This is a genomic window from Leisingera sp. (genome assembly GCF_982940295.1).
The window spans coordinates 99,795-212,660 of sequence record NZ_CEYXRG010000004.1; the positions used below are offsets into that span (position 1 = coordinate 99,795).

Consider the following 112,866-nt stretch of genomic DNA (forward strand, 5'->3'; position numbering starts at 1 on the left):
TCCGTGCTAAATCAGCCGCCTACCCGTGCCCGCCCCTCCCGCCTGCCAGTCCCCGGCGCGGACGCTCATGCAGTGAAAATGCCCCGGGCTGGTCATATTCGCGGCGCAAAGATTACCCATAACGAGGTCAGAACAACACAAAACAGCCGCCGCCCCGCAGAAGGGCGGCGCTGCCGGGCGAAGGACAGACCGACCATGAAGATGAACAAGCGTTTCATTGCCTCCATCATCCGCACCGCCAAGAGCGAAACCGTGACCCTGCCCTGGGCTGCTGCACGCCAGCCTGCCGGCCAGGCGCCCAAGCGGAAACTGAGTTAACGCCGGGGACGGGTGCCCGCGCGGCGGTCAGCACTGGCGCAGCTGCGCCAGCCCGTTGCCGCCGCCCGGGCACCCAACCGGACTGGCAAAGGCCGGACCGGTCTTGACGCTTCATTAGCAGAATCGCCTTAGCACCATCCCGGCCTGCCGCTGGGTCCCGCCCGCAGCGGCAAAGGGCCGGCCGTTAACCAGTTTGCTTCAGATTCTTTGACAATTCGAATTAAATCCCGCCTTTTGGGCACATATAGATCGTTCAAGCGCGTCTGTGTTGCCGGTGGGGGCCGATGCAAACGGGCAGTTTGAAAGGAGAGGTCCGCAAATGACCATCCCCCATTCGCTGCAGAGGGCTGCAGCCAATGCCGTCGAAGCCAATGCCTTCCTGCAGGATCCGGCAGTCCTGCGCGCGGCCAACAAACCGCAGCTGCGGCGGTTCGAGGTCAGCAGCCTGCTGCCAAGCGGTGCCATCTCGGAAACCCGCCACATCGCCCCGGCGCTGCCGCTGTTCGAGGACGCCTTCTGCGCGTTTTCGCGCGGCTCGCTGGTCGAAACCAGCGCTGGCCCGGTGGCGGTCGAGGATCTGCTGCCCGGCGACGAGCTGCTGACCAGCGGCGGCGGCAGCCAGCCGCTGGTCTGGATCGGCCGCACCAGCCTGCTGCCGGCCCGGCCCGGCAGCCGCGGCCGCAGCCACCGCCTCACCAGCTTCATGGCCGACAGCCTGGGCCTGCAGAAACCGGCCTCCAGCCTGATCGCCGGCCCCGCCGCCCGGCTGCTGCGCACACCGCCGCACATGCAGAGCAGCGGCAAGGGCCCGCTGCTGACCCCCGTGGCCGAGTTCCAGGACGGCATGAGCATTTTCGAAACCGCGCCGCCGACACCGGTGGACATGTACCACCTGTGCCTGCCCCGCCATGCGGTGATCATTGCCGGCGGGCTGGAGTTTGAAACCTACCACCCCGGCCCGGATGCGCTGAAGCTGGCAAGTTATGCGATCAAGACCTTGTTCCTGAACCTGTTTGCCCATGCCGACAGCATCCAGGACTTCGGTCCGCTGGCGTATCCGCGTGCCGACAGCCAAGGCCCCGCCGCCAGCGGCACGCTGCTGTAGGCGCCATCCGGCGAACCCGGCACTTGCATACGGCAGAAGGCACGGCCCGGCACCGCCGGACCGGCCCGCCGGCCGCCGCGGCGGCAAGGGTCAGTTCATGCCGCGCACATAACGCACCAGCTGGCTGGCGTTGAACTGCTCTTCGTCGATGATGCTTTTCATCAGGTCGCCGATCGAGACGATCCCGGCCAGCTGCCCGCCTTTCAGGACCGGCAGGTGCCGGACATGCTTTTCAACCATCAGCGCCATGCAGGCTTCGGCGCTCTGCCCCGGTTCGACGCTGGTGAAATCCGTTGCCATAACATCGGCAAGCGGCGTCTTCGGAGAGGTCTTGCCCGCCAGAAAGACTTTGCGGGTATAGTGCCGCTCGGTGAAAATCCCGGCCAGGCTGCCGCCGGACATCACCAGAACGGACCCCACGTCCTCCTCCGCCATCAGCTTCAGGGCATCGACCACCATGGCCTCCGGCGGAAGCGTGTGCAGCCTCTTGTCCTTGCCATCAAGTATTTGCTGAACAGTTGCCATCGTTACACCTCCAGTCGGCGGAACAACGACCGGGTCAAACCGACATACCGGCATGCCCCGCCCCTTCAGCATCCGGCGTTTCCGCCGCCGCGTCGATGATTTGGATCAAGAAACAGTGACTTGGATCAAGAACGGTGCACCGCACCTCGGATGCGGCGCCGCAGGGCCGGCGCTGGCTCAGGCCTCTCGGGCCAGCCGCTCCTCCAGCACCTCGAACGGCACGCCCGGCTCATCCTTGGCGCCGCGGATCACCAGCGAGGTCTTGACGCTGGCCACATTCGGCGTGGTCAGCAGATCGGCGGTCAGAAAGCTCTGGAAGGTGCTGAGATCCGGGGAGACGCATTTCAGGATGAAATCCACCTCGCCGTTCAGCATGTGGCACTCGCGCACCAGCGGCCAGCTGCGGCACTTTTCCTCAAAGGCGCTCAGCTCCACCTCGGCCTGGCTCTCCAGCCCCACCATGGCAAAGACCTGCACCTCGAATCCCAGCTCGCGCGCGTTCACATCCGCATGATAGCCGTGGATCAGCCCGGCCTCCTCCAGCGCCCGCACCCGGCGCAGGCAGGGCGGTGCCGAAATGCCGACCCGCTTGGCCAGCTCGACGTTGGTCATCCGCCCATCGGCCTGAAGCTCCGACAAAATCTTGCGATCAATCGGATCTAGACGGGTTGTGACCATGCCGGAAACTCCTGTGAATTTTGCGTTTCTTATAGCACCGCCACTGGGCCGCGCAATAATGTTTCATCGCCGCGCAATATTCTTTGCACTCCGAAGGTGCAAGCCGCAATCCCGGGCGGCTTCCGCAAATCTGCATCCCGCGGCATGCAAAGGCTGGGGGTTTAAGCCAGCGGGTCCTGCCGCTATATGCATTTCCTGACGGCGGCAAGCCCGCCATGCTGCTTACGTAAGGGACGAACATGAGCGAGACGCGCCACACCAAGGTTCTGATCATCGGCTCCGGGCCTGCCGGCTACACTGCAGGGGTCTATGCCTCCCGCGCCATGCTGGAACCCATTCTGGTTCAGGGCATTGAGCCCGGCGGCCAGCTGACCACCACCACCGAAGTCGAGAACTGGCCCGGCGACACCGAGGTGCAGGGCCCCGACCTGATGGTGCGGATGCAGGAGCACGCCAAGGCGATGGGCACCGAAATCATCGGCGACATCATCACCTCGCTCGACACCTCCTCCCGCCCGTTTGTGGCCAAGGGCGACAGCGGCACCACCTACACCGCTGACGCGGTGATCCTGGCCACCGGCGCCCGCGCCAAATGGCTGGGCCTGGAGTCGGAAGAGAAGTTCAAGGGCTTCGGCGTTTCCGCCTGTGCCACCTGCGACGGCTTCTTCTACCGCGGCCAGGAGATCGTGGTGATCGGCGGCGGCAACACCGCCGTGGAAGAGGCGCTGTTCCTCACCAACTTCGCCTCCAAGGTGACCCTGATCCACCGCCGCGACGAGCTTCGCGCCGAAAAGATCCTGCAGGACCGCCTACTCAAGAACGACAAGATCGAGACCCTGTGGTTCCACACCCTCGAAGAGGTGGTGGGCACCGACAACCCGCTGGGGGTTGAGGGCGTCGTGGTCAAGAACGTGCAGACCGGCGAGCTGAAGGAAATCCCCTGCAAGGGCGTCTTTGTCGCCATCGGCCACGCCCCGGCGACCGAGCTGGTCAAGGACGTGCTGGAGCTGCACAACGGCGGCTACGTCAAGGTCAAGCCCGGCTCCACCGAGACCTCGATCCCCGGCATCTATGCCGCGGGCGACCTGACCGACCACAAGTACCGCCAGGCGGTGACCTCCGCCGGCATGGGCTGCATGGCCGCACTGGACGCCGAACGCTTCCTGGCTGAGCAGGACTAAAAAATTCACAGGGCCGCCCGGTTTTTCCGGGGGGCCCTGACGCCGCCCGCAGCCGTGGCTTCTGCCTGCTTCCCGGCACGCCTTCGCGGCTTTCGCGCGCTCCGCAGACCGCAATAGAATCTGCCTGCCCTGCGCGCGCCTTCCAAGTTCCGGTTCAGCCGGCAGGCGCACTGCGCCGGCGTCGCACGCGCCTCGCCCGCTGCTGCGTAAAAATTGCGCAACCCTATGATTAAAATAGACTTGTCAGCGCGGCCACCTCCGGCAGGCAATTGCTAAAATGCGGCTTACTTCCCGCGGCACCTTAACCCGGCGTTAGCGGTTGAGGCGCGAAACCTACTGAAAAACACCGCAACCAATTCCTTTTCTGCCGGGGGCTTTATGGCTATTCGCACCTTAAGCGCGTTCAACGCGAACGCATTCACTGTGGATGGCAGCTCCCCCTACATGTCCTCGGGCAGCTCGATCATCAACAACTCCGACACGCCCGTCGGCACGGTGTTCACCTACGATTCCAGCTACCCCATCGAACAGGTCACCCTGGAGGACACCGCAGGCAGCGCCGACATCATGGAGGATGACAAGGAATGGGGCCACAAGATCATTGATGGCGGCTCCATGGTGGCCAGCGGCACCCCGGTCGAGGCCGAATCGCACCACTACGTGCAGGAGGTCGATGCATACGGAACCCCGTTCGGCCCGGTCATCACCATCACGGTATTCTCGCAGAACGGCTACACCTCCGATGTCTGGGGCTTCTCGACCGACACGCCGCTGAAGGATGGCGCCCGCTACGAGAAAATCTCCGGCAGCAACTACGGGTCTTCGGAATACTCCAGCTTTGTGCCCTGCTTCGTATCCGGCACCACGATCTGCACCGACCAGGGCCTGCGCCCGGTGGAGCGGCTGCGCCCCGGCGACATGGTGCTGACCCGGGACAACGGGTTCCAGCCGGTGCTCTGGGCCGGCATCCGCCAGGTCGGGCGCAGCTGGATGCAGGCCTGCCCGCACCTGCAGCCGGTGCGGATCGCCGCCAACGCCTTTGGCCCCGGCCAGCCCGCGCAGGATCTGTGGGTGTCGCCGCAGCACCGGCTGCTGCTCAAGGGCGCAAACTGCCAGATGCTGTTCGGCGAGCCGGAGGTGTTCGCCGCCGCCAGCCACCTGCAGGCGCATCCCAATGTCAGCCAGCCGCAGGTGGACCGCACCACTTACGTCCACCTGCTGTTCAGCCGCCATCAGGCGGTGTTTTCCAACGGCATGTGGACCGAGAGCTTCCAGCCGGGCGCCCGCGCCCTGGGCAAGGACGCAGGCGCCACCCGGCAGGAAATCCTGGAGCTGTTCCCGGATCTGGCCCGCGATGCGGGCAGCAGCTACCCGGCCGCCCGCATGATTCTGAAACAAAACGAAAGCCGCCTGCTGGCCGCACTGCCGCACGGCTGACCAGCCTGCCGCCTTGACCGGCGCGCGCGCGGCCCGCAGTCTGCCCCGGACACCCCAAGGCAGGAGGACCGGATTGGCGAGCGCGCTCTGGCAGGGCAACTGGATCACCCGCACCCGGATCGTCACCGGCCTGGTGCTGTTCACCTATGTCTTCTTTCATTTCATCAATATCGGCCTGGGGCTGCTGTCCCCGGTCTGGATGGAGGAGTTTCAGGACGCCCGCCAGCTGATCACCCGCAGCTTTCCCGGCGGGCTCATCCTCTACGCCTCCCTGATCCTGCACGCCGGTCTGGCGCTGTGGAACCTGGCCCGCCGCCGCAGCCTCAGGATGCGGCCCGGCGAGGCGCTGCAAACCCTGCTGGGCTTTCTGATCCCGCTGCAATTGCTCAGCCATCTGCTCTTCACCCGCTATTCGCATGAAATCCACGGCGTCAACGACGAGATGGCCTATGTGATCGTGCTGATGTGGGCCTCGCCCGAGGCCTGGCAGCAAAGCGCGCTCTTGCTGGCGGTCTGGATCCACGGCTGCATCGGCCTGCACTACTGGCTGCGCCTGACCCGCTGGTGGCGGCAGCTCATCCCTTGGATGGCGGGGCTGGCCGTGTTCATCCCCGGCTTCGCCCTGGCCGGCTTCCTGACCGAGGGCCGCCGCATCCATGCCCTGTTCGTGGAGGGCAGCCAGCGCCCGGCACTGATGGAAGACTTCAACTGGCCCAGCCGCGAGGTTTTTGCCGAGCTGTTCCAGACGGACAACCGCTGGTTCGCCGCATTCCTGATCCTGCTCGGCCTGGCAGCGGCGGCGCATGTTACCAACCGGCTGCTGCGGCGGCGCCGGGCGGTGCGCATCCGCTATGCGTTCGGCCCCGAGATCCGCGCCGAACGCGGCCTGACGCTGCTGGAGATGTCCCAGGCGAACGGCGTCCACCACACCTCGCTCTGCGGCGGCAAGGGGCGCTGCACCACCTGCCGGGTGGTGGTGGAGGAAGGCAGCGAGGCGCTGCCGCCGCCCGCCCCGCCCGAGGCCCGCAGCCTGGCCGCGGTCAAGGCGCCTGCCAATATGCGCCTGGCCTGCCAGATCCGGCCTGAGACGCCGCTTACCGTCACCCGCATGTTCCGCCCCGACGGGCGCAAGGGGCGCGCCCATGCCAGCCAGGGCAGCGAACAGCAGCTCGCCATCCTGTTCCTCGACATGCGCGGCTTCACCGCCCGCACTTCCGGCCAGCTGCCCTATGACGTTGTGTTCCTGCTCAACCGGTTCTTCGACGCCATCGTCCCCGCCATCATCGCGGCAGGCGGCACCGTCGACAAATACCTCGGCGACGGCCTGCTGGCGCTGTTCGAGGCCCCAAGCCCGGCCCGTTCCGCCCAGGCCGCGCTGGACGCCGCCGCCGCCATCGGCACCGCGCTGCAGGACTTCAACGCCCGCCTGGCGGCGGATGGCGAGCCGCAGATCCGAATCGGCATCGGGGTCCACTTGGGTCAGCTGGTGCTGGGCGAGATCGGCAGCGCCGGCCATGCCCCGCGCACCATCATCGGCGGCAGCGTCAACACCGCCAGCCGCCTGGAAGCCAAGACCAAGGAGCTGGGAATCGAATTGCTGGTTTCCGCCCGCGTGCTGCAGGCTGCAGGCTATGCGCCGGACCGGTTTGCCCTGCAGGAGTTCCAGCTCAGGGGCGTCTCCGCGCCGCTGGCCGCTCTGCCGGTGGAACACGCGGCCGCCCTGCCCCGCTTGCTTGGCAAGGAACAGGGTTGAGCATGCCGCCCGCCAGCGGGAACACCTGTTTGCGGCCCCGCAGCTGCCCTGGACGATACCGTCCGCCAGACACGCCTCTGGGGAATATTCTGCCGCACACACGGATGCGCTGCACCAAAACAACTTGGCAAAAAATCGCCAATCCAGCCTAAATTGCGCTTTGCTTCCGGGCCGAACCATGCAATGCGTTCACGCGTGAACACACTTTTAACCCGTTGAGCCTACTGCTGCCCGCCGTGACCGACATTGCGACAATATCCACCCCGGACGAGGAAGACCTGCTCTTCCGCCTCCTGCGCCAGCTCGACACGGCGCCGGATGCGTCGCAGCGTGTGACCGCTGCGGCGCTGGGGATTTCGCTCGGGCGGCTGAACACCCAGCTTCGGCTGGCGGCAGAGGGCGGCCTGATCACCGTCAGCGCCCGCCCCGGCCCCGACAAACGGCAGCGGTTCGCCTATTCGCTCACCACCCGGGGCGCTGCGGAAAAAGTGCGCCTCACCGATCGTTTCCTCGCCCGCAAGCTCGCAGAATACAACGCGCTGCATGCGGAACTCACCGGCTCCGCAAGCGGCCTTCCCCCTCTCAAACACAGGACCCATCCGATGCAAAGCAACCTGGCTCCCATCCCTGAGCTTTATGTCTCCTACGAAAGCGCGCAGAAACTGAAGGTCGAAGCAGCCGACCTGGTCAGCTGGGACCTGACCCCGCGCCAGATCTGCGACCTGGAACTGCTGATGAACGGCGGCTTCAACCCGCTCAAGGGCTTCCTGTCCGAGGCCGACTATGACGGCGTTGTCGAAAACATGCGCCTGGCGGACGGCACCCTGTGGCCGATGCCGATCACCCTGGATGTGTCTGAAGACTTCGCCGCCAAGCTGGAAGCGGGCCAGGACATCGCGCTGCGCGACCAGGAAGGCGTGATCCTCGCCACCATGACCGTCACCGACAACTGGGTGCCGAACAAGGCGCGCGAGGCGGAGAAGGTCTTTGGCGCCGATGACGACGCCCACCCGGCGGTGAACTACCTGCACAACACCGCGGGCAAGGTCTACCTGGGCGGTCCCGTGACCGGCATCCAGCAGCCCGTCCACTATGACTTCCGCGGCCGCCGCGACACCCCGAACGAGCTGCGCGCCTACTTCCGCAAGCTGGGCTGGAACAAGGTCGTTGCCTTCCAGACCCGCAACCCGCTGCACCGCGCCCACCAGGAGCTGACCTTCCGCGCCGCGCGCGAAGCCCAGGCCAACCTGCTAATCCACCCGGTTGTCGGCATGACCAAACCGGGCGACGTCGACCACTTCACCCGTGTGCGCTGCTACGAGGCGGTTCTGGACAAATACCCGGCGGCCACCACCACCATGTCGCTGCTGAACCTGGCAATGCGCATGGCCGGCCCGCGCGAGGCGGTCTGGCACGGCCTGATCCGCAAGAACCACGGCTGCACCCACTTCATTGTCGGCCGCGACCACGCAGGCCCCGGCAAGAACTCCGCAGGCGAAGACTTCTACGGCCCCTATGACGCGCAGGAGCTGTTCCGCGCCTATGAAGAGGAAATCGGCCTGAAAATGGTGGACTTCAAGCACATGGTCTATGTGCAGGAGCGCGCCCAGTACGAGCCGAACGACGAGATCGAAGACCGCGATAACGTCACCATCCTCAACATCTCGGGCACCGAACTGCGCCGCCGCCTGGCCGAGGGCCTGGAAATCCCGGAATGGTTCTCCTTCCCCGAGGTGGTTGCCGAGCTGCGCAAGACCAAGCCGCCGCGCGCCGAGCAGGGCTTCACCGTGTTCTTCACCGGCTTCTCCGGCTCCGGCAAATCCACCATCGCCAACGCTCTGATGGTCAAGCTGATGGAAATGGGCGGCCGCCCCGTGACCCTGTTGGACGGCGACATCGTTCGTAAAAACCTGTCGAGCGAGCTGGGCTTCTCGAAAGAACACCGTGACCTCAACATCCGCCGCATCGGTTACGTGGCCTCCGAGATCACCAAGAACGGCGGCATCGCCATCTGCGCCCCGATCGCGCCCTACGCCACCACCCGCCGCGCCGTGCGCGAGGACATCGAACAGTTCGGCGCCTTTGTCGAAGTGCACGTTGCCACCTCGATCGAGGAATGCGAGCGCCGCGACCGCAAGGGCCTGTATAAACTGGCCCGCGAAGGCAAGATCAAGGAGTTCACCGGCATCTCCGACCCCTACGACGTGCCGCAGAACCCGGAACTGTCGGTCGAGACCGAGAACGTCGACGTCGACAACTGCGCCCACCAGGTGCTGCTCAAGCTGGAAAGCATGGGCCTGATCAAAGCCTGAGCCTGACGGCAGCGAGATATTGGAACGGCCCGCCATCCGGCGGGCCGTTTTCCGTTCAGCGCCCCAAGGCCCCTGAACCGGTGCAGCGCCCCATTCTTTGCCGTGGTCAAAAAGGCAACGGTCCCCCGCTGATGCGCACGGCCCTGCGCCGGAACGCTTTCCGCGTCGGCGGAAATCCGCTAATCCTGTGGCAAATATATAGAATTACAGGCGGATTTCAGGTGCGAGCTGTTTCTCTTTGGATCGGTGAAGAGCTGCCTTTGCTGACACAACTGGCCCTCCTGTCCTGGCAGCGCCACACCTGCGGCGTGGACCTCTACGTTCCCGACCCCGCATGCCCGCCCGTTGGCGTGCCGCCCGGCGTCTGCCTGAAACCGGCCGGGGAGATCCTGCCGCTGGACACGCTGGAGCGCCTGAAACCCCTGATCCGCACCCGCTACAGCCCGCGCCAGGAACGGCTCAGCTACTCCGACATCTTCCGGATCGCCCTTCAGAAACAGGGGCTTGGGTTCTGGCTCGATACCGACGTCATCCTGTTCCAGGATTTCCAGCCGGACCCGGATCAAGCCTGGTTCGCCTTCGACGGCGCTTCAACCGTGGGCTATTCCGCGCTGTACTTTCCGCCGGACGATCCCTTCGTCTGCGATTTCCTCAAGGTGCTGGACCACCCGGATCTCTGGCCGGACTGGCTGGGCTTCAAGCGGCGGGTGGTCAAGCCCGCGCTGCTGCGCGCGCTCGGCCGCAAGTTCCGCGCGACCGACCTCGGCATGACCGTCTATGGCAACGAGGCAATGGTGCGGATCCTCAAGCGGCAGAACCGGTTCGGGGAGGCCAAGCCAATGAAATCAATGTACTACCTGCCCGGTGCCAGCTGCGATTTTTATGACCCGGCGCATACGGCCTCATTGCTGGGGCAGCCCGATATCATCGGCCTGCACGTGCATCAGAAAGGCCCCTCCACCCAGCCGCCCCGCAGCGGCAGCGCGTTTGACCTGACGCTGCGCGAATACGGGCTGGCGGCGGCAGAACCCGCCTGACGCCGCCGCCTGCGCTCACAAGGCCGCTGGCAGGTCCACCGTGCCGCGCATCAGCACAAAACCTTCACCCGCAACGCGCACGCCCTCAATCGCCTCCGCACTGCCAACGCGGACCACCCGCGCCTGGCCGGGGCGGCCCAGGCCGTGACCCTGCTCCGCCGTGAATTCCGTCTTCTCCATCAGGCCGTGATGCCACAGATAAGACGCCATCGCCCCGGTGGCGGACCCGGTGAACGGATCCTCCGGCGGGCTGGGCGGCGCCATCAGCAGGCGCGAGAATGTGTCGCCCGCCTCCGTCGCCCCCTCCAGCGTCACCAGGAACGGCTCCATTATGTCGATGCCATCAGCGCCCAGCGATTGGCCCAAGGCCGCCAGCGCCTCCAGATTCAGCTTTGCTGCCTGCAGCGCCGCCCGGTCGCGCAGCACGGTGACGCAGAACGGCAGCCCGGTGGAGACCTTCTGCGGCTGCCCCACGATCGCCTCAACCGGCAGGCTCACCGCCTCTGCCACCAGCCCGGGATCGGCAAAGGGGCCGAACTCCGGCGCCACTTGCGTCATTTCGATCAGACCGCCGTCCAGCCTGACCGGCACGATCCCCGCCCCGGTTTCCAGCGTGATGCTGTCACCCTCAATCAGCCCGCGGTCCCGCATCGCCGCCACCGTGGCAACGGTCGGGTGGCCGGCAAAGGGGATCTCGCGGCTGGCCAGGAAATAGCGCACCTTCACATCCGCCACCTCCGAGGGGCCGGTGAATGTGCATTCCACCAGCGAGGTCTCCCGCACGTAAGCCGTGCAGACCGCCTCCGGCAGATCCGCGCCGCCATGCACCACTGCACAGCCGTTGCCGCCGAAAGCATGGGCAGAAAACGCATCCACCCAGTCGAAGTCATAGCGTGCCATTGCCGCCCCCCGGTTTCAGAAAATCAAAAAGGCGGGCCCCTGCCCGCCTTTCGCATCTTGAAAGCCTGTCACCGGAAGTCAATCCGCTGGCCTTACACTTGGACGCCCGCTGGACTTAGTGCACGGGCACCGGCGTCATGTCGTTCTGACGCGCCAGCACAAAGGCCAGGCTGCGGTCCGCCACCAGCGCCAGCTGGCCGCCCTCGGCATCGTGCACCGCATAAAGCTGCTCGCGGCCGCCCGCGTTCTGCTGCACGTCCGCGGGAAGATCTGCCACCGCGACCGCCTTCACATAGACGGTCCGGTCAGCGCCTTGTTTGAAGTCAAACGGTGTATGCATAGCTCTTACCCCTTCTTGATGTTGATCGTCTGGACAACGGTTTCCGGCCGCGAGCGGGTCAGATCCACATGCAGCAGCCCGTTTTCCATCACCGCCTCGCCCACTTCGACGCCATCGGCCAGCACGAACATGCGCTGGAACTGGCGCGCCGCGATGCCGCGGTGCAGGAATACCCGCCCTTCGCTGTCGTCGCGCTGGCGGCCGCGGATCACCAGCTGCCGGTCCTCGACGGTGATCGCGAGGTCCTCCTCGGCGAAACCGGCCACGGCCAGGGTGATGCGGTAGGAAAAATCGGAAGTCTGTTCGATATTATACGGCGGATAGCCCTCGTTGCCCGATTTTGCCGAGCGTTCGAGGAGGCGTTCCAGCTGCTCGAACCCCAGCATATGCGGGTAGGAGCCCAAGGTAAGTTTCGACACTTTAATCGTCCTTTATGCCAAAGCGACGGATGCTTACGGCCCCTCACACGGCAGCCGCCTGCGAAAGAATATGGGAAGTTCCTGCTGGTTTCACAAGAGCATGTGCTCATAGGTCTAGCGGAAAAGCCGTTAACGAAGTATCTTCAGCCTCACTTCATTCATCAGCTTTGCAGAGTCGCCCATGAATGCACCCACAGATGTGTCGATGAAGACGGATGAGGTCCTCAAGGTTGAGCTGGAGGTTTTCCGCAGGCAGCACCGCGATCTGGACGAAGCGATTTCCGCGCTGGAAGAGCGCGGCACCGCCGACCAGCTGACCATCCGCCGTCTGAAGAAACAAAAGCTCATCCTCAAGGACAAGATCGCCTTGATCGAAGACCGGCTGACCCCGGACATTATCGCCTGACGCCGCGCCGGCCGGACCGGCCGCGCACAGTGCCTGTTGCCCGGAGCCGAAGCCGCCCGGGATCCCGCTGCAGAACGCAGCATTTTTTCCAAAAGCCAAGCTCTCCCGCCCCCTGGCGGTGCAGCCGGGCTGCCCAGCCTGGCGTTGGGCACGGCAGCGCGCCTGTAGGCGCGCTGCGGTCCCGCCCGCCTGCCCCGCTGCCGGCTGGCATTCCGGCCCGGATTATCCGCCTTAACGGATGGTCAAACAGCCATGAACCCGCTAGGAGCAGCCCGATTGTCTCCGGCGGTTTCACCGCGAAGCCTTCGGAAACAAGCCTCTGAACAAAAAACGAGCGAGACAATGACCGCTGCGAGGGAACAGATCCCGGCGCCTGAGACGCAGGCTGCTGATTACAACTTCACACCGAAACAGGCGCTGATCGGCGCCCAGATGCTGTTTGTCGCCTTTGGCGCGCTGGTGCTGGTGCCGCTGCTGACCGGCCTCGACCCCAGCGTGGCGCTGTTCACTGCGGGGCTTGGCACGCTGATCTTCCAGATCGTGACCCGCGGCCAGGTGCCGGTGTTCCTGGCTTCGTCTTTCGCCTTCATCGCGCCGATCATCTACAGCGTGCAGACCTGGGGCATGGCCGCCACCACCGGCGGCCTCGCTGCGGCGGGCCTGCTTTATGTGGCGCTCAGCTTCGCCATCCGCGCCTTTGGCTCCGGCTTCCTGCACCGGCTGCTGCCGCCGGTGGTGGTCGGCCCCGTGATCATGGTGATCGGCCTGTCGCTGGCGCCGGTTGCGGTCAACATGGCCACCGGCCTGGCAGGCGACACCCAGGTTATGCCGCGCAACACCGCGCTGCTGCTCGCCGCCATCTCGCTCGGCACCACGATGCTGACCGCCATCCTCGGCCGCGGCATCATGCGCATAGTGCCGATCCTGGCCGGTGTCGCCGCAGGCTACATCGCCGCCCTGATCCTCGGCGCTGTGACCGGCGAAACCCTGGTCAGCACCGCCGCCGTCGCGGACGCCCCCTGGTTCAAGGTCCCCAGCTTTGTCGCGCCCGAATTCAACCTCGCCGCCATCCTGTTCATCCTGCCGGTCGCCATCGCCCCCGCGATTGAGCATTTCGGCGACATCCTGGCGATCTCCAACGTGACCAAGCGCGACTACATGGAGAAGCCCGGTATCCAGAACACCATGCTGGGCGACGGCCTTGCCACCGCCGCCGCGGGCCTGTTGGGCGGCCCGCCCAACACCACCTACTCCGAGGTGACCGGCGCCGTGACCCTCACCCGCGCCTTCAACCCGGCGATCATGACCTGGGCGGCGCTGTTCGCGATCGCGCTGTCCTTTGTCGGCAAGCTCTCGGGCGCTCTGTCCACCATCCCTATGCCGGTGATGGGCGGTATCATGATCCTGCTCTTCGGCATGGTCACCGTGGTCGGCCTGTCGGTTCTGGCCAAACTGGGCGAGGCGCTGACCGAGGCCCGCAACATGGTGATCATCTCCACCGTTCTGATCATCGGCCTCGGCGGCCTGACACTGCAATTCGGCGAAGGCTTCACCCTGGCAGGCATCGGCCTCTCCGGCGTTGCGGGCCTGCTGCTGAACCTGATCCTGCCGAAACAGCGGGACTGATCCTACGCTGCGCCCGCCTAATCCGGCGGGCGCAGCCCTCCGCGGCCTCGCCGCCCGGCGGCGATGGCCGCAAAGCCGCGGCCCAACCTGTGGCCCCTCCCCGGAAATGACGATAAAACCGTTGCGTGCACTCAATTGTCGGGTGCGTGTCAGGGTCCTGTCGTGGCCAAATTTCCCGGCCCGGTTAGACCGTCCGCATGTGAACAGCAGGATTGCTCAAAGTGATTGTCAGAAAGCTACGCCTCGAAAATGGCTTGTCGCAAGAGCAGCTCGCCGGCATGGCCGGGATCAGCACCCGCACGCTGCAGCGGATCGAACGCGGCGCCAAGGCAAGCCCGGAAACCCTGAAATGCATTGCCGCTGTTCTGGAAACGGAATTCTCCAGCCTTCGAAGGGAACAGGACATGCAGACCACCCCAGCAGCAGCCGCGCCGGAACCGAGTGAAGAGGAACAGGACGCCATGCGGTATGCGCGCGACATCCGGGCCTTCTACACTCATGCCATCCAATACGCCGTGGTAATAGCCGCGCTGCTGATCCTGAATCTGCTGACCAGCCCCGGGCACTTCTGGGTTATCTGGCCCGCTCTCGGCTGGGGCATCGGCCTCGCGATACACGGGTTCAGCGTCTTCGAAGTGATCGGCCTATTTGGCCAGGATTGGGAAGACCGCCAAATCGCACGGCGCCTGAAGTCCCGCCGCAACCGGGGATAGCGCCCGGCCAGCCCTTCTGCCGGCCATAAGAGGCGCCCGCGCCGCGCTCCCGCGCGGCGCCACGCCCAACCGCGGGGGCGGTGCAGCTCCGCTGCATCCCCGCGCGGGCGGGAGCCCCCCCTGCGGCATAGCGCCAGCCCCCGGAAAACAGGGCAAATCCACCCGCATTCCCATCCAACCCGCATTGCGTAAAACCCAGGTTTCCCTATAGTGCGCGCTCCACAAGCCGCGACAGGAGCCACCAGCCATGGCCGACATCAAAGTGGGCATCATCATGGGCAGCCAATCCGACTGGCCCACCATGAAAGAAGCCGCCAATATCCTCGATGAACTGGGCGTTGAATACGAGGCCAAGATCGTCTCTGCGCACCGCACCCCGGACCGGCTGTGGAGCTACGGAAAATCCGCAGCGGACCGCGGCCTGCAGGTGATCATTGCAGGCGCCGGCGGTGCGGCCCACCTGCCCGGCATGGTGGCCTCCAAGACCCGCGTGCCGGTGGTCGGCGTGCCGGTCCAGACCCGCGCCCTCTCCGGTGTCGACTCGCTTTATTCCATCGTCCAAATGCCCAAGGGCTTCCCCGTCGCCACCATGGCGATCGGCGCCGCCGGCGCCGCCAACGCGGGCCTGATGGCCGCGGGCATCCTGGCGCTGCAGGACGCGGACCTCGCCCAGCGCCTCGACGATTGGCGCGACGCCCTCTCCGCCTCCATCCCCGAGGAACCCTCCGATGACTGACGTGCTCGCACCCGGTTCCACCATCGGCATCCTCGGCGGCGGCCAGCTCGGCCGGATGCTCTCGGTTGCGGCCTCCCGCCTCGGCTTCAAGACCCATATCTTTGAACCGGGCGCCAACCCGCCCGCAGGCCATGTCGCCGACCGTGTGACCACCGCGGGCTACGAGGACGCAGAGGCGCTCGCCGCCTTTGCAGCCTCCGTCGACGTCATCACCTATGAGTTCGAGAACATCCCGACCTCCGCGCTGGATCTCCTGGAATCGCAAAAACCGATCCGCCCGGGCCGCGAGGCGCTGCGGATCAGCCAGGACCGGCTGACGGAAAAGACCTTCCTGCAGGACCTCGGCCTGCAAACAGCCCCCTTCGCCGACATCACTGACCAGGCCAGCCTCGACGCCGCCCTGGCAGAGATCGGCGCGCCGTCGATCCTGAAAACCCGCCGCTTCGGTTATGACGGCAAGGGCCAGGCCCGCATCAAGGCGGCTGAGGACGCCGGCGAAGCGCTCGCCGCCATGGCCGGCGCGCCCTCGATCCTCGAAGGCTTCGTCAATTTCACCCACGAGGTCTCGGTGATCGCGGCCCGCGGCACGACGGGTGAGATCGCCTGTTTCGACCCAGGCGAGAACGTTCACCGCGACGGCATCCTGCACACCACCACCGTGCCCGCCAAGCTGACCACCGGACAGCGCATGGACGCGGTGCTGATGGCCGGCAAGATCCTGAACGCGCTGGAATATGTCGGCGTCCTCGGCGTCGAACTCTTCGTCACGCCGCAGGGCCTGATCGTCAACGAGATCGCCCCGCGCGTCCACAACTCCGGCCACTGGACCCAGAACGGCTGCACCGTCGACCAGTTCGAACAGCACATCCGCGCGGTGGCCGGCTGGCCGCTCGGCGACGGCCAGCGCCACTCCGACGTGGTGATGGAAAACCTGATCGGCGACGACGTGGAGCGCTTGCCCGAACTGGCCAAGGAAGCCGATTGCGCCATCCACCTTTATGGCAAGGCGGAAGCCAAGCCGGGCCGCAAGATGGGCCATGTGAACCGGGTGCAGAAGCCGCAAGGCTGACGGGTTGGGGTTCTAGCCCCAATCCCTTCCCAACTTGGGGCTCTGCCCCAAACCCCGGGATATTTTCAGCCAGATGAAGCAGGCGGCCGGTAATAGAAACGCCTGTGAAAGCGGCCCCGCCGGTTTCACGCGCCGCAAAGAGGGCCATCCGGCCTGATGCGCGGCGCTCCCCCCCCTCAGGCTATGAAACGGCCCGCAACCTCCCCCGACATATAGCTGACCCGCCCGCCGGCAATCGTCGCGGCGACCCGCTGGGTCTGCTTGTCCAGCACCAGAATGTCGGCGCGCTTGCCGGTCTCCAATGTCCCGCGGTCGGTCAGCCCCAACAGCTGCGCAGGCCCGTGTGAGACCAGCCGCCAGGCTCTCTCCAGATCCAGCAGGCCCGAGCGTTCCAGCATCAAGGCCGCGCGGCGCGGACTGGGATAGTGGTAGTCAGAGGCCAGCGCATCGCACAGCCCCATGGCGATCAGCTCCACAGCCGAGGCATTGCCCTTGTGCGAGCCGCCCCGCACCACGTTGGGCGAACCCAGGATCACCGGATCCCCCGCGCACCGTGCGGCCTCTGCCGCCTCAAGTGTCTCGGGAAACTCGGCAATCCGCGCCCCGCGCGCGCGCCAGACGGCACGGTCCTCAGCGGTCTGGTCGTCATGGCTGCCAAGGCGCACATCCAGCGCCGCCAGTTCGCGGCACAGCGCATCCAGCCTGCCCGGCACCTCATCCCGGCGCGCGTGCATGTCCTTCAGCATCTGCCAGTGCACTTCCGGATTTCGCCCCGCCTTCAGCGCCTGACCGGTCAGCCGCGGCGGCTTCTTGCCTTGCGCCAGCCGCTCATGCGGCAGGTGGTCGTTGAACACCACATAGGGCACCTGCCATTCGGCCACCTTTGCCGCGAGACCGGCGCAGTCCTCCAGCATGTGGATCTCGAACCGCAGCTGCGGCAGCAGATCGGTCACGAGCGACCCGCGCACCGCTTTGATGCCCTCGAACACCTGCGCCGCAAACTCCGGCCCGCGCAGGCCGCCTTCCCAGGAGTAGAACTGCGCCAGCACCGCAGTGGTGATGCCGTTGGCGGCCAGCTCCGCCTCGGCGGCCACCACGCCCTCGGCCATCTGCTTCATTGCCCCGCGGCGTGGTGCCAGATGGCGCTCGAACCCGTCGCCATGCGCGTCCACGATCCCCGGCAGCACCAGATAGCCGGACAAATCCACGGCTCGCCCGGCGGGCGCATCCGCCACCAGCCCGCCCGCGATCGCAATCTCACCGCCGCGCTGCAGCCCGCCGGGGCGCAGCACATCACCGCCCTGCAGCGTCAGTTCCAACGTCATTCTTCCGCCTCTTCACAGCCGCCGTTCAGCTGGCAGGCCTCGCTGATAATCTCTTCCACCGCCGCCAGCCAGGTGAGCGAAGGCTCAAACCGCCCTTCCTCCAGGAAATGCAGCGTCTGCGCCATCACCTGCGGGTTGTTCATCATGTAGGTATGGGTCACCGGCAGGGTCAGATGCGCGGCCATTCCGTCAACCTTGGTGCTCTCGACCGAAACCTTGCCGTCATCCGCCCCCGGGATCAGCGAGGAAAACACCGGGTTCAGCGTCTCATTCCCGGCAATCACCCCCAGCTCGAAAGCCACCGGCGGCAGGCGCCTGGGCAGGCTCTCCGCCCCGGTGCCCAGCTGCAGGCCGGCGGGGCCGTTCAACAGACCGAACACCTCCCAGTCCCCCAGCTCATCCACCAGCTCGCTGCCCTGGTTGGGCGGCCCCATCATCACCACCCGGCCCAGGTTTGCAGGACTGTTGCCCTGCAGCCAGTAGCGCAGCAGGATACCCCCCATCGAGTGGCTGACCACATGGGTTTGCTGCGCACCGCAGGCTGCAAAAGCCTCCGGCAGGGTTTCCTCTGCCAGCACCTGAATGGTCTCCTCTGTCGAGGCATAGCCGGGCCGCACCACATCATACCCGCGCGACTGCAGCACCTCCTCCATCACCGCAAAAGACGTCTCGGAGCGCGCCAGCCCATGCAGCAGGATCACGCAGTCGGCCGCCGCAGGCAGCGGCAGCAGCGCCGCAGCCGCGGCAAGCAAAGGTTTGGTAAACTCACGCATGACGCCCAGATAAGCGCAAGCGGCGGCACAGGGAAGACCTTGCGGCTACTTGGCGGCCTGTTCGGCTGCCCGCGCCTTGCGCGCGGGCGCCCGCCGCACCACCAGCGCGATGCCGCCCAGCACCGCAACGGAGCCGAAAACCAGCCGCAGGCCAATTGCTTCCCCCAACAGAACGGCCCCTGCAACAATTGCAATCACCGGCACGCTCAGCTGCACCGTTGCGGCCACCGCAGGCAGGATCTGCGGCAGCAGCCGGTACCACAGCGCATAGCCCATGCCAGAGGTCACCGCCCCCGACACAACCGCCAGCACCGCGCCGTAAAGGCTGACGGTGCTGCCGCCCAGCCACAGGGCAACGGGCAGAAACATCGCCGTGGACCACAGGAAATTCACCGCCGTTGCTGCCAGCGGCTGCACCGCCCCGCGGCCCAGGATGCTGTAGATCCCCCAGCCCAGCCCCGCCGCCGCCATCAGCAGCGACGCGCCAAGGGGCGCCGTGCCGGAGCCATCGGGCCAGACCACATAAGCCAGCCCCAGAAAGGCCAGAACCGCGCCCGCCACCTGGCCGCCGCTGACCGGATTGCCCCGCAGTGCGCCCCACAGGAACATAGACACCTGCACCACCCCGAACAGCACCAGCGCGCCAAGGCCCGCATCAAGCTGCTGATAGGCAAGCGAAAACCCGGCCATATAAAGCGTCAGCGCCGCCCCGCCCCCCAGGCTCGCCCGCAGGTCCTGCCGCACCGCCTGCCCCTGCGCCAGGCACAGAACGACCAGCATCGCCGCGCCGGAGGCCAGCCGCAGCAGACCAAAGCTGCCAGCATCCATATACCCGCCCCCGATGGCCAGCCGGCTGAGGATGGAGTTCGCGGCAAAGGCAATCATGGTCAGGGAGACGAGAAGAAACAGGCGCATTTTCAAGGGGTAGCGCGCGGGAAACCGCAGGACCAGAGGTTTCTTACTGCCAATGGGCAGCAACGGGGCCGGAAATGCCTCGTCATCCGCCGGGCAAGCGTTCGCGTGCCGCGTTCTCAACCGGGAAATCCGGCCCCTGCAGCGTGCGCCCTCCCGCATTCACCTTTGCCCAAATACTCCCGCCGGAGGCAGGCCCGCACCGCGGGCCTTCTGCACCCTCCGAAACGGAAAGGGGCCGCCCGAAGGCAGCCCCGAAGTCATCCGGATGGATGGCTGATGCTTACATCATGCCGCCCATGCCGCCCATGCCGCCCATGTCGGGCATGCCGCCGGCTGCCGCGCCTTCCTTGGCGGGCTTGTCGGCAACCATGGCTTCGGTGGTGATCAGCAGGCCAGCAACCGAGGACGCGTCTTCCAGCGCGGTGCGGGTCACTTTGGCCGGGTCGATCACGCCGAAGGAGAACATGTCGCCATATTCACCGGTCTGCGCGTTGTAGCCGAATGCGCTGTCCGCGGATTCGCGGATCTTGCCTGCAACCACGGCACCGTCAACGCCTGCGTTCTCGGCGATCTGGCGCAGCGGCGCTTCGATGGCCTTGCGGACGATGTTGATGCCTGCGTTCTGGTCGGCGTTGGCGCCTTCCAGGCCTTCCAGGCCTTTGCCGGCCTGCACCAGGGCAACACCGCCGCCGACGATCACGCCTTCCTGCACGGCTGCGCGGGTCGCGTTCAGAGCGTCGTCCACACGGTCCTTGCGCTCTTTCACTTCCACTTCGGTCATGCCGCCGACGCGGATCACGGCAACACCGCCTGCCAGTTTGGCAACGCGTTCCTGCAGCTTCTCGCGGTCGTAGTCAGAGGTGGTTTCCTCGATCTGGGTGCGGATCTGGGCAACACGTGCTTCGATCTCGGCCTTCTCGCCAGCGCCGTCGACGATGGTGGTTTCGTCTTTGGTGATGGTGACTTTCTTGGCGGTGCCCAGCATGTCCATGGTCACGGACTCGAGCTTCATGCCCAGATCTTCGGAGATCACCTGGCCGCCGGTCAGGATCGCGATGTCCTGCAGCATGGCCTTGCGGCGGTCGCCGAAGCCCGGTGCCTTGACGGCTGCGATTTTCAGGCCGCCGCGCAGCTTGTTGACAACCAGGGTTGCCAGCGCTTCGCCTTCGACGTCCTCAGCGATGATCAGCAGCGGCTTCTGCGACTGGATCACCTGCTCCAGCAGCGGAACCATCGGCTGCAGCGAAGACAGTTTCTTCTCGTGCAGCAGGATCATGCAGTCTTCCAGATCCGCGACCATCTTGTCGGGGTTGGTGACGAAGTAGGGCGACAGGTAGCCGCGGTCGAACTGCATGCCCTCGACCACGTCGGTCTCGGTTTCCATGCCTTTGTTCTCTTCTACGGTGATGACGCCTTCGTTGCCGACTTTCTGCATCGCGTCAGCGATCTGGCGGCCGATTTCAGCTTCGCCGTTGGCGGAGATGGTGCCAACCTGCGCAACTTCGTCGGAGTCTTTCACTTCGCGGGCCATGTCCTTGATGCCCTGCACGACTTTGGCGGTTGCCAGGTCGATGCCGCGCTTCAGGTCCATCGGGTTCAGGCCGGCTGCAACCTGCTTCAGGCCTTCTTTGACGATCGCCTGGGCCAGAACGGTTGCGGTGGTGGTGCCGTCGCCGGCTTCATCGTTGGTGCGGGAAGCAACTTCCTTCACCATCTGGGCGCCCATGTTCTCGAACTTGTCTTCCAGTTCGATTTCCTTCGCCACGGACACACCGTCCTTGGTGATGCGCGGTGCGCCGAAGGATTTGTCCAGAACCACGTTGCGGCCTTTCGGGCCCAGGGTCACTTTCACGGCGTCGGCCAGAATGTTGACGCCTTTCAGCATGCGGTTGCGGGCATCGGTGTCGAATTTGACGTCCTTAGCAGCCATTTTTCACTCTCCTAGAGAAATTCTGTGGGTTTCAGCGATCAGGGATCAGAGAAGCCGGACGGCTTACTCGATGATGCCCATGATGTCGCTTTCCTTCATCATCAGCAGCTCTTCGCCGTCGACGGTCACTTCGGTGCCGGACCACTTGCCGAACATGATGCGGTCGCCAGCGGACACGGCCATCTCGATCAGCTCGCCGCTGTCCTTGCGGGCGCCTGCGCCGCATGCAACCACAACGCCTTCGCTCGGCTTTTCCTTGGCGGAATCGGGGATGATCAGGCCGCCTGCGGTTTTTTCTTCGCTTTCGGTGCGGCGCACCAGCACGCGGTCATGAAGCGGTTTCAATGCCATCTTTGCAGCTCCTTGAAAGGCTCAAAGGTTGTTATCTGTTGGACCTCCGCCTCCCCGGCGGGGCCGTTATCACTCACACGGGGTGAGTGCTAACGACGGGGAAGCTAGGAATGCCCCCGCATGTTGTCAACATGGAATCAGCAAAAAAATGAGGGCGCCGGAGCGCCCTCTGTTCCGCCTTTTTCGCGGCCTTATGCGGCCTTGTCTTTCAGGTGCGGAAAGCTGTCCTTAAAGCGGCCGAACTTGTGCGCGCCGCAGGTGACCGGTTCATAGCGCGCCGGGTTTTCCGCACTGACGCAGCTGGCCAGCGGCTGGAACACCGCGTCAGCATCCGCATCAATGAAAAACGGGATAGAATAGCGTTCCCGGCCCGAAGCATTCACCACCCGGTGCAGGTTGGCCAGATACAGATCATTGGTCAGCCGCTGAATCAGATCGCCGATGTTGATGACAAAGGTTCCGGCAACGGGCGGCCCCTCGACCCATTGGCCGTCGCGGTTCATCACCTGCAAACCGCCCACATCATCCTGCGCCAGGATGGTCAGGCTGCCGTAATCCGTATGGGCGCCGATCCCCATCACGCTCTCATCAATCCGGCCCTCCTGCGGCGGGTAATGCAGCAGCCGCTGGATGGTGATCGGGTTCTGCATCCGCGGCACAAAGAAATCCGCCTCCAGATCCAGGCTGACCGCAATCGCCCGCATCAGCCGCTGCGCCAGGCCCTTCATCTCCTGATGATAGCCATAGACCGCGCGTTGAAATTCCGGCTGCGCCGCGGGCCACAGGTTGGGGCCGAAGAACGGCGCATCCCCGGCCAGGCCTTCCGGCCCGATGTCGAAACATTCCTTCAGGTCCTTGGTCTTCGTGGGGTCGGTGTTCTCGCCGAAAATCTCGATATAGCCGCGCAGGGCAAGGCCCGATTTGGAGATATGCAGGTCCATCTTGTCCTGCAGCGGCAGGTCAAAGAACGCCCGGGTCTCATCAAAGGCGCCGTTCACAACCGCCTCCGGCACCCCGTGGTTCTTCACGTAGAAGAAGCCAACGTTGATCAGCGCCCAGCGGATTTCCTTGGCCACCTCAAACAGGCTGCCGCCCGTGTTCAGCGCGCTGACGTCGATCACCGGGATCTTGTCAAAGGAAACCCGCTGCGCCCGCAGCCGGTCCTGAAGCCGGTCGATGTCCTGATCTGCCATTGCTCTCTCCCCTTGTGCAAAGCTGCGCCCGTCATCGGCGCAGACCGGCTCTTGCTCAACAGGGAAAAAATGCAACTCACATGAGTTGAATTAAATCGAACATCGGAAACTGAGATGGAAATAAGCCGCATAGGCAACCGCACACATTAGATTGGAGAAAGCCAAGCTTACAGCTTCACTCCCCCTCCCAGCTTTCCGCCCAATGCACCAGCCCCTCGCGGCCCGCCGCTGTCAGCCGGTAAATGCCGGTTTCCACCCGTTCGAACCAGCCATAGTGGTTCTTGGCCATCAACTGGGTAGCGCGGGCCACGCCGGTGGCCTTGGCGACCTCGCTGCCCTTGCAGGCGCCGGTTCCGGCCAGATGCGCGGCGCAGGCCAGCGCGTCCTGGCGGTAGGCGGTGACAATGCCGTGCCGGGTGGCGCCGCCCGCGTTGGGGTCGCCGCGCAAGGCCTGGAACTCGCGCAGCAGCCGTGACTGTTTCTTCTTGGACTTGCGCGGCGCATACGGCCCGGGATCGCAATGCACCTCCGCCCGGCCGTCCGCCAGCACCGTGATCAGCCCCAGACCCAGCCGCCGGCACATCGCCAGATTGTCCTTCAGCATCCGCCGCGCCTGCCGCCCGTTGGGCCGCGGCACCGCGATATAGACATGGTCGGTGATGGCCAGACGGGCCACCGCCTGGTGAAACAGCGACAGCGAAAACTTCAGCTTCAGCTCGACAATCACCGGCGGCTCCGCACCGCGGACCGCCACCACATCGGCGGCCCCCACCTCGCCCTTGACGGCGTAGCCCTGCCCCTCCAGCAGCGCCTTCACCGGCGCATAAAGCTGATCTTCCCGTTCCATGCCCCATGACTGGCATCAAGCGCCGCCCTTGGCAATCCGCCGCCCGAATTTGCGCCCCGGTGCCGGGTTTGCCATTGCCGCGCCCCCTGCTCCGCCCTAGGGTCAAATGCTCAGGCCACAGTTCCGGAACCCCGGGGAAAGGGCGCTTGATGAAACGGATTGCACTTGCCTTGGCCCTGGCGCTGCAGGCCACTGCCGGCTTTGCCGCCTGCCGCGGCATCGACTACCGCGACCACCTGCCGCCCGCCACCGAAGCGCGGCTGGAGCGCGAAATGGCCGCCACCCCGTTTTCCCGCGGCAATCACTGGGTCGCGACCAAGGGCAACCGCACCATCCATGTGATCGGCACCATGCATGGCGGCGATTCCCGCATGGCGCGGGTGATGCGCAACCTGCGCCCGGCGCTGGCCTCGGCCCAGGCCATTTACCTGGAGACAGTGCAAGCCGAAATGGGCGACGTTGACGCCATGCCCGCCTCCCTCGCCCGCAGCTTTCTGCTGCCGCAGGGGCAGGAGCTGCGGCACCTGCTGGGCAAGGAGGCCTGGCAGCATTTCGAGCTGACCGCGCGGGTTTCCGGCGCCAATGTGGAAACCATGAACCGGATGCAGCCCTGGGCGATTTCCATGTTCCTGGTGCAAAGCGGCTGCCGCCCCTATGGCTTTGGCCTGAAGCGCGGCCTGGACGACCGGATCTCGGATTTTGCCAGCCGCAAACGCATCCCCATCGGCGCGCTGGAAACCCCGGCGCAGGCGCTGACCGCCATCGCCAGCCTGCCGCTGCGCGATCAGGCGCGGATGCTGGAACTGGAACTGGAGCTGGTGCAATCGGACAAACCCGAAGACGCCACCCCGGTCGAAGCCTATTTCGACCAAAGCGTCTGGTCCGCCTTCGTGCTCGCGCCGTGGATCAGCGCCCAGTACAGCAGCTTCTCCGGCGCCGAGACCGCGCGGCTGTGGCGCCAGTACAATGACCGCCTGCTGGACCAGCGCAACAAACGCTGGATGAAGGTGATCCTGGCTGCCCGGCAGGAGCGGATCGTGGTTGCGGTCGGCGCGGCCCATTTGCCTGGCAGGAACGGCGTGCTGAACCTGTTGAATGCCAAGGGCTTCAGCCTCAGCCGCGCCCCGTGGTAGGGCTGGGGCGCATCCATTTCCGCCACCCGTTTCAGGACCTGTCTTTCATGCGGCTTTTCCTCTCCGTTCTCTTCCTGCTGCTGCCCGCCGCGCTGTGGGCCGCCTGCACCGGCACCGATCTGCGCACCACAATTCCGGCGGACGATTTGGCCCGCCTGCACGCACGGGCCGCGGCGGCCCCCTTTGCCGAAGGCAACCACTGGATTGCCCGCCGCGGCGCCCGCACTGTTCACGTGATCGGCACCCTGCACATCAACGACCCGCGGATGGACCGGATCACCAGCGCTCTGGCACCGGTGGTCCGCCAGGCCGATCTCTTGCTGATGGAGGCCAGCCCCGCCGACAAGGCCGCGTTTGAAAATGAGCTGGGCCTCACCCCGTCGCTGATGCTGATCACCGAAGGCCCGACGCTGATCGACCGCCTGCCGCAGGAGGAGTGGGAGAGCCTCTCCGCCAAGGCCCGCGCGCACGGGGTCGCGCCCTGGATGGCCGCCAAGATGCGGCCCTGGTTCCTGGCCCTGTCGATGGCGGTGCCGCCCTGTGTGCTGCGGCAGCCGGAGTTCAAGAACGGCCTTGACCTGCGCCTGGCCGCCGCTGCCGAGGAGGCCGGCGTGCCAATCCGGTCGCTGGAAGACCCGATGTCCGTGATCCGGATGCTGGACGGCGACCCGCTGGAGGAGCAGGTCCGCCAGCTGCGCGCCTTTACCGCTCTGCTGGGCGGCGGCCAGGACAATTTCTTTACCACGGCTGAGGCCTATTTCGACCAGCAGGTGCTGCACGCCCTGTACCTGAGCGAGCAGGAGTTTCTGGAAAGCGGCGCCCTGACGCAGGAAGAGCGGGAGGCCATCTGGACCGACGCGATGCAAGAGCTGCTGGATCAGCGCAACCAGGCCTGGATCCCGGTGATTGAAGCGGCTGAGGACGGCGTGATCGTGGTGGCCGCAGGCGCGCTGCACCTGCCGGGGGAGAACGGCGTGCTGAACCTGCTGCAGCAGCAGGGCTACACCCTCGAACGCGCGCCCTTCTGAGCACATCGCCGCATTGCAGCAGCAGCGGGGTGACAAGCGTGCGCGCCGGTCCTATAAGGCGCGCAAATCTCCCCTTTACTGACCTCATGAGTGAACAGGACACCCCCATGACCATTCAAGTTTTCGGCCATAAATCCCCCGACACCGACTCCACCGGCTCCCCGATCGTCTGGGCCTGGTACCTGAACGAGGTAAAAGGCGTTGCTGCCGAGCCCAAGCTGCTGGGCGAGCCGAACACCGAAGCGGCCTTCATGCTGCAGCGCTGGGGCCTGGAGAAGCCGGAAATCATCGCCGACGTGGCTGATGACGCGGCTGTTGTGATCGTCGACACCAACAACCCGGCCGAGCTGCCCGCCAACATCAACGGCGCCGACGTGCAGGCGATCATCGACCACCACAAGCTGGTCGGCGGCCTGGAAACCAAAGGCCCGATCGACATCACCATCCGCCCGCTGGCCTGCACCGCCACCATCATGCACGACCTGATGGGCGACGATGCCGCCAAGATGCCCGAGGCGGTCAAGGGCGCGGCGCTGACCTGCATCCTGTCCGACACCCTGGAATTCCGCTCGCCGACCACCACCGCCCACGACAAGGCCGTGGCCGAAAAGCTGGCTGCCGACCTGGGCATCAATATCGCCGAATACGCGGCTGAGATGTTTGCTGCCAAGTCCGACGTCTCCTCCTTCTCCGATGCCGAACTGCTGCGCATGGACTCCAAGGAATATGAGGTCGACGGCACCAAGTTCCGCGTCTCCGTGCTGGAAACCACCGCGCCGGCCGTGGTGCTGGACCGCAAAGCGTCGCTGATGGACACCATGACCACCGTCGCGTCTGAGGACGGCGTCGATCAGGTGCTGCTGTTCGTGGTCGACATCCTGAACGAGGAAGCCACCCTGCTGGTGCCGAACGACCTGGTCAAGACCGTGGCAAGCAAGTCCTTCGGCGCCGATGCCTCGGGCGACACCGTGGTGCTGCCGGGCATCATGTCCCGCAAGAAACAGATCATTCCGAACCTGAAAGTGTAATCCGCTTCAGGTTTGCAGAACCGCAAAAGGCGCCCCGCGGGGCGCCTTTTTTCGTGGCGGGATGCTGTGGCGGTCTGTGCCCGCGGGCTTGGAGCCCCCTGTCTTTGCTGATCATGCGGAGACCGCGGTGCGGCGCCCAGCAGGCATCTGCGCGTTTGTTCCGGTTCGGGTTCCGGCCCCAAATAACAGCAAGGCCGCTTCCGGCGAAGCTGCCTTGATCCGCTTGGCTGGCCGGAGCGCCCGGACAGATGCATCAACGGCCATCTTGACACCCTGAGTCCGCCCAACCCGCTGAAACTGTTTTCGGAAATCCAGCAAACGGTGCCGTAGGCAAAGGCATCTGGCTGGCGCCGCCAATCACCGGCCGGCTTTGCCCCCCGGCGTACCTGACGCCCCTCGCTCGCAAAGGCCGCCGTTACTCACTACACGCGTGCGCCTGCCAGACACCGCGGCCCCGCCAGCTGGCCGGACCGCGCAACAATGTTGCCCAACCGCCGGCCCCGCGCCAATCTATCGATATTGATAGGGTTGGAATTCTGCCAGGATGGAGTGCGTCCCGGCCGCGCCGCGGGACCGTACGGGTCAGGCCGAACGCGGCAGGGCTGCGCCATCACGGTCCGGCCAGGCTTCGCTGCCGTCGTTGAAATCTTCCCAGGCGGCATCAGCGAGCGGCTCTACTTCCGCCTCAGCCACGGGCCGGGGCGGCTGCGCCGGCACCGGGTCCGCGCGTGTCTCTGCCGCTGCGGCCTCCACGGCGTTCCCGCCGCCGCGCAGGACAAACTGGCGCACCAGCCGGTTGAGCCCCACGGTCTCGGCATTCATCGCGCGGATGGCAGAGCCGGCCTGGACAACCATGGACGCATTCTGCTGGGTCACCTGATCCAGCTGGGACACACCCGAATTGATCTCATTCAGCCCCTGCGCCTGCTCGCCGGATTCGCTGGAGATGCCGGACACCAGCTCGGCGATGGTGCCGACCTGGCTGACAACCCCGGTCAGCGCCTGGCCGGCGCCATCCACCTTGCGCACACCGTCTTCCACATGGGCGGTGCTGGCACTGATCAGGGTCTTGATTTCATTGGCCGCCTCCGAAGAGCGCTGCGCCAGCGCCCGCACCTCCGAGGCCACCACGGCAAAGCCGCGCCCGACCTCGCCGGCCCGGGCCGCCTCGACCCCGGCATTGAGCGCCAGCAGGTTGGTCTGGAAGGCTATGTCGTCGATCACCCCGATGATTTGCGAAATCTGATGCGAGGACTGCTCGATCTCGTTCATTGCGGCAATGGCGCCTTCGACCACTTCGCCGCTGCGCTCCACCTCCTTGCGGGCAGTGTTCACCACGTCCTGCACCTGCTGGGCGTTGTGCGCCGAGGAGTTGACGCTGGCGGTCATCTGCTCCAGCGCGGCGGCGGTTTCCTCCAGCGTCGCTGCCTGGCTTTCGGTGCGCGACGACAGATCATCCGACGCGGCTTGGATTTCAGCCGATTGCTGCTGAATGCGGGCGCCGGCCTGAACCACGTCGGACATCAGCTCATTCAGCTTGTCGACGGTTTCATTGTAATTCACGCGCAAAGCGTCGTAATCGCTATTGAATTTCTCACCGATCCGGTCGCTCAGGTCGCCATTGGACAGCCGCTGAAGACCGCTGCGCAAGCGCTCGATCACCTGCTCGCTTTCCTCGCGCAGCGCGTTCTGTTCTTCCAGAGCGTCGATCACCCGGGCCGACACCCTATCAATGTCCTTGGCGATTTCTCCGAAATCGTCGCTCCGCATCCTGTCGGAAACCCTGATGCCGAATTCACCCTCGGCCACTTCCTGCAGGGCATCGCGCAGCCGGCCGACCGGGCGCACGATGTTGAGCATCATTTTGCGGGCATTGTAGATTGACAGGAGGATCAGGGCAGCGGAGACCGCGAGCAGCGAATAAAGCAGCATCATGTCATGGGCGCGGGCAGACACGGCTGTCGCGCGCGCGTTGCTGACGATCCTGTCCCCAAGCGGGCCGAGGACGGCCCCAAGCTGCTCAGACTGCAGCTGGAATGCCGACAGCGCCGCATCCAGCCCGGCGCCGCCGTTGAGCGCGGCATCCGTGGTCCCGCCGGCCGAGAGCAGAAACTGGTCCACTTGCGGCAGCGCCGTTTCCAGCAGGCCGCGCACATCGTCTTCCAGATCCATGGCCTGAAGCGCCGACAGCTCCTGACGGAAGATCGCATCTCTCTCTGCCACTTCGGCCCGTGCGTCTGCCCTTGCCGTTTGCGCGCCATCCCGCCCGGCCAGAACGGCGGCAAACACCGAAGCCTCCACCGCGTCATGCATCATGTCTGCCCGCAGCACATGACGGGAGGCCTGCGTCGCGCTGATCTGCCGTTCCAGTTCCAGCTCGCTTTGCCAGAGGCTGTAAACCGCGAAGGAGGACAGAATCAAAATCGCGGCGACCGAAATGATACCGGAGATAAGAAACCGGGACTTCATGGACATCGTACGGAACATGGGCAACACACCTTAAAGCTGATTGTGACGCCTATTATTTCCGCTTAGATTTAATCACTCCTGAAGCCGCAGAGGCCCTGACACGTTTTTGCGCGCTTTTTTTGGTGCCGCGCCCGCCGCCGCTGCACTGGCCTTCGCCAGGAGGCTCTGCCATAGGTGAGACCAAAGGACCTTTGCGCGAAAGTAGACCCCATGACCCAGATCATTACCTCCCTTTCCGAAGTCTCCAGCCGTTACAAGGCACTGTTTGTCGACCTTTGGGGCTGCGTGCACAACGGGATCACCGCCTTTCCGGACGCGGTGGCGGCGCTTCAGGCGTACCGGGCGCAGGGCGGTATTGTGGTGCTGGTCACCAACTCCCCGAAACCGCGCGCGGGCGTGGCGGCGCAGCTGGGGCAGTTCAACGTGCCGGAGGACGCCTATGACACCATCTCGACCTCCGGCGATTCCGCCCGGGCGGCGATGTTCACCGGGGCGGTCGGCAACAAGGTGTATTTCATGGGTGAATGGGAGCGCGACGCGGGCTTTTTCGAACCGCTGCATGTGATCCACAACCCGGTGGAGATCACCCGGGTGCCGCTGAAGGAAGCCGAGGGCATCGTCTGCTGCGGCCCGTTCGACCCGCATGCGGACCCGGCAGTGAACCGGCCCGATTTCCTTTATGCCAAGCAGATGGGGATGAAACTGCTGTGCGCCAACCCCGATATCGTGGTCGACCGCGGCGAGACGCGGGAGTGGTGCGCGGGCGCGCTGGCGCGGCTTTATACCGAGATGGGCGGCGAGAGCCTGTATTTCGGCAAGCCGCACCCGCCGATCTATGATCTGGCGCGCCGCCGGCTGGCGGAGCTGGGCCAGGACATTGCCGACGCGGAGATCCTGGCGATCGGCGACGGGCCGCACACCGATATTGCCGGCGCCATGGGGGAAGGCATCGATTCCCTGTTCATCACCGGCGGCCTTGCGGCCAGAGAGACAAAAACATCGGTCCAGCCGGACCCCGAAGCGCTGGAGGCCTATTTGCAAAAGGAACAGTCCGGCCCGACCTATGCCATTGGTTTCCTGCGGTAAAACGCCCCTGCCGGGCAGCAGCCCCCGGGTATCCCGCAGACCTGAACGACCAGACCCCGCCGCAACAGGCGGGGTTTTCTTTTGCCAAACCCTCTTGATTTTCTGCAACTGCAAAGTAATAAAGTTGCGCAAGCGGGCAATGGAGCGCGCAATTATTTCATCGGCACCTGAGGCCAGACAGGTGAACGGAGGATCGAATGTTGGACAACATGCCGCGCGGAACCATCTGCATCGAAGACATCGAGATGGGAATGGTGCGTTACCTGCGCAAAACCATCACCGATGAGGACATCCGGATGTTTGCCGATGTCTCCACCGACCATAACCCGGTGCATATGGATGACGATTATGCCCGCGACACGATCTTTGAGGGCCGGATCGCGCATGGGATGCTGACGGCGGGGCTGATCTCTGCGGTGATCGGCGAGCAGCTGCCCGGCCATGGCACCATCTACATGAGCCAGTCGCTGAAGTTCCTGGCGCCGGTGCGTCCCGGCGACATGGTGCTGGCAGAGGTCGAGGTGACCGACATCGTGATCGACAAGCGCCGCGTGAAACTGGACTGCCGCTGCATCGTCGACGGCAAGAAGGTTCTGGTCGGCGAGGCCATGGTGATGGCGCCGTCGCGCAAGTTCGACTGAGCCGGCAGCCTGCTGGCCAGCCAGCATTTGCCAGCAGTTTCAGCCGCCCGGGGCCTGTGCCCTCGGCGGTTTTGCTTTGCTGGTCTCTGTTGTTTCGTTCGTTTCGTGCCGTTGGAGCACTGTGTCCCGATTAAGGGGGCGGCGCCGCCGGATGAAGGTGGACAGACCCCTCGGGGCCTGCTCGGACAGGATTTCCTGAGCGACCCCCTTTTTATCAGGGCCGGTCTCCGGGTGTTGCGCAGGCAGCCGCACAGATGCCTGCGCCTCGTATCATGGCCCCGCGCGCGGGCCCATGGCGGGTGATCTCGATCGTTTGGCAGGATGGCAGAGCCAGGTGAGGATTGCGTGAAGGGGGCGTGCGGCGGGTGCGCAACGGGCCAAGGCTCAACCACCCCTGTCAGGGTCGGGTTGCGCGTGTTTTGCAGTTGCAGCGTCCCGCGCGCCTGGCGGGGCTGGTTTTGAGTTGAACCCGGAAAGTGATAGCAAGGGAGCCGGTCCTGGTTTTCCAGCTATGAAACACACTGGAGCAAACAATGGTCGAACGAACAGCAACATGCAGATGCGGCCAGCTGACCGCAACCTGCAGAGGTGAGCCGGTCCGGGTCTCGGTATGCCACTGCCTTGAGTGCCAAAAACGCTCCGGCAGTGTCTTTGCCGCTCAGGCCCGTTGGCCGGATGCCGATGTGACGGTCCGCGGAAAGTTTGCAATTTGGGAGCGCGTTGCCGACAGCGGCCACAAGGCAACTTACAAGTTTTGCCCGGACTGCGGTTCGACACTGGCATTTGTAATAGAAGGCTGGCCGGGGGTCATTGCAGTTCCTGTTGGCGCATTTGCAGACCCTCAGTTCCCCGCACCGCGGTTTTCGGTTTATGAGCACCGGAAGCATTCCTGGGTGGAAATTGCAGGCGGGGACGTTGAGCACTCAGCCGATCCAAGCATCGCTTTCACGCAAGGCAAACTGCCCGGCAGCAAGGACTGACGGGCTGAATCTGAAACGACCGCCTGCAGGCACATACCGGCCTTGTGTTGCGCGCCGCCGGGCAGCGCTGGCGCTGTTCCCTGACAGAGCCGCCCCTGCTCTCTTCCTTCCCCCGCCACTGGCCGCTTGAACCGCCGCGCGGGTGCGGGTACGGATGCGCCATGCGTATCGTCAGAGATTTTGAATTCGTCGAAGACCAGGACCGGGGCGCCACCGTTGCCATCGGCAACTTCGACGGCGTGCATTTGGGCCATCAATCGGTGATCGAACTGGCCCGCGAGGCCGCTCCCGGGGCGCCCTTGGGGGTGATGACGTTTGAGCCGCATCCGCGCGAGTTTTTTGCGCCCGATGCCCCGCCCTTCCGGCTGATGCGGGCCGAGACCCGCGCTCACCGGCTGGAGAAGCTGGGGGTGGAGCGGCTGTATGAGCTGAACTTCAACACCGCGCTGTCGAGCCTGACGCCGGAGGAATTCGCCCGCGACGTGATCGCCGAAGGACTGGGGCTGGCGCATGTGGTGGTGGGTGCCGATTTCTGTTTCGGCAAGGGCCGGGTCGGCAATGCCGAAGACCTGCAGAGGTTTGGCGCGCAATACGGGTTTGGCGTCACCATTGCGCCGCTGATGGAGTATTCCGAGCACGCGGTGTCCTCTACCGCGATCCGCAACGCGCTGAGCGAGGGGCGGCCTGCGGATGCCAAGGAGATGCTGGGCCACTGGCACCGGATCGAAGGCGTGGTGATCGGCGGCGAGCAGCGCGGGCGGGAGCTGGGCTTCCCCACCGCCAACATGTCAATCGAGGGGCTGCACCAGCCGCGCTTTGGCGTCTATGCGGTGCTGGTCGATGTCTTGGACGGCCCGCATCAGGGCAGCTATCACGGCGCGGCCTCCATCGGGGTCAGGCCGATGTTCGGCGGCGTGGTCCCGAATATCGAGACCTTCCTGTTCGATTTCTCCGGCGACCTTTACGGGGCAACGCTGTCAGTCGGGCTGGTGGAATTTCTGCGGCCTGAGCTGAAGTTCGACGGGCTGGACGCGCTGACCGCGCAGATGGACGCGGATTGCGCCCAGGCGCGCGAAATCCTGGCGGCGCTATGAGGCGGGGCAAGGACGTGATCGACCGCTCCGGCCTGGGCGCGCGCTTCTGGGAGAAGAAGCCGCTGGCAAAGCTGAGCCAGAAGGAATGGGAAGCGCTGTGCGACGGCTGCGGCAAGTGCTGCCTGAACAAGCTGGAGGATGAGGACAGCGGCGAGGTGGCGCTGACCCGGGTGGCCTGCCGCCTGCTGGACGACAGCACCTGCCGCTGCGCGCAGTATCCGATCCGGCATCAGTTCGTGCCGGAATGCATCGTGCTGAAACCGGACAACCTGGACACCCACGCCTATTGGATGCCGGAAACCTGCGCCTACCGGCTGCTGTGGCAGGGCAAGCCGCTGCCGGAATGGCACCCCTTGCTGACGGGCACCCCGGAGAGCGTGCATGAGGCAGGGGTTTCGGTGCGCGGCTGGACGGTGTCGGAGTTCGAGATCGCCGAAGAAGAGTGGGAAGACCACATCATCGACGAGCCCCTGGGCTGAGCGGGATTGCCCCGCCCTCCGGTCCGGTTTCATTAAGCACCCTTGCAATTCAGGGTTGCAAAGCGCACTCCCCCTCCCGCATTCTGGGAAGAACCGGGCGCCGGGCCGGCACAGCAGCGGCGCCGGGTCCGTACTGGTATTCCATCAGGAGGGCGGTCAATGCCATTCAAGCACGGCGCCTATTTCAGCCGGCGGGAAATCTATAAGGCGAAAGAGTTCCTCTCGACCCTGGGTCTGAGCGGCCGGCAGGCCAATGATATTCAGGCCTGGCACAGGTATCATCTGGCGCGGCAGCTGACCGTCTGGGCCATTGCCGGCACCTGCACCGGCTTCGCAATGGGGTATCTGTTCGCGCAAGTGTTCTGAAAGCGCGAGACAGGCACGGCTTGGAATCCGCCGCAGAACTGCCTACTGCTTGGGGCGTAACCGCATACAGACCAAGGACACAGCCCGATGCATTTCGCCTCCGACAATTCCGGCCCGGTGCCGCAGCAGATCCTTGACGCCCTGGCCGCGGCCAACCGGGGCTATGCCATGGGCTATGGCGCCGATGCGGAAATGGCCGAGGTGACGGCGCGGATCCGGGAGATTTTCGAGGCGCCGGAGGCCGCGGTCTATCTGGTCGCGACCGGCACTGCGGCCAATGTGCTGGCGCTGTCGACGCTGGCGCAGCCGTGGCAGACGGTGTTCTGCACCAAGCCTGCCCATATCAACATGGATGAATGCAACGCGCCGGAGTTCTACAGCGGCGGTGCCAAGCTGACGCTGGTCACAGATGCGGACAAGATGACGTCTGAGGCTTTGCGCGCCGCCATCGAGGGCGAGGAGACCCGCGGTGTGCATGGGCCGCAGCGGGGGCCGGTGTCGCTGACGCAAGTCACGGAGTTCGGCACCGTCTACAGCCTGGCCGAGCTGCAATCGGTCTGCGCGGCGGCCAAGGAATACGGGCTGCCGGTGCATATGGACGGCGCGCGGTTCACCAATGCGCTGGTGTCGCTGGGCTGCACGCCGGCGGAGATGACCTGGAAGGCGGGCGTGGATGCGGTGTCCTTCGGCGGCACCAAGAACGGCTGCCTGGGGGTGGAGGCGGTGATCTTCTTTGATCCCAAACACGCGCAGGAGTTCGAGTACCGCCGCAAGCGCGGGGCGCATCTGTTTTCCAAGCACCGGTATCTGTCGGCGCAGTTGCTCGCCTATCTGAACGATGATCTGTGGCTGAAAAACGCCCGCGCCGCCAATTCCAAGGCGGCGCTGCTGGCCGAGGGTCTGGAGGCGGCGGGCGCCCATTTCACCCATCCGGCGCAGGCCAACATGATCTTTGCCGCCCTGCCCCGCCACAAGCATCAGGAACTGTTTGCCGCAGGCGCCATCTACCACCTGTGGGACGGGCTGCTGCAGGGGCCGGAGCATGAGCTGGTCACAGCGCGGTTTGTCTGCGACTGGTCGGTTCCGGAAGAGGATATCCGGGCGTTCCTGTCGTTGCTTTAAAGTGCGGCCGGGCCGCGGTTACTGGCGGCCCTGCGCCCAGAGCAGCGCGTCTTCCAGCCGGTCGTCGCCCCAGAAGATCTCCTTGCCCACCGCAAAGCTGGGCGCGCCGAAAATGCCAAGGGCCATTGCTTCGTCTGTCGCTTTGGCCAGCATCCGGACGGTTTCCTCTGACTGCGCCGCCTCCAGCACACGGGCCGGATCCTGGCCTGCGGCCTCCAGGCTGGCGCTGAGGTTCGGGTCCTCGCCCGCGGGCTGGCCGGCCTCGAACCAGCAGCGGTAGGCGGCCTGGGTATAGGCCTCTCCCCAGCCCTCCGCCGCGCCGAGCGCCGCGACCTGGTTGGCCAGCACCAGCTCCGGCAGCGGATAGGGCGCCGGCAGCCGCACATGGAAGCCATAGCGCTGCGCGCGGCGTTCGACGTCGCGCCACATATAGGCGGTCTTTTCCGGCTTGTCCTTGAAGGGGATGTTGTTCTGCACCGTCATCACGTGGCGCACGTTGAACGGGCGCCAGCGGACCGCAACGCCGGCCTCGGCCGCCGCATCCGCGATCCGCATCACGGTCAAGTAGGTGTAGGTGCTGCCGATCGAATACCAGAAATCAAGTCCGGGCATGTGACCCTCCCGCCGATGAACCAACTGCCTGCCAGTCTAGGGTCAGTGCCGTCAGAATCAAACGCCCGGGGCCAGGGAGCGGACCCTGGCGGTTCAGAACTTGCCGTTATCGTTCTTCCATGCGCTGCGCGGCGGGATGGTCTCGACCGTGTCCCAATGCTCCGCGATCTTGCCGTCTGCGATACGGTACAGGTCGTAGAAACTGGTGTGCGAGCCGTTCAGATGACCCTCGCTGGCGCAGAGAGCGAAGTCGCCTTCCGCCAGCACCCGGTGGAGGCGCTGGTACCGGATCGCGGGTGTGCCGTCGTGCGTGGCCGCCAGAGCCTCCTGCAGGGCGGGCAAACCGTCCGCCAGGTCCGGGCTGTGCTGGATAAGATCCGCGCGGACATAGTCCGGCAAAAGGTCCAGCCGCCGCCCGATCAGCACCTGCTCGGTGAAGCGGCGCGCGAGGGCGCGGGTGTCTTCTGTCTTGTCCACGCCGGTGATGTCCGTGGTGCCGTCCTGCATCCCCCGGCCGGAAGGGTTGGGGCCGCGCAGGGCTTGGATGTTGTCCCAATGCTCCACCGCCTGGCCGTCCTCAAACCGGAACACCTCGAAGGCTGCGCGCAGGGAGGAGAAATCGTACTCGACATGGGCAAAGGCGAAATCGCCGTCTTCGAACACCCGTTTGAAACGCACCTTGGGGGAGGTTTTCGCGAGGCGGGCAAACAGCTCGGCCAGCCCTTCGCTGCCCTCATGGGTCTGGGGGTTGTGCTGGATGTACTTGTCCTCATTGACCACAGCGGCAGCCGCGGGGTCGCCGGTCTCGAGGCCCTTGAGGAGCGTTTTCAAGAGATCCTTCTTCGATGCCATCGGTGCGTCCTCCGCCGCTGCAGCCCGTGCTGCCCTATCCTGCCTTGCCTGCAGCGGCGGCGCAAAGGGTCAGGCCCGCTGCCAGAACCCGCGCAAGAGTTCAGCCGTCTCTGCCGGATGCGTCACCGGCAGCATGTGGCCTGCGCCGGGCACCGATACGGCGCGGGCATTGCCCAGGCGGCGGGTGAGGCCCTGGGCGATCTCTGCCATCACCGGCGGGCTGTCCGATCCGGTAACCAGCAGTGCAGGCATCGTGACCGGATCCAGCGCCCCCGGCGCCAGGGTGCCGTTCTCATCCAGGTAGAGCGTGCCGTGGCTGGCGGGGATCACCGGCATTGCGCGCATCATCGCGGCGCGCAGCTGCTCCGGCAGGTCCGGCCACTTCGGCTCTCCCGGCCCCCACAGGCGGTTGAACAGCCGGGTTGTCAGTTCCAGATCGCCCGCTTCCCAGGCGGCGTCGATGGGCCGGCTGTCGGCCTCCACCGCGGCCAGCACATCCGGGGCATCGGCCTTGGCGACGGCAAACAGCACCGGCTCGATCAGGGTGAGGCTGCGCACCAGATGCGGGCGCGCCATCGCCATGCGCAGGGCGACAGTGGCCCCGAAGGAATGGCCGACCAGGTCCACCGGCTCTGTCAGCAGCGCCAGCCCGGCCTCCACGTTCAGCAGCTGGTAATTGCCCTGCCCCTCCCAGTCCGGGCTGCGGCCGTGGCTCAGCATGTCATAGGCGGTGAGGGTGATTTCCTCCGCCATCACCTCTGCCAGACCGCGCCAGGCGCCGGAATGGGCCAGCGAGCAATGCACCGCCAGCACAGGCCGGGGACCCTGGCCGAAACTGCGCGAGAAGATACCGTCCAGCTGATCGGTCACGCCGCCGCCTCCGCCAGATGGGCGTCCAGATCCTCGAGCCGGTCCTGGCCCCAGAACCGGGCGCCGTCCGCCGTCACCCAGAACGGCGCGCCGAACACGCCGGCAGTGACCGCATCCTCGAGGTTTTGCGCATAGGTCTCCGCGCCGGCCAGGAGGCCGCTGTCCGCCAGCGCAGGGTCGAAGCCGGCGCCGTCGAGGCAGGCGCGGATCACCGCGTCGTCTGCGATGTCCTTCTGTTCTGCCCAGCAGGCTCGCAGGATGGAATGAACCAGCTGCCCCATATCGCCGCCGCCTGCGTTTTGCGCTGCAATGATGGCATAGGAGGACGGCGCGGCATTGGCGGGCCAATGGGCGGGCTTGAGGTTGACGGGCAGGCCCAGCTTGGCCGCCTGCCGCTCCAGCTCGATCAGACGGTACTCCTGCCGCGATGGATGCCGTTCGCCCGGGGGCGTGCCGCCGGTGCGGGAAAACAGCGCCAGGATGTCCAGCGGCTTGCAGTTCACCTTGGCGCCGTGACGGGCCGCAATCTCCCACGTGCGGGTTCCGGCGAGATAGGAAAATGGCGAAAGGGTGGAAAAGTAGAAATCAAATACCATCATAAGATGTATCTCCCGCTTAGAACTTTGCGCGAAGGTAAGTGCATGATAAGCGGGGTTCAATATCACGAATCTGACACATTGCCATTGCTGCCTGGGGATAACAGCCAATGCCGACCTTGAACGAACCCAAGCTGATCGCTGGGAACGCCAACCTCCCTCTTGCCCAAGCCATTACCCGCCGCATGAGCATGCACCGCGGTGTCGACCAGGGGCTGGTGGATGCCCGCGTCGAGCGGTTCAATGACGGCGAGATCTTCGTCGAAGTCTATGAGAATGTCCGCGGCGAGGACATGTTCATCATCCAGCCGACCTCGAACCCGGCCAATGACAACCTGATGGAGCTGCTGATCATCTCCGACGCGCTGCGCCGGTCCTCGGCCCAGCGGATCACCGCAGTGATCCCCTACTTCGGCTATGCCCGCCAGGACCGCCGCACCAAGGCGCGCACGCCGATTTCGGCCAAGCTGGTGGCCAACATGCTGACCGGTGCGGGTATCGAGCGGGTGCTGACCATGGACCTGCACGCAGCCCAAATCCAGGGCTTCTTCGACATTCCGGTGGACAACCTTTATGCCAGCCCGATCTTTGCGCTGGACGTGAAGGACCAGTTCAAGGACCGGATGGGCGAGCTGATGGTGGTGTCGCCGGACGTGGGCGGCGTGGCCCGTGCCCGCGAGCTGGCCAAGCGGATCAACGCGCCGCTTTCGATCGTCGACAAGCGCCGCGAGAAGCCGGGTGAAGTTGCAGAGATGACCGTGATCGGCGACGTGAAGGACAAGATCTGCCTGATCGTCGACGACATGTGCGACACCGCCGGCACCCTTTGCAAGGCGGCGCAGGTGCTGCTGGATAACGGTGCCAAGGAAGTGCACGCCTATATCACCCACGGCGTGATGAGCGGCCCGGCGGTGGAGCGTGTCACCAACTCGGTGATGAAATCGCTGGTGCTGACCGACTCGATCCAGCCCACCGAGGAAGTGAAGGCCGCGCCGAACATCCGTATCGTGCCGACCGCGCCGCTGTTCACCCAGGCGATCCTGAACATCTGGCATGGCACCTCTGTGTCGTCGCTGTTCGAGGACAAGACGCTGGTTCCGATTTACGAGAGCCTCTATTCAAACGGCGGCTGAGGCTGCTGTTTTCCGGATGGATCAAAGCCCCGCTGCTGAGCGGGGCTTTTTCGTTTCAGGCAGCGGCGCGGCGGCGGGCGGTGCGCAGGGCCGCCGCCAGTGCGGCGGCGGCCATCAGCGCCAGCAGCGCCGAAGCCGCACCGAAAGCACCGCCGTATCCCCACTGAGCTATGGCCGGAGTGCTGGCGAAGGGCGACAGGAACTGGCCGCAGAACACCGAGGCGGTGAGGATTGCCCCTGCGGTGCCGCGCCGCCTGGCCGGGGCCAGCGCCAGTGCAATGGCCACAAACCCCGGGGACACCGTGGCATAGCCGATGCCGATAGCCATCGCCCCGGTGAGGGACAGGGCCGGGCTGCCCTCTTGCGCCAGCACCGCAAAGCCAAGGGACAGCGCGCTGTAGCCGGCGGCAAAGACCGCAGCATGGGGCAGCGTGCCTTTGAACCGCGCATAAAGCAGCGCGGTGATGCCGCCGCAGAGCGACAGCAGGCCCAGACCGGCGCCGGTCATCAGCGCGCTGTTGAGACCTTGCGCGGCAAAGAAGAATGGCAGCTGGGTCGGCATCATGAAGAAGAGGCCGTTGGTCAGCATTTGCAACGCCGAGACGGCGATGACCAGCACCAGCCAGGCGGGGTGGCCTGGCGCCTCTGGCTGCCCTGCCCCGCCGCCGCCGTGCCGGGGTTCCGGGGCGTGGCGCCAGACGGCAAAGAGGCACACCGCCGCCAGGCCGTAGATCAGGAACGGCAGCCGCGGCGACAGAGTCGCGGCCAGCCCGGCTGTGCCGATGAACACCAGTCCGCCAAAGTTGCGGGCAGATATCTGCAGCCCGGTCAGCGCCTGACGCCGGGCGCCGGTGAAGTAGTCACCGATCAAGGCGGTCTGTGCGGTCATGATCAGCGCCACCGCGATACCGAGGCCAAAGCGGCTGGCGAGCATCAGGTGCAGATCCGGCAGGTAAAAACCGGCAGTGCCGCACAGGATGAACAGCCAGATCCCCGCAAGCAGCACGCCCCGCCGCCCGGCGCGGTCGGTCAGCCAGCCTGCCAGCGGCGCGGTCAGCATCACCCCCAGCGAGGGCACGGTGACCAGCAGCCGCACCAGAAAGCCCGCGTCCTCTGCATCCGCAAATTCCTGTTCCAGCCCGGCCAGCGCCGGGCTGATCGTGGCGTTCGCCATCACCGTGAGGCTGGCCGCCATCAGCAGCGCGATGGCCCTGGGCTGATGCCAAACCGCAGTCTCGTGCGTTTTCATCGGGAATATTCCTTGTCCAATCCGTTCAAGACTGGCAGCCTGCGAATTCAAGCCAGCTTGAGGTCAAGGATGAAACTTCTGGATATTGGCGAGGTCGCGGAGCGTTCTGGCGTCGCGGCCTCGGCCTTGCGGTATTATGAGGAGATCGGGCTGATCACCTCAGCCGGGCGCAAGGGGCTGCGACGGCAGTTCGGACCCGAAACGCTGCTGCAGCTGTCGCTGATCACGCTGGCCAAGGCGGCGGGGTTTTCGCTGCAGGAGATTTCCGGGATGTTCGGCAAGGACGGCCGGCCGGATCTGCCGCGGGACCAGCTGCACGCCCGCGCCGACGCGCTGGAGGCGCAGATCCAGGAGCTGTCCACCCTGCGCGACGCGCTGCGCCATGTAGCGGACTGCCCGGCGCCCAGCCATCTGGAGTGCCCCAAGTTCCGCAAGCTGCTGCGCGCCGGACGCCTTACGGCCGAGGCTTAATCGACGTCCCAGTCATCGGCATAGGGCAGTTCGCCGATTGCCAGCCAGGCGGCGCGCAGCCGGGCGGCGCGGCTGTCGGCCCAGGTGCGGAAAACGATATCGAACCCTTCGCAGGTGATGTTTTCCGCCACCAGCTCTGCCCGGATGGCTGCGGAGGTGTCCATATCCCACAGCGATACCGACACATGCACGGAGGGCGGGCGGGCAAAAGGTTCCGCAAAAGCCACCGCCCGGCGCCGCTCGCGCGGGCCGGAGCCGGTCCACATCGCGCCGCCATCCTCGAAATCCGAGAAGATGCCGGTATCGCCCTGATCGACCCCAGTGCGGGGGTTGCGCAGTCTTTTCATGCCGTTTCCCAAGCGGTTAGCCTGCCGGTCAGAGTAAGGCAACCGGCAGGATAATCCAGAAACCGGCAGCAATCACCCTGCGGCTGTTGCGTTTGCGCAAGGCACCTGAGGCTCCCTGCGCGTGCTGTCCCGTGTTCCCTCACGGTGCCGCAGCCCAGGCCGCATCGGAATAATTCCCCTATTGGAACACAACTTCCCCAGCGGGGGAATTATCTCCTCAATGTCGCAAATGCCGACCATTCCGGCGCGCTGGCATCGAGTCCGGGATGGCGTTGTCTGGTGTGTATCTGCATCCGCCTCGCACAGGCGATCTGACCCAAGGGAGGAGAAACCCCGTGTCACCAATTGATCCGAATACTGTTAAACCCGGCCTTGGAATGGCGCTGCTGCCCATCGTGCTGACGCTGGCCGTACTGGGGGTCCAGCTGTTCTATTTCGGGGACTTCACCCCGCATATCCCGCTGGCCATCGGCATTGCCATCACCGCGCTGGTGGGGCTGAAGCTGGGCCACAAGTGGGACAACATCGAAGAGGGCGTGTTCCACGTTATCAACATCTCGCTGCCGTCGGTGTCGATCCTGATCACCGTGGGCATGATCGTCGGCATCTGGATTGCCAGCGGCACCGTGCCGACGCTGATCTATTACGGCCTCAAGATCCTGTCGCCGGAGCTGTTCCTGGCCGCGGGCATGGTGCTGTGCTCCATCGTGTCGGTGTCGCTGGGCACCTCCTGGGGCACCGTGGGCACCGTCGGCCTGGCGCTGATGGGGATCGGCGCGGGCTTTGGCATTCCGATGTACTGGACCGCCGGAGCCGTGGTTTCGGGCGCGTTCTTCGGCGACAAGATCTCTCCCTTGTCGGACACCACCAACCTGGCCCCGGCCGTCACCGGCACCAACCTGTTCGACCACATCCGCAACATGCTGCCGACCACCGTGCCGTCGATGCTGATCGCGCTGGTGATCTATCTGGTTGTCGGGTTCACCCTGATCGACACCTCGCAGGTGTCCTTCGAGCGCATCGACGCGATCACAGGCGCGCTGGACGAGGCGTTCTGGATCTCGCCGCTGATGCTGCTGCCGGCCCTGCTGGTCATTTTCCTCGCCGTGAAGAAGCAACCGCCGATCCCGTCGCTGTTTGCCGGGGCTGTTGTCGGCGGCATCATGGCGATGGTGTGCCAGGGTGCGGGGCTGCATGAGACCTTTACCTTCGCCAACAGCGGTTATTCCATTGACACCGGCGTGGCGGAGATCGACCCGCTGCTGAACCGCGGCGGCATCCAGTCGATGATGTGGACCATCTCGCTGGTGCTGCTGGCGCTGGGGTTCGGCGGCGCGCTGGAGCGCACCGGGTGTTTGCAGGCGATCATCAAGGTGATCATTGCCCGGGTGAAGTCCTTTGCCGGCATCCAGACCTCGGCCATTCTGACCTCGGTGGCGACCAACACCGTGGCGGGTGACCCCTATCTGTCCATTGCCCTGCCGGGCCGGATGTATGCGCCGGTTTACCGCGGCATGAAGTATTCGCCGCTGAACCTGTCGCGCGCCATCGAGGAAGGCGGCACGCTGGTGTCGCCGCTGATCCCCTGGAACGCGGGCGGCGCATTTGTGATCTCGGCGCTGGCGCTGGGAATTGCCGACGGCAACTTTGAGAACCTGCTGTACATCCCGCTGGCCTTTGCCTGCTGGCTGTCGCCGCTGATCGGCATCTTCTATGCGATGACCGGGCTGTTCTCGCCCCGGGCCAGTGAGGAGGAAATCACCGCCTGGGAGGACAGCGGCGAACCGGTGGCCGAGCTGACCGCCTGATCGCCCCGCGCGCCGGAGCCTCCCCTCCGGCGCGCATTTCAAAGTGAACATCCCATCTGTTAGGTTAGCGATATGACACTCCGCAGCTTTGTCCCGAAAGGTGCGGCCAGTTTCCGGGTTGATTACGACGGGCCGCCCAAAGACATCTACTTCCTGCTTCTGCCGAAGCTGACCATGCTGGCATTCAGCGCCGCGGTGGAACCCTTGCGGATCGCCAATCAGGTCACTGGCAAGGAGCTGTACCGCTGGTTTCTGATCAGCGAGGACGGCGCGCCGGTGCCCTGTTCCAACGGTATTGAGATCAACACCGGCATGGCGCTGGAGGACCTGCCGCGCGGCAGCTTTGCCTTTGTCTGCTCCGGCATTGAGCCGTCGGACAGCACCAATCCCCGAACGCTCGCCTGGATCCGGCGGCAGAATGCCCATGGCAGCCGGTTTGGCGGCATCTGCACCGGTGCCTTTGCCCTGGCCCAGGCAGGAATTCTGCAGGACCACCGCTTTACCCTGCATTGGGAGAACCAGCCGTCGTTTTCCGAGTATTTTCCGGGGCTGGAACCGACTGCGAACCTCTATGAGATCGACAACGGGATGATGACCTGCGGCGGCGGCAATGCGGCCACCGACATGATGCTGGAGATGATCGAGACTGACCACGGCAAGGACCTGGCGGTGATCGTGTCGGACATGTGCATCCACTTCCGCTCCAACAACCGGGAGGCGCTGCAGAAGTCGGCCTATTCCGTGGCGCTCAGCAGCCGTAACCAGCATCTGATCAACGCGATGCAGTTCATGCATGACACCATTGAGGAGCCGGTGGAGATCGGCGTGGTGGCAGAACATGCGCAAATCTCGCGGCGCCAGCTGGAGCGGCTGTTCCAGCGCTATGCCGGCACCTCGCCGGTGCAGTTCTATATCGAGCTGCGGGTGGGCCGGGCGCTGGCCTTGCTGAATGAGACCAACATGACGGTGGCAGAAATATCCGCCGCCACCGGGTTCAGCAGCGCCACCCAGCTGTCGATCCGGTTCAAGAAGCGGTACGGGCAGTCGCCCGCCTCCTTCCGCAAGAGCTGGGCGGAGAAAGCGAAAGAGAACGGGGACTGAGCGCCGCTCAGCCCTCTTCGCAGGCGAGTGCGGTGCTCAGCTCCGAGATCCTTTCGAGCCGTGCCGAGATCCGGTCCTGGAACTGGCCCAGCTCGTCAATGATCGAGTTCAGCGATTCCCCCACGTGGCCCAGCCGCGCGCATTCGATCTTGCACAGCACCCGGGTGGTGGTGAGCGCCATGAAGTGGCGGTGCAGCGTCAGGCAGGCCTTCTGGATGCGGTCGGCCTCAAAGCGGACGTCGTGCAGGCTGGCCCGGGCCTTGGTGAACTGGGTTTCGGTCAGCTCCGACAGGATAGCCTGCTCGCGGGCGATGTCGGTGGAGGCGGAGCCGTCCTCCTGGTCGAGCTGGTGGCCGCATTCGGTCAGGATGCGCGCCAGACCTTCGACAAAGATCGCCGCCGTGACGGTGCCCTTGATGGCCCGGAAATTGCTGTCCTTGCCCCAAACGTGAGCCTCGAACCAGCTGGACATGTCGCGGGACATGGAGCTGTAGTTCTGCGACAGAACCGTCACCGGCCCGCCCGCCGGTTCGATCCGCGAGGCGATCACCCGCAGGTTATGCGGGATGGTGCGCATGGATTCGAACTCCTGCACCAGCGCCTCGGTCTCCCCGACCAGCGTGCCGGCGGTTGCGTGCATCGTGCGGCGTTCCGCCAGCCGGGCGCAGGCCGGGCGGTTGAGACCGGCATCGCGCGCCAGCAGCTCCTCTGCCAGGGCGTGGCCTGCAAAATCGTTGTAGGTGTCAAAGCCCAGCTCCTTCAGGCGGGCGAGCAGAAGCGCAGCGCTGTCCTCCGGGCTCAGCCCCTCGGCCTGTTCTGCCTGGCGCACCTTGGCGTACTCCTGCTCTACCGTGCGCAGCAGCGGGCTGGTGGGCTTGATCCGCGCCGACAAATAGCCGCCTTCGCAGGGGGTGACGATGGCAAAAACCCAATAGAAGCTGCCGTCGCTGGCGCGGTTCTTGACGTAGGCGCCGACGGTGCCGCCGTCCTTGATGGTATCCCATAGAAGCTGGAACACGGCGCGGGGCATGTCCGGATGGCGGATGACCTTGTGCGGCGCACCCAGCAGCTCCTCCAGCGGGTATTTGGCAACCCGGCTGAACACCGCATTGCCGGCCCGGATAACACCACGGCTATCGGTTCGGGAAAAGAACACTTCGTCCAAGGCAAAGTAAGCTTCTTTGCTCCTTGCCGGAGCAGCCAGCGTGCGGTCTTCAAAGGACACGTTTCAGTTCCTGTCAGTGTTAGTTTTCTACAGGGTCCTGTCTAAACGCCAGTGCTTGTCAAAATGCTAATGCGGCGCCAGCCCTGCGGCCGTTCCGGCGGCGGTCCGGGGCCGGCTGCTGAACCGCTGCCGGCGCACGCGAAATCAGGCTGCGGCGCCCTGTGCCCGCGCTGCTGCGCCGGCCTGCAGCGCAGCGCTGCTGTCCTGAAGCGTCACGCCCAGGCTTTCCAGCAGCGGCAGGCGGCGGGCAGCGAAATTGCCGGCCCGGGCGCGCAGCAGGGCGAGGTTCTCTTCTTCGGTTTCCAGCACCCGGCCCTCGTGCTGCAGACGCTGGCCCTGCGGCGCGAGGATGCGCCAGGCCAGGCCCGCCCAGTCCGCCGGGGTCTCCAGCCCCTCGCTTCGGGCCAGCAGGAACAGCTGCTCAAACCGGTCAAGCTCCACCCCGCCGCCGGTGACGGGCGAGGCAAGAAAGCGCAGGGCCTCGCTGTCTTCTGCGCGTTTGCAGACGGCCTGGTTGAAGGCACGGCAGGCGGCGGCGCGCTCCGCCAGCCCCTCCTGCGGCAAGCACGGCGCGATACAGCCGGTGCTTGCCAGCGCTGACAGCATGAGGGCGATGCTGCCCCAGTCCATGGTGCCGAACACGCCCTGATCCAGCAGGCTGCGCACCGTTGCGGGGCCGTTCGCCAGAGCCTTGAGAACCGGCGCGTACTGTTCCTGCTCCAGCGGCAGGTCCTTGCCGCGGTGATTGAACTTGAGCGCGCCGCCGCTGTAGGTGCGGGTGAGCGCAAACGGCGTTGCAAACCACGCACCGATTTCGCCGCGCGGAGTATGCGCCAGCTTGCCCTTCACAAAGATGTCGGTGCGGAAATGCTCGTTCAGCAGCACATCCCGCAGGCCCTCGCGGCGATCCGGGTCCGGCTCAGCCTCCAGCAGCGCCTGCTGCTGCGGCGTGAAGCGGACGCTGTCGATATTGTCGAGCGGATGCACCGAGCCTGCAAAACTCAGCTTGGCGCCTGCCAGTTCCGCGGCCAGATCCTCGAAGTGGAACGGCGTCCAGTCCTTGTTGAAATATTCATGCGCCAGATAGTTGGCGGGCATCGCGTCCATGTGCTTGAGCCGCTTGGCGGCGGCCGGGTTGCTGGCAAAGAACCCCGCGCCGGCCGCGTTCAGCTGGCGGGCAAACGCCATGGCATCCTGGATCCGCTTGGCCAGCGGGCCGCTGCCCTGCTCTGCCCGGCTGGCGAGCAGGCGGCGCAGCGGCATCGCCGCAGCCCAGCCCGGCTGCGCGTTGCTGCTGACGTAAACCAGCCCGCCCGGCCGCAGCCGCTCAGCAATGAAGCGGAGGATATGCTGGCGGTTTTCCAAGGAAACCCAGCTGTAGACCCCGTGCAGCGCGATGATGTCGAAGCTCTCCGGCAGGTCCGGGGTTTGCCCGAAATCCTCGAAGCTGCGTTCATGGAAATGCACATTCTCCAGCCCCGCCTCCTGCGCCAGTTCGGCCGCGCCGGCGATATGCGCGGGGCTGAAGTCCATAGCGTGAAAGTCGATATGCGGATTGGCGGCTGCCAGCAGATTGGCCGAGAACCCCTGGCCGCAGCCCAGCTCGCAATAGGAGAGCCTGGCCTTGTCCAGCCCGTGCCGGTGCCCCTGGCGCATGGCTCCGAACGCCAGCAGAGCCGGCGTCAGCTGGCTGTGAAAATCAAAGGTGTAGTCGATGCCGGCGACATAGCCGGAGGTCCAATCGGTCACGGGAAATCCTGCTGGTTGGGTTTATGTGATGCAGGGTAATTTCCGAAAATTTGGTGAGAATTGGGTTAAGAGTGTTGGGAATGGCGTGGTGAGCAAGAGAAAGCGTGGAGAAGGGAAGAAGCGCCATTTGACGCTGCCGTTACACCCCGCACTTCAACGCGAGCCAAGGTCTGGTTTGAGCCCTTATTGCTCCTTGAGGATCGCGGCTTCATCCCACACCTGAGCAGCCTCTGAATAGATTGATTTCTTTGGCTTATAGATGCTGGGATCGTCGAGAGAAGAAGCATGCACATATATCCGATCACTCATCCGCTGACTGTTGCGCGTAAGTTGTGATCCGCAATTCGGACAGAAACCGCTGAACGTCGATAGACCCGATTTCCCCACCATTTCGTAGGTTTTGGAGGTGTCGCTTATCGAGAAGTCTTGGATCGCAAGGGGAACCATCTCCGAATGCCCCGAGCCAGTAAGTTGCTGGCAATCACGACAGTGGCATCGGAACATGGGAGCTTCCAGACAGGTGCCTTGGTAGCGAACCAATCCACATTTACATCCGCCTATCAAGCGCTCTGCCATAGTAATTCCTCCGCCTCAGAAGGCTATTATAAAAGCTGCGCAATGTCAGCTACGTCCCGCAAATACCCTATCCCGCTCCTACTGAGGAACGGTCCACTATCGTCCTGCAGCCGTCCGAAGCCCGCCCTCCCCAAAAGAAAACCGGCCCCCAAAGGGAGCCGGTTTCAATTTGTCCAATCCGCGTTTGGATCAGAGGGACATATGGGTGCCCAGGGCTTCCATGTCGGCCAGCAGCTTGGCTGCGTCCTCGACCAGGCCGTGCGGCTGGTCTTCCTCTTTCGCGGTCTTGTACATCTCGCGGGCTTCCTCGATCAGCGCGTTCATCTGATCGCGGGTCATCTCGGCCATCGGGATCGCGCGTTCGGCCAGAACCGACAGGCTGTCGCCTGCGATTTCGGCAAAACCGCCGGTCACCAGATACTCCGAGTTGCCTTCCGGGCTTTCGACCTTCAGCACGCCGGGGCGCAGGGTGGTGATGGTCGGCGCGTGCTGAGGCATCGCCGTCATGTCACCCTCGGCTCCGGGGATCTGAACCGCGCTGGCCTGCAGCGACGCCAGGGCGCGCTCGGGGCTCACGAGGTCGAATTGCATCGTTTGTGCCATTGGGGCCTCCTTTCAGGGTTCCCCCGCACGCAAAGGCGCGGGGGAAAATCCGTTCTTAGGCGGCTTCCGCAGCCATCTTCTCGGCTTTGGCGATCACTTCGTCGATGCCGCCAACCATGTAGAAGGCGCCTTCGGGCAGGTGGTCGTATTCGCCGGCCACAACAGCCTTGAACGACGAGATGGTGTCTTCCAGCGGAACCTGGACACCATCGGAGCCGGTGAAGACCTTCGCAACGTCGAACGGCTGGGACAGGAAACGCTGGATCTTACGCGCACGCGCAACAGTCAGCTTGTCCTCTTCCGACAGTTCGTCCATGCCGAGGATGGCGATGATGTCCTGCAGCGACTTGTAGCGCTGGAGGATCTGCTGAACGTCGGAAGCAACCGCATAGTGCTCTTCGCCAACGATCGCCGGGTCCATCAGACGCGAGGTGGAGTCCAGCGGGTCCACGGCCGGGTAGATGCCCAGCTCCGAGATCGCACGGTTAAGAACGGTGGTCGCGTCCAGGTGGGCAAAGGTGGTTGCCGGTGCCGGGTCGGTAAGGTCGTCCGCGGGAACGTACACAGCCTGGATCGAGGTGATCGAGCCGTTCTTGGTGGAGGTAATACGCTCCTGCATGGCGCCCATGTCGGTGGCCAGGGTCGGCTGGTAGCCCACAGCGGAGGGGATACGGCCGAGCAGAGCGGACACTTCCGAACCCGCCTGGGTGAAGCGGAAGATGTTGTCCACGAAGAACAGAACGTCGGTGCCGGACTGGTCGCGGAACTGTTCGGCCAGGGTCAGGCCGGTCAGCGCAACGCGGGCACGGGCTCCCGGAGGCTCGTTCATCTGACCGTAAACCAGGGCCACCTGGGATTCTTCCAGGTTGTCCGGCTTGATCACGTTGGATTCGATCATTTCCCAGTACAGGTCGTTGCCTTCACGGGTCCGCTCGCCAACACCCGCGAACACCGAGTAGCCGGAGTGCACTTTTGCGATGTTGTTGATCAGTTCCATGATCAGAACGGTTTTGCCCACGCCGGCGCCGCCGAACAGGCCGATCTTGCCGCCCTTGGAATACGGGGCCAGCAGGTCGATCACCTTAATGCCGGTCACCAGGACTTCGGACTCGGTCGACTGGTCGCTGAACTCGGGTGCGGGCTGGTGGATTGCGCGGGTCTCGGTCGCGTTGACCGGGCCCTTTTCGTCCACCGGCTCACCGACGACGTTCAGGATGCGGCCCAGGGTGGCGTTGCCGACCGGGATCGAGATCGGGGCGCCGGTGTCGGTCACTTCCCGGCCGCGGACCAGGCCTTCGGTTGCGTCCATTGCGATGGTGCGGACGGTGTTTTCACCCAGGTGCTGGGCCACTTCCAGAACCAGGGTCTTGCCCTCGTTCTCGGTGTGCAGCGCGTTCAGAATTGCGGGCAGGTGGTCGTCGAACTGGACGTCCACAACGGCGCCGATGATCTGGGTCACCTTGCCTTTTGCTTGTGCCATTTGTTGGTCTCCGGTTGTCTCTTAGAGCGCCTCAGCGCCCGAAATGATTTCAATCAGCTCGTTGGTGATCACGGCTTGGCGGGAGCGGTTGAACTCGATGGTCAGCTTGTCGATCATCTCGCCCGCGTTGCGGGTCGCGTTGTCCATCGCGCTCATCCGGGCACCCTGTTCGGATGCACCGTTTTCAAGCAGGCCCGAGAAGATCTGGGTCGCCACGCCGCGCGGCAGCAGGTCCGCCAGGATCTGCTCTTCGCCGGGTTCGTAGTCGTAGACAGCGCCAGAGCTTTCGCCTTCCTCAGCTTCAAACGAAGCCGGGATGATCTGCTGCGCGGTCGGGATCTGGGTCACCACGTTGACGAACTCCGAGTAGAAGATCGTGGCAACGTCGAATTCACCAGCATCGAACCGGGTCAGGATGTCCTTGGCGATCGCCTGCGCGTTGGCATAGCCGACGCGCTTGACTTCGCTGAGGTCCACATGGCCGACGAAATCATCGCCCAGGTCGCGTTTCAGGGCGTCGCGGCCCTTTTTGCCGACGGTCAGGATCTTGACCGTCTTGCCCGCGGCCTTCAGCTCGGCCGCCTTCTGGCGGGCGAGCTTGGCAATGTTCGAGTTGAAGCCGCCGCACAGACCGCGCTCGGCAGTCATCACGACCAGCAGGTGCACCTGGTCCGAGCCGGTGCCGCGGAGCAGCTTGGGCGCGGAGTCGGAGCCGCCGACCGAGGCCGCCAGCCCCGCCATCACGGCATTGAACCGCTTGGTGTAGGGCCGGGAATCCTCGGCAGCTTCCTGGGCGCGGCGAAGTTTCGCCGCGGCCACCATTTGCATGGCTTTGGTGATCTTGCGGGTCGATTTGACCGACTCGATCCTGTTTTTAAGGTCCTTGAGAGAAGGCATGTCCCGACTCTCTCCTTATGCGAAGGTGGCGGCGTATTCGTCGATCGCAGCCTTGAGTTTGTCAGCGGCGTCGCCCTTGATCTTGGGATCTTCGTTGGTGATCCAGTCCAGGGTCTCTTTGCCTTTGCCGCGCATGTGCGCCAGCAGACCGGCTTCCCAGCGGCCGACGTCCTTGAGGTCGACCTTGTCGAGGTAGCCGTTGGTGCCGGCGAAGATGACGCAGACGATTTCCGCGTTGGTCAGCGGCGAGTACTGCGGCTGCTTCATCAGCTCGGTCAGACGGGCGCCACGGGCCAGCAGCTGCTGGGTGGCGGCGTCGAGGTCGGAGCCGAACTGGGCAAAGGCCGCCATCTCGCGGTACTGGGCCAGCGACAGTTTCACCGGGCCTGCAACGGTCTTCATCGCGTTGGTCTGGGCCGAGGAGCCCACACGCGAAACCGACAGACCGGTGTTCACGGCGGGGCGGATGCCCTGGTAGAACAGCTCGGTTTCCAGGAAGATCTGGCCGTCGGTGATCGAGATCACGTTGGTCGGAATAAACGCGGACACGTCGCCGCCCTGGGTTTCGATAACCGGCAGAGCGGTCAGCGAGCCGGCGCCGAAGTCTTCGTTCAGCTTGGCCGAACGCTCCAGCAGGCGGGAGTGCAGGTAGAAAACGTCGCCCGGGTAGGCTTCACGTCCCGGCGGACGGCGCAGCAGCAGGGACATCTGGCGGTAGGCCACGGCCTGCTTGGACAGGTCATCATAGATGATCAGCGCGTGCTTGCCGTTGTCGCGGAAGTATTCGGCCATCGCGGTTGCGGCGTAGGGCGCCAGGAACTGCAGCGGTGCCGGGTCGGACGCGGTTGCGGCCACAACGATGGAGTATTCCATCGCGCCGGCTTCTTCCAGCTTCTTCACCAGCTGGGCAACGGTCGAACGCTTCTGGCCGACAGCAACGTAGACGCAGTACAGTTTCTTGGACTCGTCGTCGCCTGCGGCGTCGTTGTAGGTTTTCTGGTTCAGGATGGTGTCCAGAGCCACGGCGGTTTTACCGGTCTGACGGTCGCCGATGATCAGCTCACGCTGGCCGCGGCCGATCGGGATCATCGCGTCAACGGACTTGAGGCCGGTTGCCATCGGCTCGTGCACCGATTTACGCGGGATGATGCCCGGCGCCTTGACGTCTGCAACCAGACGCTGGGAGGCGTTGATCGGGCCCTTGCCGTCCAGCGGGTTGCCCAGACCGTCGACAACGCGGCCCAGCAGCTCGGGGCCGGCCGGAACGTCCACGATCGAGTTGGTGCGCTTGACGGTGTCGCCTTCTTTAATGTCGCGGTCGGAGCCGAAGATAACCACACCGACGTTGTCGTTTTCCAGGTTCAGCGCCATGCCCATGATGCCGCCCGGGAATTCCACCATTTCACCGGCCTGAACATTGTCGAGGCCGTAAACGCGGGCAATACCGTCACCAACGGACAGCACGCGGCCGATTTCTGCCACTTCGGCTTCTTGACCAAAATTCTTGATCTGGTCTTTCAGGATCGCAGAAATCTCTGCTGCTTGGATACCCATTTATCCGACCTCTTTCATTGCATTCTGTAGGGAGTTGAGCTTGGAGCGGATCGAGCTGTCGATCATCTTCGAGCCCACTTTAACGACGAGACCGCCGATGATGGACGCATCGACGGTAGCATTGATGGTGACTTTCTTGCCCACGCGCTCAGCCAAAGTCTTGGCCAGCTTTTCGCTCTGGGTCTTGGTCAGCGCCTTGGCGGACACCACTTCGGCGGTGACTTCGCCGCGGGCTTCGGCCAGGCGGGCGCGCAGCGCCTCGATCATCGCGGGCACCACGAACAGGCGGCGTTTGTCGGCCATCAGGGCAAGGGTATTGCGCAGGACGGGCTCCAGGCCCATCTTGTCTGCCACCGCGGTGATCGCGGCGCCCTGCTCTTCGCGCGACACGAGCGGCGAGTGGATCAGGCTGTTGAGGTCTTTGCTGTCAGCCAGCGCGGCTGCCAGGTCATTGATGCTGGTTTCAAGGCTGTCGAGCGCCTTGTTTTCTTCAGCGATGTCGAACACCGCCGTGGCATAGCGCGCAGCAATGCCTGCAGAAATCGAAGCTGGTTCGGACACGTCCACCCTTCCGATATGTTTTTGGCCCCGGTTGGCATACCTGGCTTCAGGAGGCGTCCGGGGGCGTGAGTCATCCCCCATTGGCAGCGGGGCGTTGAAATCAGCGTGGGTCTAGCAGAGCGGATGCGACCTATCAACTGCCTATAACGGTAACAGATGAAAGCATGTTTCACGTGTTTTCAATGACTTGCAGGAAGTGCGGCCCTTTGACCACAGTCGGTAATTAAAAAAGTGCGGCTGAACTGCAGGATTTTGCGATTCCGGAAAGCGGCATTTGCGCCAAAAAACGTCACATATCGGTGCTGAGGCCGCTTTTGGCGCGGTCATGGGGCCACTTGGACAGTTTCAGGGAATCGAAATCGGCGGCCGCGACGTCAGGCCGGTTCGGGCATCGGGTTGGACAGCCCCTCCAGCACCCGGATGCGGCTGGGGGTCTTGGTGCGGATCATGTGGCCCTTTTGCGGGTAGGTCTGCTTGCTGACCTCGACCATGAACACCCCGCCGGCCAGCATCGCGGGCAGTTTGCGGCCCATCTTTTCCAGCATGGCGCCGGATTTGAGCCAGAACCGCTTGTGGCTGGGCAGCCGGTACAGCGCCGCGGTGTGCTGCTCGATGGCGAACTGATGCTCGCGCAGCTGGCCTTCCAGCTGGCGCAGCGTATAGGGGCGGCCGTAGCCGAAAGGGGTAAGATCCGAGCGCGCCCAGAACCCGGCCCGGTTCGGCACGATGAAAATCGCCCGCCCGCCCGGCCCCAAGACCCGCCAGCATTCCTCCAGCAGGCGGGAGGGGCGTTCCGAGGTTTCCAGACCGTGCAGCACCACCAGCCGGTCAACCCGGCCAGTGTCGATGGGCCAGCTGGTCTCCTCGCACAGGACCGAGACATTGGGCATGCCAGCAGGCCACTGCATTACCCCCTGCGGACCCGGCATCAGCGCCATCACCCGGCGCGCCTCAGGCAGGTAGGGGCGCAAGAGCGGCGCAGCAAAGCCGAAGCCCGCAACCGTCAGCCCCTCGGCTTCCGGCCACAGCTCCAGCAGGCGGCCGCGGATCGACGCCTGCGCCGCGCGGCCCAGCGTGCTGCGGTAATAGAAGTTCCTCAGATCCTGAACATCAAGATGCATTGCGGGCGCCTGCTGCTTCGGCCAATCTGGGCGCAGTTTAGCAATGTAAAGGCGAATGACCATGCCTCTTGAGATCATCACCCTGCCCTGCCTGTCGGATAACTATGCCTTTTTGATCCATAATCCGGGCTCGGGCGAGACCGCGCTGGTGGATGCGCCCGAAGCCGGTGCGGTCAAGGCCGCGCTGGCGGAACGCGGCTGGGGGCTGGACTGGATCCTGCTGACCCACCATCATTGGGACCATGTGGATGGCGTGGCAGAGCTGCGGGATGCCTTTGGCGCCAAGGTGGTTGGCGCCAAGGCAGACGCGCACCGGCTGCCGCCGCTGGACATGGCGGTCGAGGATGGCGGTGCATTCTCCCTGCTGGGCGAAGAGGTTCAGGTGATGGATGTCTCCGGCCACACGGTGGGCCACATCGCCTATTACATCCCCGGCGCAGAAGCGGTGTTTACTGCGGACAGCCTGATGGCACTGGGCTGCGGGCGGCTGTTTGAGGGCACGCCGCAGCAGATGTGGGCCAGCCTGTCGCGTCTTGCCGCGCTGCCGCCGCAAACTATGGTTTACTCAGGGCATGAATACACCCGGTCCAACGGTGCATTTGCGGCCACCGTGGACCCGGGCAACCCGGCGTTGCAGGATCGCATCAGGGATATCGCAAAGGCCCGTGAAAACGGCGTCCCGACAGTGCCTTCGTCCCTGCAGCTGGAACTCGGCACCAATCCTTTCCTGCGCGCGGGTGACAGTGCCGTGAGAGCGCATCTGGGCATGGAAGATGCTGAAGACGCAGCAGTTTTCGCCGAAATCCGCAAGCGCAAGGACAATTTCTGAGCAGTTCAAGGGCATCACGGCGCCACAGGGAGAAAATAATTGTGACCCCAAAATGAAGAAAAGCCCTTGAAGCCGGCGCGCTATCAACCAAACTCTAACCATATAAGCACATGGTTGAACTGAGGGGTTGGTTAATACCGCCCCGCCGGCCAACCCAAGATCAGAGGAGCACGCCCGTGCCTTCATTCTCGAGCACCCTGGAACAGGCCATTCACGCAGCGCTGGCGCTGGCGAATGAACGCCGTCATGAATTCGCAACCCTGGAACATCTGCTTCTGGCCCTGATCGACGAGCCCGACGCGGCCCGCGTGATGCGCGCCTGCAGTGTCGACCTGACCGAATTGCGATCCTCCCTGGTGGAATTCGTGGATGAGGATCTTGCCAATCTGGTCACCGACATAGACGGATCCGAGGCGGTGCCGACCGCCGCCTTCCAGCGCGTCATTCAGCGCGCCGCGATCCACGTTCAAAGCTCCGGTCGGACCGAGGTGACAGGCGCCAATGTGCTGGTGGCGATCTTTGCCGAGCGCGAAAGCGATGCCGCCTACTTCCTGCAGGACCAGGAGATGACCCGTTATGACGCGGTGAACTTCATCGCCCACGGCGTTGCCAAGGACCCGGCCTACGGGGAATCCCGCCCGGTCACCGGCGCGACGGATCAGGAAGAGGACAACCTGACCACCGCGCCCGAAGGCGAGAAGAAGGAAAGCGCGCTTGCGAAATACTGCGTCGACCTGAACGCCAAGTCCCGCGACGGCGACATCGACCCGCTGATCGGCCGCGATCACGAGGTGGAGCGCTGCATCCAGGTGCTGTGCCGCCGCCGCAAGAACAACCCGCTGCTGGTGGGCGACCCCGGCGTTGGCAAGACCGCAATCGCTGAAGGCCTGGCGCGCCGCATCGTCTCCGGTGAAACCCCGGATATCCTGTCGGAAACCACCATCTACTCGCTCGACATGGGCGCATTGCTGGCCGGCACCCGCTACCGCGGCGATTTCGAGGAACGGCTGAAGGCCGTGGTCTCCGAGCTGGAGGAGCACCCGGACGCGGTGCTTTTCATCGACGAGATCCACACCGTGATCGGTGCAGGTGCCACCTCCGGCGGCGCCATGGATGCATCCAACCTGCTGAAACCTGCGCTGCAGGGCGGCAAGCTGCGCACCATGGGCTCGACCACCTATAAGGAGTTCCGCCAGCACTTCGAGAAGGACCGCGCCCTGTCCCGCCGGTTCCAGAAGATCGACGTGAACGAGCCGTCGGTGGAAGACTCCATCGAGATCCTGAAGGGGCTGAAACCCTATTTCGAGGAGCATCACGGCATCAAGTTCACCGGCGACGCGATCAAGACCGCAGTGGAGCTGTCGGCGCGCTACATCAACGACCGCAAGCTGCCGGACAAGGCCATCGACGTCATCGACGAGGCCGGCGCCGCGCAGCATCTGATCATCGAAAGCAAGCGCCGCAAGACCATCGGCGTCAAGGAAATCGAGGCTGTGGTGGCGAAGATCGCCCGCATCCCGCCCAAGAACGTCTCCAAGGACGATGCCGAGGTGCTGAAGGATCTGGAGAAGTCGCTGAAGCGCGTGGTCTTCGGCCAGGACGATGCAATCACCGCCCTGTCGAGCGCCATCAAGCTGGCCCGTGCCGGCCTGCGCGAACCGGAAAAGCCCATCGGCAACTACCTGTTTGCAGGCCCCACCGGTGTCGGCAAGACCGAGGTGGCCAAGCAGCTGGCAGACCAGCTGGGCGTTGAGCTGCTGCGGTTTGACATGTCCGAGTACATGGAAAAACACGCGGTCTCCCGCCTGATCGGCGCGCCTCCGGGCTATGTCGGTTTCGACCAGGGCGGCCTGCTGACTGACGGTGTCGACCAGCACCCGCACTGCGTGCTGCTGCTTGACGAGATCGAGAAGGCGCATCCGGATGTCTACAACATCCTGCTGCAGGTGATGGACAACGGCCAGCTGACCGACCACAACGGCCGGACCGTGAACTTCCGCAATGTGATCCTGATTATGACCTCCAACGCGGGCGCCTCGGACATGGCAAAGGCCGCCATCGGCTTTGGCCGCGACCGCCGCGAGGGCGAGGACACCGCCGCCATCGAGCGCACCTTCACGCCGGAGTTCCGCAACCGTCTGGACGCGGTGATCTCCTTCGCGCCGTTGGGCAAAGAGGTGATCCTGCAGGTGGTCGAGAAATTCGTCCTGCAGCTGGAAGCGCAGCTGATGGACCGCAATGTCTCGATCGAGCTGACCCGTAAGGCGGCCGAATGGCTGGCCGACAAGGGCTACGACGACCGCATGGGCGCGCGGCCTCTGGGCCGGGTCATTCAGGAGCACATCAAGAAGCCGCTGGCCGAGGAGCTGCTCTTCGGCAAGCTGACCAAGGGCGGTGTCGTCAAGGTCGGTATCAAGGACGGCAAGCTGGAACTGCGCCTGGAAGGCCCCAGCAACCCGCGGATTTCCGGCGACAAGCCGCCGCTGCTGACCGCGGACTGATGCGCCCTGCAGGGCTTCTGATTGCTATATCGCTCGCCGCGCCAGCCGCGGCGGGCGATTTTCGTTTGCAGTTCCCGCTGGACTGCACCTTGGGCCAGGACTGCCATATCCAGCAGTTCGTGGACCATGATCCGGGACCGGGGGCTGCGGATTTCACCTGCGGCACCCTCAGCTATGAGGGCCACAAGGGGACGGATATCGCCCTGCCCTTTCTCGCGGACATGCGGTCCGGTGCCGCGGTGCTTGCCGCCGCAGATGGTGTTGTGCTCGGCACCCGCAACACAATGCCGGATCAGTACGCGACGGATGCAAACGCGGACGGGATCGACGGCAGGGAATGCGGCAACGGCGTCGTGCTCCGCCACGGCGGCGGCTGGGAAACCCAGTATTGCCACATGAAACGCGGCTCGGTCCGGGTCCAAAGCGGGATGAAGGTCAGGGCCGGCGACGTGCTGGGCGAGGTTGGCCTCTCCGGCAAGACCCAGTTTCCGCACCTGCATCTATCCGTCCGCAAGGATGGCGCGGTGGTTGATCCCTTTGCCCCCGACAGCTTGGGCACCTGCGGCGGCCCGTCCGGGCAGACGCTCTGGGCCGATCCGCCGGCCTACCAGCCCGGCGGGGTGCTGGGCGCGGGCTTCAGCACCGCCATTCCCCAATACCAGGACGTTAAGGACGGCACCGCGGATCAGGCGCCGCTGGCCGCGGATGCGCCGGCCTTTGTGTTCTGGGCCTACGCCTTTGGCGGCCAGGCCGGCGACACGCTGGAGCTGACGGTGACCGGCCCCGGCGGCGAGCTTGTTGCCCACAGCGAGGCCCTGAATAAGAACCAGGCGCAGTTCTTCCGCGCCGCCGGCCGCCGGTTGCGCGGCGGGTCCTGGCCCGCGGGCAGCTATACCGGAACGGCCCGGCTGCTGCGCGGCGGCAGCGAGGTGGACAGTTTCAGCAGCAGCATGACGCTGGCGGGCGCCTTGCAGTGACACCTGATGAATAGCGGTTCCGCATCTGCCGGGGCGCCAGCCCCGGCAGATGCCCAGCCCAACGGGTGCGGACGTCCCACTGGGGCGGCCAGGCACCGGGCGGGAGCCCCCCTGGTTGCGGGTGAAGCCACCGCCCCTTGCGCGGCGTTTCACGACGAAAAGTTGATAACTCCCGAGTTCGCAATAGTTTTAGAAGAGCCCTACTGCCCGGTGGGGCCGCAACCCGTGTGTAACTAGTAGCTTGTCTCCATTAGTGAAGCGGGTTGCACCTGCCGCCGGCCGCATGCCGCAGGTCCCGCGCGCGCCCGCAGGCGGCGGCCTGAGCGCAAGCCAAGCGCCAGGCGCGATGCTCTCGGTCATTTCTCGGTGAATTTCAGCTCGATCCGGCGGTTCTGCGCGCGCGCCTCCGGTGTGTCTGCCGGGTTCACCGGCTGGTACTCACCAAAGCCGTTAGCCGCCAGACGCGACGGCGGCACCCCCAGCGCCTCCACCATGTAACGCACCACCGACAGCGCCCGCCCCTGGCTGAGCTCCCAGTTATCGGCAAACTTCGGATGCGCCCCCAAAGGCGTGTCATCGGTGTGGCCGTCAACCCGGATGATCCAGTTGATCTCCGGCGGGATCGCCGCCACCACGCTTTGCAGGATCGACACCACCTTGGCGATTTCCACCCGCCCCTCCGGCGACAGGGTGGCGCTGCCCGGGGTGAACAGCACCTCGGAGGCAAAGACAAAGCGGTCGCCCTGGATGCGCACGCCTTCCTGAGTGCCCAATAGGTCGCGCAGACGGCCAAAGAACTCCGACCGGTAGCGCTCCAGATCCTGCGCCTTGCTGGCCAGCGCCTCGGCCTCGGCTTCCAGCCGCTTGCGCTCCTGCTCCTCCAGCAGCCGCCGCCTGCGCTCCTCTGATGCGGCACGGGCCAAGGCTGCGTTCAGGTCCTGACCCAGATTCTGCAGCTGTACCTGCTGCGCGGCGTCGCGGGCCTGGTAGTCATCCAGAATGGCCTGAAGCCCGCCCAGCTGTTCGCGCAGGGCCGCCACCTGCTGGTTCAGCAGCGCGGTTTCGCGGCGGGCCTCCTCGGACAGGGCCTGCTCCTCCGACAGCGCCGAGCGCGCCTGCGCCAGCAGGGCTGCGCGCTCTTCGGCGCGGCTCAGCTGCTCGGCGGCGCTGGCCTCTGCGGTTTCCTGCGCGGCGACGGCCGCCAGCAGCCGCTGGCGCAACACGTCCAGCTCACCTGCCTGGGTTTCCGCCGCCGCCAGCGCGGCCTTTGCCTCTGCCAGCTCCGCCGCCAGCCGCCCGGCTTCGGCATCAGCGCCTGCACGGGCTGCTTCCAGTCCGGACAATTGTGTGTCCAGCTGCTTCTTTGCGGCCTCGGCTGCGGCGAGCAATGTCAGGGTGTCCTCCGCCTCCTGCCGCTGCGCCTCCAGCGCCAGGGTCATCGCGGTGAGCTCGGCATCTGCCGATTGCAGTTTTTCGCGCAGCGCTTCGGCGGCGGCGGCTTCCACCATCCGGGCCGCTTCCTCGGCGCTCAGCTGTTCCTGAAGACCTGCGATTTCCTTGGAATTCGCGGCCTCCTCAGCCTCTAGGCTGGCGATCAGGGCCTCCATCGCCTCGCGCTCTGCCGCGGCCAGCCGGGCGGCCTCTGCCTGGGCATCAATCTCACCGCGGGCCTGGGCCAGCGCCAGGTTCAGCGCCTCCTGTTCACTCAGCAGAGCCGCACGCGCCGCCTCCAGGCTTTCGCGTTCGGCGCTCAGGTCCGCCACCCGGGCCTGCGCGGCATCGCGGCTGGCGATCAGGGCGGCCACCTGCGCCTCGAAACTGGTGATGCGGCTGGCGGCCTCGGCCAGTTCGCCCGCCTGCCGGTCGCGTTCCGCGGTCAGAGAGGTGATCAGGCTGCGGGCCTGTTCCAGGTCCTGTTCAGCGGTGTTGAGCGTCGAGGTCAGCGCCCCAAGGCGGGCGTTCAGGCGGCTGTTTTCACGCTCTTCAAGACCCAGCGCAGAGGCCAGCGCGCTGACTTCAGCGGAGAGCTCATCCAGCTCGCTTTCCTGGCCTGTAATGGTCTCGCGCAGCACAAACTGGACCACCATGAAGATGGTCAGCACAAACATCAGCACCAGCAGCAGCCCGGTCATCGCATCGACAAACCCGGGCCAGATCGAGGCCTGGAACCGCTGCCCTGTGCGCCGGGAAAGGGCCATCGGTTATTCCCCCGCGTCCCGGCCCGGCAGGCCCCCGCGCGACAGCCCGCGCGGGCGGGCAAAGGCCTTGATCATCAGGTCGATGTCCTTGCGAAGCTCAGCCAGGCTTTCCTGGCGGCCCGCTGAAATCTCTTCAAGGATGCGCAGCATCTGCACGTCGATCGACCGCAGCCGCATCCGGCTTTCGGCGTCGATGCCGCCCTGTTCGCCCTGAGCGCGCAGGATCTCGGTCAGCGCTTCCTGCCCCACCGCAACCCGGTCCAGCGCCGCTGTGATGGTGCCGGTCTGCTCCTGACGCTGGTTCATTTCCTGGATGGTTTCCACCAACGCGCCAAGTTTCCGGTCCACCGCCGCGCGGCCTTCGGAGGTCTCGGCAAACATCATTTGCAGCGCGTCCATCTGCTCGGCCATGTTGTCGAGCACCTGCGAGACCACACCGCTGTCGCTGGCGCCATCCTCGCCGGAGGAGAAGCTGACGCGGGTGATCGAGGACAGCCATTCCTCCAGCTCGCGGTAGAACCGGTTCTGGCCGTGGCCCGCGAACAGCTCCAGCAGGCCCACGATCAGCGATCCGGCCAGGCCCAGCAGCGAGGAGGCAAAGGCCACGCCCATGCCGCCCAGCTGCGCCTCAAGACCCGTCATCAGGCGGTTGAAGACGGAAAGCCCTTCCTCCCCTTCCTGCGGTGCCAGGCTGCGGATGGTGTCGACGACGGCGGGCACAGTGGTGGCCAGGCCGTAGAAGGTGCCGAGAAGGCCGAGAAAGATCAGCAGGTTGACGATATAGCGGGTGATTTCCCGGTCCTCGTCGATGCGGCTGGCGACCGAGTCCAGAATGGAGCGGGTCGAGGCCGAGCCCAGCTGCATCCGCGCGCTGCGCGTCGCCAGGAGCGAGGCCAGCGGTGCCAGCATCGACGGCGGGCGGCGGTGCTCCTGGCTGTCGCCGGCGGCAAAGCGTTCGATCCAGCGCACCGAGCCAATGAGCTGCACCACCTGCCAGAAGCAGGCCAGCACCCCGATCACGAAGACAAAGACGATGAAGCCGTTGAGCCAGGGGTTGGCCTCGAACACCGGCAGCACCCGCGGCAGCGCCACAAAGGCGCCAAAGCCCGAGAGCCCGAGTGCGATCAGCATCATGATGATCTGCCGCACCGGCTGGGAGAACTGCGGCCGGGTCTTACGGTCTGGCTGCGCCATACGTCTTGGCTCCTGACACTTTTGACTGCTCTTATTGCGTTCGCAGCCTATAAGCAAAGTGTCAGAAGCGCCAAGGCTTTATGCGGTGATTTCCCGCACCCGGCCGGCCAGCCAGTCGAGATCGCTGTCATGCAGGCCGATCTCAGCCAGATGTTCGGCGGTGTTATAGAGATACTCGGTGTTGGGCCCGCGCCCGCCGACCGCATGGGCGATGATCTGCGCCTGCTTCTCCAGGCTGAGGCCGCCGCAGTACTGCACGTGGTGCGGGTCGATCACATAGGTGACGGCGGTCACCGATGAGCCATCCGTGAGCTCCACCTCCAGGTCGCGCTCCAGATAGGCCGAGGAGATCAGTTCGCGCTCGCGCAGCTCCGCCAGGGTCTGCTCCTCGTGACCCTGCTCCACCGACAGCGCCAGCCCCTTGCAGTGGGCGCCTTCGGTTTCATCGAGCGCCAGCACCAGGCCCGGATGGTCCTCTGTGCCGCGGTGGTGGATCGAGGTCATGCAGAAGGAACGCGCATAGCCGTGCAGCACCGCCACCTCTCGCCGGGCCACCGGGAAACCGGGGTTCCAAAGAAGTGATCCGTATCCGAATACCCACATGGTCATGTCGTCTGGCCCTTTCTGCTCCCCCCCTATAAACAGCAATCCTGTTGCGGACAAAAGAGGCTATCCGATGCGCCTGGCAAAACTGCTGATCGCCCTTGCGGCGGTGTGGAGCCTGTACTGGGCGGCGGCGGCCTGGGGCTTGCGCACAGGGATCGCAACCTGGTTCGCCGAGCAGGAGCGGCAGGGCTGGCAGGCAGAGTTTGCGGGGCTTGAGACGAGCGGTTATCCGCTGCGGCACCTGAACCGCATCCAGCGCCCGGCGCTGGCCGACCCTGGCACCGGCACCGCCTGGCGGGCGGACTGGCTGGAGCTGGAAAACCCGGCTGCCTGGCCCGGGCGGCTGACATTGCGTTTTCCCGCTACGGCGCAGCGGCTTTCGTATTTCGACCGGACTGCGGTGATCACTGCGCAAGGCTTGCAGGCCAGCCTCAACCTGGCGCCGGGCGTGGCGCTGGAGCTGGAGGACATGGCGCTGGTCTCTGCCCCCTGGCGGATCGAGCGCAGCGGCGAGACGGTGCTGAGCGGCGCAGCGCTGGATCTGCGCATGGTGCAAACGGACAGGCCCGAGAGCTACCGGATTACCGCCGAAGCCCGGGAGTTTGCGCCGCGCGCCGCCTGGCGGCGCCTGCTGGCGGCCAGCTCTGCCCTGCCGGAGCGTTTTGATGCGCTGGCGCTGGAAATGACGGTTGCCTTTGACAAGCCTTGGGACCGGTCGGCGCTGGAGCAGCAGCGGCCGCAGCCGCGGCGGATCACCCTGAAACTGGCGGAGGCCCGCTGGGGCGACCTGCGGCTCAAGGCGGCGGGGACGCTGACGGTCGATGAGCGCGGACTGCCGGAAGGCGAGATCGCCTTGCAGGCGGAGAACTGGCGCGGACTTGTTCTGATGGCAGAACGCACCGGCGCCCTGGCGCCTTCCTTGCGCGGCACGGTGGAGCGGGTGCTGGGCCTGCTGGCAGAGGCCGGCGGCAATCCGCAGCATCTTGATATCACGCTGGGTTTCTCGGACGGCTATGTCACGCTCGGCCCGCTGCCCCTGGGACACGCGCCGCGGCTGATCATCCGCTGACATAGGCCCCGCCTGTCAAGGGCCTTGCAGAGGCGGCCCGAAGCAGCCTGCGGACCGTTGAGGCGACCTGGGGGGTGCGAGGCTCTGCCTCGCGCTCCGGGATATTTTCAGCCAGATGAACAAGGGATCCTTGCTTCAAACGGCCAAGGCAGCGGCAAAGGCTAGCGGCAATAGGTTCCGCCGCGGTGGCGGGCGATATCCAGGTGGAAATGGTCCTTGTGATAGCGGTCGGCCTCGGGCCCCAGCACGGTGCCGAAGGGGCCGCAGGCGGCGCGCCAGATCTTTTTCAGCTTCTTCCGTGTCTTGCGTTTCTGCCAGCCGCGCAGAACGGTGATGGTCTCGCCGCTGGCCAGGGTGAAGCCGGAAATGTCGATCGCCCGGCCCTTGCCGTGTTCGGATATCTTGGCACCTGGGCGGTTGTTGCGCGTGCGGCAGGCGTAATGGGCGGCAACCCGCAGGCCAACCACCTTGTTGCGGCGCCCGAAGGCGGTTTCCACCTCGCGGTTGATCCAGGTCTTCAATGCCCGCGCGGTGTTGCAGGTCATCAGCGAGGTCTGGCTGAGGCGCACCCCGGCAATCTCGCGCACCCGTACCGCGTCTTTGGCGCCGCAGCCGGGCAGCGCGCCGGTGACATTGCCTGCGCGCTCGCCCTGGATGTCGATATCACCGCAGACCGAGCCCTTGCGGCGCTGGCGGCGTTTGAACAGCGCCTGCTCTGCCACGCTGTCCGGGCGGGCCTGCGGCAGAAGCGAGAACCCTGGCCCCAGCGCCGGCAACGCCCCGGGCCGGGAAGCGGCGGCGAGCACTTGTTCCGATTGCGGGCGCAGCGCCGGGCGGATGTCCGCAACCGGTGCCGGCGCCTCTATCTGCTGGCTGGCAGGTGCCGGACGCGCGGCGGGCCGGAGCGGTGCTTCCGGGGCCAAGGCCATTGCCGCACTGGCAAAAGCGGCAGCCAGAAGCGTCGCCCCGGCCCGGATCATTTCTTCTGCCCCCGGCCGAAGTCCGGCGCATCGGTGTCCTGGCCAGCCTCGATGATGCCGCGGCGGATGGCGCGGGTGCGGGTGAAGTAATCGTGCAGATGCTCGCCGTCGCCGGTGCGGATCGCACGCTGCAGGGCAAAGAGCTCCTCCGTGAAGCGGCCGAGGATTTCCAGTGTGGCGTCTTTGTTGGTCAGGAACACGTCGCGCCACATGGTGGGGTCAGAGGCCGCGATACGAGTGAAGTCGCGGAAACCGGCGGCCGAGTATTTGATCACCTCGCTGTCGGTCACCCGGCGCAGGTCGTCCGCCACGCCCACCATCGTGTAGGCGATCAGGTGCGGCGTGTGCGAGGTGACGGCCAGCACCAGATCGTGGTGGTCGGCGTCCATCTCATCGACATTGGCGCCCATGCCCTCCCACAGCGCGCGCAGGCGGGCGGTGGCCTCCGGGTCAGTGCCTTCAACCGGGACCAGCAGCGACCAGCGGTTGTCGAACAGCTCGGCAAAGCCGGATTCGGGGCCGGAATGCTCAGTCCCGGCCAGCGGGTGAGCGGGCACGAAATGCACGCCCGCGGGGATGTGCGGCTGCACCGCCTCGATCACGTGGCGCTTGACCGAGCCCACGTCGGAGACCGTGGCGCCGGGTTTCAGCACCGGTGCGATGTCTTCCATCACCGGGCCCATGGCGCCGACGGGGACGCAGAGCACCACCAGATCGGCGTCCTGCACGGCGTCGCGCGCGCTGTCGCAGACGCGGTCGCACAGGCCGATGCGGCGGGCGGTTTCGCGGGTTTCCGCACTGCGGGCATAACCGGTGACCTCGCCCGCCAGCCCGGCGCGTTTCATTGCCCAGAACATCGAGGAGGCAATCAGGCCAAGCCCGATCAGCGCGACACGGCCGTATACTTGGTTGCTCATGCCCGCCCCTCTTTGAATGCCTTGACGCCTTGCGCGATGCGGCGGCAGGAGTCCTCGTCGCCGATGGTGATGCGCAGTGCGGTTGGCAGGTTGTAACCCGCCACCCGGCGCACGATCAGGCCCTGCGCCTGCAGGTAAAGATCGCAAGCCTCCGCCTCTGCCTGGCTGGAGAAGCGGGCCAGGATGAAGTTGGTGCTGGAGACATCCGAGGGAACGCCGAGTTCGGCCAGTGCGTTGGCGAGCCAGGCGCGCCACTTGGCGTTCTCGGACCGGCAATGATCCACATAGTCTGTGTCGCGCACCGAGGCCTCGGCGCCAGCCAGAGCGGTGCTGGAGATGTTGAACGGACCGCGGACCCTGTTCAGCACGCTGATGATCTCCTTGGGGCCGTACCCCCAGCCGATCCGCGCGCCGCCGAGGCCGTAGATCTTGGAGAAGGTGCGGGTCATGAAGACGTTGCTGCGCGCGCCGATCACTGCGGCGCCTGCATCAAAACCCTCGACATATTCGGCATAAGCGCCGTCCAGCACCAGCAGCGCGCCATCCGGCAGGCCATCGGCCAAGCGCGCAACCTCGCTCTCGCTGATCATGGTGCCGGTGGGGTTGTTGGGGTTGGCGATGAAGACCAGCTTGGTGCGCTCGGTGCAGCCCGCCAGCAGCGCGTCGACGTCGGTGACGCGCTCGCGTTCCTTCACCTCCACCGGGGTTGCCCCGGCGGCCAGCGCGCTGATGCGGTACATGGCAAAGCCGTGCTCGGTATAGAGAACTTCATCCCCCGGGCCGGCGTAAGCCTGGCACAGGAAGGAGATGATCTCGTCGCTGCCGGCGCCGCAGATGATCTGCTCCGGCTCCAGCCCGTGCACCTCGCCGATGGCCTGCCGCAGCGCCGCGTGGTCCGAACTGGGATAGCGGTGCATATTGGCCGCCGCGTCCTGCATCGCCTGGATGGCGCGCGGGCTGGGGCCAAGGGGGTTCTCGTTCGAGGAGAGCTTCACAACATTGCTCACCCCTTTCACATGGGCAGCCCCGCCCTGGTACAGAGCGATGTCCATGATACCGGGCTGCGGTGTGAGTTGGGTCATAATACGGGCTCCTTAATTCCAACCCGTCATAACGGCCCGAACGCTGGCGGGGAAGCACCAAGATGACGCTCCCCCATGCTGCCGCCCCCTCCGGCAGCCTGCCCTGCCCGCAGAACCGCGTTAATGCGCGGCTGCGGTCTTGGGCATTTTGCGCTTGGCCTCGGCCATGATGATTTTCTGGATCTGCTTGCGCAGCTCCATGTCCTTGCGCATCGCCTCATTGGCCTGCTTCTGCATGGTCGATGCAGATTGAGAGCCGTCCGAGCTGGTCAGCACCTCGCCGGCGTATTTGCTGAAGGTCTTGCCGGAAATCTGTTTCGCAATCTCGCCATAGATGGCGTCGCCATGCAGCTTGATGAAATCCTCTGTCGCCTTCACACCGTATTTGGCGATCAGATCCTTCTTCACCACGCCTTCCATTGCCGCGGGCGCCAGCTTGGTCTTGAGGAATTTCTCGGCTGCCGAAGTGAATCCGGAGGAGAATTTGTCCAGCGCCTTGCCCGCGCCTGCGGACACGATGCCTGCGGTCAGGATCTTGGCGATGCTTTCCTTGATCTCCTTGGTGTTCGGCGGGCGGCCCTTTTCGATCAGCGGTTTTGCCAGTCCGATGGTTTCCTTCAGCGCTTCTGTCACCATGGCCTCCCCGGCCTTGGACTTCAGGAACTTCTCGAAGAAGACCTTGACCGCCTTCTTGGGCATCTCGCGGGAAAGCTTGGAGGCCGCGGCCTTGGCCAGGTCATCGGCAAGGCCGGCAGAGAGCTTGGCCGTCAGTTTGCCGCCGGCTGCGCCCGCAAGGCCCGCAATGAAGCTGTCGATGAACACCTTCTTGGCGGCGCCGTCCCAGGTAACCTTGTTGCCTGCCAGGTGCTCCCCCAGCTGGCCGGCGCTGGATTTCAGCGCTTCGGTGCTGGCCGCCGCGACGGCATGGGCCTTGGCGGGCGACATGCCCTTGGTCGCCACAAGACGGGCGGTCATGTAGGTTTCGACCACGGCAAAGGAGACCTCGCGCACCACTTCCAGCTTCCAGACGATGCCGCCGGCGGTGGCGATCCGCTGGTCAATGAATTTCTTGAAAGCCTTGCCGCCGGTGTTATAGGCCTTGGATGCCTTAACATCCTGTTTGTAGACCTTTTTCCAGTCGGGCTTTTTCTTGGAAACCAAGGTCTTCAGCAGGCTCGACTCGGAGCGGGCGTTCAGGATCGGGGTCCAGGGCGGATCAGTCTTGTCGTTGACCACGCTGACGGCAAATTCCGTGAGCGCATTCAGGAAGGTTTCATTGCCCTGGCGGGTGTTCTCCACCTCGTTGCAGAAGTCGACCCAGGATTCCGCCTGGCCGTACATCATGTTGGCCTTGGCCAGCAGCTTGCGGCGCAGTTCCTCCTGCCCGGCCTCGAATTCCGCCACGGTGATCAGCTTGGTCTTGCCGTTCTCGACAACCTCCACCCGCTCGACCCTGGTGTCGGCAGCATGCATCGCGGCCAGCTTGGGCAGTCCTGCGTTCCAGGTCCGCATACCGGGATCGACGATCCCGTCGGGCTTGCGGAAGCCCAGTTTCTTCTTCTGAAAATCCTTGATCGCCTTGATCAGCCCGGCATCGCATTTGGTGCTGATCTCGACCGAATAGCCGTTTGCCTTGAGCATCAGGCGGACAAGTTCGACATCCGCAGGGGCGTTCTTGACCGGTTTGAATTTGCTTTCGCCAGTTTTTGGGTCCGGTTTGGTGATCCGCTTCTTGTCACCAACAGGGGCGGACAGCTTGAGGGCCATAACTTTGCTCCAACCAATAAAGTACGATTAAAGCGTGCCATGCACCTGTCAGCCCCGTCGCGGGGGATTTGAAATAGACTTTCCCCCTTTAAATGCTGGGGTCCGCTGCCTACATATCACAAGCATGTGAGGTGCTTCCCCGGCACGGGAAAGCACCCATCAGGGCTTGGCCTAGGCGACCAGCGCCTTGAACCGGGCCGTTGCCGGATCCGCATTGTACCGCGCCGCAATTTCCCCCGCCCTCACTGTCAGATCATTGACGCAATCGATGATGTACTGCGCGGTCTGCTCTTCCATCAGGTAGGAGAAGTTGAGCCGCACCCAGCCGGGTTTCTTCATTTCCTGCCCCGCCTGAAGATCGGCGAACAGGGTTTCCGACTCCGGCTTGCTGATGCCCAGAAGCCGGTGCGCGTAGGGACCAGCGCAGGCGCAGCCGCCGCGGGCCTGGATGCCGTAGACGTCGCTCAGCATCCGGGTGAAGAGCTGCTGGTGCACCGGATTGCCCGCCCCGTCGGCAACCAGGAAAGAGAAGATTGGCAGGCGGTGTGCGGAGCGGTGGCCAAGGATGCGCAGGCGCGGGTTGCCGGACCAGCCCTCCCAGGCCATCTGAGCGAATTGCGCTTCGCGCGCCTCGATCTGCTCCTGGCCTACGGCTTCCTTGACCAGAAACGCAAGGGCCGCGCGGATATCGCCGATCACATTCGGGGTCCCGGCCTCCTCGCGGGCTGCCAGGTTCTGGCTGTATTCATGCCGCCAAGGGGAAACAAAGCTGACTGTTCCCCCTCCCGGCCACGAGGGGCAGCGGCGGCGCACGGCGGCTGTGTTGACGATCAGCACGCCCGAGGCGCCCGGCCCGCCCGGGAACTTGTGCGGCGAGACCACCACAGCGTCCTTGCGTTCCGCCCCGCCCGCGCCCATGTCGATGGGCAGGTAGGGGCCGCCGCCGGCATAGTCCCAAACCGCCAGCGCACCGTGCGCGTGCAGCAGGCGGCTGACGGGATCGGGACCGGTCACGATACCGGTCACGTTGGAGGCGGCGGAGAAGCTGCCGATTTTCAGGTCGCTGTCCGCGTGCTGCCTCAAGGCCAGTTCCAGCACTGCCAGATCCGGTCCGCCCTCAGCCGCTTCGGGGATTTCGACCACCTGCGACTTGCTTTCGCGCCAGGGCAGGATGTTGGAGTGGTGCTCATAAGGGCCGATGAAAACAACCGGGCGGGTGGCCTCGTTCACGCCGAACAGGCTGACCAGCCGGTTGAGGCCCGCGGTGGCGCCCGATCCGGTGAAGATCACCGCATCCTGCGCCATGGCGCCAGTGATGCGGGCGATCTCGCTGCGCGCCTCGCGGCGCAGGCGGGTCATCTGGGTGCCGCAATAGGACGCCTCAGTATGGGAGTTGGCGTAGAAAGGCAGTACCTGCTCTGCCACAAAGTCCTCCACCTGGCGCAGTGCCCGGCCGGAGGCGACGTAGTCCGCATAAACCAGCGGCACCTCGCCATCGAGGCCCGGGATCATCACCCCGTCGCCGATCACGCTGCGTCCAAGGGTTCCGTCCAAAGCCGCCTGCCGGATTGATTGTTTGAATGCTGCCAGGGTCATGCCGCGCCTCCGAAGTCTGTTGAGGCATTGTGAACGGCAATCTGCGAGGTAACTTTATCAATTACTGAGTGGATTGCAGTATTTTTGTGTCATATGATCCATCGATGAGTAAAACGGCCGATCATATAGACCGCGCCATACTTCGGGCGCTGCAACAGGACGCCAGCCTGTCCCAACGGGAGCTGGCGGACCAGGTTGGGCTGTCGCAGAACGCCTGCTGGCGGCGGCTGAAGGCGCTGAACGAGAGCGGGTTGCTGAAAGGCTCCACCGCGCGGCTGGACCGCAAGCAGCTGGGGCTGGATCTGGTGGTGTTTGTGCTGCTGCGCACCCGGCACCATTCAGCCGACTGGCTGCAAAAGTTCCGCCGCCATGTGCTGACCATCCCCGAGGTGGTGGATTTCCACCGCATCGGCGGCGACTACGATTATCAGCTCAAGGTGGTAACGCAGGACATGGCGAGCTACGACAAGGTCTATCAGCGGCTGATCTCAGGTGTCGAGCTGGACAGCGTAACCTCCTATTTCGCGATGGAGGCCATTGCCGAAGGGCGCCCGCTGCCCTTGTGATGAAGCGGGCACAAGGTTCGCCCGCTTCCTGTTGTCAAACGCTGTCAGTGCGCGAATGCGCTGTCCTTCATCCATTTGGGGCGCTTGCCGTCCGGCCCCATGCGCATATGCAGGCAGGCGGTGCCAAGGCGCTGGAAATAGAGGATGTCGACAGGATACCAGCCGGCAGAGGGCACTTCGACCTGGGTCATGATGGTGCTGTCGCAGGACTGGCGGCCGTCGAATTCGCCCACGATCTGACCGCCGATGTTGGCGCGCAAGCCGTCATTGGTCAGGAAATCAATGTTGTGGACACCGGGCTGGTCCAGCTTCACGTATCCGGTTATCCGGGCCACCACATGCATCGGACGCTTGGAGGTCAGCGTGTTTTGCCCCTCCTCCGTGTCGCGGTTGTCCAGCCCGGCAATGGGGCGGCCCCGCTCGCTGCCGACCTTCAGCGCCGAAGACGCTTCTGCCAGGGTCTTCACATCCTGGGGATAGGCGTAGACCACGGAAAGCCCCGGCTGAAGACCGGAAGGCTGCGGATCCGCAGGGGTGAGTTTCAGCGGCGCGGCGCCAGCGGCAGAGGCCATGACCGTCAGTGCGATGGCAGCGGCCTTCATCATGTTCTTCATCTGTCACTCCCTAATGTTTCTCATAGGATAGTGGCAGGACGCGCGCAGGGCTACCGGCTTTTCCTGCGGCGGCAAAGGCCCGTGCAAAACGAAAAAGGGCTGCCCCAGAGGACAGCCCTTCCGCCGGATGCCCCAAGGGCAGCAGGCTTAGTTCTTGGCGTAGAATTCGACGACCAGGTTCGGTTCCATCACAACCGGGTACGGCACATCGCCCAGAGCCGGGGTGCGCACGAAGGTTGCGGTCATCTTGGAGTGATCGGCTTCGATATAATCCGGCACATCGCGCTCAGCCAGCTGAGTTGCTTCCAGCAGGGCAACCATTTGCTTGGACTTGTCGCGGACCTCGATCACGTCGCCCTCTTTCACGCGGTAGGAGGGGATGTTCACGCGCTTGCCGTTCACCAGGACGTGGCCGTGGTTCACGAACTGACGGGCTGCAAAGACGGTTGCAACGAACTTGGCGCGGTAAACAACCGCGTCCAGGCGGCGCTCCAGCAGGCCGATCAGGTTTTCACCGGTGTCGCCGGTCACACGCACGGCTTCGCCGTAGATGCGGCGGAACTGCTTTTCGGTCAGGTCGCCGTAGTAGCCTTTCAGCTTCTGCTTGGCGCGCAGCTGGATGCCGAAGTCGGACAGCTTGCCCTTGCGGCGCTGGCCGTGCTGGCCCGGGCCGTAGTCGCGGCGGTTGACCGGGGACTTCGGACGGCCCCAGATGTTTTCGCCCATACGGCGGTCGATTTTGTACTTGGCAGACGTGCGTTTGGTCACGGCTGATCTCCTTCATAAATGGCATTGCAGCTGTTTCCGAAAACCGGTTCCCATTTTTCGGGCTGCAATCGCGTCTGCCACTGCGCCGTCTGTGGTCACCTGTTCCAGGAGCACCTGCAACAATCGAAGGGCGTTGTCCTCTTGCTCCGCATCCAGGATCCGGGCATGACAGGCATCCCCTTGCGGGGGCCACCAACACCAATGAAGCCGCGCTTATATAGGGGGACGGGGCAGAGTCAACATGGCCCGGCAAGGTTAGGCGTGAAAATCTGCACCTGCGGCGGAAGCCTGGCCGCGAAATAGCGCCCCGGCCCGGCCGGGTAAAGGCTCAGGCGGCCTCGTGGCCGAGAATCGCCGCCTCAGAGGCGCTGAGATTACGGCGGGCCGCGGCGCCGTAGGACAGCGGGTTGTGCTCCAGCTCAGGCTGCAGTCCGAACAGCCGCGCCCTGTCTGCGCCGTTCAGTGCGGTCAGCGATGCATTCGACGGATGGAAGCTTTCGGTCTCCACCCCGTTGGCCCAGAGCACCTGATGGCTGGCCAGCATCAGGTGAATATAGGTGACTTCCCGCACCGAGGCATCGGGCAGGATCGTTCGGCCGTTGACCAGATCGCCAGCCGCCACCAGCACTTCGGGCGTGTTGAACAGGTCCCGCACCCGGTCGCCGCGCAGCAGCATCCGGTGATCGGGAGAGACCAGCAGCTCCCGTTCCGGGCGGTCGATGCCCAAGGCCCCTGCATGAATGCGGATCGGACGCAGCCGCGGCATCACGTACAGCCGGGCCCCGGTAATCCGGCGCGAACCGATCCACAGGATTTCCTGTGCGCCGTTGTCGCGCGTCTGCACCTTTTCGCCCTCGCGCAGCTGCTCCACAGGTTTAGGGCCGGCGGGTGTGGCAATGAGGGTCCCCGGCGTAAAGCAGACCACCCCGGTTTCGCCCTGGGGCCGGTCTTCGCGGAGGGTGTCCAGCGAATGATGCACCACCCAAAGGTCGGCTCCGCGCGGCGGCAGCTCATCGACGAACATCAGGAGCGGACGCTGGCCCGGGCCGACCTCGATCAGGGTGACGGTGAAGCTCTGCACACCATTGGTCACAGCAAAGCTTCTGTCCATCAGCGGATCATCAGCCTCGACCGCCGCCGCATCGGTCCTGTTCTGCACCGCGGCCCCGACCAGCCTGCGCACAGTCCTTGCCGCCCGGCGGCGCATCTCTGCCTTGCCGTTTGCCCCATCCAGCCGCAACAGCCCTGCCGGCCCGTCCACCCGCACAGCGTCGCCGTGCCAGGACCAGGCCGCGCCCACATCCAGAGCGTCCACCGGCGCGGCCGGAAGGCCGTCGATCTCGGTTTGCGACCAGGAAACAACAAACGTGCCACGAAAGCCCGTTTTCATCTGCCTGTATGCCCGCTTCACTTCATTATTTTTTACGAAACATTAACCAAGCACCCTGATGCAGGAAACAACAGGACCATAAAATGCTTGTGAACGTGCCCTTTACGCACCATTCCTCATGCAGTTGAAGTTGCCGCTAGGGAACTCAATCAGCGGAAAGGGGACCCGCGATTGTTCGCAATGGCTGAACAATGCCATGCCTCAGGGCATCGGATTATAGCTGGCCCGCAAAGCATCGGCGGCCTGGCGCACCACATCCGCGACCTGCGTCAGCTGCCGTGCCAGCGGGTTGCTGCGGCGCCAGATCATGCCGATGGTGCGCGCAGGCTGCGGATCGCGGAAGCGCGCTACAGAGACCACCGCCGAGCGGGTTTCAACCGGGACCGCCATTTCGGGAATGAGCGTGACGCCAATACCGGCGCTGACCATCTGAACCAGGGTCGACAGGGAGCTTCCGTCCAAAAGCTCGCGCGGGGCCGCTGACTGCATATTGCAAAACGACAGCGCCTGATCACGGAAGCAATGCCCCTCCTCCAGCAGCAAGAGCCGCATTTCGCGCAAGCCCTCGGGCCCCGGCACCGGCTTGCCGCTGTCCTCCCCCGGGCGCACCAGCACGAAATCCTCGGAAAACAGCGGCACTTCCTCAAACGCAGGCTCAGAGACCGGCAGTGCCACGATGGCTGTGTCCAGACGCCCCTCCCCCAGCTCCTTCAGCAGTTTGGGGGTCACGGTTTCGCGCACCCGGATGTCGGCCTCCGGATACTGGCGTGTCAGCGTGCCGACAATCGAGGGCAGCAGATAGGGCGCGATGGTGGGAATCACCCCGATCCGCAGCCGCCCTGCCAGACCGTCACGGGAGGCGCGGGCCAGTTCGCCCAGCTCATCCACCGAGCGCAGGATGCCGCGCACCCGCAAGGCCAGATCCTCGCCAAAGCTGGTCAGACGCACCTGGCGCGCCCCGCGCTCCACCAGCTGCACCCCCAGCACATCCTCCAATTCCTTGATCTGAACCGACAAAGCCGGCTGCGACACCGCGCAGGTCTCTGCCGCGCGGCCGAAATGGCGGTGCTGGGCCAGCGCCTCGAAATAGCGCATCTGGCGGAGGGTCACGTTTATCATAGGTTTTGATTATCACTGCGATGAATAAATGCAACTTAATCCAATGGATTTCCTCTGCTAGCCTCATTTCACGAAGACAGGGAAAACAGGAAGCAGCTTTGCTGCGCTTGCATCCTCAAGGCGTGGTCAGGGCTGCGTCCGAGTTTCAAGCTGCCGCATAGGCCCCAGGACGCTTCTGCCGCGTAGCACGTCAATAACTGCAGCCACGATCGGAGACAAAAATGGACGGAAATACCCCCCAAGGACAATGCCCGGTGTTTCATGGCGCTGCCGCATCCGGCGGCACCACCAACAAACATTGGTGGCCGAACTTGCTGAACCTGAAAGTTCTGCACCAGCATTCGCCTGCGTCGAACCCGATGGGCGCTGATTTCAACTATGCCGAAGAATTCAAGAAGCTGGACCTGAAGGCGGTGAAGCAGGACCTGCATGCCCTGATGACCGACAGCCAGGACTGGTGGCCTGCGGACTATGGCCATTACGGGCCGCTGTTCATCCGCATGGCCTGGCACAGTGCGGGCACCTACCGCACGGCGGACGGGCGCGGCGGCGGCGGCACCGGCAGCCAGCGGTTTGCACCGCTGAACAGCTGGCCGGACAACGGCAACCTCGACAAGGCGCGCCGCCTGCTGTGGCCGATCAAGCAGAAATACGGCAACCGGATCTCCTGGGGGGATCTGATGATCCTGGCCGGCAACTGCGCCATTGAATCGATGGGCGGCCCGGTGTTCGGCTTTGGCGGCGGCCGCGCGGACGTGTGGGAGCCGGAGGAAGACGTCTATTGGGGGTCTGAAACCGAATGGCTGGCCACCAGCGACCAGCCCAACAGCCGTTATTCCGGCGAGCGCGACCTGGCCAATCCGCTGGCGGCGGTGCAGATGGGGCTGATCTACGTGAACCCCGAAGGCCCTGACGGCAACCCGGATCCGGTCGCCTCTGGCAAGGACGTGCGCGAGACGTTCTCCCGCATGGGGATGAATGACGAGGAAACGGTGGCACTGGTTGCGGGCGGCCATACCTTCGGCAAGGCGCATGGCGCAGGCGATCCGGAGCTTGTCAGCACCGAGCCGGAAGGCGCGGAGATTGAGCATATGGGGCTTGGCTGGCTGAACTCGCACGGCACGGGCAACGCGGCTGACACCACCACCTCGGGCATTGAGGGCGCCTGGAAACCCAACCCGACCAACTGGGACATGGGCTATTTCGACGTGCTGTTCGGCTATGAGTGGAAACTGGTCAAAAGCCCGGCCGGTGCCAACCAATGGCAGGCGCAGGACGTGAAGCCTGAGCATATGGTCGTGGATGCCCATGACCCCAGCAAGAAACACGCGCCGATGATGACCACCGCAGATATGTCGATGCGGATGGACCCGGAGTATGAGAAGATCTCGCGCGATTTCCACGCCAACCCGGAGAAATTCGCCGACGCCTTTGCGCGCGCCTGGTTCAAGCTGTGCCACCGCGACATGGGGCCCAAGGCGCGCTATCTGGGCGATGAGGTTCCGGCGGAGGATCTGATCTGGCAGGACCCGGTGCCGGCGGTGGATCACCCGCTGGTGGACGATGGCGACGTGGCGGACCTCAAGGCCAAAGTGCTGGCCTCCGGGCTTTCGGTGCCGGAGCTGGTCTCCACCGCCTGGGCATCTGCCTCGACCTTCCGCGGTTCCGACATGCGCGGCGGCGCCAATGGCGCGCGCATCCGGCTGGAACCGCAGAAGAACTGGGAGGTGAACGAGCCCCAGAAGCTGGCCAAGGTGCTGAAGGTTCTGGAGGGCATCCAGAACGATTTCAACGGCAGTGCATCCGGCGGCAAGAAAGTCTCGATGGCCGATCTGATCGTGCTGGCAGGCGGTGCCGGCGTTGAGAAGGCCGCCAAGGCTGCGGGGCATTCTGTCGAGGTTCCGTTCACCCCGGGGCGCACCGATGCCAGTCAGGAGCAGACCGACGTCGAAGGCTTTGCTGTTCTGGAGCCGGAGGCCGATGGCTTCCGCAATTACCAGAAAGCGGACTACAGCATTCCGGCCGAGAAGATGCTGGTGGACCGGGCGCAGCTGCTGACCCTCAGCGCGCCGGAGATGACAGCGCTGATAGGCGGACTGCGGGTGCTGGGCGCCAACCACGGCGGCGCTGCGCACGGGGTGTTCACGGATCGAATTGGGACGCTCAGCACCGATTTCTTCACAAACATCCTGGACATGGGCGTGCAGTGGAAGCCGGGTGACGACGGCACCTATGAGGGCCGCGACCGTGCCAGCGGCGAGGTGAAATGGACTGCCACCCGAGCCGATCTGGTATTCGGCTCCAACTCACAGCTGCGGGCGCTGGCTGAGGTTTATGCGCAGGATGACTCCGCCGGAATGTTCGTGCAGGACTTTGTTGATGCTTGGACCAAGGTGATGAACGCCGATCGGTTTGATCTGGCGGCGTAATAGGCACCCAGCATAGTAAAGCGGCGCTCCGGGAAACCGGGGCGCCAGTTTTGTTGGTGAATTGAGCGAGATGCGGAGGGCAGCGCCTGACCCCGGGTGGGTGCGCAAGCGCCCTCCCGTGGGGAGGGTCGGGCGGAACGGCAGTTACTCAGGCACGGCTGCGCCCTGCCCGAGCTCAATCACACGGGTATCAGCGGTGTAATCCGACTCGATAATCAGGATCGCCAGCAGCCCGATCATCGCCAGCGGCGGTAGCAGTATCGCGTAGATCAGCGCCAGACGCTCCCAGGCCATATGCATGAAAACGGCAATGATCAGCCCCGCCTTCAGTGTCATGAAGATCAGGATCAGGCTCCAGCGCAGAAGCCCTTGCAGCTGCGCATAATCCACCCAGTAAGACGCGGCGCTGAGGATGAACAGCAAGACCCAGACCACAAAATAAAGCTTGATCGGATGCTGCTGCCCCTCTTCATGCGCCATCTGCCCGGTATCCATTGCTTGCGGTGTGTCTGTCATGGCGGCCCCCTACCACAGATAGAAGAATGCAAAGATGAAGACCCAGACCAGGTCGACGAAGTGCCAGTAGAGACCCATGATCTCGACCGCCTCGTAATCGCCGTTGCCCTGTGACATCCAGCTGCGCTGGTCGCGGTCGAATTCACCGCGCCAGACCTTGAGGGCGACGATGATCAGGAAGATCACCCCGATGGTCACATGGGTTCCGTGGAAGCCGGTGATCATAAAGAAGCTGGCGCCGAATTGCTCCGCCCCCCAAGGGTTGCCCCAGGGGCGCACGCCTTCGGAGATCAGCTTGGACCACTCAAACGCCTGCATGCCCACAAACGCCGCGCCCAGCGCGGCGGTGGCCAGCATCAGTGCGGCGGTCGCCTTGCGCGCCTTACGGTAGGCGCAGTTCACCGCCATCGCCATTGTGCCAGAGGAGGAGATCAGCACGAAAGTCATGATCGCAATCAGGATCAGCGGCAGATCCTGGCCGCCGATATGCAGGGCAAAGACCTCGCTGGCGTTGGGCCACTCCACGGTGGTGGAATTGCGGGCGTTCAGATAGGCGACCAGGAAGCAGGCAAAGATAAACGTGTCACTGAGCAGCAGGATCCACATCATCGCCTTGCCCCAGGAGACCTTCTTGAACACCCGCTGGTCCGAGCCCCAGTCGGCAGCAAACCCGCTGTGACCCTGTTGCAGCAGTGTCTGGTCCTGGCCTTGAAGCGGATGTTCCATCAGTCTCCCTCCTTCAGCTTACGGCCGCGCGGCACAGCGCCAGAAAGGCGTTGCCCCAGCCCTGCAGCAGCGCAAACAGCATCAGCCAGAAGGCCAGCAGCACGTGCCAGTACAGCGCGCAGAGCCGGACGCCCGGCAGCAGCGCCTTGACGTCCCCGCCCCCGGCGTGGCGCAGGCAGATTGCCGCAAGCGCAATGATGCCGCCCAGCACGTGCAGCCCGTGCAGGCCGGTAATCAGGTAGAAAAAGCTCGCCGCCGGGGGGCCGTCCAGCGGGTAGCCGTCCGCGGTCAGCGCGATCCACACCTGCGCCTGCCCCGCCAGGAAGGCGAGCGTGGCGATGCTGGCACCGATCAGGCTGGCGCGCAGCCAGCGCGTGGTGCCCGCCCGCGCGGAGATCACCACAAACTGCAGGAAGAAACTGGCCAGCAGCAGCAGCGCCGTATTGAGCCAGACCCGGCCAGGCAGCGGCACCAGCTCCCACGGGGTTTCTTCGATCTGCATGACAAAGGCACTGCCCAGCATGGCAAACAGCCCGCCGGCCACCGCCAGGAAAACGGCAATGAAGATGAACCCCGGCGCCTTCCCCGGGCCATGCCCTGCCAGTGGGGCAATCCCCGTTTCCAGCCAGGGTTTGGAGGCCAGGCCCTGCTGCGACAGCCACAGGCCCGCGGCCAGGGCGACCAGCGCCAGGAAGGCAAGGATGACCGTCACAGCCGTCTCCCCTCGCCGTCAGGCACCCAGGGATCGTTCTGGGCGACATAATCCTTGGGCGCGCCGGGCACGCTGTAGTCATAGGCCCAGCGGTAGACATTGGGCAGCTCATCCCCCCAGTTGCCATGCCGCGGCGGTGTTTCCGGCGTCTGCCATTCCAGCGAGGTGGCGCGCCAGGGGTTGCCGCCTGCTGCAAGCCCGTGGCGCAGGCTCCAGAAGATGTTGAACAGGAACAGCACCTGTACCGCGCCGACAATCAGCGCGGCGGAGGAGATGAAGGCGTTGAGGCCATCGACCGGCGCGGTCAGGAATTCCGGCTCGCCGATCTCGAAATAGCGCCGCGGCACACCGACCAGGCCTACGTAGTGCATCGGGAAAAACACCGCATAGGCGCCGATGAAGGTGACCCAGAAATGGATCTGGCCCATCGCCTCGTTCAGCATCCGCCCGGTCATTTTGGGATACCAGTGATAGATTGCGCCAAAGATCACCATGATCGGCGCCACCCCCATCACCATGTGGAAATGCGCGACCACAAACATCGTGTCGCTGAGCGGCACATCGACCACCACATTGCCCAGGAACAGCCCCGTCAGGCCGCCGTTCACGAAGGTCACGATAAAGCCGAGAGCAAACAGCATCGGCAGGGTCAGGTGGATGTCGCCCTTCCACAGGGTCAAGATCCAGTTGTAGACCTTGATCGCGGTCGGGATGGCGATGATCAGCGTGGTGGTGGCGAAGAAGAAGCCGAACCACGGGTGCATACCCGAGACATACATGTGATGCGCCCAGACGATGAAGCTGAGCGCGCCGATGATCACGATGGCCCAGACCATCATCCGGTAGCCGAACACGTTCTTGCGCGCATGCACCGCGATCAGGTCGGAGACGATGCCAAAGGCGGGCAGCGCCACGATATAAACCTCGGGGTGGCCGAAGAACCAGAACAGGTGCTGGAAGGCAATCGGGCTGCCGCCGCCGTAGCTGAGCTTCTCCCCCAGTTCCACCAGCGTGGGCATGAAGAACGACGTGCCCAGCAGCCGGTCGAACAGCATCATCACGCAGGCCACGAACAAGGCCGGGAACGCCAGCAGCGCCATCACCGTGGCGGTGAAGATGCCCCAGACCGTCAGCGGCAGCCGCATCATCGTCATGCCGCGGGTGCGGGCCTGCAGCACGGTGACGGCATAGTTCAGCCCGCCCATGGTGAAGCCGATGATGAACAGGATCAGCGAGACCAGCATCAGGATGATGCCGCTCTGCGCGCCGCCGGGTGTGCCCGACAGCACCGCTTGCGGCGGGTAAAGCGTCCAGCCCGCGCCGGTCGGGCCGCCGGGGACGAAAAAGCTGGCAACCAGCACCAGCACGGCCAGCAGGTAGACCCAGTAGCTGAGCATGTTGACGAAAGGAAACACCATATCCCGCGCGCCGACCATCAGCGGGATCAGGTAATTGCCGAAGCCGCCGAGGAATATCGCGGTCAGCAGGTAGATCACCATGATCATCCCATGCATGGTGACGAACTGGTAATAGGCCTCGGGCGTGATGAAGTCGAATGTGCCTGGAAAGCCCAGTTGCAGCCGCATCAGCCAGGACATCACCAGGGCCACCAGCCCGATGGCCACGGCGGTGCCGGAATACTGAATGGCGATGTATTTGGCGTCCTGCGAGAAGACGTACTTGCCGATCCAGCTGTGCGCATGCGGCGGCATCACATCTGCAACTTCGCGCGGCGGCAGATTGCTGTCCGGGTCTGGCAAGATGTCGGTCATAACAGGACTCCATCGCAGTTGCGTTCCGCCCGGCCGCCCCGTCACACCGGAGGTTTGCCTCCGGCAATACGGAGGGGGCACTTCGTTTCCGCCCGCGGCCGGGCACTGCCCTTACCGTTCTGCCAGTCTGGTCGCGGGTTCAGTTGCCGCGCGGGCGTAGTCTTCAAAGGTCAGCTGCTCCTGCAGCCATTCCTGGTATTCCTCCGCCTCCACCACGGTCACATAGCCGCGCATGAAGGAATGGGCGGTGCCGCAGTATTCGGCGCAGAGCACCTCGAAATTGCCGGTGCGGGTGGGGGTGAACCAGATGTAGGTGACCATGCCCGGCACCATGTCCATCTTGGCGCGGAATTCGGGCACGTAGAAATTGTGCAAGACGTCGATCGAACGCAGCAGCAGCTTCACCGGCTGGTCCACCGGCAGATAGACCTCGCCGCCCTCGACAATGACGTCATCCTTGCCGAACCGGTCATGCGGGTTGACTCCCAGGGGGTTCTCGCCGCTCACCCATTCTGCATCCGCAGTGCCCAGCACCCCGTCGGCGCCCGGCAGCCGGTAGGCCCAGTTCCACTGCTGGCCGAACACCTCCAGCTCGCTGGCCTCTTCCGGCACGGTGACGAATTGCTTCCACACGAACAGCCCCGGAACCAGCATCGCTGCCACACCCACGGCGGTCACCGCGGTCAGCCACCATTCCAAGCGCTTGTTTTCCGGGTCGAATTCCGCCTTGTGCCCTGGCCGGTGCCGGAATTTCCAGACGCAATAGGCCGTGAACAGGATCACCGCGGCAAACACGGCGCCGGTGATCCAGAAGGTTATGACCAGCGTGTTGTCGATATAGTCCCAATTCGACGCGATCGGCGTCCACCACCACGGACTGTACAGATGGAACGCGACTGACCCCGCAACGATCAGCACAAGCACGACCGCAATCAGCATCCCGCCCCCTTTCCCTGCTGCCCGGGCACTCCCTAGGCCCGGCAGGCAGGTTCATTCGGCATGAGATGCCAGTATACGGCGATTTCACAAATTAATCCAGAAAGCGGAGATTCCGCTCCGTGGAGCCCCCGAAAGTTGCCGATTTCACGTAATTCGCCAGATGCAGCAGAAGCCGCTGGCATAGGGGTGCGCCACCGCTCCCGCCGGGCCACCAGAGACGGAAAAGGGGCCGAAGGGATTTCTCCCCCCGGCCCCTGCACCGCCCGGCTGGACGGCTGAAGTGTTTTATTCGGCAGGCGCGCGTTCTGCCGCCTTCTCGCGCTGACCGTCACGGAACAGCGCCTTGGCCAGCGAGATGCACATCAGGCCCATGACCATGGTGAAGGGCAGCGCGCCGATGATCATCGCGCTTTTCAGCGCTTCCATCGGGTCTGCGCCGCCGTTGGTTTTGCCCGCGAACAGCAGGGTGCCGATGACAGCGGTCAGGATCAGGCCCCAGACGATCTTGTGCTTGTTGCCGATGTTCTGGTCGCCGCCGGACATGATGGTGTTCATCACCAGGATGCCGGAGTCGGCCGATGTGACCAGGAAGGTCATGATCAGCACCACGCACATGATGGTGATGCCGGACAGCAGCCCGCCATCGATCATGCTCTGCAGGGTCACGAACAGCTTGGCGGTGTTGGATGCACCGATGATCGCGCCTTCTGCCGCACCGTTCAGTTCCAGGTCGATGGCAGTGCCGCCCAGGATGGTCATCCAGGCAAAGCAGACCAGCGCCGGAGCGAACACACAGCCGATGATGAACTCACGCACCGAGCGGCCACGGGAAATGCGCGCCAGGAACAGGCCGACGAAGGGCGAGAACGCGATCCACCAGGCCCAGTAGAAAGTGGTCCAGCCTGCCTGCCAGCCGAACTGGCGCTGCGGTTCACCGGCTGCATAGGCTGCCGACAGAACGTCGTCGGACAGGGCAGCCGCTTCGCCTTCGAGACCGGACTTGAAGCCATCGAACGAACCCCAGGCGTTGGTGGCACCGCCGCGCAGCGCATCAGCGTAAGGTGCTGCCTCTGCCGGCAGCGCTGCCGAGAACTCAGCTGCGCTTTGCGGACCAAAGGCGCCGAAGCTCAGCGAAGTGAAGTGCAGGATGTAGTCCACGAAGGCCGACGCGTAGGTGCTCATGGCAAACACGAAGGAGCCGAAGACAACAAAGGTCAGCAGCAGGATGATCGACAGAACCAGGTTCAGGTTCGACAGATACTTCACGCCGCGGCCCACGCCGGACACTGCGGAGATGATCGACAGGCCCATGATCGCAAACAGGCCGGACAGCAGGCCAACGGTGCCCGGTGCAGGCGCGTCGCCGCTCATGTCCATCATCCACTCCATGCCGGTGATGGCATAGACGCCGTCCACGAACTGCGACACGCCAAAGCCGATGGTGACCGACACGCCCAGGATGGTGGCGACAACGCCCAGCACGTCAACGACGTGGCCCAGGAAACCGTTCATAAGCTTGCCGAACAGCGGCGTCAGTGCGGTGCGGATGGTCAGCGGCATGCCGCGGGTGTAGGCGTAATAGGCCAGCGACAGGCCGGTCACCACATAGATCGCCCAAGCATGAAAGCCGTAGTGCAGGAACGTGTAGCGGAAGCCGGACTGAATGGCTTCTTCGGTGTTGGGCGCAACGTCCTGCGCCAGCACCACAGGGTTGGAGCCCCACAGGCCCAGCGGCTCAGCGGTGGCGAAAACCATCAGCCCGACGCCCAGACCGGCGCCGAACATCATCGAGAACCAGGAGAAGTCCGAGAACTCCTTCTGTTCGCCCGGGGCCCCCATGATCCGCTTACCGGTTTGCGGCAATGCGGCGACCACAAACAGGAAAAAGGCGAAGAAGCCGACGATTACGATGTAAAAGGCGTTGAAATCCTCCAGGATGCGCCAGTTCAGGCTGCCCAGCACGCCGGTGGCGTTTGCCGGCCACACCAGGGCCCAGAGCACCAGCGCGACCATGATCCCCTTGCTGAGCAAGGCGATCTCGACGCTGTGGCCCTCGTAGAAGCCGCCGTTGGAGGTCTTAATCTCCAAATCGGTAAAAGGTTGCTTAATTGACATGCGTTTCCTCCCGTTTCGCACGTGCCGCACCGGGGTGCGGGGTATCCGGCGGGTTGCGGTCCCGCCGGGGGGTGGCGTCAGCCCAAGAGAGCTTTGATCCTGTCCAGCGTTGCCACGCTGACCGCGACGCCTTGGTCACGGGCCTTGATCCGCTTGCCGCGGCGCCCGTCGCCCGGCACATGTGCGCCAGGCTGCCCTCGCACCGCTTCCACGATTCCGACCATTCCGGCACGAAATGTGTCATTTGAGGTCGCAGCGGGGTCGATTGCGATAAACATTTGGCCGGTTTTCGGCGGACCGCCTGCGGTGCCGGAGAAGGGCGAGGCGTTGATGCCCAGGGTCGCCCCGGTCAGTGCGGCGGCCATGATCTCGGTCAGCAGGGCCACGCTGACGCCCTTGTAGCCGCCCGACGGCGCCATTGAGCCCTTGAGGCCCGCGTCCGGGTCGGTGGTCGGGTTGCCGTCTGCATCCAGCGCCCAGCCCAGCGGGATCTCCCTGCCCTCGCGGGCGTGCTTCATCACCTCGCTTTTGGCGATGGTGCTGGCGCTCTGGTCGATCAGCAGTTCAGGCTCACCGTCTTCGCCCGGCACCGCGACCGAGAACGGGTTGGTGCCGACAACCGGCTTGGCTCCGCCCGAGGGCGCAATCGAGGCCGGCGCATTGGTAAAGCCCAAGCCCACCAGCCCCGCGCGCGCCAGCCGGGCGGTGTGGTAGCCCAGAACGCCGCAGTTGTAGCTGTTGCGGATTGCCAGAACCGCAATGCCCTGCTCGCGGGCCGCGGGGATCAGCGCCTCAAAGCCTGCGTCGATGGCCGGATGCGCAAAGCCGGTGGCCGCGTCGACGGAAATGACGCCAGGGCGCGGGCGGGCCAGCACCGGCGTGGCATTGCCGTCCACCTTGCCGCATTGCACATGCTCGGCATAGATCGGGATATAGGCAAGGCCATGGCTGGCCACGCCGTCCGCCTCGGTTGCCGCAGTGGCGACGGCCAAAGGCCGCGCATTCGCCTCTGACGTGCCAGCCGCCACAAGAGCGCGGAAGGACAGGTCCTCGATCTCGGCAAGGGTCAGGGTTTGGGTTTCGGTCATCTCGGTACCTTCTCAGTCGTTGTCCGACAGCCCGGCGCCGGCGCCCAGCAGACGCGACTCCTCGGTGGCCGGAGCGTAGGTTTTATGGGCAAAGCGGTTGAGCACGGCCCAGGCCGCCTCTTCCGGTTCGGCCCGCGTGTGGCTTGGGTTTGCGTTTGCAAGGCTGCCCGCGGCGCGGATGGTCAGCGCACCGGAGGTTTCCGGCAGCGTGCCCTCAATGTGCAGTCCGCTGCCGTCGGTGACGGCCTGAAAGCCCTCGCCTTCGACGGTAACGCAAGCGCCAAGCTGACGGGCGGCCATCGCGGCAAAGGGCAGGATCATCGCAGGCCGGGTAACAGGCCCCATCTTCCGCGGTGTGTCCTGCAGCCGTGCGGCGCAGTCCGACAGGGCCGCGCCGGTCGCCAGCGGGCATAGCGGTGCGGCGGCCAGCCAGTCCCCCTCCAGGTCTTGGGGCACGTGAGCGTTCCGTTCGGATGCGTAGCCGGCCTCCAGCAGACCGGCCAGAACTGCCGCGCCGTCCAGCCCTTGCGCGCACAGCCAGCGGGTGGCCTTGGCGGCCTCCTCGGCCAGGCCCCAGTCATAGCCGGCGCCGCGAGCTGCGCGTTTGGCGGTGGCTTCCACTTCGTTCAGCGCATAGCTCATTGGTTTGCCTCCGGATAAACCCACAAGTCGGCGTTGGCGGTGGTCAGGTCTTCGGGATAGGGCGCGCCCGCATACATGCAGATCCGAACCCAGCGGTCGGAGCGCGGGTCGAAATGCGTGGCTCCGAAGAACGACAGCTTGGCCCGCAGCATGTCGACCGGCAGAACACGGTCGCTGATGGTGTTGCTGCGGATCTCGCCATAGGGTGCCACCCGGCTCATCTGTGCCCGGCGCACCGTGTGACGGTGTTCCGGGTGGCGCAGCAGGAAGGCCGCAACTGGCTCCTGCCCGTCCCACTCAGCCAGCGCCGCATAGGCCAAGGCAGCATCGCGGGCGGGCGCAAGCGGCTGCTCGTAATTGGCGATGGGCTCGTCGAACCGCTCGCCCATGCGCGGTTCCAGCTTCTCCTCCGAGACGTACCAGGCCCGGGCGCAGTTTTCGCGCGCGCTCCAGTCCAGCTCCAGCGCCCAGCCAAAGCTGTCCCCGATCAGCTCCCGCACTTGTGCAACCGGCATCGCGCCGTCGATCACAAAGGCTTCCTTGTTACTGTCAGCCATGCAGTCGGACAGCCCGTCCACCAGCTCGGCATAAGGCTCCAGGATCAGCGAGGCCGCCAGTTCCTGCCCTTCCAGCCCCAGCGCGGTCTCGCTCCAGCGGATAAGCCGGTCCCAGGGATAGTCGTTGAGCAGATCATCCGCCGCCACCCAGGCGGCCAGCGCCTCCAGATCTTTGTGCAGGCTCGCCAGCTTTTCGATCTGCACCGGGTGTTCCGAGTGCCAGCGGGCTGCCGAAAGTTCGCTTCGCCGCAGCATCCGGCGGAAACAGGCAGCCTCCTCTGCGGTGGCGGTCTCCACCGAGCGCACCCGGGCAATCGCCTCCTCCCGCGCCATGATCCAGTTGTTGAACAGCACCGGGTGATTGACGATGTAGGGCGCCATGCCAAGGCCGGTGGAGTTGCCGATCCCCAGCCGAAGCGCGGTTTCGGGCGCCAGCCGCACGGCGTTTTCTCCGCCCTGGGCGCGGGCCATATGCTCCACCAAATCGCGGACAAAGACGCGGGTCAGGTAGACCGACAGCATCTCTGCCTGGAACGGCGCGCTGAGTTCGGGGCGGTCTGCAATCGCCTCCCGGTCGGCAGCCCCCAGCTTGCCGGAGCCGTAAACGGCAGTCGTGCGCATCAGGTAACCAACGGCGTCCACCTGTTCCGGGTCCGGCTGCTGGCCCTGCGACAGCGCGTCGACGAAATGCGCCCACAGGCGCACAGAACGGTTGGCGCGGGAGACCGACAGGGACTTCTCGTTGACCCGGCCGGCCTCCTGATAGGGCACGTTTTTCGACAGCCGCTCGATGTCGGCATCCGTTGGAACCCCGTCGAACAGGGTGAAGGTCGCATCCCAAGCGGTGGCAATCACCCGGTCCGACCGCATCTCCGGCGGCAGGTCGTGGGCAAATGCCACCAGGGAATAAGACCGCGCGGGGCCGGTGGCGGTATAGACCGCAACACCGACACCCTTGGCATCGATATCGAATTTGGGCCGGGAGAAGCTCCAGTTCTCCTCGGCCATGCGCCGAGTGAGCACCCGCATGAAGCTGAGGCGGCACTGGTGCAGAGAGCCGAGCCGGCTGAGGCGCATCACCTGCGCCGGGTCCCGTCGTGATATCGTTGTCTGCGCGGTTGTTTCCATGACCTATCCCTTTGGGCCAAAGTTTTCGGCAAAGAACCGGTACCAGTTCCCGCCCATGATGCCGCTGACCTCGTCATCGTTCATGCCCGTCGCGCGAAGGCCCTCTTCGATGTTTCCAAAGTCGCGGTTGTCCTTGAACCAGCTGGGCATTTCCGGGAAACCCGGAGCGGCGGCTGATCCTTCGCCGTAGTCGATTTCCTTGCTCCAGCGGCCGACCCGCATCCATTCCACGACGCTGTCGGGCTGGTCCTGGCAAAGGTCGGTGCCGATGCCGAGGTGCTGCACCCCGTATTTGTCGGCAGTGCGTGCGATCATCTCGCAGAAGCTCTGCAGGGTGCAGTCGGACTTGTCCTTCAGATGGTGCGGATAGACCGAGAAACCCAGCATGCCGCCGTGGCCGGTGACTGCGCGCAGCACATCGTCCTTCTTGTTGCGCAGGGCCGGCGACCACTCATGCGGGTTGGCATGGGTGATGGCGATCGGGCGGGTGGAGATCTCCGCCGCCTCGATGGTGGAGCGGTCGGCAGAGTGGCTCATGTCCACAACCAGGCCGACCCGGTTCATCTCCTTGATCACCTGGCGCCCCATGCGGGTGATGCCGGGATCTTCGGCCTCGTAGCAGCCGGTCGCCAGCAGCGACTGGTTGTTGTAGGTGAGCTGCATGAAACGCGCACCCAGGGTGTGCAGGATTTCGACCAGGCCGATATCGTCTTCCATCGGCGAGGGGTTCTGAAAGCCGAAGAACACCGCGGTGCGCCCCGTTTCGCGGGCCTTGTCGATGTCCGAGGCCCACTGCCCCTTCATGATCAGGTCCGGGTACTGCTCGAACCAGCGGTTCCACTTCTCGAAGTTCAGAACCGTTTCGCGGAAGTTCTCGTGATAGGCAATGGTGACATGGATCGCGTCCACGTTGCCCTCGCGCAGCTGGCGGAAAATCTTTTCCGACCAGTTGGCATATTGCAGGCAGTCGATACGGTATCCGGTCATTAGTTTTCTCCTCCGGATCGCTTGCGATCCGGTTCGCGCCCGACCCCGCCCCCCAGGGCGGGCGCGAAATGGTGGCACCGTTGGGGCAGAAAGTGACGTTTGTTCGCAAAGGCGGCACCATCGCAGATCTCAGCGCGCCCACCCTCGGGGCCGGGCGCGAACCTGCCGTGCCGTCCCTGCATCAGACCGGCTTGCCGGCGCTGATGTAGGCGGTCTTGACGGTGGTGTAGAATTCCGCCGCCGCCTTGCCCTGCTCGCGCGGGCCATAGGAGCTGTCGCCGCGGCCGCCGAAGGGCACGTGGTAGTCGGTGCCTGCGGTCGGCAGGTTGACGGTGACAACACCGGTGCGCGCGTTGCGGCGGAAGTGGGTGGCGCGGGCCAGCGACTGGGTGACGATGCCCGAGGTCAGGCCGAAGTTGGTGTCGTTCACCACAGACAGCGCTTCGTCATAGCTGCCGACCTTGATCACGCTGGTCAGCGGCGCGAACATTTCCTCGCGGTTGATGCGCATATCATTGGTGGTGTTCAGGAACACGCCGGGGGACATGTAGAAGCCCTCGTGCGGCATCTCCAGACGCTGGCCGCCGCAGGCCAGTTCCGCGCCTTCGGAGGTGCCCAGATCGACATAGGCCAGGTTCTCATTCAGCTGCTGTTCGCTGACCACCGGGCCCATCTGCACGCCCGCTTCCAGCGCGTGGCCCACTTTCATCGCCTGTGCGCCCGCCACCAGTTTCTCAACAAAGGCGTCGTGCACGGCAGCGTGGACCACGAGCCGGGAGGAAGCGGTGCACTTCTGGCCAGTGCCGCCAAACGCGCCGCCCAGCGCCAGGGTGACGGCGAGGTCCAGATCAGCGTCGTCCATGACGGCCAGCGCGTTCTTGGAGCCCATCTCCATCTGCACCTTGGTCAGGTTCTGGATGGCGGCGGCGGCGATGCCCTTGCCCACCGGCACCGAGCCGGTGAAGGAAATGGCGTTCACCTTGGGGCTTTCGACCAGGCGCTGGCCGATCGAGCGGCCGGAACCCATGACCAGCGAGAACAGGCCCTTGGGGATGTCCTGGCGCGCGATGATCTCAGTAAGGGCAACGGCCGAGGCGGGGGTGATGTTGGCGGGTTTCCAAACCACGGCATTGCCGTAGCAAAGCGCCGGCGCGATCTTCCAGGAAGCGGTTGCGGTCGGGAAGTTCCAGGGCGAGATGATGGCGACAACGCCCACCGCCTCGCGGCGCACGTCGACCTCGATGTCCGGGCGCACGGAGTCGGCGTTCTCACCGATCTGGCGCAGGCATTCGGCTGCGTAATAAGTGAAGAACTGGCCGGCGCGGTAAACTTCGCCCTTACCCTCAGCCAGCGGCTTGCCCTCTTCACGGCTGAGCAGTGTGCCCAGCTCCTCGGCGCGGGCCATCAGCTCATTGCCGATGTTCATCAGCACCGCCTGCTTGCGCTCCAGCCCGTAAGCCGCCCACTCGGCCTGCGCCTTCTGCGCCTGATCCAGGGTCGCTTCCAGCTGATCGGCGCTGGCCTGGGCGAACATGCCTACCAGATCGCTCAGATCCGAAGGGTTGCGGTTTTCGATTTCGCTTTCGCCCGCCAGCCATTCGCCGGCAATCAGGTTCAGTTTGGTCACGGAGAAGCCCCAGATGCTGAATTTCAGGTTTGCGGCAGGATGGACTTCTCCGCCAGCATCAGTCAAACTCAATAAACTGAACATAACTTCATGATTTCTGAAGCCATGGCCCTGAAGATAGAAATGCTGCGTGCCTTCTGCACAGTGGCGCAGACCGGAAACCTGTCAGAAGCGGCAACCCGGATGGGCCGCACCCAGTCTGCCATTTCAATGACGCTCAAGCAGATGGAAGATCATCTGGGCAAGAAGCTGTTCGAAGGGGAGCGCAAGAACCAGCTGTCACCGCTGGGGGAGCAAGTCTTTGAGCTGGCCCAGAAACAGGTGCGCCGGTTCGATCAGACGGTACAGGCCATTGAGATGGCGGCTGAGGCCATTCACGGGCTGATCCGCATCGTCTCGGTGCCCTCCGTGGCGGCGCTGGTCTTTCCGTCAGTGCTGGAGCATATGACCGCCCGCCACCCGGGCTTGAAAATCGAGCTGCGCGATACCGACACCCAGCAGGTTCTGGACGCATTGGCCGAAGGCAAGGCGGACATCGGCATCGCGTCCGGCTATCATCCGCTGAACGGGGTCAAGGCGGTGCCTCTGTTCGAGGACCGTTTCGGCCTCGTCTGTTCCACCAGCCACCCGCTGATTCTGCAGGACGCCCGTCCCGCCATCGCTGATATCGCCGGCCCTGGCTTTGTGCGTAATGCCCTGTGCGAACTGATCCGCAACGAACGCTTTGCCGAGGCCATCAGCACGGCCGATGTGACGATTCACAACACCCACTCGCTGATCACCATGGTCCGGACGGGCAAATGGGTGACGGTGCTGCCGCAAACAGTTGCGCGTTTCATGCCGGAAACAACCGCCTTCCGTCCCATCGCTGATTTGCCTGACAAACGGGAGGTCTACCTCTATCAGCGCGAACGCTCCCGCTTCGCGGGGCTGACTGCGGAATGCAGCGCCTTTATCCAGTCTTGTGACCTGTCCGCGGATCTGCCGGGGTAACGGAAACGGCGCGACGCCGGCGCTGCGGCTTTCCGTCAGGAAGACCGGCAACGGCGGGAGCGTTTCGCCGCCCGCCTCAGGCCAGGTGAAAGGACAGGTGCGGCGCACTGCCCTCCGCATCCCGGACCTGCCGGGCCGTGATCCCGAAAACGTCAGATACCGTTTCCGGTGTCAGCGCCTGCTGCGGTGTTCCCGATGCCACCAAGCGCCCGCCCGACAGCACCGCAACCCGGTCGCAGGTCAGCGCCTGGTTCAGATCATGCAGCGCCACCACGGCGGTCACCTGCAGATTGCGGATGCAGTGCAGGATCGACAGCTGGTGGTGGATGTCCAGATGGTTGGTCGGCTCATCCAGCAGCAGCAGCCCCGGCTGCTGGGCCAGCGCCCGCGCGATATGCAGCCGCTGCCGCTCTCCGCCGGAGAGCGTCGCCCATTCCCGCTTGGCGAACCCCTCCATTTCCACCGTCTTCAACGCCTTGTCCACTTGCCGGGTGTCTTCCCCGCTCCAGGGCCGCAGCGCCGACAGCCAGGGGGTGCGGCCCAGCTCTACCACTGAACGCGCCGTGATACGTTCGGCGGTGTCGGCCTGCTGCTCGACTATGGCGATCCGCTGGGCAATTTCCCGGCGCGACAGCCGCGCCAGCGGCTGCTCCGCCAGCAGCACTTCGCCTTGCGAGGGCCGGGCCAGTCCCGCCAGCAACCGCATCAGCGTTGATTTGCCGGAGCCGTTCGGACCGACCAGCGCCAGCGTCTCACCCGGCTGCACCGCCAGAGACACGTCCGACAGCAGCGCCTTGCCGCGCACGGAGAAGGATAGGCTGCGGGCTTCGATCCTCATCGCGCCGTCCTCTGCCCGCGCACCAGGATGATGGCAAAGGCCGGCGCTCCGATCAGCGCGGTGACCACGCCGATGGGCAGCACCTGGCCGGGGATGATGACACGGGACACGATGTCGGCGCCGATCAGGAACACCGCCCCCGTCAGCGCCGCGGCCGGCATCAGCCGGCGGTGGCCGGGGCCAACCAGGAACCGCGCCGCATGGGGGATCACCAGGCCGACAAAGCCGATGGAGCCGACAATCGACACCATCACCGCGGTCATCAGCGCGGTGGCAAAGATCAGCACCACCTGCACCCGCCGCACCGGGATGCCCAGCGCCGCGGCGGAATCGGTGCCAAAGGTGAAGGCATCCAGTGCCCGCGCGTGAAACCGGCAAATCATCCAGCCGGCCAGCGCCAGCGGCACCGCCAGCCACACATCCGGCCAGCGCACGCCGCTGAGGTTGCCCATCAGCCAGAACATGATGCCGCGCGCCTGATCCGCATTGGCAGATTTGGCGATAATGAAGGCAGTCAGCGCGTTAAAGAGCTGCGAGCCGGCAATGCCCGCCAGCACGATCTGCGCCGCCGCCGCACGGCTGCTGCCCGCCCCGGCGGCGCGCGCCAGAATGGCGACAAAGCCAAAGGCCAGAAGCGCCCCGTTGAAAGCACCAAAGGACAGCGACAGCGCACCGCCGCCCAACCCTGCAATCGTGACCGCCACCGCCCCGGTCGAGGCGCCGGCGGAAATGCCAAGGATGTACGGATCTGCCAGCGCATTGCGCAGCAGCGCCTGCAGCACCACACCGGTCACCGCCAGCGCCGCGCCGCAGGCCCCGGCCACCAGTGCCCGCGGCAGCCGGTAGCTCCAGATGATGCCCTGATCCACCGGGTCCACCGGCAGCCCCGCCCCGGCCAGCTTGTTGACCAGAACGGACAGGACAAGGTCAGGCGCAATCGAGGTCTCACCGATCATTGCGCCTGCCAGAACCGCCGCAGCCAGCACCGGCAGCGCCAGGCAAGCGCCCCGGACGCCGTGCCATGCAAGTGCGGCGGCTGCGCTCATCCGCCGTTGCCGATCGCGCTGAGCTCAGCGGCCAGGTCTTCCAGCGCCGGGATGGCGCGGATGGTGGCATCCATCGCCTGGGCGTCCATCACCACGATACGGTTGTTCTTGACCGCGTCCATCTGGCTGGCGACCGGGTCGGTGCGCAGGAATTCCAGTTTTTTCTCATAATCGTCGGCAGCAAAGCGGCGGCGGTCCATGCGGGCGATCACGATCACCGTCGGATTGGCCTTGGCGATGGTTTCCCAGCCGACGGTCGGCCATTCCTCGTCGGTCTCGATGACATTGCGCAGGCCCAGCTGCTGCATCATGTAGCCCGGCGCGCCTTTCTGGCCGGCCACAAACGGATCGCTCTCCAGCTCAGGCGAGGAGAACCAGAACACGGCGGAGGCATCCTCCAGCGCAACCTCTTGCGCCTTGGCAACGGCCGCAGCCTCACGCGTCTTGTAGTCGGCGACCAGCTCAGCGCCCTTTTCGGCCTCGCCGAAGATCGCTGCCAGCTCCTCGATCCCCTGATACAGGCTTTCGGTGGTGAACATCTGCGTGCGGGTGCCGTCGCCGCCGGTGGTGTTGTCCTTGCCTGCGCAATCGGCGGGCATCACATAGGTCGGGATGCCCAGGTCATGGAACTGCTCGCGCTTGGCGACCACGCCCTCGGGGCCGACGTGCCACTCGTACTGCGCTGCAACCAGGCCCGGGCGTTTGGCCACCACACTTTCAAAGCTTGGGTCGTTGTCGGCCAGCCGTTCGACCTTGGCGTTCACGTCCGCGTATTCCGGCAGAACATCGTTGAACCAGACCGAAGTGCCCAGCACCTTATCCCCCAGCCCAAGCGCATAGAGCACTTCCGTGGCCGCCTGGCCAACCGTGACGGAAGACGCCGCAGGTGCTTCGAAGGTGACGGTCTGGCCGCAGTTCTCGATGGTCAGTGGAAAGCTCTCGCTGGCGGCCGCGGCCTGGGCCGCGACGGTGAAGGAAAGGCCGATCAGGCCGGAACGCAGAAACATGATTTTCGATCTCCATGTGTCAATGACCGGAGAACGGGTGAAAGGGCATTGACCGGCAGTGCGGAGGGCCTGAGCCCTTCCTCTGCGCCGCCTGAAAGCAGCAGCGCGGTCTGCCGGCAACCTCCCCGGACAACCCCGTCCGGTGTGCTTCGGTTTCATACCGGCAGGTCTCCTGACTGGCGGGTCATCGTCTGGGCCGCCTTCCCGGACCGCTGGGATCCAGTGACGCGATGGCTCAGCACTCGCCGCCTACAGTTGCGGGGGCAGTTCCGGTTGGTGCCCGGCAGGCACCGCGGATTCCCTCTTAGCCCTTGCGGGACCGGTAAAGCGCGCGTAGCGCATCACTTTGGTTGCGGCAAGAAAAAGTTGCTGCCGCTGCGGAAATCCTCGGCAAAAGGTGCGCCTGCCAAAGGCTGCGGCAACCGCGTGTTGAGCAGCCGGACCCATTGGCAAGTGCTGGCCCCCATGTTGCCGTTCAGAGAATTTCATCCTCGTCGAACATCGGGTCGTCCTCCAGCTGGGCGCTCAGGTCCTCCACCGAATCCTCCGCCTTCTCGACGGAGCGGACCCTGCCGAGGTGGAACACGGCATCGCCCTCGTTCACGATGGGCATTACCGCACGCCCGACGATCAGCCCGTCGAAAGGCGCCAGGATCTCCTCGTCATGCTCACCGAACGGGTCGGACACCGAGCCCATCAGCTCCCCTTCCCGGACCAGTTCGCCATCGTCCTTGTACACCCGCAGAAGCCCGCCCATCGGCGCCCGCAGCCATTTGCTGGAGACGCAGAACTGCGGCTGCGACTTGGGCTTGGATATGCCCTTGGCCGGGACCATTCCCATGTGCCGCAGCACCCGCAGGATACCCGCCAGCCCGGCACGGATCGACAGTTCGTCAAAGCGCAGGCCCTCGCCCGCCTCATACAGAAGCACATCCTTGCCCGTCTCCTTGGCCGCGCCGCGCAGCGAGCCGTCGCGCAGCGGCGACTGCATCACGATCGGGGCGCCAAAGACGCCGGCAAGCTCGCGGGTGCTGGGATTATCGGGCGAGATGCGGATTTGCGGATAGTTGGTCCGGTGGATTGCTGCCGAATGCAGGTCGATACCGAGGTCCGAACGGGCCACCACCTCTGTCATGAAAAGATGCGCCAGACGCGAAGCCAGCGAACCATGCTCGCTGCCGGGAAACACCCGGTTGAGGTCGCGCCTGTCGGGCAGATAGCGGGAGTGGTTTATGAAGCCGAAGGCGTTGACGATCGGCACCGCAATCAGCGTGCCCTTGAGCGTCGTCAGGTTCGGCGCCCGCAGCAGCCGCCGGATGATCTCCACGCCGATCACCTCGTCTCCGTGCACGCCGCCGCTGACAAACACCGTCGGCCCGTCCTGGCGGCCATGCACAACATGCGCCGACATCGTGACCGGCGTGTGGTCGGACAGAACGCTGACCGGCAGGTCAACCGTCAGCCGTGAGCCCGGCGCCACCTTGGCGTGGCCGATGGTGAAATGCTGCCTTGCCTTCATACTGCCCCCTTGATTTGAACGGCCCCGGTCCTGAGACCTTTGCGGGTGAAAGGTTTGACACTGCCCGCCTGCTTGGCAAGTCTCATCTGAAATCCTTTCCTGTCTCTTGCGCAACTGCCCGTGGCGAGAGTGGACGCAGGTAAGCCGCCTGCAATCCTGCCCCCTCGGCCGAATGCCACGTGCGCAGGCTGCTGCTCCTCGCTGCCGGAGACCTGCGGTTGCCGCCCCAGTACATACGTGATATTTTCTTGTCTATAGGCAAAAATCTTCCGGAAAAATTGAATGCCCGTCTTTAACACTGCCGCAAATGCCCTGGCAGGGTTTTATTCCCAGGAATTCGGCGGCAAGACCTCCGGGCGCTACAGAATCCCGCGCAAACTGTTGCAGGAGATCTGCGGACGGCGCCGGCTGTATGACGACGATGTCACCGCTCTCTCGCGCGCGCTGCTGGAAAAAGGCTATGTTCTGATTGATATGGACAGTTTCTTTGTGGTTATGAGCGCCAACGCCTTCGCCAATTACAGGCGGGTCAGCAAGGAGACGCTTGCAGCTCAGGCCGCGGCAGGCGGAACTTCGTGCTGAGGCTGGCTGCGCGACCGGACAAGGATGAGATGGACCCAGAACAGCTGATTGCCTGCCCTGCCTGCGACGTGCTGCACCGCGATCAGGAGGTGGCCAAGCATGCGGTCGCCAGATGCGCCCGCTGCGGCACCGTGCTGGCGGCACCCAAGTCCGGGGCGATGACCCGTATCGCGATGCTGTCGCTGACCGCGCTGATCCTGCTGGCCGCCGCGGCCGGTTTCCCGTTTCTGGAATTGCAGGCTCAGGGACTGTCGCACCGGGCTTCGGTGCTGGATGCGGTGCTGGCCTTTTCCCGCGGGCCGATGGCGCCCTTGTCGCTGGCCACCGGCCTGCTGATCGTGCTGCTGCCTGCCGCCCGCTATGGCGCCCTGGTCTACACCCTGGCGCCGATGGCCTTGGGTTGGCACCCTGCCCCGCATGCCGCCGCGGTCTACCGCTGGGCGGAATGGCTCAAGCCCTGGGCAATGGCCGAGATCTTCATTATCGGTGTGGCGGTCGCCCTGGTCAAAGTGTCCGGACTCGCCCGGGTCGGGCTGGGCCCCGCCTTCTGGGCCTTTGCAGCGCTTCTGGTGGTGACCATCCTGACTGACAGTACAATTTGCAGGCTGACCGTATGGAAAACCCTGAAGACCCGCCGCGGTTCCTGACCGCAGCCGAGGCCGGGCTGACCGGCTGCCGCACCTGCGGGGCCGTCAATCCGGGCGGCGCGCAGACCTGTTACAGCTGCCGCAGCGAGCTGACGCCGCCCTCCGCAGCCAGCCTGCAGCGGGTCTGGGCCTGGCTGGCGGCAGGGCTGATTGCCTATGTCCCCGCCAATATCTACCCGATGCTGCGCACCACCACCTTTGGCCGCGCTTCGGAGAATACTCTGATCGGCGGCATCGCGGAATTGTTCAGCCATGGTTCCTACGGGGTCGCCTTCATCGTGTTCTTTGCCAGCATCGTGATCCCGGTCGCCAAGTTTCTGGCCATCGGCTACCTGGCGGTCTCGGTCCGCAGGCCCGCAACCCTTGGCAGCCACGGCCGGCTGGTGCTTTATGAGGTTGTTGAGTTTATCGGCCGCTGGTCGATGATCGATGTTTTTGTCGTGGCGATCCTGACCGCCCTGGTTCAGCTGGATTTCGCCGCTGCCGTCTTCCCGGGGATTGCCGCGGTCAGTTTTGCATTGTCGGTTGCCTTCACCATGCTGGCGGCCCAGAGTTTTGATCCGCGGCTGATCTGGAACGCGGAAAAGCGAGAATATGAATGAGCACGCCTGAACCCGCCGAAATGAAAGTCTCCGCACAGCGCCCGTCGCCTTGGCGCAACCTGTCGCTGGTCTGGCTGGTGCCGCTGGCGGCGCTGGCGGTGTCGCTGGGTGTCGCCTGGAAGGCCTACAGCGACCGTGGCGTGCTGATCCGGATCGCCTTTGACAACGCCTCCGGGGTCGTCGCCAACGAAACCACGGTGCGCTACCGTGACGTGGTGATCGGCCGGGTGGAGGACGTAGGCTTTGCCGGCGATCTGAGCAAGGTCTCTGTCTGGGCCCGCATCGACAAGGAGATTGCCCCCTACCTGGATCAGGACGCCGCCTTCTGGGTGGTTCGTCCGGAGGTCAGCACCCGCGGCATTTCCGGGCTCAGCACTGTGCTGTCCGGCGTCTACATCGAAGGCACCTGGGACCAGGAGCCGGGCGTGGCCGCCACCAGTTTTGAGGGCGAAGACGGGCCGCCGCTGGTGCAGCCGGGACGGGACGGGCGAAGGATCACCCTGCGCACGACCGACGGCAGCATGATCTCCGAAGGCGCGCCGGTGCTGTTCCGCGGCGTCGAGGTCGGACGGCTGGAGCAACCCCGCCTGACCGTCAGCGGCGACAGCATCGTTGTCGACGCCTTCATCGACGCCCCGCATGACCGGCGCATCAACTCCGCCACACGGTTCTGGGACACCTCCGGCTTTTCTGTCTCCTTCGGGGCCAGCGGGCTGTCGCTTGATGTCGACAGCATCGCCTCGCTGGTGGCCGGCGGTATCGAGTTCGACACCGTCTTCGACGGCGGCAAACCAGTGGGCAAAGGCACGGTTTTCGACATTCACGAGGACGAGGCCGCGGCCCGCCGCACCGCGTTTGCCCGGTCGCGGTCGGGTGGTGTGGCGGTAGCGGTCGCGTTTGACGAGTCGGTTGCCGGCCTCGCCAGCGGCGCCGCGGTCAAGCTCGGCGGCGTGAAGGTCGGCGAGGTCAGCACGCTGAACGCTGCCATTCAGAGTGATAGCGACGAAGCAGAGGTGCGGCTGATTGCCAAGCTGCTGCTGGAGCCTGCGCTGATGGGGCTGCCGCCCGGTGCCGGAGAGGCTGAGGTGCTGGATTTCCTCGAACAGGCCGTCGATGGCGGGCTGCGGGCGCGGCTGGCCTCTGCCGGGCTGCTCAGCTCAGAGCTGATCGTTGAACTGGTCACATTGGATGAGGCCGCCCCGGCGCAGCTTGACCGCGGCGCGGAGCCGTTTCCTGAATTGCCCAGCGCGCCCTCCGACCTGCCCGATTTCACCGCAACCGCCGAAGGCGCGATGGAGCGCATAAGCGAATTGCCGGTGGAAGAGCTGATGGCGCAGGCCATTGCCACCCTTGCCAGCATCGAAGACCTGGCCTCTGCCGACAGCACCCGTGAGGTGCCCGCCGCTGCGGTGGCGCTGCTGGAGGACACCCGCGCGCTGGTTGCCGACCCCGGCACCCGCGCCCTGCCGGCTGAGCTGAACGCTACTGTCGCGGACCTGCGCGGCATTCTGGCGGATCTGCAGCAAAGCAAGGCAGTTGCCAACCTGAGCGCCGCACTGGAACAGGGCAGCCAGGCCGCCACCAGCCTCGCCGCCGCATCAGAGGAGCTGCCTGCCCTGGTCAGCGACGTCCGTGACCTGGCGGCCAAAGCCAACGCGCTGGAAGCCGAAGAGCTGATCCGCTCCGCCAGCCAGCTGATGAAGAGCGCCGACGCCTTCATCGGCACCGAGGAGGCCCGGGATCTGCCCCCTGCCCTGACCGGGGCGCTGGATGAAATGCGCCGCACGCTGGAGGCGCTGCGCCAGGGCGGACTGGTGGACAATGCCAATGCCACTATGGCCTCTGCACGCGGCGCCGCCGATGCCGTGGCCGCCGCTGCCGAGGGCCTGCCGGCCCTTTCCGCCCGGCTGGAACGGCTGGTCGCCCAGTCCGAGGCGCTGATCGCCTCCTATGGCGCCCGCTCCAGCTTCAACTCAGAAACACTGGACGCCCTGCGCGAGGTCAAGACCGCCGCCCGCGCCGTCTCCCAGCTGGCGCGCAAGATTGAACGCGATCCGAATTCCCTGCTGTTTGGAAAATAAGATGATAAAACCCCTGTCTTTGACGCTTCCCTTTGCCCTGCTGGCGGCCTGCGCCCCGTCCAATGATGCCCGCTATCTGATTTCCGCAGCACCGGGTGAAAAGGTCGCCAACCTGCGCTCCCGCACCATCGAGGTGCGGCTGGTTTCCCTGCCCTCCTATGCCGCCGCCTCCGAGATCGTGGCCGAGGGCGAAGGCGGCGCGCTGTTTGCGCTTGGCGGCGCGCAATGGGCCGATGATCCGGCCCGCGGCATGACCGCCGCCCTGGCGCGCGGGCTGAACGAGCGCACCGGCGCCTCCGCCGCGATCGAACCCTGGCCGCTGAACACCGGCCCGGACGCCCGGCTGGATGTGCGGGTGGATCAGGCCTATGCCCGCGCCGACGGGATCTTTGAGCTGACCGGACAGTTCGCGGTCTCCTCGCCCGAAGGCACAGTGCGGGAATTCGTCAGGCGTTTTGATATCCAGACACCAGTCAGCGGCACCGGACCGGCGGCCGCCGCCGACGCTCTCTCCCGTTCGCTGGCAGAGCTTGCCCGGCAGGTGTCGCAGGCCATGTAAATGCTTGCGCTGGGGTGAGGCGCGCTTTGCACACTGGCGGCGTGCCGGCAGTCCTCTCAGGCGGTCTGCGCAGCCGGGCCGGTCAGCGGCAGCCCCTGCAGCATGCCGGAACGGTAGGTTTCGGTGATCAGCATGCAGGAGGTATTTTCGATCTCCAGCACATAGGTGCGTGCCGCCTCCGGGTCGGGCACGCCGCACCGCTGCCACAGCCGGTCGAGAACCCCCTCCGGGCAGGACACCGGCTTTTTACGGGTCAGCTTGATGTCAAAGATGTATCCGATCGGCGACAGCCCCTGTTCCAGATGCCGCTGCACCTCCGGATCCAGCTGCTCCAGCGCGACATAGGTCAGGTTATCCATCATCACTTCGCCCCGGTGCGACATGCAGACCTGGCGCTCGATAAAGGATTTTCCGGGCAGATGCGCCCTGACCTCTGCCGGCACATCCGCGGTGATCTGCTGATGCAGAACGTCCAGCTGCACCGGACCGTCAGCCAGCGTCTCGCAGATCAGTGTGGCGGAGCCGTCCTGCACCAGCAGCATCTTCTTCCAGACCGCCGCCCATTGCGCAAACGGGCTGCCAGCCGTCAGCCCATCGTCAAACCGCTTGCGCAGCAGCGGAGCCTTCGGCTGGTCCGGCCCGTCAGACGGCGAGCCCGCGTTTTGCTGCTGAATGCCGGTGCGCATGTGGTGTCACTCTCTCTGCCGGGTCCGGTGGAAGGAATAGCAGTGCTGGCGCTGGGGTCAAACGGCTAGGTCCGGGGCCGCGCAAGGACCCGCCAGAGCAGCGGGGGGCCGAACGGCTGCAGAATTTCTGCTGCGGCGCAACGCAGCCGCCGCAAGACGCCATCGGCGGCAGCGGCCTGCGGCGTCGTGACAAGCGCAGTCCAGCCTAAGATGTGTTTTGCCTCATCAAACCGGCTACGGCCCAAAGGTGCCGAATTAAGGCCGCCCGCACGAGGAGCCGCCCCAGACAGCACGGCTGCGCACGCCCTTGACATCGGCTGTGCGCAGGGCTGATGCGGCAGGAAACAATGGCTCGAGGCAGCCAATCGCGGCGATACGGCAGCGATCCGCAAACGTGGGCGCCCCACGCAACCGGGGGCCTTGGCCCCTGTTCCGGACCGGCGGGTGCAGAACGGGGCAACCACCGCCGGCAGCAATGGTTTAGGATCCTGTGCCAGGTCAGTGCAAAAGCGACGCCGCTTCGGACAAATGCTCTGGCGACAGGGGTTTGCACAGGAACTTCTTGATCAATGGGACCTTGGCGGCGCGGTCCAGGTCCACCGGATTGACCGTGGTGCTGACAATCACAACAACAGGCACCGGGTCCAGAGCCTGGATCTGATCGGCGTATTGTTCAAGAAACTCGAACCCGCCAATGGGCGGCATGTTGATGTCCAGAAAGATGAGCTCCGGCGGCCGTCCGCCATCCTGGAGGAACTCCATCGCTGCCAGCGGCCCGTCAAACAGCTCGAAATTTTCGAACACCTGCGACCTGCTGATAATGCGTTCCGCGAACTTGCGGTCCATCCTGTCATCATCAATGACGTAGACGACCTTGTCCTGGCTACCCATCCCGCTTCTCCTCCAAATTCAGATCGACGCTGAAAGCCGCGCCTTTGCCAGCTTGCGAAGTGACCCGGAGCACCGTGCCGTGGGTTTCTGCCACCCGCTTGCACAGCGCCAGCCCAACGCCAGAGCCGGGGTATTGGTCATAGCGGTGCAAGCGCTTGAACAACTCAAAGATCCTGTCCTGCATTTCCTCAGGTATCCCTGGCCCGCTGTCAGCCACCGACAGGCGCACCTTGCCCTCCGTTCCGGCGGGCGCACAGCCGACACTGACTTGCGCCTCCGGCCCCTCGCATCCGTATTTCAGCGCGTTTGACAGCAGGTTGGTCAGCAGAACCCGGATCTGGAACGGGCTGCCCATAACCGCGGGCAAAGCCCCCACACGGACATGCGCGCGCGAGCTGGTGACCAAAGAGTCCATATCCTTGAGGATCTGCTGAACCATCTGCTGCAGATCCACCGGTTCCGGTGCGAACTGGTGACCGACGACTTTCGAGTAATCCAGCACATCATCAACAAGGTTCCGCATCCGCTGGGCCGTGCCGATAAGATCACTGATGAGCTCCCGCGCCTCAGGCTTCAAGTCTGCCTGAAAGTCCTCAAGCAACACCTCTAGAAAACAATAGAGCGTGTTAATCGGCGTCTTGAGGTCGTGGGACAAGGCATAGGTGAAATTGGACTGGTCCTGGTTGGCCTGAACCAGCTGCCGGTTTGTGCATTCCAGCTCTTCCGCGCGCAGGCGGATCTCGGTCGTCCGTTTCCGGACCTCCCGGTCCAGTTCATCGCGCTGGCGGGCCAGCTCAAACGTGATGTCCCGCAATTCCTGCTCGACCCGGCGGCGCTCCGCGATTTCCTTTCTTAAACTGGCCATACCACCGACATAGCCGCGCAGCGCCATGTCATAGACCGTGACGCCTTCGAGAAAAAAATCCTCCGCACGCTCAAGGCAGCAGCCAGTGCCGCCCGCCGAAATCAGGCCTTCGCGCAGGCCGGCAAAATGCAACAGAGCAAAGTCCGGCAACGGCACCTTCGCCTCCAAGGCAAGCCGCGCGGTTTCGTAGGCCTCTCCCAGGTGCTCCGTGTCTCCGCTATCAATGTATGCGGCCAAGGCTGCCTGATACCGTTTTGCCACCAGCGCCAAGGCCTCACTTGCCGGGGCTAAATCCACACCGGTCATGGACACCTCCGCTGATGGGAAACAGCCAGGACTGTGCGGTCGTCACGCTCTTTGCCGTAGGTGCCGAGACAGGCGGCTGCCCACTCCTGAGGGGGGGTGCGCGCACTAGGCAGAGCTTGGCGGAAACGCCGGGAAACCCCGTCCGAGGCAAGAACCAACGCATGGCCGGGCGGGAACGGCTGGGTTTGAGAGAGCACCCTGGGTGAGTCCATCCCCAGAATTCCGCCCTTTTGCATGATTGTGACGCTGTCATTGCCCCCCGGCAGGAGGGCGCAGATAACCCCCTCCACATCCCCGAGCGCGGCCCACTCAACGGCTGCCTTTTCAAGATCTATCAAGGCCACGGCAAGCGCCGCGCCGCGGGTGCCCCGAAGGCGGTCATGTGCGGTCTCGAACAGCTCCGCGATAGCACCGAATGAGACTTCCGCAAGCGCCTCCAGGCAAGCATTAGCAGCGTCCCGGGCACCGGGTCCGCTGCCAACGCCGTCTGCCAATGCGACCATCAGCCTATCGCCAGCGCGCCGCAGCAAATAGCCGTCACCGCAAACAGATTCAGACGTCTTCGCCGCCTGCGCCGCGGCCCAGTCGATCCGGGAACCGCCAGCCTCAAAGGCGATGCTGCCGCCGTCAGTGCTCACCGCCATTTCACCACCGTCACGACGAGGCCCCGGCCAGGCTCCGAACAGATATCGAATTCATCGACGATACGCCGCGTTCCTGGCAGCCCAAGGCCCAGGCTGTTGCCGGTGGAATAACCATCCTGCAAAGCCAGCTCCACGTCGGCCAGCCCCGGCCCCCGGTCCCTGGCTGTCACCTTAATTCCGGTCTGTGAGCCGGCAGTGGCAATGCACAGCTCGATTTCTCCTTCTCGCGCATAGTTCACGATATTCCGGGCCAGCTCCGAAACGGCAGTTGCGATCAAGGCCTGGTCAGGCCTGCTGAATTCCAGCTCATCGGCCAGCCGGCGCGCCAGCTGGCGGGCCGCCACGACATCGCTGTCACAGGACACCGGCTGCAGCAATACAGCAGGGTCCGCTGCGGGCGCGTTCATGAACCCTCTCGCAAGATAGAGATGCCGTGATCCAGGTTCAGGGCTGTGGGGACATTCTCCAGCTTCAGGCCCAAGAGCACCATTGACATTGCGATTTCAGGCCGGATGCCCACGATCGCGATCCGTGCGCCACGCAGAGCGACCGAGGCCGCGATATCGCTCAGCATTCTGGTGCCGAAACTGTCGATCACATCCAGAAGGCTGACATCCAGGATGACTTTGGTGGCTGCCAAGCGTCCCACCGCGAGCAGGATCTGGTTCTGCATCTCTTGGATGTCGCTATCGGACAGCTCCTCCTGAACCGCTGCGATCAGCAGGTCTCCTTGGCTTATGATGGGAACACGGCGGGCCAAGTCAGCGCTCCAGAAGCTTGCGCGCGGTTTCGACACCCCGCTCAAGATTTCCTGCCGGGTTCAGCGCCTCGCCAGTGACACCGATTTTGACTAGCGACTGCGCCACCTCCGCACTGATGCCGGTCAGCACCGAATGCGCCCCCATAAGGCGGGTCGCCGTCATCGTCTGTATCAGATGGTTGGCGACCATGCTGTCGACCGCAGCAACCCCTGTAATATCGAGCACAACGGCGCGGGCGTTCTGCTCCCGGATTGCATCCAGAATCTGCATCGTCAAAAGCCGTGAACGGTGACTGTCGAGCACGCCGACGACAGGCACCAGCAACAGCCCCGCCTGCAGGCGGAGCACCGGTGTCGGCAGTTCGCTCATCTGGCGTTCACGTTGTTCAATCGCGTCGCTCCGGGCGGCCGAGAAAGCTTCGACCGTCATGGCCTGGTGGCAGGCCGCTGTTTTGCGCAATGCTCTCTCTATCTCCCGGGCTTCAGCTTCGCTGTCAGTGCCCTGCCAGACCAGATCGCAGATCCGGTTGATGGCGAAAGTAAACAGTCCCAGATAAAAACTGGGCGAAATGCCATAGGTCTCATTGAACAGCCCGGCGCGCTTGCGATCCTTAAAGAGGTCCTGATCGCGGCCAGCCTCAAAAAGCTCCAGCAGATGCCGCCGCTGTTCGTCCCGCACGTCTTGCAAGTCTTGCATACCGAGCGGGGAGGCTTTGCCTCCAGGGTCGTCATAGCCTCCCTCACGGCTGTAGAATTCATGCAAGACAGCATCGATATTCTGTTCGGCAAGAGGCAGGAGACCAGCGACCCGGGCCCGGTCATCCTGGCTTACATCAAACCAGCCCCACACATCCGGCAACGCCGCGGTATCGGGTTGGATTGTCGAAGAAATGACCTCATTCATAGTACCCTCGCAATGATGGAATTGCCCTCTGAGGGTCTGGCGATATGCTTAAAGAAGCACTAATTGCGCAAGGGGCGCCCAATAAATCGCCGCAAAAACAGAGCGTTGCAACAGGTGGCGGCCAAGCCGAATTGACCAGTGGCGCAGCCGGGCGGCAATTGTCTGGATGCAGGCGAAACCCTGGAAACTCCCGGCAGCCTTGCCGCATCGGGTTTCGTCCCGGCCGTGGCAATCCGACTTGTTAAGGCACCGTTTGGCCGGTTCTCCTAACCGGCACGGCGAGCGATCCGCGCCAGCGCGCTTTTTGCGGAACCGCCGCATGCATTGCCCGACAGCCGGCTTCAACGCCGAACGGGGCCTCAAAATCTGTCCCGTCCGGTGGCACGGTGCCGCGCTCCTGGGCGCGGCGCTCTTTCAGAAACCGCGCCAGGCGGCGCACTATTACCCGCCGTTCTCTATCAGAATTGCAGAACTCCGCGCCGATGAGTTTGAACCTGGGCATAGGCGACCCTTTTCCAGCGAGCCGCGCCGCCTGGTTTCTGGCTGTACAGCTGCGCTCAGGACACGAGGGAAAGAACCTGGCCAAAGTCAAGTTTCAGCGCTCAGAACAATGACGCCGTAGTCAACTGGACGAACTTACCGGTGTGCCCGATCCATTTCGAAGAATACGGTGGAACAGCTCCCAACTCGTTGAAACAAAGAAAAACCGGCCCATTTCTGGGCCGGTGGAAATTTAGGGGCCTGCAATTGGCAGCCGATTAGGGCGTTTGGGCAGCGATCTTACGCCAATTACAGACAACTCTAATACCGACTTACCCAATCACCCGCACTTCGAGTGGCCGCAGCTGCGGCAGGTCATGCAGCCTTCAATCATTTGCATGTCGAACTGGCCGCAGCTCGGGCAGGCCTTGCCGCGCGGCGCGTTCAGGTTCACCACCTGCGCCTGCGGGTCGGACTTCAGCCCCATGCCCTCGCCTTCCAGGAAGCCGGTCTTGACCATGTGTGTCTCGATCACACCACCGATCGCCGCCAGGATCGAGGGGATATACTTGCCCTGCACCCAGGCACCGCCGCGCGGATCGAAGACCGCTTTCAGCTCTTCCACCACAAAGGACACATCGCCGCCGCGCCGGAACACGGCCGAGATCATGCGCGTGAGCGCCAGGGTCCAGGCGTAGTGCTCCATGTTCTTGGAGTTGATGAACACCTCGAACGGGCGGCGGTGGCCGTTGATGATGATGTCGTTGATGGTCAGGTAGATCGCGTGCTCGGAATCCGGCCACTTCAGCTTGTAGGTGTGGCCCTCCAGCGACTGCGGGCGGTCCAGCGGCTCGGACATGTAAACCACTTCGGCGCCGTTCTCATCCACGTCGCTCTCATGCGGCGCCTTGGCGGTTTCGCCCGGCGTAGTGTCAGCGCTCTCGCTGACCGACAGGACGGAGCCGGTCACATCGTTCGGACGGTAGGTGGTGCAGCCCTTGCAGCCCTGGTCCCAGGCCTGCATGTAGACGTCCTTGAAATCGTCAAAGGAGATGTCTTCCGGGCAGTTGATGGTCTTGGAGATCGACGAGTCGATCCACTTCTGCGCCGCCGCCTGCATCTTGACGTGGGCCGCGGGGCTCAGCGTCTGGGCGTTGACGAAATAGTCCGGCAGTTTGGCATCCGCGCCGAATTTCTCGCGGTACATCTGCACCGCATAGTCGACCACTTCCTCCTCGGTGCGGGAGCCGTCTTTCTGCAGCACCTTGCGGGTATAGGCATAGGCAAACACCGGCTCGATGCCAGAAGACACGTTGCCTGCATACAGGGAAATTGTGCCGGTCGGCGCGATCGAGGTCAGCAGCGCATTGCGGATGCCGTGCTCGCGGATCGCGTCGCGCACGTCATCGTCCATGTTCAGCATGTTGCCGGAGTTCAGGTACGCCTCCGCGTCGAACAGCGGGAACGCGCCCTTTTCCTTGGCCAATTCCACCGACGCCAGATACGCGGCGCGGGCGATGGCGTGCAGCCAGCGGTCGGTCTGACGCGCTGCCTCGTCGGAGCCGTATTCCAGACCCAGCATCAGCAGCGCATCAGCCAGGCCGGTGACACCCAGGCCGATCCGGCGCTTGTTTTTGGCCTCTTCCGCCTGCGCCTCCAGCGGGAATTTGGAAACGTCCACCACGTTGTCCATCATGCGCACGGCGGTGGCGACCAGCTCCTGCATCGCCTCCTGGTCCAGATGCGCGTCTTTCTCGAACGGGTTGGCCACCAGCCGCGCCATGTTGATCGAGCCCAGCAGGCAGGCGCCATAAGGCGGCAGAGGCTGCTCGCCGCAGGGGTTGGTGGCGCAGATGTTCTCGATATAGGAGAGGTTGTTGGCCTTGTTGATGCGGTCGATGAAGATCACGCCCGGCTCGGCATAGTCATAGGTCGCCTGCATGATCTTGTTCCACAAGTCGCGGGCCTCGACAGTGTGGTAGACCTTGCCATCGAACACCAGCTCCCAGGAGCCGTCTGCCTTCACCGCTTCCATGAAGGCATCGGTGACCAGCACCGACATGTTGAACATGCGCAGGCGCGCCGGGTCGGACTTGGCGGTGATGAACTGCTCGATGTCCGGGTGGTCGCAGCGCATGGTCGCCATCATCGCGCCGCGGCGCGAGCCGGCCGACATGATGGTGCGGCACATCGCGTCCCACACATCCATAAAGCTGAGCGGACCAGAAGCATCCGCCGCCACGCCCTTCACATCGGCGCCGCGCGGCCGGATGGTCGAGAAGTCATAGCCGATGCCGCCGCCCTGCTGCATCGTCAGCGCTGCCTCTTTCAGCATGTCGAAGATGCCCGACATGCTGTCCGGGATGGTGCCCATGACAAAGCAGTTGAACAGGGTCACCTGGCGCGCGGTGCCTGCGCCCGCAGTGATCCGGCCCGCAGGCAGGTATTTGAAATCCTCCAGCGCGCCAAAGAACTTCTCTTCCCACGCTTCCGGCTTCTTTTCCGCCCGCGCCAGATCCCGCGCGATCCGCCGCCAGGTGTCCTCGACGGTCACGTCGATCGGCGCGCCATCGGCCTGCTTGAAACGGTACTTCATATCCCAGATCTGCTCGGCAATGGGGGCGGCAAAGCGGCTCATGTGTCGGTCCTTTGAGTCGTAGTGGCGTCTTAGCGTCGGAAAAGCGGCTCCGGCGCCGGAAATTACCCCGGCAGCGAATCCGCGAATTGTTAATGCTTACTTGCAGCAAAAGCGTGGAAGAACACAATACCTTGAAGGCAGCGATCAGTAAACTACTATATACTGTCAGAACTATGGACGACTCTGTGGGGAACCTGTGGATAAACGCGTGAATCTTGTGAAGCTTTCGGTGGGCACCGAAAGCGTCGAAAGCCTGATGGCCTGGCAAGCGATGCGCCGCAAGGAGCTGCCCGGCGGCCTGCCCCGCCACGTCACCCGCATGTGGCCCAAGCGCGAGGCCGAAATCCTGAATGGCGGCTCGATTTACTGGGTGATCAAGGGGCTGATCCAATGCCGCCAGCGCATCCTGCGGCTGGATGAGGTGACGGGCGAGGACGGCATCCGCCGGTGCGCCATCGTGCTGGATCCGGAGGTGCACCGCACCCACACGGCGCAAAAGCGCCCGTTCCAGGGATGGCGTTACCTCAAGACCGAGGAATCGCCTGCCGACCTGCCCGCAGGCAAGACACAGGAAGAACCGCTGCCGCCGGAGCTGTCGCAGGCGCTGGCCGAGATTGGCGTGATCTGATCCAGCCGCCGCGGCGGCCTGGGCAGGCGGCAACCCGCCTGCCCCTCAAGCACTGCTATTTTACTTCAGCAAGGCAAGCAGCTCTTTGGCGGCAGCTTCCGAGGACGCCGGGTTCTGGCCGGTGACCAGCTTGCCGTCGACCTCGACGTAAGACGCCCAGTCATCGCCCTTGCGGTAGTCGGCGCCGTTGTCCTTCAGCATATCCTCGACCAGGAAGGGCACAACATCGGTCAGGCCCACGCCCTCTTCTTCGCCGTTGGTGAAACCGGTCACGCGGCGGCCCTTGACCAGCGGTTCGCCATCGTTGCCCTTCACGTGCCGGAACACGCCCGGCGCGTGGCAGACGGCGCCGATCGGGCGGTCCGCGGCGGCAAAGCTTTCCAGCAGCTTGCGGCTGTCCGCACTCTCGGCCAGATCCCACAACGGGCCGTGGCCGCCGGGATAAAAGACCGCGTCGAACTGATCCGCATCGACGCCGGACAGTTTCACTGTATTGGCCAGCGCCTGCTGCGCTGCGTCATCCTGCTTGAACCGCCGGGTGGCATCGGTCTGGGCATCCTCAGAGTCCGATTTCGGATCCAGCGGCGGCTGGCCGCCCTTGGGCGAGGCCAGGGTGATCTCGGCGCCGGCATCGCGCAGCACGTAATAAGGTGCGGCGAATTCCTCCAGCCAGAACCCGGTTTTTTCCCCGGTGTCCCCCAGCTGATCGTGCGACGTCAAAACCATCAGAATTTTCATAGCCTGTCCTTTCAGTTGGAGTTTACCCCACCCCAGCTAAGACCGGCGCCGCGGATTTAAACCCGGGCGCCGGAGAAAGGCATCACGCCATGTTCACGGTTTCTTGAGGTTGCGCACCGGCCCGCCCAGACAGGCCGCCGCGCTCAGGCGCGGTTTTCCAGCAAATCCAGCAAAGTATTCAGCGCCGCCTTGTCATCGGCGCTGTATTTCGCCACCCGGCTGCGCCACAGGGTGGCCTGCGACTTCAGCACCAGGCCGTCGCTCAGCAGCTTCAGGTGGTTTGCCCGCAGGGTTTCGCCGGTGGAGGTGATATCGGCGACCATCTCGGCGGTCTCGTTCTTTACCGTGCCTTCGGTTGCGCCCTGGCTGTCCACCAGCTGGTAATCCGCCACGCCCGCATCGGTCAGGAATTCCCGCACAAGCCGGTGGTACTTGGTGGCAATCCTCAAGCGGTGGCCGTGCTGCGCCCGAAACGCCGAGGCAGCCGCATCCAAGTCATCCAGCGTGTCCACGTCGATCCAGAACTGCGGCACCGCCAGCACCAGGTCGGCATGGCCGAACCCCAGCTCCGCCAGGTCTTCCACCTGCTGTTCGAAACGCGGCAGCTTCTCCTGCACCAGGTCGGTGCCGGTGACGCCCAGGTGAATGCGCCCCGCTGCCAGCTCGCGCGGGATCTCGCCCGCCGACAGCAGCACCAGTTCCATGTTCGACACGCCCTCGACCGCGCCGGCATATTCCCGGTCGGACCCCGTGCGCGACAAGGTCACGCCGCGCTTGGCAAACCAGTCGAATGTCTTTTCCATCAGCCGCCCCTTGGACGGCACGCCCAGCTTCAAGGTCATGCGCGCGTCTCCTCAAGCTGCAGCATCAGGTCGGGGCGCAGCACGCCGCCCACTGCCGGGATCTCCTCGCCGTCGCCCAGCTGCCGGGTCAGCGCGTCATAGCGCCCGCCGCTGGCGACCGGCGGCAGATCGGGGCGCGCCTCGGCATAAAAGCCGAAAACGAACCCGTCATAATACTCCATCGAGGTGCGCCCGTAGGACGCCTCGAAATCCAGGTTCTCGACGTCCACGCCGCGCGCCTTCATCGCTGCGGTCCGCGCATCCAGCCGGTCCAGCGCCGCGTTGATCTGCGGCAGGTCCACGGCAATATCGCGCATCTGCTCGGTGGCAAACGGCACCGTCTCCCGGACCGCCATCAGCGCTTCCAGCGCCAGCAGCTCGTTTTCGGAAATCGGCGGCGCCTTGGCATCCTCGCGCAGCGCATCGACCCGCGCCTGCACCTCTGCCGCACGGCGCTTGCCCAGCTCCATTGCCGAGCCGGTCAGATCGCCCTCGGTTTCCAGCAGCTTCCTGCGGCTTTCCGGCACCGGGGTGCGCCCTGCAAAGCGGTCCAGCAAAGAGCGGAACCGGCGCGGACGCCAGATGTGCCGCATCAGCGCCGCCTTGCGTTTGCCCGTGGTGTTCAGCCCCTGCACGGCGGCCATCAGGATGCCGATATCACCGGTCGCCGCCCGCAAGGGCAGCCCCCGCACCTGCAGCGCAAACAGCGAAAACACCTCGGCATCCGCCGCCGCGGCATCATCGCGCTCGAACACCTCATAGCCGACCTGCAGGTATTCGTTGGGCCGGTCCGGATCCATCTCCTGACGCCGGAACACTTCGCCGGAATAGGTATAGCGCGCAGGCTCTGCGCCGTGGCGCATATGCGCCTCCACCACCGGAACGGTGAAGTCCGGGCGCAGCATCTGCTCGCCGCGCAGCGCGTCCGAGGTCACATAGGCCCGCGCCCGGATGTCCTCGCCGTACAAATCCAAAAGCGTGCCAGCAGGCTGCAGGAGCGGCGTGTCCACCACCTGCGCGCCTGCGGCCTCGAACCGGAGCCGCAGCATCGCAGCACGGGCCTGTATCTGGGATTGAACCGCCATAATCAGCCCTGCCCGTCCAGGATTTCACGCACCTTGGCCACCAGTTCCGTGCGGGGCACTTCAAACTGGCTCGGGCGTTCCTTCCACTCTTCCAAGGTGGCGCTTTCGGCGATCTTGGCTCCCAGGATCAGGTCCTTGATCTGCACCACGCCATTGGCCTTTTCGTCGCCGCCTTCGATCACCGCCACCGGGGAGTTGCGCTTGTCCGCATATTTCAGCTGGTTGCCGAAGTTCTTGGGGTTGCCCAGGTAAACTTCGGCCCGGATGCCCGAATTGCGCAGCTCCGCCACCATCGCCTGATAATCCGCCATCCGGTCGCGGTCCATCACGGTCACAACGACGGGCCCGGTGGCCTCCGCCGTCAGCCGCCCCTTGGCGTGCAGCGCCGCCAGCAGCCGGTCGACACCGACCGAGACGCCGACAGCCGGCACTTCCTGCCCGGTGAAGCGCTTGACGAGGCCATCATACCGCCCGCCGCCCGAGACCGAGCCGAACTGCCGCTTGCGGCCCTTCTCGTCCAGGATCTCAAAGGTCAGCTCCGCCTCGAACACCGGGCCGGTGTAGTACCCGAGGCCGCGCACGACCGAGGGGTCGATCTCGATCCGGTCCTTGCCATAACCGCCCGCAGCCAGCAGCTCGCCGATCTGCTCCAGCTCGGCAATGCCCTCCTGGCCAATCTTGCTGTCACCCACAGCGGCGCGCAGGTTGGAAATGGTGCCCGCAGCCTCAGCCGCCTTGGAGGTGAGGAAGGCCAGCACCGGCGCCGCCTGATCGTCCGACAGGCCAACCCCGTCGATGAACGCACCGGAGGCATCCAGCCGGCCCTTGGTCAGCAGCTCGCGCACGCCGGCTTCGCCCACCTTGTCGAACTTGTCGATAGTACGCAGCACATCGTCCCGCTTGGCATCGCCGTCGCCCAGGCCCATCGCCTCAAGCACGCCGTTCAGAACCTTGCGGTTGTTCACCCGCACCAGGTAATCGCCGCGCGGAATGCCGACGGTCTCCAGCGTGTCGCTGAGCATCGCGCAGATCTCGGCATCAGCAGCCATCGAGGCGCTGCCCACGGTATCCGCATCGCACTGGTAGAACTGGCGGAAGCGGCCCGGCCCCGGCTTCTCGTTGCGCCAGACGGGCCCCATCGCATAGCGGCGGTAGGGCGTCGGCAGGTCGTTGCGGTGCTGGGCATAGACCCGCGCCAAGGGCGCCGTCAGGTCATAGCGCAGCGCCATCCAGTCGCCGTTGCCGTCGTCCTCGGTCTCCTGCCAGGCAAACACGCCCTCGTTCGGACGATCCACGTCCGGCAGGAATTTGCCCAGCGCTTCAACGGTTTCCACCGCTGAGGACTCCAGCGCCTCGAACCCGTAATGATGATACACACCCGCGATGGCCCGCAGCATCTCGCTGCGCTGGGTCACCTCCGCACCGAAATAGTCACGGAACCCCTTCGGCGTCTGCGCCTTGGGGCGGGGCTGCTTCTTCACTTTGGCCATCTGCGGCCTCCTCACGGGTAGCGGTTTCACTCGCCCGGCGGTCTAGCGGAAGCAGGCCGCAACGGCAAGACGAAGCCGGCAGGAGCCAATGCCGCAGCAGATAAAGCGGGACGAGGGTTGCGCCGCCCCGTGGGGGCGGGTCATGCCGGAGGCAGGCTTTCGGCATGACGCGGCCCGGCCTCGCGTCCGGGCGGGACTTTGCATTTGAACGTTGCTCCTTTAAGAGCCCCATCAAACCTTAGGAGACACGCCATGCAGCATCTGGAAGAGCAAATCGCCCATCTGACCCGCAGCGTGGAGGAGATGAGCGACGTGATCGCCCGCCAGCAGAAGGAGATCGACGTGCTGACCCGCCGCGTCGCCATGCTGATGCAGCGCGAGGCCGAGCGCCAGCAGGACGGCGGCGGCGGCGTGGTGATCGGCGACGAACGCCCGCCGCATTACTGACGGCCTGCCGCAGGCGGCGGAAGAATTTTGACTGAAAATTCTTGCTCAGAAAATTTG

The 112,866-nt window shown here is 64.6% G+C and carries 106 protein-coding genes, 1 pseudogene and 1 riboswitch; of the genes and pseudogenes, 40 read left to right on the forward strand and 67 right to left on the reverse strand.

Translation table 11 applies throughout. The features are described from left to right. The first annotated feature begins 195 nt into the window (after window positions 1-195). Together AC4HIX_RS05290 and AC4HIX_RS05295 are read left to right on the forward strand one after the other, a co-directional pair. A complete protein-coding gene (locus tag AC4HIX_RS05290) occupies window positions 196-318 on the forward strand; it encodes a hypothetical protein (RefSeq protein ID WP_490398175.1) in 123 nt (40 codons plus the stop codon). Window positions 319-637: 319 nt separating this feature from the next. Continuing rightward, window positions 638-1,423 carry a Hint domain-containing protein gene (locus AC4HIX_RS05295; protein ID WP_490398176.1) on the forward strand — a complete coding sequence of 262 codons (786 nt, stop codon included), beginning with the start codon at window positions 638-640 and terminating at the stop codon, window positions 1,421-1,423. 90 nt (window positions 1,424-1,513) lie between these two features. Here AC4HIX_RS05295 and AC4HIX_RS05300 read toward each other — a convergent pair whose 3' ends face one another. Beyond that, window positions 1,514-1,948, reverse strand: a complete 435-nt coding sequence (locus AC4HIX_RS05300; protein ID WP_490398177.1) for a CBS domain-containing protein — start codon at window positions 1,946-1,948, stop codon at window positions 1,514-1,516. Between the two features lie 177 nt (window positions 1,949-2,125). Continuing rightward, entirely contained in the window at window positions 2,126-2,626 is a 501-nt protein-coding gene (locus AC4HIX_RS05305) for an Lrp/AsnC family transcriptional regulator (protein ID WP_475050671.1), read from the reverse strand. Window positions 2,627-2,865: 239 nt separating this feature from the next. On the opposite strand from AC4HIX_RS05305, the gene trxB reads away from it, so the two are divergent. The 5 genes from trxB (at window position 2,866) to AC4HIX_RS05330 (ending at window position 10,346) form a co-directional block, all read left to right on the forward strand. Continuing rightward, window positions 2,866-3,807, forward strand: a complete 942-nt coding sequence (gene trxB / locus AC4HIX_RS05310; RefSeq protein ID WP_475050668.1) for a thioredoxin-disulfide reductase — start codon at window positions 2,866-2,868, stop codon at window positions 3,805-3,807. A 378-nt stretch (window positions 3,808-4,185) separates the two neighbouring features. Next, on the forward strand, window positions 4,186-5,244 hold the full coding sequence (locus tag AC4HIX_RS05315) for a Hint domain-containing protein (RefSeq protein WP_490398178.1): 1,059 nt from the start codon (window positions 4,186-4,188) through the stop codon (window positions 5,242-5,244). A 73-nt stretch (window positions 5,245-5,317) separates the two neighbouring features. After that, entirely contained in the window at window positions 5,318-6,997 is a 1,680-nt protein-coding gene (locus tag AC4HIX_RS05320) for an adenylate/guanylate cyclase domain-containing protein (protein WP_490398179.1), read from the forward strand. Between the two features lie 236 nt (window positions 6,998-7,233). Further along, window positions 7,234-9,309, forward strand: a complete 2,076-nt coding sequence (locus tag AC4HIX_RS05325; protein WP_490398180.1) for a bifunctional sulfate adenylyltransferase/adenylylsulfate kinase — start codon at window positions 7,234-7,236, stop codon at window positions 9,307-9,309. A 260-nt stretch (window positions 9,310-9,569) separates the two neighbouring features. Then, window positions 9,570-10,346, forward strand: a complete 777-nt coding sequence (locus AC4HIX_RS05330) for a hypothetical protein (RefSeq protein ID WP_490398181.1) — start codon at window positions 9,570-9,572, stop codon at window positions 10,344-10,346. Window positions 10,347-10,361: 15 nt separating this feature from the next. Here AC4HIX_RS05330 and AC4HIX_RS05335 read toward each other — a convergent pair whose 3' ends face one another. From AC4HIX_RS05335 to AC4HIX_RS05345, 3 genes are all read right to left on the reverse strand, one after another. Then, window positions 10,362-11,246 carry a PhzF family phenazine biosynthesis protein gene (locus AC4HIX_RS05335; RefSeq protein ID WP_490398182.1) on the reverse strand — a complete coding sequence of 295 codons (885 nt, stop codon included), beginning with the start codon at window positions 11,244-11,246 and terminating at the stop codon, window positions 10,362-10,364. 115 nt (window positions 11,247-11,361) lie between these two features. Continuing rightward, window positions 11,362-11,586 carry a DUF1150 family protein gene (locus AC4HIX_RS05340; protein ID WP_475050655.1) on the reverse strand — a complete coding sequence of 75 codons (225 nt, stop codon included), beginning with the start codon at window positions 11,584-11,586 and terminating at the stop codon, window positions 11,362-11,364. 5 nt (window positions 11,587-11,591) lie between these two features. Continuing rightward, the gene (locus AC4HIX_RS05345; RefSeq protein ID WP_027244437.1) at window positions 11,592-12,005 is read right to left on the reverse strand and encodes an Hsp20 family protein; all 414 of its coding nucleotides are present in this window, start codon (window positions 12,003-12,005) and stop codon (window positions 11,592-11,594) included. Window positions 12,006-12,186: 181 nt separating this feature from the next. Between AC4HIX_RS05345 and AC4HIX_RS05350 the strand changes: the two genes are divergently transcribed. The 5 genes from AC4HIX_RS05350 (at window position 12,187) to AC4HIX_RS05370 (ending at window position 16,555) form a co-directional block, all read left to right on the forward strand. Further along, entirely contained in the window at window positions 12,187-12,411 is a 225-nt protein-coding gene (locus tag AC4HIX_RS05350) for a YdcH family protein (RefSeq protein ID WP_174148795.1), read from the forward strand. Window positions 12,412-12,753: 342 nt separating this feature from the next. Further along, window positions 12,754-14,037 carry a uracil-xanthine permease family protein gene (locus AC4HIX_RS05355; RefSeq protein ID WP_490398183.1) on the forward strand — a complete coding sequence of 428 codons (1,284 nt, stop codon included), beginning with the start codon at window positions 12,754-12,756 and terminating at the stop codon, window positions 14,035-14,037. A 221-nt stretch (window positions 14,038-14,258) separates the two neighbouring features. Beyond that, complete coding sequence (locus tag AC4HIX_RS05360) at window positions 14,259-14,750, forward strand: 2TM domain-containing protein (protein WP_490398184.1); 492 nt, start codon at window positions 14,259-14,261, stop codon at window positions 14,748-14,750. A 247-nt stretch (window positions 14,751-14,997) separates the two neighbouring features. Continuing rightward, window positions 14,998-15,486, forward strand: coding sequence for a 5-(carboxyamino)imidazole ribonucleotide mutase (gene purE / locus AC4HIX_RS05365; protein WP_475050649.1), 489 nt, complete (start codon window positions 14,998-15,000; stop codon window positions 15,484-15,486). Beyond that, window positions 15,479-16,555: a 5-(carboxyamino)imidazole ribonucleotide synthase gene (locus AC4HIX_RS05370; protein ID WP_490398185.1), complete on the forward strand. Its 1,077-nt coding sequence runs from the start codon at window positions 15,479-15,481 to the stop codon at window positions 16,553-16,555. Before purE ends, AC4HIX_RS05370 begins: the two co-directional genes overlap by 8 nt. Window positions 16,556-16,731: 176 nt before the next feature. Here the strand turns inward: AC4HIX_RS05370 and AC4HIX_RS05375 are convergent, their stop codons facing one another. The 7 genes from AC4HIX_RS05375 to AC4HIX_RS05405 all read right to left on the reverse strand — a co-directional run bounded on the left by AC4HIX_RS05375 (window position 16,732) and on the right by AC4HIX_RS05405 (window position 23,889). Next, window positions 16,732-17,880 (reverse strand): alpha-D-ribose 1-methylphosphonate 5-triphosphate diphosphatase, encoded by a 1,149-nt coding sequence (locus tag AC4HIX_RS05375; protein ID WP_490398186.1) that lies wholly within the window; start codon window positions 17,878-17,880, stop codon window positions 16,732-16,734. Further along, complete coding sequence (locus tag AC4HIX_RS05380; RefSeq protein WP_490398187.1) at window positions 17,877-18,653, reverse strand: alpha/beta fold hydrolase; 777 nt, start codon at window positions 18,651-18,653, stop codon at window positions 17,877-17,879. The genes AC4HIX_RS05375 and AC4HIX_RS05380 overlap by 4 nt, the downstream gene beginning before the upstream one ends. 45 nt (window positions 18,654-18,698) lie before the next feature. Continuing rightward, on the reverse strand, window positions 18,699-19,568 hold the full coding sequence (locus tag AC4HIX_RS05385) for a DMT family transporter (protein WP_490398188.1): 870 nt from the start codon (window positions 19,566-19,568) through the stop codon (window positions 18,699-18,701). 280 nt (window positions 19,569-19,848) lie between these two features. Continuing rightward, complete coding sequence (gene groL, locus AC4HIX_RS05390; protein WP_490398189.1) at window positions 19,849-21,498, reverse strand: chaperonin GroEL; 1,650 nt, start codon at window positions 21,496-21,498, stop codon at window positions 19,849-19,851. A 63-nt stretch (window positions 21,499-21,561) separates the two neighbouring features. Continuing rightward, entirely contained in the window at window positions 21,562-21,849 is a 288-nt protein-coding gene (locus AC4HIX_RS05395) for a co-chaperone GroES (RefSeq protein ID WP_366659158.1), read from the reverse strand. Between the two features lie 191 nt (window positions 21,850-22,040). Continuing rightward, window positions 22,041-23,042 carry an isopenicillin N synthase family dioxygenase gene (locus tag AC4HIX_RS05400; RefSeq protein WP_490398190.1) on the reverse strand — a complete coding sequence of 334 codons (1,002 nt, stop codon included), beginning with the start codon at window positions 23,040-23,042 and terminating at the stop codon, window positions 22,041-22,043. Window positions 23,043-23,217: 175 nt separating this feature from the next. After that, window positions 23,218-23,889: a DUF2161 domain-containing phosphodiesterase gene (locus AC4HIX_RS05405; RefSeq protein WP_490398191.1), complete on the reverse strand. Its 672-nt coding sequence runs from the start codon at window positions 23,887-23,889 to the stop codon at window positions 23,218-23,220. A gap of 149 nt (window positions 23,890-24,038) precedes the next feature. Here AC4HIX_RS05405 and AC4HIX_RS05410 point away from each other — a divergent pair, with 149 nt between their 5' ends. The 3 genes from AC4HIX_RS05410 to AC4HIX_RS05420 all read left to right on the forward strand — a co-directional run bounded on the left by AC4HIX_RS05410 (window position 24,039) and on the right by AC4HIX_RS05420 (window position 27,078). Beyond that, entirely contained in the window at window positions 24,039-25,022 is a 984-nt protein-coding gene (locus AC4HIX_RS05410; protein WP_475050625.1) for a TraB/GumN family protein, read from the forward strand. A 47-nt stretch (window positions 25,023-25,069) separates the two neighbouring features. Then, a complete protein-coding gene (locus AC4HIX_RS05415) occupies window positions 25,070-26,050 on the forward strand; it encodes a TraB/GumN family protein (protein WP_490398192.1) in 981 nt (326 codons plus the stop codon). A 107-nt stretch (window positions 26,051-26,157) separates the two neighbouring features. After that, window positions 26,158-27,078, forward strand: a complete 921-nt coding sequence (locus tag AC4HIX_RS05420; protein WP_490398193.1) for a manganese-dependent inorganic pyrophosphatase — start codon at window positions 26,158-26,160, stop codon at window positions 27,076-27,078. A gap of 582 nt (window positions 27,079-27,660) precedes the next feature. On the opposite strand, the gene AC4HIX_RS05425 is transcribed toward AC4HIX_RS05420, so the two are convergent. After that, on the reverse strand, window positions 27,661-29,565 hold the full coding sequence (locus AC4HIX_RS05425; RefSeq protein WP_490398194.1) for a methyl-accepting chemotaxis protein: 1,905 nt from the start codon (window positions 29,563-29,565) through the stop codon (window positions 27,661-27,663). Between the two features lie 192 nt (window positions 29,566-29,757). On the opposite strand from AC4HIX_RS05425, the gene AC4HIX_RS05430 reads away from it, so the two are divergent. The 7 genes from AC4HIX_RS05430 to AC4HIX_RS05460 all read left to right on the forward strand — a co-directional run bounded on the left by AC4HIX_RS05430 (window position 29,758) and on the right by AC4HIX_RS05460 (window position 35,315). Beyond that, on the forward strand, window positions 29,758-30,633 hold the full coding sequence (locus AC4HIX_RS05430; RefSeq protein WP_490398195.1) for a TIGR01459 family HAD-type hydrolase: 876 nt from the start codon (window positions 29,758-29,760) through the stop codon (window positions 30,631-30,633). Between the two features lie 197 nt (window positions 30,634-30,830). Further along, window positions 30,831-31,274: a MaoC family dehydratase gene (locus AC4HIX_RS05435; protein WP_490398196.1), complete on the forward strand. Its 444-nt coding sequence runs from the start codon at window positions 30,831-30,833 to the stop codon at window positions 31,272-31,274. A gap of 533 nt (window positions 31,275-31,807) precedes the next feature. Next, complete coding sequence (locus AC4HIX_RS05440; RefSeq protein WP_490398197.1) at window positions 31,808-32,254, forward strand: GFA family protein; 447 nt, start codon at window positions 31,808-31,810, stop codon at window positions 32,252-32,254. 161 nt (window positions 32,255-32,415) lie between these two features. Next, window positions 32,416-33,348 carry a bifunctional riboflavin kinase/FAD synthetase gene (locus AC4HIX_RS05445; protein WP_490398198.1) on the forward strand — a complete coding sequence of 311 codons (933 nt, stop codon included), beginning with the start codon at window positions 32,416-32,418 and terminating at the stop codon, window positions 33,346-33,348. After that, window positions 33,345-33,827, forward strand: a complete 483-nt coding sequence (locus AC4HIX_RS05450) for a YcgN family cysteine cluster protein (RefSeq protein WP_475050610.1) — start codon at window positions 33,345-33,347, stop codon at window positions 33,825-33,827. The genes AC4HIX_RS05445 and AC4HIX_RS05450 overlap by 4 nt, the downstream gene beginning before the upstream one ends. A 159-nt stretch (window positions 33,828-33,986) precedes the next feature. After that, window positions 33,987-34,193 (forward strand): hypothetical protein, encoded by a 207-nt coding sequence (locus AC4HIX_RS05455; protein WP_490398199.1) that lies wholly within the window; start codon window positions 33,987-33,989, stop codon window positions 34,191-34,193. 87 nt (window positions 34,194-34,280) lie between these two features. Then, complete coding sequence (locus tag AC4HIX_RS05460) at window positions 34,281-35,315, forward strand: threonine aldolase family protein (RefSeq protein WP_490398200.1); 1,035 nt, start codon at window positions 34,281-34,283, stop codon at window positions 35,313-35,315. A gap of 18 nt (window positions 35,316-35,333) precedes the next feature. Here the strand turns inward: AC4HIX_RS05460 and AC4HIX_RS05465 are convergent, their stop codons facing one another. From AC4HIX_RS05465 to AC4HIX_RS05480, 4 genes are all read right to left on the reverse strand, one after another. Further along, a complete protein-coding gene (locus tag AC4HIX_RS05465; RefSeq protein WP_475050604.1) occupies window positions 35,334-35,927 on the reverse strand; it encodes a 2-hydroxychromene-2-carboxylate isomerase in 594 nt (197 codons plus the stop codon). Between the two features lie 93 nt (window positions 35,928-36,020). Next, complete coding sequence (locus tag AC4HIX_RS05470; protein ID WP_490398201.1) at window positions 36,021-36,779, reverse strand: nuclear transport factor 2 family protein; 759 nt, start codon at window positions 36,777-36,779, stop codon at window positions 36,021-36,023. A 69-nt stretch (window positions 36,780-36,848) separates the two neighbouring features. Further along, a complete protein-coding gene (locus AC4HIX_RS05475; RefSeq protein WP_490398202.1) occupies window positions 36,849-37,649 on the reverse strand; it encodes an alpha/beta fold hydrolase in 801 nt (266 codons plus the stop codon). After that, window positions 37,646-38,248: a 2-hydroxychromene-2-carboxylate isomerase gene (locus AC4HIX_RS05480; protein ID WP_490398203.1), complete on the reverse strand. Its 603-nt coding sequence runs from the start codon at window positions 38,246-38,248 to the stop codon at window positions 37,646-37,648. Before AC4HIX_RS05480 ends, AC4HIX_RS05475 begins: the two co-directional genes overlap by 4 nt. 107 nt (window positions 38,249-38,355) lie before the next feature. Here AC4HIX_RS05480 and AC4HIX_RS05485 point away from each other — a divergent pair, with 107 nt between their 5' ends. Next, window positions 38,356-39,378: a ribose-phosphate pyrophosphokinase gene (locus AC4HIX_RS05485; protein WP_475050597.1), complete on the forward strand. Its 1,023-nt coding sequence runs from the start codon at window positions 38,356-38,358 to the stop codon at window positions 39,376-39,378. Window positions 39,379-39,433: 55 nt separating this feature from the next. Here the strand turns inward: AC4HIX_RS05485 and AC4HIX_RS05490 are convergent, their stop codons facing one another. Beyond that, a complete protein-coding gene (locus AC4HIX_RS05490; RefSeq protein WP_490398204.1) occupies window positions 39,434-40,627 on the reverse strand; it encodes an MFS transporter in 1,194 nt (397 codons plus the stop codon). Between the two features lie 69 nt (window positions 40,628-40,696). On the opposite strand from AC4HIX_RS05490, the gene AC4HIX_RS05495 reads away from it, so the two are divergent. Further along, window positions 40,697-41,098 carry a helix-turn-helix domain-containing protein gene (locus AC4HIX_RS05495; protein WP_475050594.1) on the forward strand — a complete coding sequence of 134 codons (402 nt, stop codon included), beginning with the start codon at window positions 40,697-40,699 and terminating at the stop codon, window positions 41,096-41,098. Here the strand turns inward: AC4HIX_RS05495 and AC4HIX_RS05500 are convergent. Then, window positions 41,095-41,445 carry an H-type lectin domain-containing protein gene (locus AC4HIX_RS05500; protein ID WP_475050593.1) on the reverse strand — a complete coding sequence of 117 codons (351 nt, stop codon included), beginning with the start codon at window positions 41,443-41,445 and terminating at the stop codon, window positions 41,095-41,097. The genes AC4HIX_RS05495 and AC4HIX_RS05500 overlap by 4 nt on opposite strands. 377 nt (window positions 41,446-41,822) lie before the next feature. On the opposite strand from AC4HIX_RS05500, the gene nhaC reads away from it, so the two are divergent. Beyond that, a complete protein-coding gene (nhaC, locus tag AC4HIX_RS05505) occupies window positions 41,823-43,253 on the forward strand; it encodes a Na+/H+ antiporter NhaC (protein ID WP_490398280.1) in 1,431 nt (476 codons plus the stop codon). A gap of 72 nt (window positions 43,254-43,325) precedes the next feature. After that, complete coding sequence (locus AC4HIX_RS05510; RefSeq protein WP_490398205.1) at window positions 43,326-44,354, forward strand: GlxA family transcriptional regulator; 1,029 nt, start codon at window positions 43,326-43,328, stop codon at window positions 44,352-44,354. Window positions 44,355-44,361: 7 nt separating this feature from the next. Here the strand turns inward: AC4HIX_RS05510 and AC4HIX_RS05515 are convergent, their stop codons facing one another. From AC4HIX_RS05515 to AC4HIX_RS05555, 9 genes are all read right to left on the reverse strand, one after another. Continuing rightward, window positions 44,362-45,579 (reverse strand): PAS domain-containing protein, encoded by a 1,218-nt coding sequence (locus AC4HIX_RS05515; protein ID WP_475050589.1) that lies wholly within the window; start codon window positions 45,577-45,579, stop codon window positions 44,362-44,364. Between the two features lie 144 nt (window positions 45,580-45,723). After that, window positions 45,724-47,328, reverse strand: coding sequence for a class I SAM-dependent methyltransferase (locus AC4HIX_RS05520; protein ID WP_490398206.1), 1,605 nt, complete (start codon window positions 47,326-47,328; stop codon window positions 45,724-45,726). Between the two features lie 183 nt (window positions 47,329-47,511). After that, on the reverse strand, window positions 47,512-47,904 hold the full coding sequence (locus AC4HIX_RS05525) for a GFA family protein (RefSeq protein ID WP_490398207.1): 393 nt from the start codon (window positions 47,902-47,904) through the stop codon (window positions 47,512-47,514). 189 nt (window positions 47,905-48,093) lie between these two features. Beyond that, window positions 48,094-48,507, reverse strand: coding sequence for a F0F1 ATP synthase subunit epsilon (locus AC4HIX_RS05530; RefSeq protein WP_222507776.1), 414 nt, complete (start codon window positions 48,505-48,507; stop codon window positions 48,094-48,096). Between the two features lie 55 nt (window positions 48,508-48,562). Further along, window positions 48,563-49,987, reverse strand: coding sequence for a F0F1 ATP synthase subunit beta (gene atpD / locus AC4HIX_RS05535; protein ID WP_490398208.1), 1,425 nt, complete (start codon window positions 49,985-49,987; stop codon window positions 48,563-48,565). A gap of 21 nt (window positions 49,988-50,008) precedes the next feature. Next, window positions 50,009-50,884, reverse strand: coding sequence for a F0F1 ATP synthase subunit gamma (locus AC4HIX_RS05540; protein WP_490398209.1), 876 nt, complete (start codon window positions 50,882-50,884; stop codon window positions 50,009-50,011). 15 nt (window positions 50,885-50,899) lie between these two features. Next, on the reverse strand, window positions 50,900-52,438 hold the full coding sequence (gene atpA, locus AC4HIX_RS05545; RefSeq protein ID WP_475050577.1) for a F0F1 ATP synthase subunit alpha: 1,539 nt from the start codon (window positions 52,436-52,438) through the stop codon (window positions 50,900-50,902). Next, complete coding sequence (locus tag AC4HIX_RS05550; protein WP_475050576.1) at window positions 52,439-52,999, reverse strand: F0F1 ATP synthase subunit delta; 561 nt, start codon at window positions 52,997-52,999, stop codon at window positions 52,439-52,441. 374 nt (window positions 53,000-53,373) lie between these two features. Next, window positions 53,374-54,120, reverse strand: a complete 747-nt coding sequence (locus tag AC4HIX_RS05555) for a class I SAM-dependent methyltransferase (RefSeq protein ID WP_475050575.1) — start codon at window positions 54,118-54,120, stop codon at window positions 53,374-53,376. A gap of 55 nt (window positions 54,121-54,175) precedes the next feature. Between AC4HIX_RS05555 and gloB the strand changes: the two genes are divergently transcribed. The 3 genes from gloB (at window position 54,176) to AC4HIX_RS05570 (ending at window position 58,427) form a co-directional block, all read left to right on the forward strand. Continuing rightward, window positions 54,176-54,949 carry a hydroxyacylglutathione hydrolase gene (gene gloB, locus AC4HIX_RS05560; protein ID WP_490398210.1) on the forward strand — a complete coding sequence of 258 codons (774 nt, stop codon included), beginning with the start codon at window positions 54,176-54,178 and terminating at the stop codon, window positions 54,947-54,949. Window positions 54,950-55,125: 176 nt separating this feature from the next. Continuing rightward, window positions 55,126-57,450: an ATP-dependent Clp protease ATP-binding subunit ClpA gene (gene clpA, locus AC4HIX_RS05565; protein WP_475050571.1), complete on the forward strand. Its 2,325-nt coding sequence runs from the start codon at window positions 55,126-55,128 to the stop codon at window positions 57,448-57,450. Further along, window positions 57,450-58,427, forward strand: a complete 978-nt coding sequence (locus tag AC4HIX_RS05570; RefSeq protein WP_490398211.1) for a M23 family metallopeptidase — start codon at window positions 57,450-57,452, stop codon at window positions 58,425-58,427. Before clpA ends, AC4HIX_RS05570 begins: the two co-directional genes overlap by 1 nt. 356 nt (window positions 58,428-58,783) lie before the next feature. Here the strand turns inward: AC4HIX_RS05570 and AC4HIX_RS05575 are convergent, their stop codons facing one another. The 3 genes from AC4HIX_RS05575 to AC4HIX_RS05585 form a co-directional block, all read right to left on the reverse strand. Then, complete coding sequence (locus tag AC4HIX_RS05575; RefSeq protein WP_490398212.1) at window positions 58,784-60,625, reverse strand: peptidoglycan -binding protein; 1,842 nt, start codon at window positions 60,623-60,625, stop codon at window positions 58,784-58,786. A 3-nt stretch (window positions 60,626-60,628) separates the two neighbouring features. Further along, the gene (locus AC4HIX_RS05580; protein WP_490398213.1) at window positions 60,629-61,819 is read right to left on the reverse strand and encodes a biopolymer transporter ExbB; all 1,191 of its coding nucleotides are present in this window, start codon (window positions 61,817-61,819) and stop codon (window positions 60,629-60,631) included. 78 nt (window positions 61,820-61,897) lie between these two features. Further along, the gene (locus AC4HIX_RS05585; protein ID WP_490398214.1) at window positions 61,898-62,428 is read right to left on the reverse strand and encodes a gamma-glutamylcyclotransferase; all 531 of its coding nucleotides are present in this window, start codon (window positions 62,426-62,428) and stop codon (window positions 61,898-61,900) included. Window positions 62,429-62,495: 67 nt separating this feature from the next. On the opposite strand from AC4HIX_RS05585, the gene AC4HIX_RS05590 reads away from it, so the two are divergent. After that, entirely contained in the window at window positions 62,496-63,494 is a 999-nt protein-coding gene (locus AC4HIX_RS05590; protein WP_490398216.1) for a DUF2125 domain-containing protein, read from the forward strand. A gap of 161 nt (window positions 63,495-63,655) precedes the next feature. On the opposite strand, the gene AC4HIX_RS05595 is transcribed toward AC4HIX_RS05590, so the two are convergent. From AC4HIX_RS05595 to AC4HIX_RS05615, 5 genes are all read right to left on the reverse strand, one after another. Next, on the reverse strand, window positions 63,656-64,474 hold the full coding sequence (locus AC4HIX_RS05595) for an extensin-like domain-containing protein (RefSeq protein WP_490398218.1): 819 nt from the start codon (window positions 64,472-64,474) through the stop codon (window positions 63,656-63,658). Beyond that, a complete protein-coding gene (locus AC4HIX_RS05600) occupies window positions 64,471-65,391 on the reverse strand; it encodes a prephenate/arogenate dehydrogenase family protein (protein ID WP_490398219.1) in 921 nt (306 codons plus the stop codon). Before AC4HIX_RS05600 ends, AC4HIX_RS05595 begins: the two co-directional genes overlap by 4 nt. Then, window positions 65,388-66,473, reverse strand: a complete 1,086-nt coding sequence (gene hisC, locus AC4HIX_RS05605; RefSeq protein WP_490398220.1) for a histidinol-phosphate transaminase — start codon at window positions 66,471-66,473, stop codon at window positions 65,388-65,390. The genes AC4HIX_RS05600 and hisC overlap by 4 nt, the downstream gene beginning before the upstream one ends. 120 nt (window positions 66,474-66,593) lie before the next feature. Beyond that, entirely contained in the window at window positions 66,594-68,240 is a 1,647-nt protein-coding gene (locus AC4HIX_RS05610) for a peptidoglycan-binding domain-containing protein (RefSeq protein ID WP_490398221.1), read from the reverse strand. Between the two features lie 171 nt (window positions 68,241-68,411). Next, complete coding sequence (locus AC4HIX_RS05615) at window positions 68,412-69,836, reverse strand: aminotransferase class V-fold PLP-dependent enzyme (protein WP_490398222.1); 1,425 nt, start codon at window positions 69,834-69,836, stop codon at window positions 68,412-68,414. Between the two features lie 104 nt (window positions 69,837-69,940). Here AC4HIX_RS05615 and AC4HIX_RS05620 point away from each other — a divergent pair, with 104 nt between their 5' ends. Next, window positions 69,941-70,402, forward strand: a complete 462-nt coding sequence (locus AC4HIX_RS05620) for an Lrp/AsnC family transcriptional regulator (RefSeq protein WP_490398223.1) — start codon at window positions 69,941-69,943, stop codon at window positions 70,400-70,402. A 44-nt stretch (window positions 70,403-70,446) separates the two neighbouring features. Here AC4HIX_RS05620 and AC4HIX_RS05625 read toward each other — a convergent pair whose 3' ends face one another. From AC4HIX_RS05625 to AC4HIX_RS05640, 4 genes are all read right to left on the reverse strand, one after another. Then, window positions 70,447-71,016 (reverse strand): PA14 domain-containing protein, encoded by a 570-nt coding sequence (locus tag AC4HIX_RS05625; protein ID WP_490398224.1) that lies wholly within the window; start codon window positions 71,014-71,016, stop codon window positions 70,447-70,449. A 147-nt stretch (window positions 71,017-71,163) separates the two neighbouring features. After that, entirely contained in the window at window positions 71,164-71,784 is a 621-nt protein-coding gene (gene rpsD, locus AC4HIX_RS05630) for a 30S ribosomal protein S4 (protein WP_475050541.1), read from the reverse strand. A 328-nt stretch (window positions 71,785-72,112) separates the two neighbouring features. After that, entirely contained in the window at window positions 72,113-73,174 is a 1,062-nt protein-coding gene (locus AC4HIX_RS05635; protein WP_490398225.1) for a Hint domain-containing protein, read from the reverse strand. A gap of 201 nt (window positions 73,175-73,375) precedes the next feature. Next, the gene (locus AC4HIX_RS05640) at window positions 73,376-74,293 is read right to left on the reverse strand and encodes a LysR substrate-binding domain-containing protein (RefSeq protein WP_475050537.1); all 918 of its coding nucleotides are present in this window, start codon (window positions 74,291-74,293) and stop codon (window positions 73,376-73,378) included. Window positions 74,294-74,514: 221 nt separating this feature from the next. Here AC4HIX_RS05640 and katG point away from each other — a divergent pair, with 221 nt between their 5' ends. Further along, a complete protein-coding gene (katG, locus tag AC4HIX_RS05645; protein WP_490398226.1) occupies window positions 74,515-76,722 on the forward strand; it encodes a catalase/peroxidase HPI in 2,208 nt (735 codons plus the stop codon). 144 nt (window positions 76,723-76,866) lie between these two features. Here katG and AC4HIX_RS05650 read toward each other — a convergent pair whose 3' ends face one another. The 11 genes from AC4HIX_RS05650 to AC4HIX_RS05700 form a co-directional block, all read right to left on the reverse strand. Next, the gene (locus AC4HIX_RS05650) at window positions 76,867-77,238 is read right to left on the reverse strand and encodes a cytochrome C oxidase subunit IV family protein (RefSeq protein WP_490398227.1); all 372 of its coding nucleotides are present in this window, start codon (window positions 77,236-77,238) and stop codon (window positions 76,867-76,869) included. A 9-nt stretch (window positions 77,239-77,247) separates the two neighbouring features. Continuing rightward, window positions 77,248-77,964, reverse strand: a complete 717-nt coding sequence (locus AC4HIX_RS05655) for a heme-copper oxidase subunit III family protein (protein ID WP_475050531.1) — start codon at window positions 77,962-77,964, stop codon at window positions 77,248-77,250. A 13-nt stretch (window positions 77,965-77,977) separates the two neighbouring features. Next, entirely contained in the window at window positions 77,978-78,676 is a 699-nt protein-coding gene (locus tag AC4HIX_RS05660) for a cytochrome c oxidase subunit 3 (RefSeq protein WP_490398228.1), read from the reverse strand. Beyond that, the gene (locus AC4HIX_RS05665) at window positions 78,673-80,448 is read right to left on the reverse strand and encodes a cbb3-type cytochrome c oxidase subunit I (protein ID WP_490398229.1); all 1,776 of its coding nucleotides are present in this window, start codon (window positions 80,446-80,448) and stop codon (window positions 78,673-78,675) included. The genes AC4HIX_RS05660 and AC4HIX_RS05665 overlap by 4 nt, the downstream gene beginning before the upstream one ends. Window positions 80,449-80,559: 111 nt before the next feature. After that, on the reverse strand, window positions 80,560-81,387 hold the full coding sequence (coxB, locus tag AC4HIX_RS05670) for a cytochrome c oxidase subunit II (RefSeq protein WP_490398230.1): 828 nt from the start codon (window positions 81,385-81,387) through the stop codon (window positions 80,560-80,562). Window positions 81,388-81,672: 285 nt separating this feature from the next. Then, complete coding sequence (locus AC4HIX_RS05675; RefSeq protein ID WP_490398231.1) at window positions 81,673-83,502, reverse strand: BCCT family transporter; 1,830 nt, start codon at window positions 83,500-83,502, stop codon at window positions 81,673-81,675. A gap of 77 nt (window positions 83,503-83,579) precedes the next feature. After that, on the reverse strand, window positions 83,580-84,590 hold the full coding sequence (locus tag AC4HIX_RS05680) for an Ldh family oxidoreductase (RefSeq protein WP_490398232.1): 1,011 nt from the start codon (window positions 84,588-84,590) through the stop codon (window positions 83,580-83,582). 12 nt (window positions 84,591-84,602) lie between these two features. After that, on the reverse strand, window positions 84,603-85,232 hold the full coding sequence (locus AC4HIX_RS05685) for a DUF3726 domain-containing protein (RefSeq protein WP_490398233.1): 630 nt from the start codon (window positions 85,230-85,232) through the stop codon (window positions 84,603-84,605). Further along, on the reverse strand, window positions 85,229-86,917 hold the full coding sequence (locus AC4HIX_RS05690; RefSeq protein ID WP_490398234.1) for a hypothetical protein: 1,689 nt from the start codon (window positions 86,915-86,917) through the stop codon (window positions 85,229-85,231). Before AC4HIX_RS05690 ends, AC4HIX_RS05685 begins: the two co-directional genes overlap by 4 nt. Before the next feature lie 3 nt (window positions 86,918-86,920). Next, window positions 86,921-87,904: a membrane dipeptidase gene (locus tag AC4HIX_RS05695; RefSeq protein ID WP_490398235.1), complete on the reverse strand. Its 984-nt coding sequence runs from the start codon at window positions 87,902-87,904 to the stop codon at window positions 86,921-86,923. A gap of 181 nt (window positions 87,905-88,085) precedes the next feature. After that, on the reverse strand, window positions 88,086-89,531 hold the full coding sequence (locus AC4HIX_RS05700) for an aldehyde dehydrogenase family protein (protein WP_490398236.1): 1,446 nt from the start codon (window positions 89,529-89,531) through the stop codon (window positions 88,086-88,088). A 105-nt stretch (window positions 89,532-89,636) separates the two neighbouring features. On the opposite strand from AC4HIX_RS05700, the gene AC4HIX_RS05705 reads away from it, so the two are divergent. Next, on the forward strand, window positions 89,637-90,524 hold the full coding sequence (locus tag AC4HIX_RS05705; RefSeq protein ID WP_490398237.1) for a LysR family transcriptional regulator: 888 nt from the start codon (window positions 89,637-89,639) through the stop codon (window positions 90,522-90,524). A gap of 327 nt (window positions 90,525-90,851) precedes the next feature. Here the strand turns inward: AC4HIX_RS05705 and AC4HIX_RS05710 are convergent. From AC4HIX_RS05710 to AC4HIX_RS05725, 4 genes and pseudogenes are all read right to left on the reverse strand, one after another. After that, window positions 90,852-91,362, reverse strand: a pseudogene (locus AC4HIX_RS05710) (ABC transporter ATP-binding protein); the annotation flags it as partial. Next, window positions 91,359-92,408, reverse strand: coding sequence for a FecCD family ABC transporter permease (locus tag AC4HIX_RS05715; protein WP_490398238.1), 1,050 nt, complete (start codon window positions 92,406-92,408; stop codon window positions 91,359-91,361). The pseudogene AC4HIX_RS05710 and the gene AC4HIX_RS05715, both read right to left, overlap by 4 nt. Continuing rightward, window positions 92,405-93,415 (reverse strand): ABC transporter substrate-binding protein, encoded by a 1,011-nt coding sequence (locus tag AC4HIX_RS05720; protein WP_490398239.1) that lies wholly within the window; start codon window positions 93,413-93,415, stop codon window positions 92,405-92,407. Before AC4HIX_RS05720 ends, AC4HIX_RS05715 begins: the two co-directional genes overlap by 4 nt. Before the next feature lie 145 nt (window positions 93,416-93,560). Further along, window positions 93,561-93,754: riboswitch (cobalamin riboswitch) on the reverse strand. A gap of 136 nt (window positions 93,755-93,890) precedes the next feature. Continuing rightward, window positions 93,891-94,934 (reverse strand): succinylglutamate desuccinylase/aspartoacylase family protein, encoded by a 1,044-nt coding sequence (locus tag AC4HIX_RS05725; RefSeq protein WP_490398240.1) that lies wholly within the window; start codon window positions 94,932-94,934, stop codon window positions 93,891-93,893. Window positions 94,935-95,216: 282 nt separating this feature from the next. Here AC4HIX_RS05725 and AC4HIX_RS05730 point away from each other — a divergent pair, with 282 nt between their 5' ends. From AC4HIX_RS05730 to AC4HIX_RS05750, 5 genes are read left to right on the forward strand one after another with little or no spacing between them, the layout of a single operon-like run. Further along, window positions 95,217-95,516: a hypothetical protein gene (locus tag AC4HIX_RS05730; RefSeq protein WP_490398241.1), complete on the forward strand. Its 300-nt coding sequence runs from the start codon at window positions 95,217-95,219 to the stop codon at window positions 95,514-95,516. Between the two features lie 29 nt (window positions 95,517-95,545). Beyond that, the gene (locus tag AC4HIX_RS05735) at window positions 95,546-96,163 is read left to right on the forward strand and encodes a paraquat-inducible protein A (RefSeq protein ID WP_475050508.1); all 618 of its coding nucleotides are present in this window, start codon (window positions 95,546-95,548) and stop codon (window positions 96,161-96,163) included. Then, window positions 96,130-96,765: a paraquat-inducible protein A gene (locus AC4HIX_RS05740; RefSeq protein ID WP_490398242.1), complete on the forward strand. Its 636-nt coding sequence runs from the start codon at window positions 96,130-96,132 to the stop codon at window positions 96,763-96,765. The genes AC4HIX_RS05735 and AC4HIX_RS05740 overlap by 34 nt, the downstream gene beginning before the upstream one ends. Then, window positions 96,762-98,846, forward strand: coding sequence for an MlaD family protein (locus AC4HIX_RS05745; RefSeq protein ID WP_490398243.1), 2,085 nt, complete (start codon window positions 96,762-96,764; stop codon window positions 98,844-98,846). The genes AC4HIX_RS05740 and AC4HIX_RS05745 overlap by 4 nt, the downstream gene beginning before the upstream one ends. A gap of 1 nt (window position 98,847) precedes the next feature. Further along, window positions 98,848-99,405, forward strand: a complete 558-nt coding sequence (locus tag AC4HIX_RS05750; RefSeq protein WP_490398244.1) for a PqiC family protein — start codon at window positions 98,848-98,850, stop codon at window positions 99,403-99,405. A 56-nt stretch (window positions 99,406-99,461) separates the two neighbouring features. Here AC4HIX_RS05750 and AC4HIX_RS05755 read toward each other — a convergent pair whose 3' ends face one another. The 8 genes from AC4HIX_RS05755 to AC4HIX_RS05790 form a co-directional block, all read right to left on the reverse strand. After that, window positions 99,462-100,091 carry a chorismate--pyruvate lyase family protein gene (locus AC4HIX_RS05755; protein ID WP_475050501.1) on the reverse strand — a complete coding sequence of 210 codons (630 nt, stop codon included), beginning with the start codon at window positions 100,089-100,091 and terminating at the stop codon, window positions 99,462-99,464. A 498-nt stretch (window positions 100,092-100,589) separates the two neighbouring features. Then, entirely contained in the window at window positions 100,590-100,982 is a 393-nt protein-coding gene (locus AC4HIX_RS05760; protein WP_475050500.1) for a response regulator, read from the reverse strand. Next, window positions 100,975-102,153: a sensor histidine kinase gene (locus AC4HIX_RS05765; RefSeq protein WP_490398245.1), complete on the reverse strand. Its 1,179-nt coding sequence runs from the start codon at window positions 102,151-102,153 to the stop codon at window positions 100,975-100,977. Before AC4HIX_RS05765 ends, AC4HIX_RS05760 begins: the two co-directional genes overlap by 8 nt. Next, a complete protein-coding gene (locus tag AC4HIX_RS05770; protein WP_490398246.1) occupies window positions 102,150-102,797 on the reverse strand; it encodes a SpoIIE family protein phosphatase in 648 nt (215 codons plus the stop codon). Before AC4HIX_RS05770 ends, AC4HIX_RS05765 begins: the two co-directional genes overlap by 4 nt. Next, window positions 102,788-103,204, reverse strand: a complete 417-nt coding sequence (locus AC4HIX_RS05775; protein WP_475050495.1) for an anti-sigma regulatory factor — start codon at window positions 103,202-103,204, stop codon at window positions 102,788-102,790. The genes AC4HIX_RS05770 and AC4HIX_RS05775 overlap by 10 nt, the downstream gene beginning before the upstream one ends. Further along, complete coding sequence (locus AC4HIX_RS05780) at window positions 103,201-103,593, reverse strand: STAS domain-containing protein (protein ID WP_490398247.1); 393 nt, start codon at window positions 103,591-103,593, stop codon at window positions 103,201-103,203. The genes AC4HIX_RS05775 and AC4HIX_RS05780 overlap by 4 nt, the downstream gene beginning before the upstream one ends. Beyond that, on the reverse strand, window positions 103,559-104,461 hold the full coding sequence (locus tag AC4HIX_RS05785) for an STAS domain-containing protein (protein WP_490398248.1): 903 nt from the start codon (window positions 104,459-104,461) through the stop codon (window positions 103,559-103,561). Before AC4HIX_RS05785 ends, AC4HIX_RS05780 begins: the two co-directional genes overlap by 35 nt. A gap of 820 nt (window positions 104,462-105,281) precedes the next feature. After that, window positions 105,282-107,579, reverse strand: a complete 2,298-nt coding sequence (locus AC4HIX_RS05790; protein ID WP_490398249.1) for an adenosylcobalamin-dependent ribonucleoside-diphosphate reductase — start codon at window positions 107,577-107,579, stop codon at window positions 105,282-105,284. Between the two features lie 196 nt (window positions 107,580-107,775). On the opposite strand from AC4HIX_RS05790, the gene AC4HIX_RS05795 reads away from it, so the two are divergent. After that, complete coding sequence (locus tag AC4HIX_RS05795; RefSeq protein ID WP_490398250.1) at window positions 107,776-108,207, forward strand: DUF1489 family protein; 432 nt, start codon at window positions 107,776-107,778, stop codon at window positions 108,205-108,207. A 60-nt stretch (window positions 108,208-108,267) separates the two neighbouring features. On the opposite strand, the gene AC4HIX_RS05800 is transcribed toward AC4HIX_RS05795, so the two are convergent. From AC4HIX_RS05800 to hisS, 4 genes are all read right to left on the reverse strand, one after another. Beyond that, window positions 108,268-108,945, reverse strand: a complete 678-nt coding sequence (locus tag AC4HIX_RS05800) for a type 1 glutamine amidotransferase domain-containing protein (protein WP_490398251.1) — start codon at window positions 108,943-108,945, stop codon at window positions 108,268-108,270. Between the two features lie 143 nt (window positions 108,946-109,088). After that, complete coding sequence (gene hisG, locus AC4HIX_RS05805; RefSeq protein ID WP_490398252.1) at window positions 109,089-109,787, reverse strand: ATP phosphoribosyltransferase; 699 nt, start codon at window positions 109,785-109,787, stop codon at window positions 109,089-109,091. Then, the gene (locus tag AC4HIX_RS05810; protein WP_475050479.1) at window positions 109,784-110,872 is read right to left on the reverse strand and encodes an ATP phosphoribosyltransferase regulatory subunit; all 1,089 of its coding nucleotides are present in this window, start codon (window positions 110,870-110,872) and stop codon (window positions 109,784-109,786) included. Before AC4HIX_RS05810 ends, hisG begins: the two co-directional genes overlap by 4 nt. A gap of 2 nt (window positions 110,873-110,874) precedes the next feature. Further along, complete coding sequence (hisS, locus tag AC4HIX_RS05815; protein ID WP_490398253.1) at window positions 110,875-112,362, reverse strand: histidine--tRNA ligase; 1,488 nt, start codon at window positions 112,360-112,362, stop codon at window positions 110,875-110,877. A 252-nt stretch (window positions 112,363-112,614) separates the two neighbouring features. Here hisS and AC4HIX_RS05820 point away from each other — a divergent pair, with 252 nt between their 5' ends. Then, window positions 112,615-112,809 (forward strand): SlyX family protein, encoded by a 195-nt coding sequence (locus AC4HIX_RS05820; RefSeq protein ID WP_475050475.1) that lies wholly within the window; start codon window positions 112,615-112,617, stop codon window positions 112,807-112,809. Window positions 112,810-112,866: the final 57 nt, after the last annotated feature.

Coding starts and splice junctions, on each gene's coding strand:
- AC4HIX_RS05480 (WP_490398203.1), bottom strand. CDS start 38,248: ATGATGGTATTTGATTTCTACTTTTCCACCCTTTCGCCATTTTCCTAT.
- AC4HIX_RS05495 (WP_475050594.1), top strand. CDS start 40,697: ATGAAACTTCTGGATATTGGCGAGGTCGCGGAGCGTTCTGGCGTCGCG.
- AC4HIX_RS05600 (WP_490398219.1), bottom strand. CDS start 65,391: ATGAGCAACCAAGTATACGGCCGTGTCGCGCTGATCGGGCTTGGCCTG.
- AC4HIX_RS05655 (WP_475050531.1), bottom strand. CDS start 77,964: ATGGAACATCCGCTTCAAGGCCAGGACCAGACACTGCTGCAACAGGGT.
- AC4HIX_RS05650 (WP_490398227.1), bottom strand. CDS start 77,238: ATGACAGACACACCGCAAGCAATGGATACCGGGCAGATGGCGCATGAA.
- AC4HIX_RS05385 (WP_490398188.1), bottom strand. CDS start 19,568: ATGCGCCTGTTTCTTCTCGTCTCCCTGACCATGATTGCCTTTGCCGCG.
- AC4HIX_RS05740 (WP_490398242.1), top strand. CDS start 96,130: ATGGAAAACCCTGAAGACCCGCCGCGGTTCCTGACCGCAGCCGAGGCC.
- AC4HIX_RS05575 (WP_490398212.1), bottom strand. CDS start 60,625: ATGGCCCTTTCCCGGCGCACAGGGCAGCGGTTCCAGGCCTCGATCTGG.
- AC4HIX_RS05800 (WP_490398251.1), bottom strand. CDS start 108,945: ATGAAAATTCTGATGGTTTTGACGTCGCACGATCAGCTGGGGGACACC.
- AC4HIX_RS05595 (WP_490398218.1), bottom strand. CDS start 64,474: ATGATCCGGGCCGGGGCGACGCTTCTGGCTGCCGCTTTTGCCAGTGCG.
- AC4HIX_RS05790 (WP_490398249.1), bottom strand. CDS start 107,579: ATGAGCCGCTTTGCCGCCCCCATTGCCGAGCAGATCTGGGATATGAAG.
- AC4HIX_RS05465 (WP_475050604.1), bottom strand. CDS start 35,927: ATGCCCGGACTTGATTTCTGGTATTCGATCGGCAGCACCTACACCTAC.
- gloB (WP_490398210.1), top strand. CDS start 54,176: ATGACCATGCCTCTTGAGATCATCACCCTGCCCTGCCTGTCGGATAAC.
- AC4HIX_RS05730 (WP_490398241.1), top strand. CDS start 95,217: ATGCCCGTCTTTAACACTGCCGCAAATGCCCTGGCAGGGTTTTATTCC.
- AC4HIX_RS05705 (WP_490398237.1), top strand. CDS start 89,637: ATGGCCCTGAAGATAGAAATGCTGCGTGCCTTCTGCACAGTGGCGCAG.
- AC4HIX_RS05720 (WP_490398239.1), bottom strand. CDS start 93,415: ATGTTTCTGCGTTCCGGCCTGATCGGCCTTTCCTTCACCGTCGCGGCC.
- AC4HIX_RS05500 (WP_475050593.1), bottom strand. CDS start 41,445: ATGAAAAGACTGCGCAACCCCCGCACTGGGGTCGATCAGGGCGATACC.
- AC4HIX_RS05675 (WP_490398231.1), bottom strand. CDS start 83,502: ATGTCAATTAAGCAACCTTTTACCGATTTGGAGATTAAGACCTCCAAC.
- groL (WP_490398189.1), bottom strand. CDS start 21,498: ATGGCTGCTAAGGACGTCAAATTCGACACCGATGCCCGCAACCGCATG.
- AC4HIX_RS05640 (WP_475050537.1), bottom strand. CDS start 74,293: ATGATAAACGTGACCCTCCGCCAGATGCGCTATTTCGAGGCGCTGGCC.
- AC4HIX_RS05695 (WP_490398235.1), bottom strand. CDS start 87,904: ATGACCGGATACCGTATCGACTGCCTGCAATATGCCAACTGGTCGGAA.
- AC4HIX_RS05460 (WP_490398200.1), top strand. CDS start 34,281: ATGCATTTCGCCTCCGACAATTCCGGCCCGGTGCCGCAGCAGATCCTT.
- AC4HIX_RS05440 (WP_490398197.1), top strand. CDS start 31,808: ATGGTCGAACGAACAGCAACATGCAGATGCGGCCAGCTGACCGCAACC.
- AC4HIX_RS05290 (WP_490398175.1), top strand. CDS start 196: ATGAAGATGAACAAGCGTTTCATTGCCTCCATCATCCGCACCGCCAAG.
- AC4HIX_RS05405 (WP_490398191.1), bottom strand. CDS start 23,889: ATGGAACGGGAAGATCAGCTTTATGCGCCGGTGAAGGCGCTGCTGGAG.
- AC4HIX_RS05585 (WP_490398214.1), bottom strand. CDS start 62,428: ATGACCATGTGGGTATTCGGATACGGATCACTTCTTTGGAACCCCGGT.
- AC4HIX_RS05555 (WP_475050575.1), bottom strand. CDS start 54,120: ATGCATCTTGATGTTCAGGATCTGAGGAACTTCTATTACCGCAGCACG.
- AC4HIX_RS05620 (WP_490398223.1), top strand. CDS start 69,941: ATGAGTAAAACGGCCGATCATATAGACCGCGCCATACTTCGGGCGCTG.
- AC4HIX_RS05455 (WP_490398199.1), top strand. CDS start 33,987: ATGCCATTCAAGCACGGCGCCTATTTCAGCCGGCGGGAAATCTATAAG.
- AC4HIX_RS05785 (WP_490398248.1), bottom strand. CDS start 104,461: ATGAATGAGGTCATTTCTTCGACAATCCAACCCGATACCGCGGCGTTG.
- AC4HIX_RS05590 (WP_490398216.1), top strand. CDS start 62,496: ATGCGCCTGGCAAAACTGCTGATCGCCCTTGCGGCGGTGTGGAGCCTG.
- AC4HIX_RS05300 (WP_490398177.1), bottom strand. CDS start 1,948: ATGGCAACTGTTCAGCAAATACTTGATGGCAAGGACAAGAGGCTGCAC.
- AC4HIX_RS05445 (WP_490398198.1), top strand. CDS start 32,416: ATGCGTATCGTCAGAGATTTTGAATTCGTCGAAGACCAGGACCGGGGC.
- AC4HIX_RS05750 (WP_490398244.1), top strand. CDS start 98,848: ATGATAAAACCCCTGTCTTTGACGCTTCCCTTTGCCCTGCTGGCGGCC.
- AC4HIX_RS05725 (WP_490398240.1), bottom strand. CDS start 94,934: ATGAAGGCAAGGCAGCATTTCACCATCGGCCACGCCAAGGTGGCGCCG.
- AC4HIX_RS05380 (WP_490398187.1), bottom strand. CDS start 18,653: ATGCGTGAGTTTACCAAACCTTTGCTTGCCGCGGCTGCGGCGCTGCTG.
- AC4HIX_RS05450 (WP_475050610.1), top strand. CDS start 33,345: ATGAGGCGGGGCAAGGACGTGATCGACCGCTCCGGCCTGGGCGCGCGC.
- hisG (WP_490398252.1), bottom strand. CDS start 109,787: ATGACCTTGAAGCTGGGCGTGCCGTCCAAGGGGCGGCTGATGGAAAAG.
- AC4HIX_RS05430 (WP_490398195.1), top strand. CDS start 29,758: ATGACCCAGATCATTACCTCCCTTTCCGAAGTCTCCAGCCGTTACAAG.
- AC4HIX_RS05355 (WP_490398183.1), top strand. CDS start 12,754: ATGACCGCTGCGAGGGAACAGATCCCGGCGCCTGAGACGCAGGCTGCT.
- AC4HIX_RS05530 (WP_222507776.1), bottom strand. CDS start 48,507: ATGGCACAAACGATGCAATTCGACCTCGTGAGCCCCGAGCGCGCCCTG.
- atpD (WP_490398208.1), bottom strand. CDS start 49,987: ATGGCACAAGCAAAAGGCAAGGTGACCCAGATCATCGGCGCCGTTGTG.
- AC4HIX_RS05610 (WP_490398221.1), bottom strand. CDS start 68,240: ATGGCCCTCAAGCTGTCCGCCCCTGTTGGTGACAAGAAGCGGATCACC.
- AC4HIX_RS05735 (WP_475050508.1), top strand. CDS start 95,546: ATGGACCCAGAACAGCTGATTGCCTGCCCTGCCTGCGACGTGCTGCAC.
- coxB (WP_490398230.1), bottom strand. CDS start 81,387: ATGCTGATTGCGGTCGTGCTTGTGCTGATCGTTGCGGGGTCAGTCGCG.
- AC4HIX_RS05410 (WP_475050625.1), top strand. CDS start 24,039: ATGAAACGGATTGCACTTGCCTTGGCCCTGGCGCTGCAGGCCACTGCC.
- AC4HIX_RS05295 (WP_490398176.1), top strand. CDS start 638: ATGACCATCCCCCATTCGCTGCAGAGGGCTGCAGCCAATGCCGTCGAA.
- AC4HIX_RS05760 (WP_475050500.1), bottom strand. CDS start 100,982: ATGGGTAGCCAGGACAAGGTCGTCTACGTCATTGATGATGACAGGATG.
- AC4HIX_RS05400 (WP_490398190.1), bottom strand. CDS start 23,042: ATGGCAGATCAGGACATCGACCGGCTTCAGGACCGGCTGCGGGCGCAG.
- AC4HIX_RS05510 (WP_490398205.1), top strand. CDS start 43,326: ATGACACTCCGCAGCTTTGTCCCGAAAGGTGCGGCCAGTTTCCGGGTT.
- atpA (WP_475050577.1), bottom strand. CDS start 52,438: ATGGGTATCCAAGCAGCAGAGATTTCTGCGATCCTGAAAGACCAGATC.
- trxB (WP_475050668.1), top strand. CDS start 2,866: ATGAGCGAGACGCGCCACACCAAGGTTCTGATCATCGGCTCCGGGCCT.
- AC4HIX_RS05375 (WP_490398186.1), bottom strand. CDS start 17,880: ATGACGTTGGAACTGACGCTGCAGGGCGGTGATGTGCTGCGCCCCGGC.
- AC4HIX_RS05580 (WP_490398213.1), bottom strand. CDS start 61,819: ATGGCGCAGCCAGACCGTAAGACCCGGCCGCAGTTCTCCCAGCCGGTG.
- AC4HIX_RS05335 (WP_490398182.1), bottom strand. CDS start 11,246: ATGGCACGCTATGACTTCGACTGGGTGGATGCGTTTTCTGCCCATGCT.
- AC4HIX_RS05665 (WP_490398229.1), bottom strand. CDS start 80,448: ATGACCGACATCTTGCCAGACCCGGACAGCAATCTGCCGCCGCGCGAA.
- AC4HIX_RS05305 (WP_475050671.1), bottom strand. CDS start 2,626: ATGGTCACAACCCGTCTAGATCCGATTGATCGCAAGATTTTGTCGGAG.
- AC4HIX_RS05350 (WP_174148795.1), top strand. CDS start 12,187: ATGAATGCACCCACAGATGTGTCGATGAAGACGGATGAGGTCCTCAAG.
- AC4HIX_RS05540 (WP_490398209.1), bottom strand. CDS start 50,884: ATGCCTTCTCTCAAGGACCTTAAAAACAGGATCGAGTCGGTCAAATCG.
- AC4HIX_RS05820 (WP_475050475.1), top strand. CDS start 112,615: ATGCAGCATCTGGAAGAGCAAATCGCCCATCTGACCCGCAGCGTGGAG.
- AC4HIX_RS05685 (WP_490398233.1), bottom strand. CDS start 85,232: ATGAGCTATGCGCTGAACGAAGTGGAAGCCACCGCCAAACGCGCAGCT.
- AC4HIX_RS05765 (WP_490398245.1), bottom strand. CDS start 102,153: ATGACCGGTGTGGATTTAGCCCCGGCAAGTGAGGCCTTGGCGCTGGTG.
- nhaC (WP_490398280.1), top strand. CDS start 41,823: ATGGCGCTGCTGCCCATCGTGCTGACGCTGGCCGTACTGGGGGTCCAG.
- AC4HIX_RS05755 (WP_475050501.1), bottom strand. CDS start 100,091: ATGCGCACCGGCATTCAGCAGCAAAACGCGGGCTCGCCGTCTGACGGG.
- AC4HIX_RS05680 (WP_490398232.1), bottom strand. CDS start 84,590: ATGACCGAAACCCAAACCCTGACCCTTGCCGAGATCGAGGACCTGTCC.
- AC4HIX_RS05395 (WP_366659158.1), bottom strand. CDS start 21,849: ATGGCATTGAAACCGCTTCATGACCGCGTGCTGGTGCGCCGCACCGAA.
- AC4HIX_RS05615 (WP_490398222.1), bottom strand. CDS start 69,836: ATGACCCTGGCAGCATTCAAACAATCAATCCGGCAGGCGGCTTTGGAC.
- AC4HIX_RS05625 (WP_490398224.1), bottom strand. CDS start 71,016: ATGAAGAACATGATGAAGGCCGCTGCCATCGCACTGACGGTCATGGCC.
- hisS (WP_490398253.1), bottom strand. CDS start 112,362: ATGGCCAAAGTGAAGAAGCAGCCCCGCCCCAAGGCGCAGACGCCGAAG.
- AC4HIX_RS05810 (WP_475050479.1), bottom strand. CDS start 110,872: ATGGCGGTTCAATCCCAGATACAGGCCCGTGCTGCGATGCTGCGGCTC.
- AC4HIX_RS05415 (WP_490398192.1), top strand. CDS start 25,070: ATGCGGCTTTTCCTCTCCGTTCTCTTCCTGCTGCTGCCCGCCGCGCTG.
- AC4HIX_RS05690 (WP_490398234.1), bottom strand. CDS start 86,917: ATGGAAACAACCGCGCAGACAACGATATCACGACGGGACCCGGCGCAG.
- AC4HIX_RS05425 (WP_490398194.1), bottom strand. CDS start 29,565: ATGTTCCGTACGATGTCCATGAAGTCCCGGTTTCTTATCTCCGGTATC.
- AC4HIX_RS05745 (WP_490398243.1), top strand. CDS start 96,762: ATGAGCACGCCTGAACCCGCCGAAATGAAAGTCTCCGCACAGCGCCCG.
- AC4HIX_RS05775 (WP_475050495.1), bottom strand. CDS start 103,204: ATGAACGCGCCCGCAGCGGACCCTGCTGTATTGCTGCAGCCGGTGTCC.
- AC4HIX_RS05435 (WP_490398196.1), top strand. CDS start 30,831: ATGTTGGACAACATGCCGCGCGGAACCATCTGCATCGAAGACATCGAG.
- AC4HIX_RS05370 (WP_490398185.1), top strand. CDS start 15,479: ATGACTGACGTGCTCGCACCCGGTTCCACCATCGGCATCCTCGGCGGC.
- katG (WP_490398226.1), top strand. CDS start 74,515: ATGGACGGAAATACCCCCCAAGGACAATGCCCGGTGTTTCATGGCGCT.
- purE (WP_475050649.1), top strand. CDS start 14,998: ATGGCCGACATCAAAGTGGGCATCATCATGGGCAGCCAATCCGACTGG.
- AC4HIX_RS05770 (WP_490398246.1), bottom strand. CDS start 102,797: ATGGCGGTGAGCACTGACGGCGGCAGCATCGCCTTTGAGGCTGGCGGT.
- AC4HIX_RS05420 (WP_490398193.1), top strand. CDS start 26,158: ATGACCATTCAAGTTTTCGGCCATAAATCCCCCGACACCGACTCCACC.
- AC4HIX_RS05715 (WP_490398238.1), bottom strand. CDS start 92,408: ATGAGCGCAGCCGCCGCACTTGCATGGCACGGCGTCCGGGGCGCTTGC.
- AC4HIX_RS05570 (WP_490398211.1), top strand. CDS start 57,450: ATGCGCCCTGCAGGGCTTCTGATTGCTATATCGCTCGCCGCGCCAGCC.
- hisC (WP_490398220.1), bottom strand. CDS start 66,473: ATGACCCAACTCACACCGCAGCCCGGTATCATGGACATCGCTCTGTAC.
- AC4HIX_RS05490 (WP_490398204.1), bottom strand. CDS start 40,627: ATGAAAACGCACGAGACTGCGGTTTGGCATCAGCCCAGGGCCATCGCG.
- AC4HIX_RS05340 (WP_475050655.1), bottom strand. CDS start 11,586: ATGCATACACCGTTTGACTTCAAACAAGGCGCTGACCGGACCGTCTAT.
- AC4HIX_RS05315 (WP_490398178.1), top strand. CDS start 4,186: ATGGCTATTCGCACCTTAAGCGCGTTCAACGCGAACGCATTCACTGTG.
- AC4HIX_RS05485 (WP_475050597.1), top strand. CDS start 38,356: ATGCCGACCTTGAACGAACCCAAGCTGATCGCTGGGAACGCCAACCTC.
- AC4HIX_RS05470 (WP_490398201.1), bottom strand. CDS start 36,779: ATGGCATCGAAGAAGGATCTCTTGAAAACGCTCCTCAAGGGCCTCGAG.
- AC4HIX_RS05525 (WP_490398207.1), bottom strand. CDS start 47,904: ATGGCAGAGCGCTTGATAGGCGGATGTAAATGTGGATTGGTTCGCTAC.
- AC4HIX_RS05635 (WP_490398225.1), bottom strand. CDS start 73,174: ATGAAAACGGGCTTTCGTGGCACGTTTGTTGTTTCCTGGTCGCAAACC.